Annotated in this window: 102 protein-coding genes and 1 riboswitch (2 of these 103 running past the window's edge); of the genes, 55 read left to right on the forward strand and 47 right to left on the reverse strand. The window is 71.0% G+C overall.

The window, feature by feature from the left end:
• Positions 1 to 834, forward strand: partial view of a WD40 repeat domain-containing protein gene (locus ACWD5F_RS26820; RefSeq protein ID WP_451258026.1) — the 3' portion only. 384 nt of this gene lie to the left of the window's left edge; only the last 834 of its 1,218 coding nucleotides appear in the window; its start codon lies off the left edge, out of view; it ends in the stop codon at positions 832 to 834.
• 75 nt (positions 835 to 909) lie between these two features.
• Here the strand turns inward: ACWD5F_RS26820 and dapA are convergent, their stop codons facing one another.
• Entirely contained in the window at positions 910 to 1,815 is a 906-nt protein-coding gene (dapA, locus tag ACWD5F_RS26825; protein ID WP_451258028.1) for a 4-hydroxy-tetrahydrodipicolinate synthase, read from the reverse strand.
• A 174-nt stretch (positions 1,816 to 1,989) separates the two neighbouring features.
• Here dapA and ACWD5F_RS26830 point away from each other — a divergent pair, with 174 nt between their 5' ends.
• The 5 genes from ACWD5F_RS26830 to ACWD5F_RS26850 are packed head-to-tail and all read left to right on the forward strand — an operon-like array spanning position 1,990 to position 4,950.
• Positions 1,990 to 2,127 carry a hypothetical protein gene (locus ACWD5F_RS26830; RefSeq protein WP_451258030.1) on the forward strand — a complete coding sequence of 46 codons (138 nt, stop codon included), beginning with the start codon at positions 1,990 to 1,992 and terminating at the stop codon, positions 2,125 to 2,127.
• Positions 2,124 to 2,819, forward strand: coding sequence for a hypothetical protein (locus tag ACWD5F_RS26835; protein ID WP_451258032.1), 696 nt, complete (start codon positions 2,124 to 2,126; stop codon positions 2,817 to 2,819). The genes ACWD5F_RS26830 and ACWD5F_RS26835 overlap by 4 nt, the downstream gene beginning before the upstream one ends.
• A 49-nt stretch (positions 2,820 to 2,868) precedes the next feature.
• A complete protein-coding gene (locus ACWD5F_RS26840; RefSeq protein ID WP_451258034.1) occupies positions 2,869 to 3,573 on the forward strand; it encodes an antibiotic biosynthesis monooxygenase in 705 nt (234 codons plus the stop codon).
• A 42-nt stretch (positions 3,574 to 3,615) separates the two neighbouring features.
• A complete protein-coding gene (locus ACWD5F_RS26845) occupies positions 3,616 to 4,212 on the forward strand; it encodes an ArsR/SmtB family transcription factor (protein WP_450358366.1) in 597 nt (198 codons plus the stop codon).
• Between the two features lie 3 nt (positions 4,213 to 4,215).
• A complete protein-coding gene (locus ACWD5F_RS26850) occupies positions 4,216 to 4,950 on the forward strand; it encodes an SRPBCC domain-containing protein (RefSeq protein WP_451258036.1) in 735 nt (244 codons plus the stop codon).
• A 25-nt stretch (positions 4,951 to 4,975) separates the two neighbouring features.
• Here ACWD5F_RS26850 and ACWD5F_RS26855 read toward each other — a convergent pair whose 3' ends face one another.
• The gene (locus tag ACWD5F_RS26855) at positions 4,976 to 6,802 is read right to left on the reverse strand and encodes an endonuclease/exonuclease/phosphatase family protein (protein WP_451258038.1); all 1,827 of its coding nucleotides are present in this window, start codon (positions 6,800 to 6,802) and stop codon (positions 4,976 to 4,978) included.
• A 278-nt stretch (positions 6,803 to 7,080) separates the two neighbouring features.
• Between ACWD5F_RS26855 and ACWD5F_RS26860 the strand changes: the two genes are divergently transcribed.
• The 8 genes from ACWD5F_RS26860 (at position 7,081) to ACWD5F_RS26895 (ending at position 17,337) form a co-directional block, all read left to right on the forward strand.
• Positions 7,081 to 8,508 (forward strand): hypothetical protein, encoded by a 1,428-nt coding sequence (locus ACWD5F_RS26860; RefSeq protein ID WP_451258040.1) that lies wholly within the window; start codon positions 7,081 to 7,083, stop codon positions 8,506 to 8,508.
• A 468-nt stretch (positions 8,509 to 8,976) separates the two neighbouring features.
• Entirely contained in the window at positions 8,977 to 9,696 is a 720-nt protein-coding gene (locus ACWD5F_RS26865; RefSeq protein WP_451258042.1) for a Crp/Fnr family transcriptional regulator, read from the forward strand.
• A gap of 196 nt (positions 9,697 to 9,892) precedes the next feature.
• Entirely contained in the window at positions 9,893 to 11,188 is a 1,296-nt protein-coding gene (locus ACWD5F_RS26870) for an RICIN domain-containing protein (RefSeq protein WP_451258044.1), read from the forward strand.
• Positions 11,189 to 11,378: 190 nt separating this feature from the next.
• Positions 11,379 to 11,867, forward strand: coding sequence for a hypothetical protein (locus ACWD5F_RS26875; protein WP_451258046.1), 489 nt, complete (start codon positions 11,379 to 11,381; stop codon positions 11,865 to 11,867).
• A 232-nt stretch (positions 11,868 to 12,099) separates the two neighbouring features.
• Positions 12,100 to 13,566 carry an alkaline phosphatase PhoX gene (locus tag ACWD5F_RS26880; protein WP_451258047.1) on the forward strand — a complete coding sequence of 489 codons (1,467 nt, stop codon included), beginning with the start codon at positions 12,100 to 12,102 and terminating at the stop codon, positions 13,564 to 13,566.
• 353 nt (positions 13,567 to 13,919) lie between these two features.
• The gene (locus ACWD5F_RS26885) at positions 13,920 to 15,500 is read left to right on the forward strand and encodes a TROVE domain-containing protein (RefSeq protein WP_451258049.1); all 1,581 of its coding nucleotides are present in this window, start codon (positions 13,920 to 13,922) and stop codon (positions 15,498 to 15,500) included.
• A 122-nt stretch (positions 15,501 to 15,622) separates the two neighbouring features.
• Complete coding sequence (locus ACWD5F_RS26890; RefSeq protein ID WP_451258051.1) at positions 15,623 to 16,288, forward strand: GntR family transcriptional regulator; 666 nt, start codon at positions 15,623 to 15,625, stop codon at positions 16,286 to 16,288.
• 32 nt (positions 16,289 to 16,320) lie between these two features.
• Positions 16,321 to 17,337, forward strand: coding sequence for a 1-aminocyclopropane-1-carboxylate deaminase (locus tag ACWD5F_RS26895; RefSeq protein WP_451258053.1), 1,017 nt, complete (start codon positions 16,321 to 16,323; stop codon positions 17,335 to 17,337).
• On the opposite strand, the gene ACWD5F_RS26900 is transcribed toward ACWD5F_RS26895, so the two are convergent.
• On the reverse strand, positions 17,334 to 18,788 hold the full coding sequence (locus tag ACWD5F_RS26900; protein ID WP_451258055.1) for an MFS transporter: 1,455 nt from the start codon (positions 18,786 to 18,788) through the stop codon (positions 17,334 to 17,336). The genes ACWD5F_RS26895 and ACWD5F_RS26900 overlap by 4 nt on opposite strands.
• A 137-nt stretch (positions 18,789 to 18,925) precedes the next feature.
• On the opposite strand from ACWD5F_RS26900, the gene ACWD5F_RS26905 reads away from it, so the two are divergent.
• On the forward strand, positions 18,926 to 19,504 hold the full coding sequence (locus tag ACWD5F_RS26905) for a TetR/AcrR family transcriptional regulator (protein ID WP_451258057.1): 579 nt from the start codon (positions 18,926 to 18,928) through the stop codon (positions 19,502 to 19,504).
• 51 nt (positions 19,505 to 19,555) lie between these two features.
• On the opposite strand, the gene ACWD5F_RS26910 is transcribed toward ACWD5F_RS26905, so the two are convergent.
• From ACWD5F_RS26910 to ACWD5F_RS26940, 7 genes are all read right to left on the reverse strand, one after another.
• Entirely contained in the window at positions 19,556 to 20,758 is a 1,203-nt protein-coding gene (locus ACWD5F_RS26910) for a TerD family protein (protein WP_451258288.1), read from the reverse strand.
• A 93-nt stretch (positions 20,759 to 20,851) separates the two neighbouring features.
• Positions 20,852 to 21,841, reverse strand: a complete 990-nt coding sequence (locus tag ACWD5F_RS26915) for a zinc-dependent alcohol dehydrogenase family protein (RefSeq protein WP_401728010.1) — start codon at positions 21,839 to 21,841, stop codon at positions 20,852 to 20,854.
• On the reverse strand, positions 21,838 to 22,686 hold the full coding sequence (locus tag ACWD5F_RS26920) for a carbohydrate ABC transporter permease (protein ID WP_451258059.1): 849 nt from the start codon (positions 22,684 to 22,686) through the stop codon (positions 21,838 to 21,840). The genes ACWD5F_RS26915 and ACWD5F_RS26920 overlap by 4 nt, the downstream gene beginning before the upstream one ends.
• A complete protein-coding gene (locus ACWD5F_RS26925; protein ID WP_451258061.1) occupies positions 22,683 to 23,621 on the reverse strand; it encodes a carbohydrate ABC transporter permease in 939 nt (312 codons plus the stop codon). Before ACWD5F_RS26925 ends, ACWD5F_RS26920 begins: the two co-directional genes overlap by 4 nt.
• The gene (locus tag ACWD5F_RS26930) at positions 23,618 to 24,991 is read right to left on the reverse strand and encodes an ABC transporter substrate-binding protein (protein WP_451258063.1); all 1,374 of its coding nucleotides are present in this window, start codon (positions 24,989 to 24,991) and stop codon (positions 23,618 to 23,620) included. The genes ACWD5F_RS26925 and ACWD5F_RS26930 overlap by 4 nt, the downstream gene beginning before the upstream one ends.
• 77 nt (positions 24,992 to 25,068) lie before the next feature.
• Positions 25,069 to 25,839, reverse strand: coding sequence for a DeoR/GlpR family DNA-binding transcription regulator (locus ACWD5F_RS26935; RefSeq protein WP_401728005.1), 771 nt, complete (start codon positions 25,837 to 25,839; stop codon positions 25,069 to 25,071).
• A 273-nt stretch (positions 25,840 to 26,112) separates the two neighbouring features.
• A complete protein-coding gene (locus ACWD5F_RS26940) occupies positions 26,113 to 26,805 on the reverse strand; it encodes an O-methyltransferase (RefSeq protein WP_451258066.1) in 693 nt (230 codons plus the stop codon).
• A 102-nt stretch (positions 26,806 to 26,907) separates the two neighbouring features.
• Here ACWD5F_RS26940 and ACWD5F_RS26945 point away from each other — a divergent pair, with 102 nt between their 5' ends.
• A complete protein-coding gene (locus tag ACWD5F_RS26945; protein WP_451258068.1) occupies positions 26,908 to 27,543 on the forward strand; it encodes a TetR/AcrR family transcriptional regulator in 636 nt (211 codons plus the stop codon).
• Between the two features lie 28 nt (positions 27,544 to 27,571).
• Here the strand turns inward: ACWD5F_RS26945 and ACWD5F_RS26950 are convergent, their stop codons facing one another.
• The gene (locus ACWD5F_RS26950) at positions 27,572 to 28,396 is read right to left on the reverse strand and encodes an NAD-dependent epimerase/dehydratase family protein (protein WP_451258070.1); all 825 of its coding nucleotides are present in this window, start codon (positions 28,394 to 28,396) and stop codon (positions 27,572 to 27,574) included.
• Between the two features lie 243 nt (positions 28,397 to 28,639).
• On the opposite strand from ACWD5F_RS26950, the gene ACWD5F_RS26955 reads away from it, so the two are divergent.
• Together ACWD5F_RS26955 and ACWD5F_RS26960 are read left to right on the forward strand one after the other, a co-directional pair.
• Complete coding sequence (locus ACWD5F_RS26955; protein WP_451258072.1) at positions 28,640 to 29,581, forward strand: 5-dehydro-4-deoxyglucarate dehydratase; 942 nt, start codon at positions 28,640 to 28,642, stop codon at positions 29,579 to 29,581.
• Entirely contained in the window at positions 29,578 to 30,744 is a 1,167-nt protein-coding gene (locus ACWD5F_RS26960) for a hypothetical protein (protein WP_451258074.1), read from the forward strand. The genes ACWD5F_RS26955 and ACWD5F_RS26960 overlap by 4 nt, the downstream gene beginning before the upstream one ends.
• Position 30,745: 1 nt before the next feature.
• Here ACWD5F_RS26960 and ACWD5F_RS26965 read toward each other — a convergent pair whose 3' ends face one another.
• Entirely contained in the window at positions 30,746 to 31,981 is a 1,236-nt protein-coding gene (locus ACWD5F_RS26965; protein WP_451258076.1) for an MFS transporter, read from the reverse strand.
• A 143-nt stretch (positions 31,982 to 32,124) separates the two neighbouring features.
• Between ACWD5F_RS26965 and ACWD5F_RS26970 the strand changes: the two genes are divergently transcribed.
• From ACWD5F_RS26970 to ACWD5F_RS27045, 16 genes are all read left to right on the forward strand, one after another.
• The gene (locus ACWD5F_RS26970; protein ID WP_451258078.1) at positions 32,125 to 32,712 is read left to right on the forward strand and encodes a TIGR03086 family metal-binding protein; all 588 of its coding nucleotides are present in this window, start codon (positions 32,125 to 32,127) and stop codon (positions 32,710 to 32,712) included.
• 124 nt (positions 32,713 to 32,836) lie between these two features.
• Positions 32,837 to 33,505, forward strand: a complete 669-nt coding sequence (locus ACWD5F_RS26975; protein WP_451258080.1) for a GntR family transcriptional regulator — start codon at positions 32,837 to 32,839, stop codon at positions 33,503 to 33,505.
• Positions 33,502 to 34,410, forward strand: coding sequence for a dihydrodipicolinate synthase family protein (locus ACWD5F_RS26980; protein WP_451258082.1), 909 nt, complete (start codon positions 33,502 to 33,504; stop codon positions 34,408 to 34,410). The genes ACWD5F_RS26975 and ACWD5F_RS26980 overlap by 4 nt, the downstream gene beginning before the upstream one ends.
• The gene (gene araD, locus ACWD5F_RS26985) at positions 34,398 to 36,128 is read left to right on the forward strand and encodes an L-arabinonate dehydratase (protein WP_451258084.1); all 1,731 of its coding nucleotides are present in this window, start codon (positions 34,398 to 34,400) and stop codon (positions 36,126 to 36,128) included. The genes ACWD5F_RS26980 and araD overlap by 13 nt, the downstream gene beginning before the upstream one ends.
• A 115-nt stretch (positions 36,129 to 36,243) precedes the next feature.
• Positions 36,244 to 37,179 carry a carbohydrate ABC transporter permease gene (locus ACWD5F_RS26990; RefSeq protein WP_401727990.1) on the forward strand — a complete coding sequence of 312 codons (936 nt, stop codon included), beginning with the start codon at positions 36,244 to 36,246 and terminating at the stop codon, positions 37,177 to 37,179.
• Positions 37,176 to 38,060: a carbohydrate ABC transporter permease gene (locus ACWD5F_RS26995; RefSeq protein WP_451258087.1), complete on the forward strand. Its 885-nt coding sequence runs from the start codon at positions 37,176 to 37,178 to the stop codon at positions 38,058 to 38,060. The genes ACWD5F_RS26990 and ACWD5F_RS26995 overlap by 4 nt, the downstream gene beginning before the upstream one ends.
• 49 nt (positions 38,061 to 38,109) lie before the next feature.
• A complete protein-coding gene (locus tag ACWD5F_RS27000) occupies positions 38,110 to 39,264 on the forward strand; it encodes a Gfo/Idh/MocA family protein (protein WP_451258089.1) in 1,155 nt (384 codons plus the stop codon).
• Positions 39,261 to 40,106 (forward strand): DUF6807 domain-containing protein, encoded by an 846-nt coding sequence (locus ACWD5F_RS27005; protein ID WP_451258091.1) that lies wholly within the window; start codon positions 39,261 to 39,263, stop codon positions 40,104 to 40,106. The genes ACWD5F_RS27000 and ACWD5F_RS27005 overlap by 4 nt, the downstream gene beginning before the upstream one ends.
• A gap of 41 nt (positions 40,107 to 40,147) precedes the next feature.
• Positions 40,148 to 41,656, forward strand: a complete 1,509-nt coding sequence (locus ACWD5F_RS27010; protein ID WP_451258093.1) for a family 43 glycosylhydrolase — start codon at positions 40,148 to 40,150, stop codon at positions 41,654 to 41,656.
• 109 nt (positions 41,657 to 41,765) lie between these two features.
• Entirely contained in the window at positions 41,766 to 43,103 is a 1,338-nt protein-coding gene (locus ACWD5F_RS27015; protein WP_451258095.1) for an ABC transporter substrate-binding protein, read from the forward strand.
• A 96-nt stretch (positions 43,104 to 43,199) separates the two neighbouring features.
• Positions 43,200 to 43,970: a rhamnogalacturonan acetylesterase gene (locus tag ACWD5F_RS27020; RefSeq protein WP_451258097.1), complete on the forward strand. Its 771-nt coding sequence runs from the start codon at positions 43,200 to 43,202 to the stop codon at positions 43,968 to 43,970.
• A 17-nt stretch (positions 43,971 to 43,987) separates the two neighbouring features.
• On the forward strand, positions 43,988 to 45,304 hold the full coding sequence (locus ACWD5F_RS27025) for a pectate lyase family protein (protein ID WP_451258098.1): 1,317 nt from the start codon (positions 43,988 to 43,990) through the stop codon (positions 45,302 to 45,304).
• Positions 45,305 to 45,442: 138 nt separating this feature from the next.
• Positions 45,443 to 46,567, forward strand: a complete 1,125-nt coding sequence (locus ACWD5F_RS27030; RefSeq protein WP_451258100.1) for a pectinesterase family protein — start codon at positions 45,443 to 45,445, stop codon at positions 46,565 to 46,567.
• Between the two features lies 1 nt (position 46,568).
• On the forward strand, positions 46,569 to 47,633 hold the full coding sequence (locus tag ACWD5F_RS27035; protein ID WP_451258102.1) for a pectinesterase family protein: 1,065 nt from the start codon (positions 46,569 to 46,571) through the stop codon (positions 47,631 to 47,633).
• Between the two features lie 44 nt (positions 47,634 to 47,677).
• Positions 47,678 to 48,790, forward strand: a complete 1,113-nt coding sequence (locus ACWD5F_RS27040) for a right-handed parallel beta-helix repeat-containing protein (RefSeq protein WP_451258103.1) — start codon at positions 47,678 to 47,680, stop codon at positions 48,788 to 48,790.
• A 79-nt stretch (positions 48,791 to 48,869) separates the two neighbouring features.
• On the forward strand, positions 48,870 to 49,667 hold the full coding sequence (locus tag ACWD5F_RS27045; protein ID WP_401727977.1) for an HAD family acid phosphatase: 798 nt from the start codon (positions 48,870 to 48,872) through the stop codon (positions 49,665 to 49,667).
• 3 nt (positions 49,668 to 49,670) lie between these two features.
• Here the strand turns inward: ACWD5F_RS27045 and ACWD5F_RS27050 are convergent, their stop codons facing one another.
• The 3 genes from ACWD5F_RS27050 to ACWD5F_RS27060 all read right to left on the reverse strand — a co-directional run bounded on the left by ACWD5F_RS27050 (position 49,671) and on the right by ACWD5F_RS27060 (position 53,790).
• The gene (locus ACWD5F_RS27050; RefSeq protein WP_451258105.1) at positions 49,671 to 51,875 is read right to left on the reverse strand and encodes a family 43 glycosylhydrolase; all 2,205 of its coding nucleotides are present in this window, start codon (positions 51,873 to 51,875) and stop codon (positions 49,671 to 49,673) included.
• Between the two features lie 503 nt (positions 51,876 to 52,378).
• Positions 52,379 to 53,227 carry a hypothetical protein gene (locus tag ACWD5F_RS27055; RefSeq protein ID WP_451258107.1) on the reverse strand — a complete coding sequence of 283 codons (849 nt, stop codon included), beginning with the start codon at positions 53,225 to 53,227 and terminating at the stop codon, positions 52,379 to 52,381.
• Positions 53,224 to 53,790 carry a SigE family RNA polymerase sigma factor gene (locus ACWD5F_RS27060; RefSeq protein WP_451258109.1) on the reverse strand — a complete coding sequence of 189 codons (567 nt, stop codon included), beginning with the start codon at positions 53,788 to 53,790 and terminating at the stop codon, positions 53,224 to 53,226. Before ACWD5F_RS27060 ends, ACWD5F_RS27055 begins: the two co-directional genes overlap by 4 nt.
• Positions 53,791 to 53,963: 173 nt before the next feature.
• Between ACWD5F_RS27060 and ACWD5F_RS27065 the strand changes: the two genes are divergently transcribed.
• Positions 53,964 to 55,415 (forward strand): NCS2 family permease, encoded by a 1,452-nt coding sequence (locus ACWD5F_RS27065; protein WP_451258110.1) that lies wholly within the window; start codon positions 53,964 to 53,966, stop codon positions 55,413 to 55,415.
• Between the two features lie 13 nt (positions 55,416 to 55,428).
• On the opposite strand, the gene ACWD5F_RS27070 is transcribed toward ACWD5F_RS27065, so the two are convergent.
• The 3 genes from ACWD5F_RS27070 to ACWD5F_RS27080 form a co-directional block, all read right to left on the reverse strand.
• Positions 55,429 to 56,886 carry a peptidoglycan D,D-transpeptidase FtsI family protein gene (locus ACWD5F_RS27070; RefSeq protein ID WP_401727971.1) on the reverse strand — a complete coding sequence of 486 codons (1,458 nt, stop codon included), beginning with the start codon at positions 56,884 to 56,886 and terminating at the stop codon, positions 55,429 to 55,431.
• 72 nt (positions 56,887 to 56,958) lie between these two features.
• Entirely contained in the window at positions 56,959 to 58,266 is a 1,308-nt protein-coding gene (locus ACWD5F_RS27075) for an amidohydrolase family protein (RefSeq protein WP_451258113.1), read from the reverse strand.
• 93 nt (positions 58,267 to 58,359) lie between these two features.
• Complete coding sequence (locus tag ACWD5F_RS27080; protein WP_451258115.1) at positions 58,360 to 59,532, reverse strand: trans-sulfuration enzyme family protein; 1,173 nt, start codon at positions 59,530 to 59,532, stop codon at positions 58,360 to 58,362.
• Between the two features lie 152 nt (positions 59,533 to 59,684).
• Between ACWD5F_RS27080 and ACWD5F_RS27085 the strand changes: the two genes are divergently transcribed.
• Positions 59,685 to 60,164 carry an Lrp/AsnC family transcriptional regulator gene (locus ACWD5F_RS27085; protein ID WP_451258117.1) on the forward strand — a complete coding sequence of 160 codons (480 nt, stop codon included), beginning with the start codon at positions 59,685 to 59,687 and terminating at the stop codon, positions 60,162 to 60,164.
• 9 nt (positions 60,165 to 60,173) lie between these two features.
• Here the strand turns inward: ACWD5F_RS27085 and ACWD5F_RS27090 are convergent, their stop codons facing one another.
• On the reverse strand, positions 60,174 to 61,022 hold the full coding sequence (locus tag ACWD5F_RS27090) for a PhzF family phenazine biosynthesis protein (protein WP_451258119.1): 849 nt from the start codon (positions 61,020 to 61,022) through the stop codon (positions 60,174 to 60,176).
• Between the two features lie 107 nt (positions 61,023 to 61,129).
• On the opposite strand from ACWD5F_RS27090, the gene ACWD5F_RS27095 reads away from it, so the two are divergent.
• The gene (locus ACWD5F_RS27095; RefSeq protein WP_451258121.1) at positions 61,130 to 62,137 is read left to right on the forward strand and encodes an Lrp/AsnC family transcriptional regulator; all 1,008 of its coding nucleotides are present in this window, start codon (positions 61,130 to 61,132) and stop codon (positions 62,135 to 62,137) included.
• A 68-nt stretch (positions 62,138 to 62,205) separates the two neighbouring features.
• Here the strand turns inward: ACWD5F_RS27095 and ACWD5F_RS27100 are convergent, their stop codons facing one another.
• From ACWD5F_RS27100 to ACWD5F_RS27115, 4 genes are all read right to left on the reverse strand, one after another.
• Positions 62,206 to 62,877 carry a response regulator gene (locus tag ACWD5F_RS27100; protein ID WP_451258123.1) on the reverse strand — a complete coding sequence of 224 codons (672 nt, stop codon included), beginning with the start codon at positions 62,875 to 62,877 and terminating at the stop codon, positions 62,206 to 62,208.
• Between the two features lie 31 nt (positions 62,878 to 62,908).
• Positions 62,909 to 64,174 (reverse strand): sensor histidine kinase, encoded by a 1,266-nt coding sequence (locus ACWD5F_RS27105; RefSeq protein ID WP_451258290.1) that lies wholly within the window; start codon positions 64,172 to 64,174, stop codon positions 62,909 to 62,911.
• A gap of 90 nt (positions 64,175 to 64,264) precedes the next feature.
• Complete coding sequence (locus tag ACWD5F_RS27110; protein ID WP_451258125.1) at positions 64,265 to 64,735, reverse strand: GNAT family N-acetyltransferase; 471 nt, start codon at positions 64,733 to 64,735, stop codon at positions 64,265 to 64,267.
• Positions 64,736 to 64,739: 4 nt separating this feature from the next.
• Complete coding sequence (locus ACWD5F_RS27115) at positions 64,740 to 65,513, reverse strand: IclR family transcriptional regulator (RefSeq protein WP_124002368.1); 774 nt, start codon at positions 65,511 to 65,513, stop codon at positions 64,740 to 64,742.
• Between the two features lie 137 nt (positions 65,514 to 65,650).
• Here ACWD5F_RS27115 and ACWD5F_RS27120 point away from each other — a divergent pair, with 137 nt between their 5' ends.
• Together ACWD5F_RS27120 and ACWD5F_RS27125 are read left to right on the forward strand one after the other, a co-directional pair.
• The gene (locus ACWD5F_RS27120) at positions 65,651 to 67,180 is read left to right on the forward strand and encodes an aldehyde dehydrogenase (NADP(+)) (protein WP_451258127.1); all 1,530 of its coding nucleotides are present in this window, start codon (positions 65,651 to 65,653) and stop codon (positions 67,178 to 67,180) included.
• A gap of 104 nt (positions 67,181 to 67,284) precedes the next feature.
• Positions 67,285 to 67,893, forward strand: a complete 609-nt coding sequence (locus ACWD5F_RS27125; protein ID WP_401727954.1) for a DUF1349 domain-containing protein — start codon at positions 67,285 to 67,287, stop codon at positions 67,891 to 67,893.
• On the opposite strand, the gene ACWD5F_RS27130 is transcribed toward ACWD5F_RS27125, so the two are convergent.
• A complete protein-coding gene (locus ACWD5F_RS27130; protein WP_451258129.1) occupies positions 67,868 to 69,241 on the reverse strand; it encodes an MFS transporter in 1,374 nt (457 codons plus the stop codon). The genes ACWD5F_RS27125 and ACWD5F_RS27130 overlap by 26 nt on opposite strands.
• Before the next feature lie 70 nt (positions 69,242 to 69,311).
• Here ACWD5F_RS27130 and ACWD5F_RS27135 point away from each other — a divergent pair, with 70 nt between their 5' ends.
• From ACWD5F_RS27135 to ACWD5F_RS27160, 6 genes are all read left to right on the forward strand, one after another.
• Positions 69,312 to 70,307: a GlxA family transcriptional regulator gene (locus ACWD5F_RS27135; RefSeq protein WP_451258131.1), complete on the forward strand. Its 996-nt coding sequence runs from the start codon at positions 69,312 to 69,314 to the stop codon at positions 70,305 to 70,307.
• Positions 70,304 to 70,822 carry an N-acetyltransferase family protein gene (locus ACWD5F_RS27140; protein ID WP_451258133.1) on the forward strand — a complete coding sequence of 173 codons (519 nt, stop codon included), beginning with the start codon at positions 70,304 to 70,306 and terminating at the stop codon, positions 70,820 to 70,822. The genes ACWD5F_RS27135 and ACWD5F_RS27140 overlap by 4 nt, the downstream gene beginning before the upstream one ends.
• A 75-nt stretch (positions 70,823 to 70,897) precedes the next feature.
• Positions 70,898 to 71,629, forward strand: coding sequence for a DsbA family oxidoreductase (locus ACWD5F_RS27145; protein WP_451258135.1), 732 nt, complete (start codon positions 70,898 to 70,900; stop codon positions 71,627 to 71,629).
• Positions 71,630 to 71,688: 59 nt separating this feature from the next.
• Complete coding sequence (locus ACWD5F_RS27150; RefSeq protein WP_451258137.1) at positions 71,689 to 72,810, forward strand: aminotransferase class V-fold PLP-dependent enzyme; 1,122 nt, start codon at positions 71,689 to 71,691, stop codon at positions 72,808 to 72,810.
• Positions 72,811 to 72,855: 45 nt separating this feature from the next.
• Entirely contained in the window at positions 72,856 to 73,473 is a 618-nt protein-coding gene (locus ACWD5F_RS27155) for an RNA polymerase sigma factor (protein ID WP_451258139.1), read from the forward strand.
• 49 nt (positions 73,474 to 73,522) lie between these two features.
• A complete protein-coding gene (locus tag ACWD5F_RS27160; RefSeq protein WP_451258141.1) occupies positions 73,523 to 74,590 on the forward strand; it encodes a maleylpyruvate isomerase family mycothiol-dependent enzyme in 1,068 nt (355 codons plus the stop codon).
• Between the two features lie 69 nt (positions 74,591 to 74,659).
• Here the strand turns inward: ACWD5F_RS27160 and thpD are convergent, their stop codons facing one another.
• From thpD to ACWD5F_RS27185, 5 genes are all read right to left on the reverse strand, one after another.
• A complete protein-coding gene (thpD, locus tag ACWD5F_RS27165; protein WP_451258143.1) occupies positions 74,660 to 75,547 on the reverse strand; it encodes an ectoine hydroxylase in 888 nt (295 codons plus the stop codon).
• A gap of 7 nt (positions 75,548 to 75,554) precedes the next feature.
• The gene (locus ACWD5F_RS27170) at positions 75,555 to 75,977 is read right to left on the reverse strand and encodes an ectoine synthase (RefSeq protein ID WP_401727942.1); all 423 of its coding nucleotides are present in this window, start codon (positions 75,975 to 75,977) and stop codon (positions 75,555 to 75,557) included.
• A gap of 65 nt (positions 75,978 to 76,042) precedes the next feature.
• Positions 76,043 to 77,314, reverse strand: coding sequence for a diaminobutyrate--2-oxoglutarate transaminase (gene ectB / locus ACWD5F_RS27175; RefSeq protein WP_451258145.1), 1,272 nt, complete (start codon positions 77,312 to 77,314; stop codon positions 76,043 to 76,045).
• 54 nt (positions 77,315 to 77,368) lie between these two features.
• Positions 77,369 to 77,899: a diaminobutyrate acetyltransferase gene (gene ectA, locus ACWD5F_RS27180; RefSeq protein ID WP_451258147.1), complete on the reverse strand. Its 531-nt coding sequence runs from the start codon at positions 77,897 to 77,899 to the stop codon at positions 77,369 to 77,371.
• A 293-nt stretch (positions 77,900 to 78,192) separates the two neighbouring features.
• The gene (locus ACWD5F_RS27185; protein ID WP_451258149.1) at positions 78,193 to 79,296 is read right to left on the reverse strand and encodes a pyridoxal-phosphate-dependent aminotransferase family protein; all 1,104 of its coding nucleotides are present in this window, start codon (positions 79,294 to 79,296) and stop codon (positions 78,193 to 78,195) included.
• 180 nt (positions 79,297 to 79,476) lie between these two features.
• Between ACWD5F_RS27185 and ACWD5F_RS27190 the strand changes: the two genes are divergently transcribed.
• From ACWD5F_RS27190 to ACWD5F_RS27210, 5 genes are all read left to right on the forward strand, one after another.
• A complete protein-coding gene (locus ACWD5F_RS27190; protein ID WP_401727937.1) occupies positions 79,477 to 80,328 on the forward strand; it encodes a transporter substrate-binding domain-containing protein in 852 nt (283 codons plus the stop codon).
• Positions 80,325 to 81,158: an amino acid ABC transporter permease gene (locus ACWD5F_RS27195; protein WP_451258151.1), complete on the forward strand. Its 834-nt coding sequence runs from the start codon at positions 80,325 to 80,327 to the stop codon at positions 81,156 to 81,158. The genes ACWD5F_RS27190 and ACWD5F_RS27195 overlap by 4 nt, the downstream gene beginning before the upstream one ends.
• Positions 81,155 to 81,961, forward strand: coding sequence for an amino acid ABC transporter ATP-binding protein (locus ACWD5F_RS27200; protein ID WP_451258153.1), 807 nt, complete (start codon positions 81,155 to 81,157; stop codon positions 81,959 to 81,961). Before ACWD5F_RS27195 ends, ACWD5F_RS27200 begins: the two co-directional genes overlap by 4 nt.
• Positions 81,962 to 82,009: 48 nt before the next feature.
• Positions 82,010 to 83,107 carry an amidohydrolase family protein gene (locus ACWD5F_RS27205; RefSeq protein WP_451258155.1) on the forward strand — a complete coding sequence of 366 codons (1,098 nt, stop codon included), beginning with the start codon at positions 82,010 to 82,012 and terminating at the stop codon, positions 83,105 to 83,107.
• A 231-nt stretch (positions 83,108 to 83,338) separates the two neighbouring features.
• On the forward strand, positions 83,339 to 84,235 hold the full coding sequence (locus ACWD5F_RS27210) for an SCO1860 family LAETG-anchored protein (RefSeq protein WP_451258157.1): 897 nt from the start codon (positions 83,339 to 83,341) through the stop codon (positions 84,233 to 84,235).
• Between the two features lie 149 nt (positions 84,236 to 84,384).
• Here the strand turns inward: ACWD5F_RS27210 and cobC are convergent, their stop codons facing one another.
• The 6 genes from cobC to cobM are packed head-to-tail and all read right to left on the reverse strand — an operon-like array spanning position 84,385 to position 90,741.
• Positions 84,385 to 85,446 (reverse strand): Rv2231c family pyridoxal phosphate-dependent protein CobC, encoded by a 1,062-nt coding sequence (gene cobC, locus ACWD5F_RS27215; RefSeq protein WP_451258159.1) that lies wholly within the window; start codon positions 85,444 to 85,446, stop codon positions 84,385 to 84,387.
• Entirely contained in the window at positions 85,436 to 86,359 is a 924-nt protein-coding gene (locus ACWD5F_RS27220; protein ID WP_401728098.1) for a sirohydrochlorin chelatase, read from the reverse strand. Before ACWD5F_RS27220 ends, cobC begins: the two co-directional genes overlap by 11 nt.
• Entirely contained in the window at positions 86,353 to 86,979 is a 627-nt protein-coding gene (locus tag ACWD5F_RS27225; protein ID WP_451258292.1) for a precorrin-8X methylmutase, read from the reverse strand. Before ACWD5F_RS27225 ends, ACWD5F_RS27220 begins: the two co-directional genes overlap by 7 nt.
• A 23-nt stretch (positions 86,980 to 87,002) precedes the next feature.
• Positions 87,003 to 88,697 carry a precorrin-3B C(17)-methyltransferase gene (gene cobJ / locus ACWD5F_RS27230; RefSeq protein ID WP_451258161.1) on the reverse strand — a complete coding sequence of 565 codons (1,695 nt, stop codon included), beginning with the start codon at positions 88,695 to 88,697 and terminating at the stop codon, positions 87,003 to 87,005.
• Positions 88,694 to 89,926 carry a precorrin-6y C5,15-methyltransferase (decarboxylating) subunit CbiE gene (gene cbiE, locus ACWD5F_RS27235; protein WP_451258163.1) on the reverse strand — a complete coding sequence of 411 codons (1,233 nt, stop codon included), beginning with the start codon at positions 89,924 to 89,926 and terminating at the stop codon, positions 88,694 to 88,696. The genes cobJ and cbiE overlap by 4 nt, the downstream gene beginning before the upstream one ends.
• Positions 89,923 to 90,741 (reverse strand): precorrin-4 C(11)-methyltransferase, encoded by an 819-nt coding sequence (cobM, locus tag ACWD5F_RS27240; RefSeq protein ID WP_451258165.1) that lies wholly within the window; start codon positions 90,739 to 90,741, stop codon positions 89,923 to 89,925. Before cobM ends, cbiE begins: the two co-directional genes overlap by 4 nt.
• A gap of 96 nt (positions 90,742 to 90,837) precedes the next feature.
• On the opposite strand from cobM, the gene ACWD5F_RS27245 reads away from it, so the two are divergent.
• Complete coding sequence (locus ACWD5F_RS27245; protein ID WP_280877060.1) at positions 90,838 to 91,566, forward strand: ZIP family metal transporter; 729 nt, start codon at positions 90,838 to 90,840, stop codon at positions 91,564 to 91,566.
• A gap of 38 nt (positions 91,567 to 91,604) precedes the next feature.
• Here ACWD5F_RS27245 and cobI read toward each other — a convergent pair whose 3' ends face one another.
• The 10 genes from cobI to ACWD5F_RS27295 form a co-directional block, all read right to left on the reverse strand.
• A complete protein-coding gene (gene cobI, locus ACWD5F_RS27250; RefSeq protein WP_401727926.1) occupies positions 91,605 to 92,336 on the reverse strand; it encodes a precorrin-2 C(20)-methyltransferase in 732 nt (243 codons plus the stop codon).
• The gene (locus ACWD5F_RS27255; RefSeq protein WP_451258168.1) at positions 92,333 to 93,865 is read right to left on the reverse strand and encodes a cobyrinate a,c-diamide synthase; all 1,533 of its coding nucleotides are present in this window, start codon (positions 93,863 to 93,865) and stop codon (positions 92,333 to 92,335) included. Before ACWD5F_RS27255 ends, cobI begins: the two co-directional genes overlap by 4 nt.
• Before the next feature lie 4 nt (positions 93,866 to 93,869).
• A complete protein-coding gene (gene cobO / locus ACWD5F_RS27260; RefSeq protein WP_401727923.1) occupies positions 93,870 to 94,469 on the reverse strand; it encodes a cob(I)yrinic acid a,c-diamide adenosyltransferase in 600 nt (199 codons plus the stop codon).
• Positions 94,469 to 96,496, reverse strand: coding sequence for a putative cobaltochelatase (locus ACWD5F_RS27265; protein ID WP_451258170.1), 2,028 nt, complete (start codon positions 96,494 to 96,496; stop codon positions 94,469 to 94,471). Before ACWD5F_RS27265 ends, cobO begins: the two co-directional genes overlap by 1 nt.
• A complete protein-coding gene (cobN, locus tag ACWD5F_RS27270) occupies positions 96,493 to 100,146 on the reverse strand; it encodes a cobaltochelatase subunit CobN (RefSeq protein WP_451258172.1) in 3,654 nt (1,217 codons plus the stop codon). The genes ACWD5F_RS27265 and cobN overlap by 4 nt, the downstream gene beginning before the upstream one ends.
• Positions 100,143 to 101,654 (reverse strand): cobyric acid synthase, encoded by a 1,512-nt coding sequence (locus tag ACWD5F_RS27275; protein ID WP_451258174.1) that lies wholly within the window; start codon positions 101,652 to 101,654, stop codon positions 100,143 to 100,145. Before ACWD5F_RS27275 ends, cobN begins: the two co-directional genes overlap by 4 nt.
• On the reverse strand, positions 101,651 to 102,595 hold the full coding sequence (locus tag ACWD5F_RS27280) for a cobalamin biosynthesis protein (protein ID WP_451258176.1): 945 nt from the start codon (positions 102,593 to 102,595) through the stop codon (positions 101,651 to 101,653). The genes ACWD5F_RS27275 and ACWD5F_RS27280 overlap by 4 nt, the downstream gene beginning before the upstream one ends.
• Positions 102,596 to 102,696: 101 nt before the next feature.
• A riboswitch (cobalamin riboswitch) is annotated at positions 102,697 to 102,836 on the reverse strand.
• 121 nt (positions 102,837 to 102,957) lie between these two features.
• On the reverse strand, positions 102,958 to 103,179 hold the full coding sequence (locus tag ACWD5F_RS27285) for a hypothetical protein (RefSeq protein ID WP_451258178.1): 222 nt from the start codon (positions 103,177 to 103,179) through the stop codon (positions 102,958 to 102,960).
• Between the two features lie 33 nt (positions 103,180 to 103,212).
• Positions 103,213 to 104,460, reverse strand: a complete 1,248-nt coding sequence (locus ACWD5F_RS27290; RefSeq protein WP_451258180.1) for an anion permease — start codon at positions 104,458 to 104,460, stop codon at positions 103,213 to 103,215.
• Between the two features lie 153 nt (positions 104,461 to 104,613).
• Positions 104,614 to 105,444: a lysozyme gene (locus ACWD5F_RS27295; protein WP_451258182.1), complete on the reverse strand. Its 831-nt coding sequence runs from the start codon at positions 105,442 to 105,444 to the stop codon at positions 104,614 to 104,616.
• Positions 105,445 to 105,639: 195 nt separating this feature from the next.
• Here ACWD5F_RS27295 and ACWD5F_RS27300 point away from each other — a divergent pair, with 195 nt between their 5' ends.
• The 3 genes from ACWD5F_RS27300 to ACWD5F_RS27310 all read left to right on the forward strand — a co-directional run bounded on the left by ACWD5F_RS27300 (position 105,640) and on the right by ACWD5F_RS27310 (position 109,547).
• A complete protein-coding gene (locus tag ACWD5F_RS27300; protein ID WP_451258184.1) occupies positions 105,640 to 106,371 on the forward strand; it encodes a class II aldolase/adducin family protein in 732 nt (243 codons plus the stop codon).
• A gap of 183 nt (positions 106,372 to 106,554) precedes the next feature.
• Complete coding sequence (locus ACWD5F_RS27305) at positions 106,555 to 107,682, forward strand: alpha/beta hydrolase family protein (protein WP_451258186.1); 1,128 nt, start codon at positions 106,555 to 106,557, stop codon at positions 107,680 to 107,682.
• A gap of 524 nt (positions 107,683 to 108,206) precedes the next feature.
• Positions 108,207 to 109,547 (forward strand): hypothetical protein, encoded by a 1,341-nt coding sequence (locus tag ACWD5F_RS27310; protein WP_451258188.1) that lies wholly within the window; start codon positions 108,207 to 108,209, stop codon positions 109,545 to 109,547.
• A 22-nt stretch (positions 109,548 to 109,569) separates the two neighbouring features.
• On the opposite strand, the gene ACWD5F_RS27315 is transcribed toward ACWD5F_RS27310, so the two are convergent.
• Entirely contained in the window at positions 109,570 to 109,983 is a 414-nt protein-coding gene (locus ACWD5F_RS27315) for a VOC family protein (RefSeq protein WP_451258190.1), read from the reverse strand.
• A 97-nt stretch (positions 109,984 to 110,080) separates the two neighbouring features.
• Positions 110,081 to 110,971, reverse strand: coding sequence for a KPN_02809 family neutral zinc metallopeptidase (ypfJ, locus tag ACWD5F_RS27320; RefSeq protein ID WP_451258192.1), 891 nt, complete (start codon positions 110,969 to 110,971; stop codon positions 110,081 to 110,083).
• A gap of 346 nt (positions 110,972 to 111,317) precedes the next feature.
• On the opposite strand from ypfJ, the gene ACWD5F_RS27325 reads away from it, so the two are divergent.
• A protein-coding gene (locus ACWD5F_RS27325; RefSeq protein ID WP_401727911.1) for an ABC-F family ATP-binding cassette domain-containing protein crosses the window boundary here: on the forward strand, positions 111,318 to 112,903 show its 5' portion. Its footprint extends 13 nt past the window's final position; only the first 1,586 of its 1,599 coding nucleotides appear in the window; its start codon is at positions 111,318 to 111,320; the stop codon falls past the right edge of the window.

The following is a 112,903-nucleotide window of genomic DNA, read 5'->3' on the forward strand; positions in this document are numbered from 1 at the left end:
GGGAAGTACGTGAAGACCACCAAGTGGTCCTGGGTCGCGGTCGCCCCCGGCATGAAGACCGCCGCCGTCCTGGAGCAGAACCTGCCCGCTTCCCGTATCGGCCTGCTCGACCTGGCCTCGGGTCAGGTCAAGCGGTGGATCCCGGTGGACCACGGGGTCGGTGGGCTGGCGTTCTCACGCGACGGGCAGAAGCTGGTCGCCAGCACCTACGGCGGGAACCCGGACCAACTGGAGAAGACCGAGGGCTCGGACGGCTGGGACCAGAAGCAGCCGTCGACCCGCAACGGCTTCTACGTCTTCGACGTGGCCTCCGGCAAGGGCCCTTGGAGCGAGGTCGAGCTGAAGAGCGACCCGAACGACCCGGACGTCGGCTTCCTCAACGGGCGCCAGGACTTCGCGCTCACCCCGGACGGCAAGTACGTCTGGGCCGGCAATCCCATGGGCGCCATCGGCAAGGATTTCTACGACCTCTCCGGCAAGAAGGTCGCCGTGCCTGCCGACCAGAAGTACCTGAACTGGTGGGTGGACGCGGGGACCTCACCGAACGGGAAGCTGGTCGGCGGGGACTTCGCCGGCAAGAAGTGGAAGACCTCGTCCTGGATCGTCGACGCCCGGACCGGGGACAAGACCGAGGTGCACGGGCAGCAGTTGCTCGCCTGGGTCGGCAACACCCGGCTCATCGCCTGGGACATCGCGAAGGACGGGAAGAACGAGTTCCACAACCGGCTCGTGCTCGTGACCGTCGGCAGCGACGACGTCGTCCCGCTCAGCGGCTTCCGACAGGGCAACGACGGAGCCGCCGGACGCTGGGAGCCGGTGTTCGCGCAGCGGTGAACACCAGCGCTCAGCAGCAGTGCTCAGCACCTGAAGTGAGCACCTGGGGTGAGCACCAGTACTGATCAACCGACCTCAGCCGCCCACGAGTTCCTCGTACACCGCCAGCAGCCCGTCGACCGCCTCGCGGTCGGCGGGCCGCAGCGGGGCACGCACGGGGCCTGCGGGCAGGCCGAGTTCGCGCAGGAGTGCCTTGGCCGTGACCGAGCCGGGCAGTCCCGCCGCCATCATCGCCTCGATGAGCGGCGTCGCGCGTTGCTGGAGGCGGGCGGCCACGGGGGTGTCGCCCGCCTCGAACGCGTCCACGACCGCGCGGAGTCGATCCGGGACCACGTTCGCGACCGTGCTGACGTACCCCGCGCCGCCGACCGCGTACAGCGCGAGATTGTGCTCGTCGCAGCCCGCGTAGTACGCCAACTCCGTTCGGGCCAGCACCTTTTGGGCGGCGAGGAAGTCATAGGAGCAGTCCTTGACCGCCACGATCCGGGGGTGTTCGGCGAGCCGGAGCATCGTGTCCGGCTCGATCCGGGTGCCGGTGCGGGCCGGGATGTCGTACACGAGCATCGGCAGCCCCGTCGCGTCCGCCACCGTCCGGAAGTGTTCCTCCACGGCGTCCTGCGGAGGCCTGCTGTAGTACGGGCTCACCACCAACAGCCCGTCCGCGCCCGCCTGTTCGGCCGCGCGGGCCAGCTCCACGGTGTGCCGGGTGTCGAAGGTGCCCACCCCCGCCACGACCGGCACCCCCTCGCCCACCGCCTCCCGCACCGCCGTCACCAGCGCCGACTTCTCGGCGTCCGTGGTCGTCGGCGACTCGCCCGTCGTCCCGGAGAGCACCAGCCCGTCGCAGCCGTGGGACACCAGCCGTTCGGCGAGCCGCTGCGCGCCGTCGAGGTCCAGCGCGCCCTCCTCGGTGAAGGGCGTGATCATCGCGCAGAGGGCCCGGCCGAAGGGCCGGACGGGGCGGGCGGCGGTCGTCGTCATGGGAGTAGTGTCGGCGGGGAGATCGTGAAGCTCTACTTAATTCTGCTACGGAGTATTGGTAAGCAGTGCTGTGGAGTGGGGTGGGTCGGGGCGCAGGCCAGGCCCTGTGTCCCTTTCGCCCTCCATGGGTCACCATGGTCTGGACGGTCATCGGCATCGGCCCATGGAGGCGTCATGAAACTCGGCAAGGCACTCGCCACCGGAATCGCGGAAGAGCGGCCGCAGGAGCACGACCGAGAACCCGAGGAGCTCCGACTCCCCGAGGAGATCAAGGAATTGAAGGCCCCCGAAGAGGTCCCGGCGGCCCGATGAGGCTGCGGCTTCCGGCGGAACGCCCGACGGAGCCGCCGACCGGATACAAGATCGCCCACCCGGTGCTGTCCCAGGACGGCACCCGGGCCGGGTTCACCGGTGTGTCGCTGGGCGGCGCGCTGCCGTACGGAGTGCTGGCCGACGCGTCCTGCGTCTACGGCTTGCGGCACCGGGCACCGCACCGACGCTGCGACTGCGGCTTCCACTGCGTGCACGACCGCGCGGTGGCCGAGGGCCTGCTGTGCACCGCCGAGCACCGCGGCGCGGTCCTGCTCGAGGTCACCGTGCTGGGCGCCTACATCCGCTTCGAGCGCGGCTTCCGCTACGCCCGTCAGCGCGTGCGCACGGCCACGGTCGGACCGTGCGCCTGCGGCACGGTCGCCGCCGCCCTCGCCGACGCGGGCCGCGGCCGCCCCGGCTGGCTCGTCCTGGCACCGTCCTGCGCGGGCTGCGTCCGAGGCCGTACGTCCGTCTCGCTCGCCGCCTTCGCCCGGCTGGCCGGCGAGGGGTTGCGGGTCGCCGTGGGCAGCGCGAGCGCCCGCCGGCTGGCCGAACTCACCGACGTCGAAGGGCTCGGCGTACCCGAACTCACCGCGGAGGCAGCCCTGTTGCAGGCGCGGCTCGACTGGTTCCAGACGCAGTTGGCGCGGCTGGGCGAGAACGGGTCGGGCGGGGGAGACCAAGACCGGTAGTCCTGTGCGTGCTTGACCTCAACTTTGGTCGAGATTGAAGAGTTGCGGCATGACACAGCGCACGGACACACACCCCGACCTCGCCGACCCCCGTATCGGCGCCCCCTTCTTCAGCACCTGGCGGGTAGGCACCCCTCTGCGTCAGCGGCAGACCGTCGAGGCGATCGCCGACGCCTGGGAGCGCCGTCCCTGGCCGGCCGCCGATCTGCTCGGCTACCACGTCTACACCGGCCACGACGCCGCCACCCTCCTGCACTACTCGCAGTGGACGGGCGATGCGGCCTACGAGGCCTTCGTCAAGACGCACCGGCAGGAGCGCGTCGACGAGATCGACACCGCCGTACCCGGCATCGACCGGGTGGGGCTGGGTCGCTACCGGCACTACCGCAGCCTCGGCCCGGCCGACCGGGGCGGGCGCGTCCCCGGGTGCGTGGTGATCGTGGACGTCGAGTTCGACGGGCCCGACCCCGAGCGGCAGCGCGCCTGGGTGGACGCCGTCGCGGAGGCGCTGGCGAGCGATCCCGCCCCGCACCCCGGGGGCATCTCCGCCCACTTTCACCTCTCCATCGACGGCACCCGCGTCCTCAACTACGCCGAGTGGGAGAGCGCCCAGGCCCACCTCGACGCCCTCGCCGCGCCGGGCGACGGGATCGGCTCGGGGAGCGAGCTCTGGACGCGTGTGCAGACCTGGCCGGGGCTGAGGAGCAGCACGGTCAGCCGGTACGACCATGCCCTGGGACTCACCGACAGTTAGAACCGTCTGGACAAAAAAAGTGTTCGGTGAGACGGTGGACCCATGCTGGACGTCACCGTGATCGAGGATCCCGAGGCCGCAGCCGTCTCCCTGGACCCCATAAGGGCCCGGCTGCTGGCCGAGCTGGCGGCAGGACCCGCGTCGGCCGCCATGCTGGCAGGCCGGGTCGGCCTGCCCCGGCAGAAGGTGAACTACCACCTCAAGGCACTGGAGCGGCACGGCCTGGTCGAGCTGTCCGGCGAGCGCCGCAAGGGCAACGTCACCGAGCGGCTGATGCGGGCGACCGCCGCGTCGTACGTCATCTCACCGCTCGCGCTCGCCGCCGTACAGCCCGACCCGGACCGGTTCCGGGACCAGCTGTCCGCGCGGTGGCTGCTCGCGCTCGGCGCCCGTCTGGTGCGGGACGTCGGTGCGCTGATCACCGGCGCGGCGAAGGCCCGCAAGGGGCTCGCCACCTATGCGCTGGACGGCGAGGTGCGCTTCGCCTCGGCCGCCGAACGGGCCGCGTTCATCGAGGAGTTGACGGCCGGAGTCACCGGCCTGATCCGCAAGTACGACGCTCCGGGCGTCGAGGGCGGCCGGGACCACCGGATCGTGGTGGCCGTCCATCCCACCCTCAAGCAGACCGAGTTGGAGTAGATCATGCCCAAAGAGTTCGAGATCGCCCGCGAGTTCGAGGTCGACGCCACCCCGCAGCAGGTGTGGGACGCCGTCACCACCGGCACCGACGGCTACTTGTGGCCGATGGAGCCGCCGGAGCCCAAGGTCGGCGGCACGGGACCCTTCGGGTCCACCGTCACCGCCTGGGACCCGCCCCACCGCTACACCAACCGGGTCGAGAACGTCGACGGCATCGCCGAGCAGACGATGAACCAGCTCGACTACACCATCGAGGCGCGCGACGAGGGGCGCCGGGCCTGGGTGCGGTACGTGCACAGCGGGATCTTCGTCGACGACTGGGACAACCAGTACGACGGTGCCGCCAAGCACACCGACTTCTATCTGCACACCCTGCGCGAGTACCTGACCCACTTCGCGCCCAAGCCGGCCGCCTTCGCGACCTTCGACGGGCCCGAGGCGTCGAAGGCTCCGGACGCGCTGGCCGCCGTAGGAAGGGCGCTGGGGCTCGCGGACGACGTGGCCGCCGGGGCGCGGGTGACGGTCACCGGGCCCGACCAGTTCGAGGCCGTCGTCGACTTCCGCAACGAGTGGTTCATCGGGCTGCGCACCGACCGGGGGCTCACCCGGATCTTCGGGCGCAACCACTGGGGTTACCCGGTCGGCATCTCCCTGCACGACTTCACGCCGGGCTCGCCCATCAAGGAGTGCGAGGCCGAGTGGCAGGGCTGGCTGAACGGGGTGTTCAACCAGCCCTGACCAAACGGGAGTCACACCTCAGGTGCTACGGGCGGAACCGCAGCACCTGCGGGTCGTGGTCGCTGATCTGGTCGTTGAACTCCGAGTTGATGTGCACGCTGTCGTACTCGAAGTCGCAGCCGCGCCGGATCGACGGGCTGATCAGGATCTGGTCCAGGACCTGCTGGTTGCCCTGGTAGTCGTAGGTGTAACGCTCGCTCTTCGGCAGCGACTTGATCGCCGACCAGAGCTCGCCGTCACCCTCCAGGATCTTCGTGGTGTCGGAGAACTCGAAGTCGTTGATGTCGCCGAGCGTGATGACGTCGGCGTTCTTCTGGACGTCGAGGATCGACTTCGCGAACGCGTTGACCAGGGTCGCCTGCTTGTGGCGCTGGACCTCCGAGCTGCGCGGCACCGGCTGGTACTGCGAGGTCAACCCGTAGTCGCCACCCTTGGAGTTGAGGTGGTTGGCGATCACGAAGACCGTCTTGCCGCGGAAGACGAACTCGCCGGCCAGCGGCTTGCGGCTGCTGGTCCAGGCCTCGTTCGTCGGCTCGACGCGGCCCGGGGAGGCCGTCAGGGCCGCCTTGCCGTGCACCTTCGTGACCCCGACCGCGGTGGTGGCGTCGCCGCCCGCGCGGTCGGTGAAGGAGACCCGCTCCGGGTTGAAGAGGAACACCTGGCGGATGTTGCCGCCGGGCTCGCCGCCGTCGGTGTCGTTGGTCGGGTCGATGGAGCGCCACTGGTACTTGGGGCCGCCCGCCGCGACGATCGCGTCGATCAGCTTGTTCACCGTCACGTCGGCGGCGACCGTGCCGTCGTCCTTCGCGCCGTTGTTGTCCTGGATCTCCTCCAGGGACACGATGTCGGGCGACTTCAGGTTGTTCACGATCGCGGCCGCGTGCGCGTCGAAGGTGGCGTCGGTCGGGTCGAGGTTCTCGACGTTGTACGTCGCGACCGCCAGCTCGTCCCGCGACTGCTTCTGCGTCGTCTCGCGCTTGAGGCCACCGCTCTTCAGCGTCCCCAGCTCGCTCGCGACCAGGGTGTAGCCGCCGAACTGGTTGAAGTCCAGCGGGCCGGTCGTCGTGCCGGTCAGCGTGTCGCCGACGTTCGCCACCGGGAAGTCGGCGACCGCGCCCAGCGACTGGATCTGGAGCCGGCCGGTGTTCTGCGAGTCGTAGGAGCCGTACAGCGTGCCGCCGCGGCGGGTCGGGTTCTCGTGCGGCTTCACCGTGACCCACAGCTCGGCGTACGGGTCGGTGGCGGTGACCACGCGCGTGTTCTTGACCTGGACGTTCATGCCCTCGAGGGACTCGTAGTAGTCCAGGGCGTACTTCTTCGGCTGCAGGGTCAGACCGGCCAGCGAGCCGTTCGCGGCGGTGTCGCCCGCCGGGGTGTACCGGTTCGGCACCGACTTCGAGCCGATCACCGTGGGGGCCGGGACCGCGTTGCCCGTGGAGACGGTGGTGATGGTGGGCTTGGTGATCTCGGTCAACGACTGGTTTCCGGTCGAAGTGCCGCCCGGCACGTACTCGGAGACCGTGCCGGTGACCGTGACGGAGTCACCGACGGCGACCTTCGGCGAGGAGCTGGTGAAGACGAACACGCCCTCACTGGTGGCCGGGTTGTCGTCCGGGGTCGGGTCCTGGAGCCAGAAGCCTCTGGAGGAGCCGTACGTGCGCGTGCCGGTGACTATGCCGGGCACGTCCGTGACCTTCTGGCCGGCGTACGGGGAGGTCCGGGTGGTGCCCTGGACGTCATGGATGCGCAGGCCGTCGGCGTGCGCGGGCGAGGTCAGGGCGACGGTGGACGCCGCGGAACATACGGCGGCGACGGTGAGCGCGGCGAGGCGCGCGGAAGACTTGCTCGGCAACGTGATCCCTCCGGGGACATGCGTGGGCGCCGGGACGAGGGTGTAACTGGAACGCCTGGGGCCGCGACCGGTGGGGCGGTGGCGACGCGCGTAGAAAATACAGTGAACAGGTGTCCAGCAGATTTCTACGCGCGTCAATCTCCTGCCTGCTCATATGGGTTGTCAAGGATTCAGCCATGTACAGCGGTCGTCGGGGAGATGAACCGGGTGGCATGGGTCGAAATCCGTCTAGGCTGAGCGATCGAGTGGTACGACACGCCCCCTAGGAGAAGCAGCCGATGTCAGACAGCTCCCCCCTGCCGCCGGTGCGGTTGTCTCCCGAAGCGGAGCTGGCGCGGGCCGCGTTGTCCACGCCGCTGCTCGGCCGGGCCGCCCGGCTCGCCCGCTGGGCCGGTGCGGACACCAGGGTCGACGCCGGGGGCGGACTCGTCGACGAGCAACTGCCCGCCGCCGCCGAGGCCCTCGGGCTGACCGGGGACGACGCGGCGGCCGACGCGAGCGAGGCCTGGCGGGTCGCCGTCGACACCGGGCTCGTCGAGATCGTCGACGAGGAGGAGGGCACCGTCGCCGCGGGCGAGGACCTGGCACTGCTCACCGGCGGCTCGCCGCAGGACGTGCTCGGGGTGTGGCTCGGCGCGCTGGACACCGTGCTGGCCGACGCGAGCGTGCCCGATCTGGAGGGCCTGGAGGACGCGCTTGACGAGAGCGGCGAGGTCGACTTCTCCCGCATCGAGTGGGACCCGGAGGCGGAGGCCGACTTCCTCGACGGCGTGCTCGGCAACCTCTATCTCCTGACGGTCAGCGAGGACGGTCCCGGCGACTCGCCGGTGCCGCTGCCGGCGCTCGCCGCGTCGATGATCGTGCCCAGTGACATGGGGGAGCCCACCAACGACGTGCTGGAGCAGGTGTCCGACGCGATGATGCGGCTGGACGACCAGTTCCGGGTCCTCGAACCGGTCGGCCTGGTCGAGTACCAGCCGGTCGACGAGGCGTTGATGGCCGACGCCGACGAGGAACCCGCGGCGCCCGTCGACGACATCGACGTCTCCCGGTACGGGATGGTGCGGCTGACGCCGCTCGGGCTGTACGGGCTGCGGGCGCGGCTTCTCGAGGCCGGTCTCGAGGCGCCCGCGGTCGGGGACCTCGCGGACAAGGGGGCCGACGCGTTGCTCGACGGGACGGCGACGTTTCCGCAGGGCGCTGCGCAGGCGGAGACCGAGTTGTGGCTGGCTCGGCGTGAACCGCTGGGGGCGGCGCGGGAGTTGTTGGCGGCGGCGCGGGGGCTGGACGCGGGGGCGCCGTTGCGGAGGTTGCGGTGTCAGCAGGCGTTGTCTCTGGTGGGGGCGGAGGCCGAGCCGGCGTTGCGGGAGGTGCTCGACGATCCTGAGCTCGGGGGGCTGGCCCGGGTCTGGCTGGCGGAGCACGGGGCGGGGGATGTGCCTGCGCCGTCGGAGTCGATGATCTTCTGGTTGACGATCGACACGGTTGCTGCGCAGCTGGCGGCGGAGGGTAATTCCGACGAACTGCAGGCTTTGGTGCAGGGGTTGGCCGCGCAGCATGGTGGGTTCTTCGCGGCTGCCTGGCGGGTGGAGCATCCCGCTACGGCGGATGTGCTGGAGGCGATGGGGCGGTTGCATCCGGACAAGCGGATTGCGAAGGAAGCGAAGCGGGCGGCGTTCAAGGCGCGGTCCCAGCGGGGGGATTGAGGGGTTTTTCTCGCCCCCGCCGCCCCTACCCGTCCCATCCCCAGGGGCGCTGCCCCTTCCCCCCCGCTGGGGGCTGCGCCCCCAGACCCCGCTTCGGCCCTGAACGGGCCTCGTCCTCAAACGCCGGACGGGCTGAAAGATACGGACCGGAGCTCAAGAGGCGGAGCCCCTTGGGGGTGGGTGGGGGTTCGGGATGGCAGAGCCTTGGCCTTGGACGTCGGGCGGGCTGAAAGGCAGACGCTCGGAACGGCATTCGGGAGGCGGAGTCCCCTGAGGTGGGTGGGGGATTGGGGTGGCACAGCCTCGGCCTCGGGCGGCGGACGAGTTCGAAGATGCCGATCGGTGTCCACGAGGCGGAGCCTCCTGGGGGTGGGGGGCTGAGAGATGTGGGTCGTACCTCGTTTAGTCGGCGTGAAACCTACCCTCCCGGCGGGCACGATTTTTGTGACTCTCGGGGGCGGAGTGCGCATGGACTGGGCCGAGGCCGAACGGCTGGTGCGGGAGGCGCGGGGGGAGTGGCGTGCCGACAGTTTTCTCGGTGGGCTGAGTCGTGCGGCCCAACTCGCCCTGGCCGAGCGGGCGGAGCTCGTGTCCTTCGCTCCCGGTACGGCGCTGATCAGGGAGGGGGATCTCAGCACCGATGTCTTCCTGCTCGTCTCCTCCTACGTCAAGGTCACCGCGGCGCTGAGCGGTGGTGGGTGGACCCTCGTCGCCGTGCGGCTCCGTGGGGATCTGGTCGGGGAACTCGCCGGGATGAGCGGGGCGCCGCGCAGTGCGACGGTCCGGGCCTGCGGGATCGACCCCGTCACGGTGTTGCGGCTCGGGTGGGCCGACTTCGACGCCGTGAAAGGGGCCCAGCCCGAGGTGCTGCGGCGATTACAGGACACCGTCAGCCGGAAGCTGGCGGCAGCCACCCGGCGTCGGGTCGACTTCCATCACCGGTCGCCCACCGTGCGGTTGGCCCGCGTCCTGGTCGAAATGGCCGACGACTTCGGGCAGTCGGTGCGTGGACGCGAGGTCATCCTTCCGATGGATTTGAAGCACATGGAGTGGGGCGAGTTGATCGGGGTCTCCGAGAGCACCGCGTACCGGGCGCTCAGGGAACTGCGCGATCTTGTCGACGCGCATCACCGGCGTGTCATCGTCACCGACCTGACAGCGCTTCGGGCGATCGCGGACGGGGAATGAGCACAGAGGGGCGGGAGTTGAACATGGGCCAATTGGCAACTCCGTGCACATGTGTGGTATCCCAAGGCTGTCCATAATCTCTTGGACATCGCGCTCCTGTTCAGGAGAGGTCACACGTACGTTGCACGACAACGCGTCCGAATCGGGTGACGGATTCGGATCAGATCCGGTGTCGAATCTCTTCGACGCTGTGTACTTGAGAGTGGATCTGGGCGACTACAGCCGTTTCCTCGGTCCACAGATGCACGCGGCGCAGGCGGCGCTCTACGGGGCGCATCAGGACGCGCTCGATCAGGTGCCCGACTCGTTGCGTCGCGACCACCTCGGCTTCCAGAAGGACGGCGACGGATACCTGGTCTGGTGGCGCAGCAGCCTGATGAGTCTGGTGGTCTCCCGGTACGCCCCGGCCTTCCAGGAGAGCCTCGCCAAGAGGAACGTCGGCCGTGCGCCCGAGGAACTGCTCCAGGTCCGGCTGGCCGTGGTCACCAGCCTGGCCGCGGACAGCGCCCTGGGTACCGCGGGCGGCGGAGCCGTCGAGGCCAAGCGCCTGGTCGACTGCGCGCAGGCGAAGCTGCTGCAGAAGGAGTTCCCCGATCAGCAGCTCGTGATGATCGTCAGCCAGTATGTGTATGACCAAACGATTCGCCTCGGCTGGGCGTCGGGCGTGGAGGCGGACAGCTTCGAGCCCGTCGACGTGATCGACAAGCACGGGAAGAAGCGCCCGGCCCACCTCACCGCGCCCGGCCGCACCAAGGACGAGGTGCACCGGACCGTGAACCCGTCGTTCCTCACCCGGTTGAGGCGACGCCTGGACCGGGGGGTCGTGCCCGGCCTGCGCAAGGTGATGAGCCTGGTCAGCCGGGCACCCCGGCTGATGCTGGCGACCGTGGCGATCCCGGCGGCGGTGGCCCTCGCCGCGGTGCTGCTCGTGCCCGTGGCGTTCTCCTCGACGCAGGGCAACGTGACGACCGAAGCCGCGACCCCCGCGGGCTCCCGTCCGCCCCAGCGGCCCGGACCCGCGACCTCCCGCTCGCAGAGCGAACGGCCGCCGCTGACGCCCCAGTCCGCCCCCTCCTCGACGGCCGCCGACGAGCGCGGCCCGCTCGGCAACGCGGGCCACGGAGGCGTCCTCGCCGCCGACGGGACGGGCGCCTGGCTGGCGGACGGCGAGGACCGTCGGGACGGTGCCGAGCGGGCCTGGCGGTTGACCCCGGCGGAGGGCGGTGGACTGCGGCTGACGGCCGGGCCTGACGCCGGCCGCGGCCTGGCTCTCGCCCTCGACACCGCATCGGGCCTGGTGCTGCTGCGCCCGTATGCCGACGACCCTGCCCAGCAGTGGTCGGTCGTCCCCGTGCACGGCCACGACGGCACCTTCCGGCTGCACAACGCGGCCCGGACGGACGGCTGTCTGAGCGCGCACGGCAGGGGCGGCGCGCTGACAGTGGAGCCGTGCAGGGCCGGGGACCGTACGCAGGAGTGGACGGCCCGCTGACGCCCTCGCCCCGGCGGTGAGGCCGGGGCCGGAGGTCTCCGCGGGGCTGTCCGCCCGTATCCGCGCCCCGTGTTCGCGCACGGGTCGTCCCGCTCGCTCCGGAGCCACCCCGTCACGTGACGGTCGATGCGCGCCGCGGACGCGGACCGTTCCATCCTGTCGACACGGGAGACGTGGCGGGAGGGCGGCCATGATGACGGACCACGGGGGCACCAGGACGGTCGAGATCGCCGTGGCGGCGGGGCTGGGGGCGCTGTCCGCCTTCCAGGGCTATGTCCAGGAGGCCGACGCCAAGGTCAACAGCATGCTGGTGGTGCACACCGGGGGAGTGGTCGCGGTGGTGACCGCCCTCGGTACGGGCGACGGGCGCCGGCACGGGGCGGTCGCCGACGTCGTCCTGGCGCTGTTCGCCGTTACGTTCCTGATCTCCGGCTTCCATCTCGCCCTGGCGATGCGGCCCCGGTTGGAGGTACCCCTCCCGCTGAGCCCTTTCGGCTTCATGGGCCTGGACATCCCGCCCGCCGCCGACCCGAGCCTGCTGTGCGCGCAACTGTGGGACATGGCACGGGTGTTGGGCGCCATCGCGCACGCGAAGAACCGCCATCTGCGGCACGCCATGCCCTGGACCGGCCTCATGCTCTGCTTCGGCGTGACCGTGTCGGTGCTCGGCGCGTCGTAGCCGCATCGGTCGGTCCTCTTTGTGATGATTCGCCCGATCGCTCGTCATCCGCCAGTGCCGTTACCCGGGCGAGAGATTCTTTTGACTCCCGTGGTCCGGTCCGTACGGATTCATGGAAGCGTGTCCCGCGCAGACGCCCGGTGTTCAACTCCCGTTCAGCCGTGGGCGCGACTGTGGCGCCGACCCGAGGTCCGCCACCCTCCACGGCATACCCACCGTCACAGGAGACACCATGTCGCTCAGTCGCAGGGACTTCGCCACCAGATCCGCGGTCACCGGTGCCGGTGTCGCGCTCGCCGGCACCGTCGGCGCGCTGGCCACGGCCCCCAACGCCCTCGCGTCCACGGACGCCGAGGGCACCGAGGGAGTGTCGGCGGACGGCCACGGCCACGGCCACGGGCACGGCGGAGTCGGCTACGGACCGCTGATCGCCGACCCCAAGGGCCTGCTCGCACTGCCCGCCGGCTTCAAGTACCGCGTCATCACCTACAGCGGCCGGACCAAGCTGGAGTCCGGCGAGTTCACCCCCTCCAACCACGACGGCACGTCCACCTTCGACGGCCCCCGCGGCACGACCCTCCTGGTCAACAACCACGAACTGGCCGGCCCCCGCGCCCAGTGGCCGCACCCGGTGCCGCTCATCGACGGACTCGTCTACGACCCGGCCGCGGCCGGCGGCTGCACGGTCGTCGAGGTCCGCCCCGGCGGCCATGTCGCCGAGTGGGTCGGCATCGCCGGCACCGCCACCAACTGCGCGGGCGGCAACACCCCTTGGGACACCTGGCTCACCTGCGAGGAGACCGAGGACAAGACCGGCGCCAACGGCTTCACCAAGGACCACGGTTACGTCTTCGAGGTCGACCCCGCCGACCGCCGCGCCAACAGAAACCCCAAGCCCATCAAGGCACTTGGCCGCTACGCCCACGAGGCCGTCGTCGTCGACCCCAAGCGCGGCCACCTCTACCTGACCGAGGACGCGTCCGGCCCCAACGGCCTGCTCTACCGCTGGACCCCGCCGGAGCACTTCCACCACGGCCGCGGCAAGCTGCGCACCCTCGCCGACGACGCGGGCGTGCTCCAGGCCTTCAAGTGCTTCGACTCCGGCGGCAAGTTCGTCGACGACCTCTCCCGCGCCACGAAGATCGGCACGGTCTACGGCGTCGACTGGGTCGACGTACCCGACCGCGACGCCAAAACCACCTCCGTGCGCAAGCAGTTCGCCGCCGGCGAGGTCACCCGCGCCCGCAAGCTGGAGGGCATGTGGTGGGGTGACGGCGGCACGTACATCGTCTCCTCGTACGCCCGCACCGAGAGCCCCGTCCAGCACGACGGCGCCGTCTGGTTCTACGACCCCAAGCGCCGCACCCTGACGCTGAAGGTGCTCATCGGCGTCAACCCGGACCCGTCCAAGGACGGCAACTTCGACGGCCCGGACAACATCACCGTCTCCCCGTACGGCGGTCTCGTCATCGCCGAGGACGGCGAGGGCATCCAGCACCTCTTCGGCGCGACCGACAGCGGCCGGACCTACCCGATCGCCCGCAACGAACTCAACATCGGCACCGCGGAGAAGCCCGAGTACAGCGAGTTCACCGGCGTCACCTTCTCGCCCGACGGAAAGACCCTGTTCGCCAACATCCAGACGCCCGGCATCATGTTGGCGATCACCGGCCCCTGGAAGCGGCAGCAGCGCGGCTAGTTAATTCGGTCGCCCACCATCGACTGTGCCTCCTACTCTGAGATCACGACAGCACGCACCTCCCGGTGCGAAGGCAGCGGTTACTTCTTCTCGAAAAAGAATCCAACACCGCCGTCGACTTGATCTCGGGAGGCGCAGCTCATGGTGGGTGCCCGGTGCGCAGGCAGCGGATACTTCAGGGATCCAGTCCGTAGTGATACGGGTGCGGGTTCAAATCCCGTCATCGGCCCAGGGCCGATGTGGCGGAACGGAAGACGCGCTGGTTTATAAGTCCCGTCGCCGACTCCGATCTCGGGCGCCCACCATTGCCGCGCACTCCCTCCGAAAACGCAGTGAATTCGGGGGAATTCAGCATGTCTCGATTCAACAGGAAGTCCGCCCGCGCGCAGCCCGTCTCCCGCGTCACCTCCACGGGCCGGGTGCTCCGTACCTACGAGGGCGGCCGTGGCCGTGAGCGGGACGCGCGCTCCGAGCTCTTCCTGCTCGCGATCGCCAACTTCGTGTCCCAGCAGACCTTCTACGAGACCGGCACCGACCGCGACGACCGCTACGCGCGGCTGGTGCACCGGCTCGCCGTCGAGGACCCGGCCTGGACCGCGGGCCTGCTCGACTGGCTGCGCGGCGAGGGCAACCTGCGCACCGCCTCGATCGTGGGCGCCGCCGAGTACGTCAAGGCACGCCTCGACGCCGGCGTCACCGACGGCCCGTCGAACCGCACGGTCGTGGCCTCCGTACTGCGCCGCCCCGACGAGCCCGGCGAACTGCTCGCGTACTGGACCTCCCAGTACGGCCGTGCCGTCCCCAAGCCCGTCAAGCGCGGTATCGCCGACGCCGTGCAGCGGCTCTACAGCGGCAAGTCGCTGCTGAAGTACGACACCGTGTCCAAGGGCTACCGCTTCGGCGACATCCTCAACCTCGTGCACGCGGCCCCGGACCCGGACAAGCCGTGGCAGGGCGAGCTGTTCCGGTACGCCCTCGACCGTCGGCACAACCCGGACACCGCGCTGCCGCCCACGTCGAGCCGGACGCTGGTCGCGCACCGCGAGCTGATGGCCCTGCCGGTCGAGGACCGGCGTGCCGTCGTCACATCCGAGGGCGGTGCCGAGCGGCTCGCCGAGGCCGGGGTGACGTGGGAGGCGCTGGCCGGCTGGCTCCAGGGTCCGATGGACAAGGCCGCCTGGGAGGCGGTCATCCCGTCCATGGGCGCCATGGCGCTCGTCCGCAACCTGCGCAACTTCGACCAGGCCGGTGTGTCCGACGAGGTCGCGGAGCGGGTCGCCGCGCGGATCAGCGACCCGGCGGAGGTCGCACGGTCGCGGCAGTTCCCGTTCCGGTACCTGGCGGCGTACCGCCACGCGCCCTCGCTGCGCTGGGCGTACCCGCTGGAGCGGGCGCTCGGGCACTCGCTGGCCAACGTGCCCGCGCTGCCCGGCCGGACGCTGGTCCTCGTGGACCGTTCGGGCTCGATGTGGGCGCGGCTGTCCGACCGCTCGGAGCTCAACCGGGCCGACGCGGCGGCGATCTTCGGCACGGCGCTCGCGCTGCGGGCGGCGGACGCGGATCTCGTCGAGTTCGGCACCACCAACCGGCGGCTGGACTTCCGCCGGGACGAGTCGGTGCTGAAGATCCTGGACCGCTTCGGCAGCCTGGGCGGCACCGACACCACCTCGGCGGTCCGCGCGCACTACCGGGGACAGGACCGGGTGCTGATCGTCACCGACGAGCAGTACGCGTACAACCGGCACGGTGACCCGACCGAGCAGGTGCCGGCGCACATCCCGGTCTACACCTGGAACCTCGCCGGGTACCGGGCGGGCCACGGCCCGTCGGGCAGGGCGAACCGGCACACCTTCGGAGGCCTCGGCGACGCGGCCTTCCGGATGGTGCCGCTGCTCGAGGCGGCCCAGGACGCCGACTGGCCCTGGGCGGCCTGAGCACCGAAGCGTGGCCCGCACTCACACGGGGGGTGCGGGCCACTTCCATTCCCGCCTTGCCTCCCATGCCCTCCCTTGCCCCCTCTTGTCCTCCGGGAGATTGACATCTAACATTTCAGTTCATGGAGGCCCTACGACCCGTCCCGCGCACCCTCCTCAGGGACCGCGCCTACGAAGTGATCCGCGACGCCATCGTGGCCGGGGAGATCGAACCCGGCACCGTGGTGCGCGACGCCGATCTCGCCGAGCGGCTCGGGCTGTCGCGGGCGCCGGTGCGGGAGGCGTTCTCGCGGCTGGTGGACGAGGGGCTGCTGGAGAGCAAGCCGCAGAGCTACACGCGGGTGACGCCGGTCGTGGCCGCCGAGGTGCGGGACGCGGCCGCCGTGGTCGGCGCCATGCACGAGTTGGTGACCCGGGTCGCCGTACCCCGCTTGGGGGCGGCGGACCTTGACGTGATGCGCGCGGCCAACGGCCGGTTCGCCCTCGCCGTGACCGGCGGTGACGTGGACGCGGCCCTGCGCGCCGACGACGAACTCCACGACGTACTGGTGCGGGTGAGCGGCAATCGCGCCGCCGCCGCCACCGTCGCCCGCTACACCCCGCTCATCCGCCGCCTGGAGCGACAGCGCTTCGGCGAAGGCGGCTCGTGCCGCTCGGCCGGGCTGCACGAGCGGCTGATCGAGGCCTGCGCGGACGGTGACACCGAGGGCGCGGTCCTGGTCACGGTCGCCATCTGGCACACCCTGGCCGACCTGGCCGACCTGGCCGACCCGGCAGATCCCGCCTGAACCCGCGGACCCCGCCCGACCCCGGAGGCAGCATGTCCCTTTCCTCGTACGACCGTTACCCGCTCCTCTTCGGCCCCTCCCCGGTGCACCCGCTGGAACGCCTCACCGCCCACCTCGGCGGCGCCGCCCTGTGGGCCAAGCGCGAGGACTGCAACTCCGGTGTGGCGTACGGCGGGAACAAGACCCGCAAGCTGGAGTACCTGGTCGCCGACGCGATCGCCAAGGGCTGCGACACCCTTGTCTCGATCGGCGGGGTGCAGTCCAACCACACCCGTCAGGTCGCGGCCTGCGCCGCCCGCGCCGGGCTCAAGTGCGTGCTGATACAGGAGAGTTGGGTGGAGTGGCCCGACTCCGTCTACGACAAGGTCGGCAACATCCTGATCAGCCGGCTCGCCGGCGCGGACGTACGGCTGGTGAAGGCCGGGTTCGGTATCGGCTTCAAGGAGAGCTGGGAGCAGGCGCTGCGCGAGGTCGAGGAGTCGGGCGGCACGCCGTACGCCATCCCGGCCGGCGCCTCCGACCACCCGCTCGGCGGCCTCGGCTTCGCCAACTGGGCCCACGAAGTCGCCGAGCAGGAGCAGGAGTTGGGGATCTTCTTCGACACCGTCGTGGTGTGTTCGGTGACCGGTTCCACGCAGGCCGGCATGGTCGCGGGGTTCCGGGCGATCGAGGAGGCGGGCGGGCGTGAGCGTCGCGTGCTCGGCATCGACGCCTCGGCGAAGCCCGCCGAGACCCGCGAGCAGGTGGCCCGCATCGCGCAGGGGACCGGCCGACTGATCGGGGTCGAGCGGGAGTTGACCATCGACGACGTCGAACTCGACGACCGCTACCACGCCGGGGTCTACGGCATCCCGGACGAGACCACCCTGGAGGCGATGCGCCTCGCCGCCCGCACCGAGGGCATGGTCACCGACCCCGTGTACGAGGGCAAGTCGATGGCCGGGATGATCGACCTGGTCGCCCGCGGTGAGATCGCCGCCGACTCCACCGTGCTCTACGCCCACCTCGGCGGACAGCCCGCGCTGAACGCGTACAGCGCCCTGTTCTAGGGAGCCTTGGCGGCCGCCTCGGCCTTCCTGCCGGTGATCACGAACGCCGACACCAGCAAGGCGGTCAGGGCGATCAGCGCGCCGACGCCGAACGCCCGGGCCGAGCCGTGGACCAGGATGTCGGACGGCGATCCGGTCGCGTGCCGGGTCGCCGTGCCGAAGACGGTGACCAGGATGGACAGTCCGAGGGTGCCGCCGAGCCACTGGAGGGTCTGCAGGAGGCCGGACGCGGAGCCCGCCTCGCGAGGCTGGACGCCCGCGAGGATCGTCGCGTTGAGCGGCATGAAGCTGAGGCCGACGCCCACGCCCATCAGGACGAGCGGACCGAGGAGACCGGTCACGTAGCCGTCGCCGGACTGGAGTTGTGAGAGCCAGCCCGTCGAGGTGGCGAGCAGGGCCATGCCGGTGAGCAGCACCGGCTTGGCGCCGAAGCGGGCCAGCAGGCGCGGTACGAAGCGGACCACCGTGAAGATCGCCAGGGTGATCGGCAGAAAGGCGAAGCCCGTGCGCAACGGGCTGTAGTCCAGGACCCGTTGGCTGATCAGGGTGAGGAAGTAGAACGCGCCGAACATGCCCGCCGGCAGGAGCAGGACGCCCACGTAGCCGCCCGCGCGGTTGCGGTCCGCGAACAGGCGCAGCGGCATGATGGGTTGGGCGGCGCGGGACTCGACCAGGGTGAAGCCCACCAGCAGGGCCGTCGCCACGCCGAAGCCCGACTGCGCCTGGAGATCGCCCCAGCCGTCCGAGGAGACCCGGATGAACGCGTACACCAGCGAGGTCATTCCGGCGGTGCCGGTGAGCGCGCCCGCGGCGTCGAACCGGCCCGCGTGGCGCGGGGTCTCGCCGACGAAGCGGGGGAGTGCCAGGGCCACCGCGGCGCCGATCGGCACGTTGATCAGCAGGGACCAGCGCCAGGACGCCCACGAGGTGAGCATGCCGCCGACGACGAGGCCTATCGAGGCGCCGATGCCGGCCATGGACGTGTAGATGCCGAGCGCGTGGTGACGGCGCGGTCCCTCCGGGAAGTTGGTGGTGATCAGGGCGAGGGTGTTGGGCGCGATCAGCGCGGCGCCCACGCCCTGGAGCGCGCGGGCCGCGAGCAGCCAGGCGCTGTCGGTGGCAAGTCCGCCGAGGAGGGAGGACGAGGCGAAGAGCAGGACGCCGATCGTGAGCGTGCGGCGGCGGCCGACGATGTCTCCGATCCGGCTGCCCAGAAGGAGCAGTCCGCCGAAGGCGAGGGTGTAGGCGTTGAGGACCCAGGACAGGCCGGTGGGGCTGAAGTCGAGGTTCTTCTGGATGTCGGGCAGGGCCACGTTGACGACGGTGGAGTCGACGCCGACCATCAGATACGCGGTCACGATGACGAAGAGGACGGTGCGGAGCCTGGCGGGCCCGGGTGGTGCGGAGAGAGGATCGGCGGTGGTGGTGGACGGTGCGGACGGGGTGGACATGGAGTTCTCCCGGTCTGGCGTCCCCGGCTGAGCGGTGTGCGGGCAGCACGGACTGCCCGCCGAGATAAGCGGGGACTGTCTCCGTTTAGTACTCGGTAAGATACGGAGAGAGTCCCCGGTTCGCAAGGAGTATCTGGATGACGCAGGTCAGACCCATGCGCGCGGACGCACGGCGCAACTACGACCGGCTGCTGAAGGTGGCGGCCGAGGCGTTCGCCGAGCACGGGGAGAACGCGTCGCTCGACGACATCGCGAAACGCGCGGGGGTCGGCTCGGGGACCTTGTACCGCCACTTCCCGACCCGGCAGGCGCTCCTTGAGGCTGCCTACGTCGAGCGGATCCAGGCGCTCGCGTCCCGCGCGGACGAGATCGCGAAGGAACTCCCGCCGGGTGAGGCGCTGGTCGAGTGGCTGTACTGGGTCGGCCTCGGCATGATCCAGGTGCGCGGTATGAAGGCCCTGTTGGGCTCCGCGGTCACCGACGGCGGCGAGGCCGCGCTGACGGCCTGCGCGGGCTCGATGAAGGGCGCGGCGCAGCGGCTGGTCGAGGCGGCACAGCGGGAGGGAACCCTGCGCCAGGACGTCGAGCCGATCGAGATCCTGCGGCTGGCCCACGGGGTGTCCACGGCTTCCGAACTGGCCGATGGCCAGGGGAAGTTCATCCGCCGGTATCTGTCGCTGCTGACGGACGGGCTGCGGCCCGCGGCCGGGGACTGAAAAACGCCGGGCGCCCCTCGGAAGGGGCGCCCGCAGCGGTCGTAGGGCTGCTTACAGCGACTGGGCCGCCGGCTTCACCATCCCCCGTACCGTGCGCGACTTCACGAAGTTGCCCATGGCGGTCATGTCCCACTCGCCGGAGAACTGCCGGACGAGCTTCGCCATCATCACGCCGGTCTGGGCCTCGGCGTTGGTGAGGTCGAAGCGGACGAGCTCCTCGCCGGTGGCGGCGTCGATCAGGCGGCAATAGGCCTTGGCGACCTCGGTGAACTTCTGGCCGGTGAAGGAGTTGACCGTGAAGACCAGGCCGCTGACCTCCTGGGGGATGCGGCCGAGGTCGACCACGATCACCTCGTCGTCGCCACCGCCCTCGCCCGTGAGGTTGTCGCCGGAGTGCTTGATCGCGCCGTTCAGGATCGACAGCTTGCCGAAGTAGCAGCTGTCGATGTGGTTGCGCTGCGGGCCGTAGGCGATGACCGACGCGTCGAGGTCGATGTCCTTGCCGCGGTAGGCGGGCTCCCAGCCGAGGCCCATCTTGACCTGGGAGAGCAGCGGACGGCCGCCCTTGACCAGGGAGACCGTCTGGTTCTTCTGGAGGCTGACGCGGCCCTTGTCGAGGTTGATCTTGCCGGTGCCCGGGGCGGGGGCCGCGGGGGCGGGCGGTGCGGCCGGGGGCGGCGGGGTGCGGGACAGCGACGGGGCCGGCGGGGCCACCGGCGTCTGGAGCGTGGGCGTGGGCTGCGGCGGGGCGGCCGGTGCCGGCTCCTCCACCGAGACGCCGAAGTCGGTGGCGATGCCCGCGAGCCCGTTGGAGTAGCCCTGGCCGACCGCGCGGGCCTTCCACGCGCCGTTGCGCAGGTAGATCTCCACGATCACCAGCGCCGTCTCGGTGCCGAGCTGCGGGGGCGTGAACGTGGCCAGCACGGCGTTGTCGTCCGCGCCGCGGATCGTGGCCGTCGGCTCGATGCCCTGGAAGGTCTGGCCCTGGGCGTCGGGGCTGGCGGTGACCACGATCTTCTCGATGCCGGGCGGGACCGCCGCCGTGTCGACGACGATCGCGTCCGGTGCCGTACCGCCGCCCGACCGGTACGTCACACCCGGTCCGTTCGGCTGGTTGTAGAAGATGAAGTCGTCGTCCGAGCGCACCTTGCCGTCGGCGGTGAGCAGCAGGCCCGAAACGTCGAGCCGCACCGGGGCGGCGACGTCCACCGCGACGCGGGCGGTGGAGAGAGGGATGTTCGAGCCGGGGGTCATAGCTGTCATGCCGGGAGAACGAGCGAGGCCGCTTTACTGTTCCCTTACCAAGCGGCCAATCCGCCCGTTCCCCGAAAGAGCAGGTCAGTACCCCTACGGGACGACGATGATCTTCCGCCCCACCCCCGCCGCGAACTGCTCCAGCGCCTCCGGATACCGCTCCAGCGGAATTCGGTCGCTGATGAAGATCTCCGGGTCGAGGACCCCGTTCGCGAAGAGTTCCGCCGCGCGTTCGAAGCTGTGGAGCACGGCCATCGAACCCGTGATGGTGATCTCCTGGTTGTAGATGCGGTACGGGTCGATGGTCACGCGCGTCGCGTAGTCGGCCACGCCGAACTGGAGGAACGTGCCCGCCTTGGACACCCGGTCCAGGCCGTCCTGGATCGCTGCCGCGTTGCCCGTCGCGTCGATCACGACGTCCCAGCCCTGCGGTCGGTCCAGCTCGTCCGGGTTCGCCGCCGACCCCGACACCCCGAGGCGTACGGCCGTCTCCAGGCGGGCCGCGTTCAGGTCCACGACGTCCACGCTGGCCGCGCCGGTCCGCTTGGCGAGTTCCAGCATCATCAGGCCCATCGTTCCCGAGCCGTAGATCAGGACGTGCGCGCCGAGGCGTGACTTGAGGACGTCGTAGCCGCGCACCGCGCACGACAGGGGCTCCACCAGGGCCGCGTCCTGGGTGCGGACGTGCTCGGGGAGTTTCACGCAGTTCGCCACGGGTGCCACCGCGAACTGGGCGGCGCCGCCTGCCGTGGTGACGCCGATCGCGGCCCACCGTTCGCACAGGTTGTTGTGTCCGTCGCGGCAGTAACGGCACTCGTGGCAGTAGAGCGAGGGGTCGACCGCGACCCGGTCGCCGATCGCCAACTCCGTGACCTGGGTGCCGACCCCGACCACCTGGCCCGCGAACTCGTGCCCCGGCACGATCGGCAGTTTGGGCGCGAACTCGCCCTGGAGGATGTGCAGATCGGTCCCGCAGAGGCCGCACGCGGCGACCTCCACGACGACCTCGCGCGGGCCGGGTGTCGGGTCGGGGACCTCGGTGACGACGGCGCGGCCCACGGACTCGATGACGGCGGCCTTCATTTGACGGCTCCCAGCGACAGGCCCTGGACCAGCTTGTCCTGGGCGGCGAACCCCGCGGCGAGCACCGGCAGGGAGATCACGAGCGACGCGGCGCACACCTTCGCCAGGAACAGGCCCTGGCTGGTGATGAAGCCGGTCAGGAAGACGGGCGCGGTCTCCGCCACCACCCCGGTCAGGACTCGGGCGAAGAGGAGTTCGTTCCAGCTGAAGATGAAGCAGATCAGGGAGGTCGCCGCGATGCCCGGGAGGGCGATCGGGGCCACCACGCGCGTGAGGATCGTCGGCAGGCGTGCTCCGTCCACCCGCGCCGCCTCGATGATCGCCACCGGGACCTCGGCCAGGAACGACTGCATCATCCACACCGCGATCGGCAGGTTCATGGAGGTGTAGAGGATGACCAGCAGCCAGATGTTGTCCAGCATGTCGGTGTTCTTGGCGAACAGGTAGATCGGCAGCAGGCCCGCCACCACCGGCAGCATCTTCGTGGACAGGAAGAAGAACAGGACGTCCGTCCACTTCTTCACCGGCCGCAGCGACAGCGCGTACGCCGCCGGGAGCGCGAGCACCAGGACGAAGAGCGTCGAAGCCACCGACGCCACGACCGAGTTGGCCAGCGCCGGCCAGGGGCTCGCGCCGCCGCCGGTGCCGAAGAAGTCGCGGTAGCCGTCCAGGGTGAGGGAGGCGCCGAAGGCGGGCGGGTTCTTCGCCGCGTCCGTCTCCGAGTGGAAGGAGGTCAGCGCCATCCAGGCGATGGGCAGGAAGAAGACGATGCCGATGACCCAGGCGATCAGGCCGAGACCGACTCCCTTGCGGCGTGCGGAGGTTCGTACGGCGACGGAACTCATGCGCGGGACACCTCCTCGCGGAACAGGGACGACACCACGCGCAGGGCGAAGGTCGCGATGATGATCGAGCCGATGACCACCAGGACACCTGCGGCCGAGGCGAGGCCGTTCTCGTGGGCCTGGTAGAAGGTCTGGTAGACGGTGTAGGGCAGGTTGGCGGTACCCAGGCCGCCGGACGTGATGGTGAAGACCGCGTCGAAGTTCTGCACGATGTAGATCGAGCCCAGCAGGGCGCCGAGTTCGAGGTAGCGGCGCAGGTGCGGCAGCGTCAGATAGCGGAAGACCTGCCAGTCGCTCGCGCCGTCGACCCGGGCCGCCTCCATCTGCTCGTTGTCCCGGCTCTGCAGCCCTGCCAGCAGGATCAGCATCATGAACGGCGTCCACTGCCAGACCAGCGAGGCCTCCACGGCGAGCAGTGGGGTGTTGGAGATCCAGTCCGGCTGCGGCCCGCCGACGTAGTGCAACAACCCGTTCAGCAAGCCGTATTCGGGGTTGTAGAGCACGTGCTTCCACAGCAGCGCGGCGGCCACCGGGACGACCAGGAAGGGCGCGATCAGCAGCGTGCGGACGAAGCCCCGGCCGCGGAACTTGCGGTCCAGGAGCAGCGCGAGGACCAGCCCGAGGATCAGGCTGACCAGCACGACCGCGACCGTCAGCAGGACTGTCGTCCACACCGAGTGGCGCAGGTCAGGGTCGCTCAGGACCTCCTGGTAGTTGTCGACGCCGGCGAAGTGCCGGGCGTCCGGGTACAGCGCGTTCCAGTCGAAGAACGAGATGACCAGGGTCGCCACGAACGGCAGCTGGGTCACCACGATCATGAAGACCAGGGCGGGCAGCAGCGGGGCCCGGGTGGCCCAGGCGCGCAGCCGGGCGGGGGGCTGGTGGGTGGTGCGTACGGGAGTTGCGGCCAGGGGGGCCGTTGTCGTTGCGCTCATCGCCCCTCGTACTCCTTCGAGATCTTCTCGGCGAGTTTCTGGGCCTTCTTCAGGGCCGAGTCGACGGACTGGCGTCCGGCGATGGCCGCGCTGATCTCCTGGGAGACCTTGGTGCCGAGGTCGGTGAACTCCGGGATGCCGACGAACTGGATGCCGGGTGCGGGGCGCGGCTGCACCCCCGGGTCATCGGGCTTGGCGCCCTCGATGGCCTCCTTCGTCATCTCCTGGAAGGAGGCGGCGGACTTGCGGTAGTCGGCGTTCGCGTACGTCGAAGCGCGTTTGCCGGCGGGCACGTTGGGCCAGCCGCTGGTCTCGCCGACCAGTTCCTCGTACTGCTTGCTGGACGCCCAGGAGACGAACTTCCAGGCCTTGTCGGGGTTGCGGGACGCCTTCTGGATGCCCCAGGCCCAGGTGTAGAGCCAGCCCGAGGAGTCGGTCTTCTCGACCGGCGCCGGGGCGTAGCCGAGCTTGCCCTTGACGGGGGAGTCCGAGGCCTCCAGGGAGCCGGCCGCGCTGGTGGCGTCGTACCACATGGCGACCTTGCCCTGGGTCATGTTGTTCAGGCACTCGGCGAAGCCGGACTGGGCGGCGCCGGACTCGCCGTGCTTGCGGACCAGGTCGACATAGAACTTCGTCGCCTTCTCGAACTCGGGGGAGTTCAGCCGTGCCTTCCAGTCCTTGGTGAACCAGGTGCCGCCGAAGGTGTTCACGACCGTCGTGAGCGGGGCCATCACCTCGCCCCAACCGGGCAGTCCGCGCAGGCAGATGCCCTTCATGTCGGGCTCGGCGCCGTCCACCTTCGCGGCCAGGTCGGCGATCTGGGTCCAGGTGGGGTGGGCCGGCATGGTCAGGCCCTCCTTGGCGAACACGTCCTTGCGGTACATCAGGAAGGACGACTCGCCGTAGAAGGGCTGGCCGTAGAGCTTGCCGTCCTCGGCCGTGAGCGACAGCCGCATCGGCTTGAGGACGTCCTGCTCGTCGTAGCCGGGGTCCTTGGCCACGTACGAGTTCATCTCGTGCAGCCAGCCGTTCTTGGCGTAGATCGGGATCTCGTAGTTGCTGAGCGTCGCCACGTCGTACTGGCCGGCCTGGTTGGCGAAGTCCTGGCTGATCTTGTCGCGGACGTCGTTCTCCGGCAGCACGGTGAAGTTCACCTTGATGCCGGTCTCCTTGGTGAAGTGCGAGGCGGTGAGTTTCTGCAGCTCCACCATCTGCGGGTTGTTGACCATCAGGACGTTGACGGAGTTGCCGCCGGAACCGGACCCGCCTGCCCCGACCCAACAGCCGGAGAGCAGCGGGGCGAGCAGCGTCCCTGCGGCGGCCATGGCGAGCGTGGCTCGCGCGGGCCGTCGTCGGCTCTGGGTTCGCATGGATCGCTCCTGGACGTATGGGGAGAAAGAGGGTTCATCAGGGCATGGATGTGCCCTCAGGTGTGTCGGTTGGACTTTCAGACGCGGATGACCTGTGGCCCGAGCAGTGAGTAGCGGTGGGCCTCGGCCGACGGGAGCAGCGTGCTCGTGACGATCGTCTCCAGTGCGCCGATCTCCGCGAACCGGCAGAAGCTGACCGCCCCGAACTTGGTGTGCACGCCCGCGAAGACCGTGCGGCGGGACGCACGGATGGCCTGCGCCTTGACCTCGCTGACCGCGGGGTCGGGCGTGGTCAGGCCGTGTTCGCGGGAGATGCCGTTGGCGCCGATGTAGGCCAGGTCGATGACGAACCCGGCCAGCATCTTCGTGGTCCAGTGGTCGACGGTGGCGAGGGTGCCGTGCCGGACCCGGCCGCCGAGCAGCAGGACCGAGGTGTTCTCGGACTCGGCGAGCACGCCCGCGACCGGCAGGGACGCGGTGACCACGGTCAGCGGCCGCTCCCTGGGCAGTGCCTCGGCGATGAGCTGGGGGGTGAAGCCCTCGTCGACGAAGACGGTCTCGGCATCCCCGAGCAGCTCGGCCGCGGCGGCCGCGATCCGGCGCTTCTCGGGTACGTGACTGGTGGCGCGGAAGGCGAGCGTCGTCTCGAACCCGGCGCTCTCCACGGGATACGCCCCGCCGTGCGTACGGCGGACCAGGCCGTGGTCCTCCAGGGCGCGCAGATCCCGTCGTACGGTCTCCTTGGCCACGCCCAGTTCGGCGGCGAGCGCGGTGACGTCGACGGATCCGCCGGCACGCGCGGCCCGCACGATCTCCCGCTGGCGTTCTTCCGCCGTTCTCGCTTCCATGGCCGACACCTGCTCTCCACGCGCGCCTTTGCCCGTTCGGGCCCGGTGCGGCCCTTGGAGGAAGTTGTACAGCGGCATTCCACCACTGACCAGGTCTGTTGCGGGTCCGATGCTGCCCGTGTGTGCCCGTTTACCGGGCGGAGTGCCCGCCTCGGACCTGCGCGGCAGCCGCCGAGGGTGTGGGAACGGGCACGCCGACTGCCCGAACACCCGGGCGGGCGGGCCCGTTCGGTGCCCGCCCGCCGTCCAGGAGCGTCTCTTTCACGCCGTCGGTCAGAGCCGGCAGCTGATCTCCATGCCGTCCTCGACCGGAAACGTGACGCTCTCGTAGCCGTTCGCCGGATCACGTACGTGGTCGAGATACGGGCGCAGGTTCGGCAGGTCGACATCGTCGGCCACGACGAGCGTGCCGGGGCGCAGGCGCGGCTCCAGCAGGCGCAGGACGGGCAGGCACAGGTCCTTCCAGCCGTCCAGGAGCAGGAGGTCCGGGGCGGGCTCCAGGGCGCCGAGGGTGTCGCGGGCGTCGCCCGGCAGCACGGTGATCAGGTCGTCCAGGCCTGCCTCGGTGAAGGTCGCGCGGGCCGCGGCGATCTTGTCCGCGCTGAGCTCCGTGGTCACGACCCGTCCGGTGCCGTTGTCCCGTACGGCCGCGGCCAGGTACAGCGTGGAGATCCCGAAGGACATGCCGAACTCGACCACCGTGGCCGGGCGCACGGCCCGCACCAGGTTGTAGAGCAGCGTTCCGCCCACGGCGGAGATCGGCATGTAGATCCCGGCCGCCGCGTCGGCCTGCTCCTGGGGTGACAGGGACCCGAAATCGTCGGGAAGGGCCTCGCTCATGCGGGCGCCGGCGGCGTCGTCCTGCTCGGCGCCCTCGAAGAGGCGGCTGAGGACGGCCTTGACGCGGGGGTCGGCGAGGGAGTGGGCGGGGGTGGATGTGGGCGTCGTGGAGTTCGTCGGTGTCATGGGCGCTAGAGTAGACGCAACGTTGCGTCAATTCTAGAAGGAATATCCTCAGCGGGGCGATCGGCCGGTGAGGTGAGGAATCGCCAGGGTGAGGGAGGCGGGATGACATCTGTTGCGCGCGCCGAGGAGTCGGGCGGCACCGGCGGCACCGGGCGGCGGCACCACGGCAACCGGCACGGGCGCAGCGAGGAGGCCCGGCAGGCGGTGCTGGAGGCGGCCGACGACCTGCTGGTCGAGAAGGGCTTCGCGGGCGTCACGATGGAGGGCATCGCGGCGCGGGCGGGCGTGGCCAAGCAGACCCTCTACCGGTGGTGGAGCGCCAAGACGGACATCCTCATGGACGCGCTTCTCCAGGATGCCGTCGAGGATCTGACCCCGCCCCACACCGGCGACCTCGCCCGCGACCTGCGCGACTACCTGCGCCAACTGGCCTGGTTCCTGGGCGAGTCGGACCCCGGCGCCGTCTTCCGGGCGCTGATCGCGCAGGCCCAGCTGGATCCGGCGTTCGCCCGCGACTTCCGTTCCAGGTGCCTGGGCCCGCAGCGCCTCCGCGACCAAGAGGTGCTGCAACGCGCCCTGGACGCGGGCCTGTTGCCCGCCGGCCTCGACATCGAGGCGGAGACGAGCCGGCTCGTGGGTCCGCTCTACTACCGCGTCCTGGTGAGTGACGAGCCGATCGGCGAGGCGTTCACCGACGGCCTGGCCGACGCGTTCCTGCGCCGGCACGGGCCCGGCTGACGCAGGTGTTCAAGACGGCTGCGGGTGCTCAGTACGGCCAGATCGGCGGGTCGTTGACGAAGTGGCCGCCCAGGTAGGCGTGCGCCACGTTCGCCGGGTCCAGCTCGCCCTGGTCGGCGATCAGCTTCTCCGCGTACGGCTCCGAGTCGTCCTGCGGGTCGTAGCCGAGCGCCCGGGCGGTCGAAAGGTCCCACCACAGGCGGGTGTTGGCGGAGGAACCGTAGACGACGGTGTGTCCGACGTTCTCCGCGGTGAGGGCCGCGTGGAAGAGGCGGGCGCCGTCGTCCGGGCTCATCCACACCGACAGCATGCGCACGCTGGACGGCTCCGGGAAGCAGGAGCCGATGCGCACCGACACCGTCTCCAGACCGTGCCGGTCGAAGTAGAGCTGCGCGAGATCCTCGCCGAAGGACTTGGACAGACCGTAGAAGGTGTCCGGGCGGCGCGGGGTGTCGATCGGGATCAGCGCGCCCGGCTCGTGCGGCGCCTCGCCCTCGGGGCGCGGGGTGAAGCCCACCGCGTGGTTGGAGGAGGCGAAGACGATCCGCTCCACGCCCTCCTCCCGCGCGGCCTCGTACAGGTTGTAGGTCCCCTCGATGTTCGCCTTGAGGATCTTCTCGAAGGGGGCTTCCAGGGAGATCCCCGCGAGGTGGATGATCGCGTCGACGCCCCGCACCGCCTCGCGCAGGGCCGCCGTGTCGGCGAGGTCCGCGGTGATCGCGTCCGGCGCGCCCTCGACGGGGCGGACGTCGAGCAGGCGCAGTTCGTAGCCGTAGGCCGGGAGCAGCTCCCGCATCAGGGTGCCTAGTCCGCCGGCGGCGCCGGTCAGCAGAACGGTGCGGGGAGCGGGCATCCTCGGATCTCCTCGGGCGCATGTATGGACGGCATTCACATTCATGGACACGCTAAGGATCGTTCACGTGCTTCGTCAAGTGTTGCGCGGAGTCGGCGAATCCACTCTCTTTCTGCCTCTTTCCCGTTCTCGTGTTGCCCGGTTGCGCGCTTGACCGGTCCGGAGCAGGCTCCATAGTGTGACGATGTTCAGGGATGTAGACATCGATCAGAAGAACGTACGCGCCTGTCCCAGGGAGAGCCCGTGACGCCAGCCCCTCTCGCCGCTCGACTCAGCATCCCCAGCGGGCCGCTGTTCTTCCCCGTCACCGCCTACGGACCGGACGGCTCGGTCGACCTCGACGTGTACCGCGCGCATGTGCGGCGCGGGGTGGAGGCGGGGGCCGCGGCCGTGTTCGCCTGCTGCGGCACCGGCGAGTTCCACGCGCTGACACCCGAGGAGTTCGAGGCCTGTGTACGGGCCGCCGTCGAGGCCACGGACGGGCGCGTGCCGGTCGTCGCGGGCGCCGGCTACGGCACCGCGCTCGCCGTCCGCTACGCGCGTCTCGCGGCCGCGGCCGGCGCCGACGGGCTGCTCGCCATGCCGCCCTACCTCGTGGTCGCCGGCCAGGAGGGGCTGCTGCGGCACTACCGCGAGGTGGCCGCCGCGACTGACCTGCCGGTGATCGTCTACCAGCGCGACAACGCCGTGTTCACCCCGGAATCGGTGGTCGAACTGGCCCGCACGGACGGGATCATCGGCTTCAAGGACGGGCTCGGCGACCTCGACCTCATGCAGCGGATCGTGAGCACCGTACGCACCGAGGTCCCCGGCGACTTCCTCTACTTCAACGGACTGCCGACCGCCGAGCAGACCCAGCTCGCCTACCGCGGCATCGGCATCACGCTCTACTCCTCCGCCGTCTTCTGCTTCGTCCCGGAGATCGCCCTCGCCTTCCACCAGGCCCTCGCCTCGGGCGACGACGCCACCGCGAACCGCCTCCTCGACGGCTTCTACCGGCCCTTCGTCGAACTGCGCGCGCAGGGCCGCGGCTACGCCGTCTCGCTGGTCAAGGCCGGAGTGCGGATGCGCGGGCTGGATGTGGGGGAGGTCCGGCCGCCGCTGCACGAACCGGCGGAGGAACATGTGAAGCAGCTCGCCCAGCTGATCGAGCGCGGGTACGCACTCGTCGAGGAGGACATGTGAAGGCGTCGGCGTTCGTCTACCCCTGGGACGTCAACGGGGACCCGGGGGCGGCCGAGTTCATCGCCGGGCTCGGGGTACGGCAGGCGACGCTGGCCTCCGCGTACCACTCCACGCGCGCGTTGACCCCGCGCCATCCGCAGCACCGCATCGTCACCGCCGACCACGCGGCCGTGCTCTACTCGGCCGACGACCGCTGGAACGGCCGCACCCTGCGCCCGTACGCGGCAGGCGACTGGGCGCCAGGGGACGCGTACGGCGAGGCCGCCGCCGCCCTCGCGGACGCCGGCCTGGAGGTGCACACCTGGGTCGTCCTCGCGCACAACTCCCGCCTGGGCGCGGACCGTCCGGACACCTCGGTCGTCAACGCCTACGGCGACCGCTACCCCTGGGCCCCCTGCATCGCCCAGCCCGACACGCGCGCGTACCTCGTCGACCTGGCCGCCGAGGCGGCCGTCCGCCCCGGCGCGCACGGCACCGAACTCGAATCCCTCGGCTGGTACGGGCTCCAGCACCTGCACGCCCACGACAAGACCGCCGGGGTCGGCCTCGGCGACGCCGGCCAGTACCTGATGTCGCTCTGCTTCTGCCCCACCTGCCGGGAGGGCTACCAGGCCCAAGGCGGCCTGGACGCCGACGAACTGGCCGCCGCCGTACGGGAGTCGCTGGAGCCGCTGTGGCGGGGCGCGCCGGACGACGGAGGCTGGACGGGCGTCGAGAAGCTGCTCGGCGAGGAGAAGGCGGCGGCCACGCGCGCGTGGCGCGACGAACGGGCCCGCACGCTCCAGGAGGAGGCGATCACGGCGGTACGCGCCGCCGCGCCCGACGGCTTCCAAGTGCTGCTGCACGCCGACCCGGTGACGTACCACGTCGGCGCCAACGTCGGCGTCGACCCCGCGCACATCCTCTCGGTCGCCGACGGCGTGGTCGTCCCCTGCACCGGCGGTGCGGGCCTGCTGACCTCGTTCGCCGAGCAGGGCCGCGAGGGCGCGGTGATCGCCGCGAACTTCACCGTCGTGTCGGGCATGGGCGGCAGCCCGGGGACGCTCGCCGCGGACGCGGCACGGGCGGAGGAGCTGGGGGCCACGGAACTGCGGCTCTATCACGCGGGGTTGGGATCGGACGCGGACCTGGAGGCCGTGCGGTCGGTGCTCGGCGGGTCCTGAGTCAGGTGGTCGCCGACGTCCGGAGGTGACCTGAGACATCCTCCTTCGGCGTTCGTCGGGTGCGGGCCAGACAGCCGGCCGTCGTCAGCAGCGTCACGCCCAGGATCACCAACACCAGCCGGTGGTCGGTCACTTCGACCACCGCCGCGCCCAGCGCCAGCCCGAGCACGTTCGGCGTGAACATCAGGGTGTTGGCGGTCGCGGTCGTGCGGCCCAGCAGGGCGTCCGGTGTCTCGCGCTGTACGAGGGTCAGCGCGGCGATCAGGACGCAGGGCAGACCCACCCCGCTCATCGCGCCGGACGCGAGGGCCACCGGATCGGCCGGGACGGCCCGGACCGCCACCGCGAGCCCCGTGAGGGCGATGCCGGCCGCCGCGAACCGGCGCTCGCCGAGCCGGCGCATGAGCGGCCCGCCGACCAGCCCCACGGCGACCGATCCCGCGCCCTGGACGGCGTACAGGACACCGGCGTAGGAAGGCGGCCGGCCGAGGCTGTCGATGACGGCGTAGAGGAGTGACCCGCTCAGGCCCGCGCAGAACATCGTGGTGCCGGCCGCCAGGACCAGGGGGCGCAGCCGGGGGTGCGCCCAGAGGTGGCGGGCGCCCTCGGCGGTGCGGGCGCGCCAGTCGGTGGTGGGGCGGCGAGGTTTCTCCTCGCGGACCGGCACGAGCGCGTACACGCCCGTGGCCAGGACGAACGTGAGCGCGTCGAGGAGGGCGACGGCCGGGCCGCCGCACACCGCGAACAGGCCCGCGCCGGCCAGCGGGGCGACCAGCTTCATGCCCTCGTTCGCCGTCATGCGCAGGCCGTTGAAGTCGCCGAGCAGGGACGGGGCGACCGCGGCGGTCACGAGTGCCGACTCCGCCGCGTCATGGACGACGCCCGTGGCGCCGTACACGAACAGGACCGTGTAGAGCAGCCACAGACGGCCGGGGGAGTCGACGGCGAAAAGGGTGGGCAGGAGGGCTGCCAGGAGGAGGTTCGCGCCGATCAGCAGGGGTTTGCGGCGGGTGCGGTCGGCGAGCGTGCCGAGCAGGGGCCCGGCGAGGGTGGGCAGCCACATGGCGACCAGGCAGAGCGCGGCCAGTCCGTCCGAGCCGGTCAGTTCCTTGACCCACACGCCCGACACCAGCCACAGCGCGGAGGTGCCGAACCCGGAGACCACGACCCCGGCCAGGTACAGCCCCGCGGCCCGGTCGCGCAGGACCCGTGTCACCGTCCATCTCGATGTCGTCATGCCTGGTCATCGTGGGCCTAAGGGGCCGGGGGCGGGATCGGGCACGTGCCCTATCCGCAGGGGTGGTGGCGTGGGGCGCGATGAGTTTCGGGGCCGGGGCCGGTCCACCCTCACGAAGAACCGTGAACCGTGAGGAGCAGCCCATGACCGACCACCCCCTCGACCTCGGACCGCAGGCTCGCGTGATCGCCCGGCTCGCCGAGGGTGTCACCGACGGACAGCTGGCGGACCGGACGCCCTGTCCGGAGAGCGCTGTGCGCAACATCCTGGGCCACCTCACCGGGCTGTCCGTCGCCTTCCGCGACGCCGGCCGCAAGGAGCTGGGCGCCACGACCGACACCAACCCGAACGACGCCGTGCCGGACATCGGGCCCGGCTGGCGCCAGGAGTTGCCCAAGGTGCTCGACGAACTCGCCGACGCCTGGCGCGACCCGGCCGCGTGGACCGGTATGACCCGCGCGGGCGGCCTCGACCTGCCGGGCGAGATCGCCGGTGCCGTCGCCGTCGACGAACTGGTCATCCACGGCTGGGACCTGGCCCGCGCCACCGGTCAGCCGTACGAACCCGACCCGGCCGCGCTCCGGGTCGCGCACGACTTCCTGCTCGCCGCGGCCGAGGACCCGAGCCGGGGCGGCGGCATCTTCGGCCCGGTGGTCCCGGTACCGGCGGACGCGCCCCTGCTGGACCGCGCGGTGGGTCTCAGCGGACGGAACCCGGGCTGGGAGCGCTGAACCTGGGCAATCCCAACTTCCTTTGTCCGAAGCATTGACGAACCATGCGCCCGCTCCTACTTTCAACGCGTCGTACTTCGTACGTCATATATGAGACGCGATATGTGAGATCCGAGAGGCGCGCATGACCTCTGTGCCCATGCCGATTCCGTCCCGCACGCAGTTCGTGCTGGACGCGATCAAACACCGCATCCTCACCGGGCAGTTGACGCCCGGTCAGGCCCTGGTCGAGACCGAGCTGGCCGCGTCGTTCGGGGTGTCCAAGACCCCGGTGCGCGAGGCGCTCAAGACCCTGGCCGGTACCGGGCTGGTCGTGATGAACCAGTACAAGGGCGTCACGGTGCGCATGGTGGACGCGGACATGGCGCGCGAGGTCTACGACGTACGGCTGCTGCTCGAACCCGAGGCGCTGAAGCGGTCGGTGCTCCGCGGGGCCTCACTGGCCGCCGCGCGCGATGCCCTCACCAAGGCCGACGACGCCTCCGACACCGCCGAACGCTCCCTCGCCAACCGGGAGTTCCACCGCGCGCTCTACCTGCCGTGCGGCAACCCGCTGCTCGGCCGGATGCTCGACGAGGTCCGCGACCAGGCCGCCCTCGTCTCCGCCGTCGCCTGGGCCGCCTCGCCCTCCTGGGAGCGGGAGGCCGGCGAGCACCGCGAGATCCTGCGGCTCGCCCTCGACGGCGACGCGGACGGCGCGGCGACCGCGCTGCACGCCCACATCGAGTCGTTCGTGCAACGGGCCTTCCCCGACGCGGAGTCGGGGTCCCAGGGAGAGGACGGGCGGGCATGACGGCGGCCTTCGAGACCCGACGGGCGGCCCTGGCCGACGTGGTGGCGATCCCGGTGACCCCCTTCGCCGCGGACGGCACGGTCGACCAGGACGCCCACCGGGCCCTGCTGCGCCGCCTGCTCGACGGCGGGGTCCGCACCCTCACGCCCAACGGGAACACCGGCGAGTTCTACGCCCTGACCCCCCAAGAGCGGCAGCTCGTCACCGAGTTGACCATCGACGAGGCGGGCGATCGGGCCGCGGTCCTCGTCGGCGTCGGCCACGACGTGCCCACCGCCGTCGCCGCCGCGCGGCACGCCCAGGAGCGCGGCGCCCGGATGGTGATGGTCCATCAGCCCGTCCACCCGTACGTCTCCCAGGGCGGCTGGGTCGACTACCACCGCGCCATCGCCGAGGCCGTGCCCGACCTGGGCGTCGTCCCGTACATCCGCAACGCCCAACTGCCCGGCGCCCGCCTCGCCGAACTCGCCGACGACTGCCCGAACGTCATCGGCGTCAAGTACGCCGTCCCCGACGCTGCCCGCTTCGCCGCCTTCGCCCGGGACGCGGGGCTCGAACGCTTCGTGTGGGTGGCCGGGTTGGCCGAACCGTACGCGCCCTCCTACTTCTCGGCGGGCGCCACCGGCTTCACCTCGGGGCTCGTGAACGTCGCCCCGGCCGTTTCGCTGAACATGATCGAAGCGCTTCGATCAGGGGACTACCCCGGGGCGATGAAGGTGTGGGAGCAGATCCGCCGGTTCGAGGAACTGCGTGCGGAGAACGGCTCCGCCAACAACGTCACGATCGTCAAGGAAGCGCTTGCGTCCCTCGGTCTGTGCCGCCGTGACGTACGGCCGCCCAGCAGGCCCCTGCCGGAGAGCGAGCGCGCCGAGGTCGCCGAGATAGCCGCCGGATGGTCCGTATGAAGGCACCGGAAGAGCTCAGAAGCCACCAGTGGTACGGCACCGACGGGCTGCGCTCCTTCAGCCACCGGGCCCGCACCCGCCAGCTCGGCTACCTCCCCGAGGAGCACCTCGGCAAGCCCGTCATCGCGATCCTCAACACCTGGTCGGACATCAATCCCTGCCATGTGCACCTCCGTGATCGCGCACAGGCCGTGAAGCGCGGGGTGTGGCAGGCCGGCGGATTCCCCCTGGAGTTCCCGGTCTCGACCCTCAGCGAGACCTTCCAGAAGCCGACCCCGATGCTCTACCGCAACCTCCTCGCGATGGAGACCGAGGAGCTGCTGCGGTCGTATCCCGTCGACGGTGCCGTGCTCATGGGCGGCTGCGACAAGTCGACCCCCGCGCTGCTCATGGGCGCCGCGAGCGTCGACCTGCCGGCCGTCTTCGTGCCGGCCGGGCCGATGCTGCCGGGGCACTGGCGGGGCGAGGTGCTCGGTTCCGGCACCGACATGTGGAAGTACTGGGACGACAAGCGCGCAGGACTCATCGGCGACTGCGAGATGACCGAACTGGAGAGCGGCCTGGCCCGCTCGCCCGGCCACTGCATGACGATGGGTACGGCGTCCACGCTCACCGCCGCCGCCGAGGCGCTCGGCGTCACGGTCCCGGGCGCGTCCAGCATCCCGGCCGTCGACTCCGGGCACGACCGGATGGCCGCCGCCGCGGGCCTCCGTATCGTCGAATTGGTCCACCGGGACCGGAAGTTGAGCGACATCCTCACCGCGGACGCCTACGCGGACGCCGTCACCACCGTGCTCGGCCTCGGCGGCTCCACCAACGCCGTGATCCACCTGATCGCCATGGCGGGCCGGTCCGGCGTCCGGCTCACCCTCGACGACTTCGACCGGGTCGCCCGCACGGTGCCGGTCCTTGCCAACGTGCGGCCCGGTGGACGGACGTACCTCATGGAGGACTTCCACTTCGCCGGCGGGCTGCCCGGGTTCCTCTCCCGGATCACGGACCTGCTCCACCTGGACCGGCCGACGGTCTCGCACGACACCCTGCGGGAGCAGCTCGACGGCGCGCAGGTGCACGACGACGACGTCATCCGGCCGCGCGACAACCCGGTCGCGAGCGAGGGCGGGGTGGCCGTGCTGCGCGGCAACCTCTGCCCGGACGGCGCCGTCATCAAGCACATCGCCGCCGAGCCGCACCTGCTCAAGCACACCGGCCCCGCGGTCGTCTTCGACGACTACCGCACCCTGCAACGCACTATCAACGAGCCGGAGTTGGGCATCACCGCCGACAGCGTGCTGGTGCTGCGCGGCTCCGGTCCCAAGGGCGGCCCCGGCATGCCCGAGTACGGCATGCTGCCGATCCCCGACCACCTGCTCAAGCAGGGGGTGCGGGACATGGTCCGGATCTCCGACGCCCGGATGAGCGGCACGAGTTACGGCACCTGCGTGCTGCACGTGGCGCCCGAGTCGCACGTCGGCGGACCGCTCGCCCTGGTCCGCACCGGGGACAGCATCACGCTGGACGTCGAGGGCCGCAGCCTCCAACTCAACGTGGACGAGGAGGAGTTGGCGCGGCGCCGGGCGGAGTGGACACCGCCGCCCGCACGGTACGAGCGCGGCTACGGCGCGCTCTACAACGAACAGATCACCCAGGCCGACACCGGCTGCGACTTCGAGTTCCTGGCCCGGCCGGGCGACGTGCCGGACCCGTACGCCGGTTGAGCACCGCACCTCCCGCACGCCCGCTCCGCACGCCCGTCGAGCAAGCGCTTCCTGCACCCGAACCACACCCGCACCCGCACCTGCTGCACCCGCCCCACTGGAACGGAGAACAGTCATGGCCCAAGCCGCAGCCGTGGCGAAACCGCCCGCGCCACCCCGGCGACGCCGTGCCTCCGCCACGCCCCGCAGGCTGCCCTACCTGCTGATCGCCCCGGCGGCGCTGCTGATGCTGGGCTTCATCGCCTACCCGGTGATCAGCGTCTTCTACTACAGCCTGCAGAACTACAACCCCACCAAGCCGTGGCGCAACGGCTACGCGGGCTTCGACAACTTCGTGCACGCCTTCACCGACGACCCGCAGTTCTGGGACACCCTGACCTTCAGCGCCAAATGGGTGATCGTCGAGGTGGGACTGCAACTGCTCTTCGGTCTGGCGCTCGCGCTGATCGTCAACCAGACCTTCGTCGGACGGGCCGTCGGCCGCGCGCTGGTGTTCTCCCCGTGGGCCGTCTCCGGCGTGCTGACCTCCGCGATCTGGGTGCTGCTCTACAACTCCCAGACGGGCGTGACCCGTTACCTCGCGGACCTGGGCATCGGCTCGTACGGCACCAGTTGGCTGTCGGACACCTCAACGGTCTTCCCGGCAGCCATAGTCGCCGATCTGTGGCGCGGGGTCCCCTTCTTCGCGATCCTCATCCTCGCCGACCTCCAGTCCGTCTCGAAGGACCTGTACGAGGCCGCCGAGGTCGACGGGGCGCGCCGCCTCCAGCAGTTCTGGCACATCACACTGCCCCACCTCAAGGACGCCATCGTGCTGTCGACACTGCTGCGCGCGGTGTGGGAGTTCAACAACGTCGACCTGCTCTACACCCTCACCGGCGGCGGACCGGCCGGCGAGACCACGACCCTCCCCCTCTACATCGCCAACACCAGCGTGGACGCCCACAACTTCGGCTACGCCTCGGCCCTGACCACGGTCGCGTTCGTGATCCTGCTCTTCTGCTCGATCGTCTATCTGCGGCTGAGCAAGTTCGGAGGTGGTGAGAAGTGATCACCGAGATCGCACCCGCTCCCGAGCGAGTCGAGCCCCCGCCCACCGACACACGCGGCAGGCGCCGCGCCTGGGACGAGGCACCCCGCTGGCAGATCTACGTCCCCCTGTCGATCTACCTCGTCTTCACCTTGATCCCCTTCTACTGGATCCTCCTCTTCGCCCTGCGCCCGGCCGGCTCGACCTCGCTGGTGCCCTGGCCGATGACCTTCGAGCACTTCGAAAAGGTCTGGAACGAGCGGGCGTTCGGCACCTACTTCCAGAACAGCGTGCTGGTCGGCGTCTCCACGCTGGTGATGACGACCCTGGTCGCCCTCGCCGGCGGATACGCCCTCGCCCGGTTCGACTTCCGGATCAAGCGGACCTTCATGCTCGCGCTGCTGTGCACCCAGTTCGTGCCGGGCGCGCTGCTGCTGGTCCCGCTCTTCGAGATCTTCGCCAACCTGCGGATGATCAACTCGCTGTCCAGCGTGGTCATCGCCGAGACCGTCTTCCAGCTGCCGCTGTCGATGATCCTCATCAGCGGGTTCATCCGGAACGTGCCCTACTCCCTGGAGGAGGCCGCCTGGGTCGACGGCTGCAACCGCTTCACCGCCTTCCGGATCGTCGTACTCCCGCTGCTGCGGCCCGGGTTGATCGCCGTCGGCTCCTTCGCCTTCGTGCACGCCTGGAACCACTTCCTGTTCGCCCTGATGTTCCTCTCCGACCAGGGCAAGCAGACGATCCCGGTCGGGCTCAACACCCTGATGAGCGCGGACAGCGTCGACCTCGGCGCGCTCGCCGCGGGCGGCATCATCGCGGCCGTACCCGTCGTGCTGGTGTTCGCCTTCATCCAGAAGTGGCTGATCACCGGCTTCAGCGCGGGGGCGGTGAAGGGATGAGCCGACGACCTACCCTGCACACAAAGATCGACAGCGCAGGGAGAATCCCATGAGCAGCATCCCCGTTCCCGTCGTTCTCGCGGGTGCGCGCGGCCACGGCCGCTGGCACGTCGAGAACATCCGCAGGCTCCAGGACAAGGGGCTCGTACGGCTCGTGGGGATCTGCGAGCTGACACCGCTGACCGAGGAGGAGCTCGGGGGTGGGTTCGGGGGTGAACCGCCCGAGCAGTCCGCCGACTTCGCCGCTCTGCTCGACTCCACCGGTGCCCGCGTCGCCGTGATCTGCACGCCGATCCCCACCCACACCGACCTGGCCCTGATCGCGGCCGAGCGGGGCGTGCACCTGCTCCTGGAGAAGCCGCCCGCGCCGTCGTACGCCGAGTTCCGGCGGATGGCGGACGGGGTCGCCGCGGCCGGCACGGTCTGCCAGATCGGCTTCCAGTCGCTGGGCTCGCACGCCGTGCCCGCGATCCGCAAGCTGCTCGCCGAAGGCGCGATCGGAGAGGTCGTGGGCGTCGGCGGAGCCGGGGCCTGGGCGCGTGCGGAGTCGTATTACCGCCGGGCGCCCTGGGCCGGGAAGCGGCGCCTTAACGGCGTCGACGTGGTGGACGGGGTGCTCACCAACCCTCTCGCGCACGCCGTCGCCACCGGGCTCGCCCTGCTCGGCACCACCCGCGCCGAGGACGTCACCGGCATCGAGACCGAGCTGCTGCGCGCCAACGACATCGAGTCCGACGACACGTCGTGCGTCCGCGTGAACACCGCGCGCGGCCCGGTCACCGTCGCCGCGACCCTGTGCGCCGAGGAGTCTGGAGAGCCGTACGTCGTGGTGCACGGCAGCGGTGGTCGGATCACCTACTGGTACAAGCTCGACCGGGTGCTGGTGCAGCGGGCCGACCACGGTCCGCAGGAGAGCGAGTACGGCAGCACCGACCTGCTGGAGAACCTGGTCGACCACCTCACCACCGGCGCCGCCCTGCTGGTCGAGCCGGATGAGACGGGCGCCTTCATGAAGGTCGTCGAGGCGATCCGGCTGGCCGCCGATCCGGCCCAACTGCCCTCCGACGCCTGGTACTTCCTGCCCGACGAGGAGCGCCGGGCGGTGCGCGGCATCGACGGCCTGGTCGCCGCCTCGGCCGAGTCCCTCGCCCTCTACTCCGAGCTGGGCGCCTCCTGGGCGCCACCGAAAGAGGTGAGCACATGACGACCGACGACACCCTGGTCCTGCGCGTCGCGGGCCGCCCGGTCGGCCGCTACGTCACCCGCCCCGAACTGCCGATCGGCCTTGCCCCGCGCCCCTATCTGCACCCCGTCACCACCCTGGCCGGCGCGGCGGTCACCGAACTGAGTCCGGCCGACCATCTTCACCACCTCGGCGTCGGTGTCGCCGTTCCCGACGTCGAGGGGCACAACTTCTGGGGCGGACGCACCTACGTCCGCGACCGGGGCCCGACCGAGCTCGCCGACCACGGCACCCAGCGCCACGCCTCCTTCCAGCTCCGCGACCCCGACGGCTTCATCGAGGAACTGCGCTGGATCGCCGAGGGTGTCGAGTTACTGCGCGAGCGCCGCACCGTCGCCGCCGTCGAACTCACCGACTCCGCCTGGGCGTTGGACTTCACCTTCTCCCTCACCAACGTCACCCCGGGCCCGCTGTCGATCGGCAGCCCCGCCACCAACGGCCGCCCCGGCGCGGCCTACGGCGGCTTCTTCTGGCGGGCCCGCAAGGAACCCACCGCCCCCGACGTCTTCACCGCCGACCACGAGGGCGAGCCGGAGGTCCACGGCACCCGCGCCGACTGGCTCGCCCTCGCGGGGGCCGGCTGGACGCTGATCTTCGCCGGCGCCACCGAGCCGACCCGCCGCGACCCGTGGTTCGTCCGCACCGCCGAATACCCGGGCGTCGGCTCGTCGTTGGCGCACACCGAACGGCTCCCGGTCCCGCCCGGCGAGACCGTCGTACGCCGGATCGTCACCGTCGTCGCGGACGGCCGCCCGGACCGGGCCGACGCCGCCGCGCTGGTCCGCAAGGCGGTGAGCCAATGACCCCGGAGCCGATTACCCCGGAGCCAGCGACCTCGGAGCCGATGACTTCTGAGACGTACACCAACCCCGTCCTGAACGCCGACTGGTCCGACCCCGACGTGATCCACGTCGGCGACGACTTCTACCTCACCGCCTCCAGCTTCGGCCGCGTCCCCGGACTGCCCCTCCTGCACTCCAGCGACCTCGTCAACTGGACACTGATCGGCCACGCCCTCGAACGCCTCGAACCCACCCGGGAGTTCAGGACACCCCGGCCGGACGGCGGAGTCTGGGCGCCCTCCCTCCGGCACCACGAGGACCGCTTCTGGATCTTCTGGGGCGACCCCGACCACGGCATCTTCCAGATCAACGCCCACGAGATCAGGGGCCCTTGGACCCGCCCCCACCTCCTGAAGGCGGGCCGCGGACTCATCGACCCCTGCCCGCTGTGGGACGAGGAGACCGGCGAGGCGTACCTGGTGCACGCCTGGGCCAAGTCCCGCTCGGGCATCAAGAACCGGCTCACCGGCCACCGCATGCGCCCCGACGGCACCGAACTCCTCGACGAGGGAAAGGTGATCGTCGACGGCGACCGGATCCCCGGCTGGTTCACCCTCGAAGGCCCCAAGCTCCACCGGCACGACGGCTGGTTCTGGATCCTGGCGCCCGCCGGAGGAGTGGAGACCGGCTGGCAGGGCGCCCTGCGCGCACGGGACTTCTTCGGACCGTACGAGGCGAAGGTCGTCCTGGAGCAGGGGGACACCGACGTCAACGGCCCGCACCAGGGCGGCTGGGTGCGGACGCCGTCCGGCGAGGACTGGTTCCTGCACTTCCAACAGCGCGGCGCCTACGGGCGGGTCGTCCACCTCCAGCCGATGCGGTGGGGCGAGGACGGCTGGCCGGTGCTGGGCAACGACGGCGCGCCCGTCGCCGTACACCGGCGCCCCGACCTCCCACCTCAACCACCCACCGCACCCGCCACCGACGACGACTTCCCCGGCGGTCGCTTCGGCCGGCAGTGGCAGTGGACCGCCAACCCGCAACCGGGGTGGGCCACCCAGCACTCCGGTGACGGCCTGCGGCTGGCCTGCGTGCGCACGGCCGACGCGCACGACCTGCGCAAGGTGCCGAACCTGCTCACCCAGCGGCTGCCCGGCACGCCGTCCGCCGTCGAGGTCGAACTGCGGCTGCACAGCGAGGAGTCGGGCGCGCGCGCCGGACTCGCGGTGCTCGGCGACGCGTTCGGCTGGATCGGGCTCCAGCGGGGCGAGGACGGGGCGGTCCACGTCGTGCACCGGTTCGCCGAGGAGGTCGCCGAGCGGGAGCGCGATGCCGCTCACGCACAGCTCGCGCCGGAGGGACGCGTCCGGCTGCGGATCGAGATCGGCGCGCAGGCGCGCTGCCGGTTCTTCTACGACATCGGTGACGGCCCGCGACCTTCAGGGCCCGTCTTCGCCGCCACCCCCTGGCGCTGGATCGGCGCCCTGTTGGGGCTCTTCGCCCTCGCGCCCACCGGCGGCGGCCACGCCGGTGCGGCAACCTTCGCGCACTTCAGGATCGACTCCTTGTAATCCCTTACAACCCACCGCCCTCGTAGTCCTGTTGGGAGCCGCAATGACGCAGCACCTGCATGGCAAGCGCTTGCCCAGTCCGCCACCTCCTCAAGAAGAGAGCCGACCGATGAAGTTCAGCATCCGCAGAAGCAGGCGCCTCGCCCTCGCCGTCACCCTGGGTTCCGTGCTCGCGCTGACCGCCACCGCCTGCGGTGACGACGGCAGCGGGAGCGCGGGGGACAAGGGCGACGAGGGCTCCGGCAAGGGCGAGATCACCTTCTGGGACAACAACGGCGGTGTCCGCACCGACATATGGAAGGAGATCATCGCCGACTTCGAGAAGAAGAACCCGGACATCAAGGTCAAGTACGTCGGCATCCCCGCCGCCAGTGCCCAGTCCAAGTACGACACCGCCATCCAGGGCGGCGGCCTGCCCGACGTCGGCGGGGTGGGCACCGCGATGCTCGCCGAGGTCGCGGTGCAGGGCGCGTTGGAGCCGCTGGACAGCCGGCTGGCGAAGAGTCCGTTGAAGGGCAAGCTGAGCCAGAACCTCGTGGACGGCAGCCGGGCCGCGGGCGGCGGCGACAAGCTGTACCAGATCCCGACCTCGTCCAACAACGGGACGCTGTGGTACCGGACGGACCTGTTCAAGAACGCCGGACTGGAGGCGCCGACGACCTGGTCGAACTTCTACGCCGCCGCCGACAAGCTCACGGACAAGGGCAAGAACGAGTTCGGGTTCACCATTCGCGGCGGCGAGGGCTCCATCGCGCCGGCCCTGGACGCGGCGTACGGCCAGAGCGGGATCACTTCGTTCTGGAACGGTGACAAGACGACGGTCAACGACCCCAAGAACGTTGCCGCCTTGGAGAAGTACGTCGCGCTGTACAAGAAGGACACGCCGTCCGCCGACGTCAACAACGACTTCACCAAGATGGTCGCGCAGTGGGACAGCGGCACGATCGGGATGCTGAGCCACAACCTCGGGTCGTACCAGGACCACTTGAAGGCGCTGGGCGCGGACAAGTTCCGCGGGCTGCCCAATCCGACGCAGGACGACGGCAGTCGGGTGCAGATCTCGAACCCCGTCGACGGGTTGAGCGTGTTCAAGTCCAGCAAGAACAAGGCGGCTTCCTGGAAGTTCGTCGAGTTCGCCCTCTCGCACGAGGAGAACTCCAAGTTCAACGAGTCGGCGGGGCAGATACCGGCCAACACGGAGGCTGCGCAGGACGCGTGGATCCAGTCGGCGGAGCCCACGAAGCTGGCGGCGGAGGCGTTGAACGGCAACGGGACGAAGATTGTGCAGCTGCCGTATTACCTGCCGGACTGGAACACGATCTCCAAGGCCGACAACGAGCCGAACTATCAGAAGGTGTTGCTCGGGAAGATGACGGCGAAGGAGTTTCTGGACACGTTGGCCGAGCAGTTGAACGCGGCGCAGGTGGATTGGAAGAAGAACCACTGAGGGTGTGGGTGGTTTCGGTTTGTGGGGGACTGCGGGTCCGTTGTGGCTGGTCGCGCAGTTCCCCGCGCCCCTAAGAGGTTGGGAAGGTGGACGGTCTTGGTAGTTGGCCGTAGGCAGCTTGGCGTTGCCGCTCTTGGTGCCGTTCCTCTCATCGGGCGGCGGCCGGAGCGGGAACGGACTCTCTATATCGCCGGTGATTCCACCGCTGCTCAGAAATTCGCTGACGCCGCGCCTGAGACCGGGTGGGGGATGGCCCTGCCGTTCTTTCTCCGGAAGAACGTGGCCGTTGCCAATCACGCCGTGAACGGGCGTAGTTCGAAGAGTTTTGTCGATGAGGGTCGGCTTGATGCGATTCTTTCGGTGATTCGGCGGGGGGATCTCCTGCTCGTCCAGTTCGCGCACAACGACGAGAAGAGTGACGATCCCACCCGCTACACCGAGCCGTGGTCCACGTATCAGGACTATCTGCGGCTCTACATCGAGGGGGCTCGGGCGAAAGGTGCCCGGCCCGTCCTCGCCACTCCCGTCGAGCGTCGGCGGTTCGATGCCGGCGGGAATGCTCTGCCGACCCACGGCGAGTATCCGGCGGCCATGCGCGCGCTCGCTGTCGCGGAACGGGTTCCGTTGCTCGACATCGAGGCGCTGTCGCTCGCGCTCTGGCAGGCGCTCGGGGTCGAGGCGACGAAGAGCTACTTCAACTGGACCGACACCGAGCAGGACAACACGCACTTCAATCCGCCGGGGGCCATCGCCGTGGCGCGGCTCGTGGCGCGGGAGTCGGTGCGTAAGCGAGTGCTGGCCCGGCGCGATGTCGTCCGGCTGGACGAGGACATTCCCGCTTTCTGGATCACTTGGCCACCCGCATAGCTGAGGAGACCCGCACCATGCACGTACTGAAATGTCATGCGCGCGTCATGATCGCAACCGTGGGCTGCACGGCCCTCGTGCTCGCCGTCACCGGGACCGGGACGGCCCAGGCCGCTCACCGGCCCGCCCTCGACCGGCAGGTGCTGCCCGCGAACGACGGCTGGGCCGCCGCGGGCACCGGCACCACGGGCGGCGCCGCCGCCGATGCCGCGCACGTCTACACCGTCAGCGACTGGGGCGGCTTCAAGGCCGCGCTCGCCGCCGCCGGCAGCGCGCCGAAGATCATCAAGGTGAAGGGCGTCATCGACGCCGACGGGCCGAGCTGTGCCTCGTTCGAGGCGGCCGGGTACGACTTCGCCGGCTACCTGGCGACGTACGATCCCGCCGTCTGGGGGCGTGACAAGAACCTGGACGGCGAGGCCGACGGCAGTCCCGAGGGGCTGCGCCGGGCCTCCGCCGCGAACCAGGACGCCTACATCAAGGCGTCCGTGCCGGCCAACACCACCATCGTCGGCCTCGGCAGGAACGCCGGTTTCAGCGGTGCCAGCCTCCAGATCAAGGGCGTCGACAACGTCATCGTCCGCAACCTGAGCTTCGAGAGCCCCCTCGACTGCTTCCCGCAGTGGGACCCGACCGACACCGCCGTCGGCAACTGGAACTCCGAGTACGACAGCGCGGTGATCTACGGCTCGACCCATGTGTGGATGGACCACAACACGTTCACCGACGGCGACCACCCGGACAGCACCCTGCCGTCCTACTACGGCCGCATCTACGAACAGCACGACGGTGAACTCGACGTCGTCAGGGGCGCCGACTACGTCACCGCATCCTGGAACGTCTTCGAGGACCACGACAAGACGATCCTCGTCGGCAACAGCGACAGCGAGTCGACGGCCGTCGGTGACCGGGGGCATTTGAAGGTGACGTTCCATCACAACTTGTTCTCGAACCTTGTGGAGCGCGCGCCCCGCGTCCGGTTCGGCCAAGTGGACTCGTACAACAACCACTTCGTCGCGAACGACGGCTATTCCTACAGCTTCGGCATCGGCAAGGAGTCCCAACTCGTCGCCGAGCACAACGCGTTCACGCTCGCCGAAGGGGTCAGTGCGGGCAAGGTGCTCAAGCGGTGGAACGTCTCGCCGCTGACCGCCGACGACAACTACGTCAACGGCGTGAAGACGGACCTGATCGCCGTCCACAACGCCGAGATCCCCGCCGAGGTCCTGGAGTCCGGGGCGGGTTGGACACCGACGCTGCGGACCAAGGTCGACTCGGCCAGGGCCGTCCCGCGCATCGTCGACTGCGGCGCCGGTTCGGGGCGCCTGGGCTGATCGGTCCTTCGTACGGGTCCTCGTACGGGTCTTTCGTACGGCCGCCGACCGGGGTGGCGCGCCCTGCTCCGCCCCGGTCGCTCCCAGGCACGGCTCGGCACCCCTCAACGTCTCTCAGTACCGCGAAGGAGCACCCGCATGCCCTCGCATCACCAACGCCCCCTGTCCAGAAGGCGGTTCGCCGCCGGTGTCGTCGGCATCGGAGCCGGCCTCGTCGCCATACCGGCGCACGCGGTCACCGGCCGACCCCGCCCCTTCGGCCGCTACGGTTCCCCCGACCGCCGCCTCACCCCGGGGACCCTGTACGTCGACCCGCACGGTCGCGGCGACCACCTCACCGTGCAGGCCGCCGTGACCGCCGCGACCGGCAGCGGCCGGACCCTCGTCATCGCCCCCGGCACCTACCGGGAGACGGTCGTCGTCGACGTCACCCGCACCGAGGCCACCTGGATCGGCGCCTCCGAGGACCCCCGGGACGTCGTGATCGTCCACGACAACGCGGCCGGCACCGCCAAGCCGGGCGGCGGCACCTACGGGACCACCGGCTCGGCCACCACGACCGTCCAGGCCGACGGGTTCACCGCCCGCTGGATCACCTTCGCCAACGACTGGCTGCGCGCCGACCACCCCGACATCACCGCGACCCAGGCGGTCGCCATCAAGGTGCAGGGCGACCGGAGTTCGTTCACCCACTGCCGTTTCCTCGGCCACCAGGACACCCTGTACGCCGACACGCTCGCGCTCGGCACCTTCGCCCGCCAGTACTACGCCCACTGCTATGCCGAGGGTGACGTCGACTTCGTCTTCGGCCGGGCCACCGCGGTCTACGAGGACTGCCACTTCCGGACCCTGAACCGCACCGACCTGGCCTCCGCCCCGTACGGCTTCGTCTTCGCGCCCTCCACCGCGGCCGCCAACCCGCGCGGCTATCTGGTGATCCGTGGGCGGGTCAGCAGTGAAGCCCCGGTCGCCGCCTACAAGTTGGCCCGCCCCTGGGTGCCCAGCTCCGACACCACGGCCCGTCCGATGCTCACCGTCCGGGAGACCCACCTCGGACCCGGCATCGACGCGGTCGCGCCCTACACCAACATGTCGGACACCTACCCGTGGCAGAGCCAGCGCTTCGCCGAGTACCGCAACACCGGTCCCGGCGCCCGGATCACCGTCCCCGCGAACCGGCCCCAACTCGCCCCCGCCGAGGCCGCGTCGGCGACCCGGGAGGACTGGCTGGGCGACTGGACGCCGTGGTCGGAGGGCTGCTGAGATGCGCCGACGCACTCTGCTGACGGGTATCGCCGGTGGGGTGGTGGGGGTCGGTGCGGGGGTGGGTGTCGGCACCGGCCACGCGCTCGCCGCCACCGTCCGCGCCCCCGCCTTTTCGCACTCCGCCCGCCGGGTCCTGCACGTCCGCCCCGGCGACTCCGTCCAGGCGGCCGTCGACGCGGTGGACGGTCCCGGCCGGACGATCGTCGTGCATCCGGGGACGTATCGCGAGGTCGTGAACATCCCGGCGGACAAAGGAGAGTTGACCCTGCACGGGGCCACCCGCGATCCCCGTGACGCCGTCATCGTCTTCGATCACGCGAACGGCACGCAGAAACCCGACGGCACCACCTACGGCACGGCCGGCTCCGCCACCTTCACCTCGGCCGCGCCCGGGCTGACCGTCCGGGACCTGGCGATCGCCAACGACTGGCTGCGGGCCGACCATCCCGAGATCACCGGGACCCAGGCGGTGGCCGCCTACACCTACGGCGATCGCACGCGCTTCGAGAACGTGCGGCTGCTGGCCCACCAGGACACCCTCTTCGTCGACACCAGCGCGCTGGACGTCTTCGACCGGCAGTACTTCCACCGGTGTTACATCGAGGGCGACGTCGACTTCGTCTTCGGGCGGGCCACCGCCGTGTTCGAGGAGTGTCACTTCCACACCCTCCAACGGGACGTGACCTTCACCCCCAAGGGCATGGTCTTCGCCCCCTCCACCGCCCGGGCCAACCCGCACGGCATCCTCGCCGTCCGCTCCCGGATCACCTCCGGTGCCGAGGACGCCGCGTACAAGCTGGCCCGGCCCTGGGTGCCGTCGTACGAGACGACCGCCTGGCCGTCCCTGGTCGTCCGCGACACCCGGATCGGGCCCGGCATCGACGCCGTGGCCCCGTACACCAACATGCGCGACGCCTACCCCTGGCAGTCCATGCGCTTCCACGAGTACCGCAACACCGGGCCGGGCTCGGCGATCACCGTTCCCGGGAACCGGCCCCAACTCACCCGCACCGAGGCCAGGTCGCACACCCCCGCGGCCTACCTCGGTGACTGGCGTCCCTGAAGTACCCCTCATCCGCGACAGAACGACGAAAGGACCGCACTCCTATGTCTCGTCGTACCGCTCTCACCCTCGGCACGGCCCTCGCCATCGGCGCGGGGCTCGCCGTCCTCCCCACCCAGGCCCACGCGGCCACGGTCGTCGTCGACACGAACGCCGAGCTGACCAGCGCCATCTCAAGTGCCACCGCAGGCACGGTCATTCAGGTGCGCGGCGGCACGTACTACCCGACGGCCACCCTCCAGTCCACGACGAACGGCACCTCGTCCGCGCCGGTCACGCTCACCGCGTACGGCTCGGAGACCGTGAAGATCGACGGTTCGTCGCTGCCGTCCGGGTCCTGGATCTTCAAGCTGACCGCCGACTACTGGAACGTCTCCAACCTCACCTTCCAGAACTCCCCGGACAGCGCGGTCGTCTGCCAGTCCTGCACCGGCACCAACTGGAACAACGTCAAGACCATCAACGGCGGCGACTCCGGCTTCACCCTCACCGGCGACGGGACCGTGAACAACACGGTCAAGAACCTCGACTCGTACGGCAATTACGACGCCGCCACGCACGGCGAGAACGCGGACGGGGTCGCCATCAAGTTCGGGTCGGGGAGCGGGAACCTGGTCACCGGGGCGCGCCTCTACAACAACTCGGACGACGGGATCGACTTCTGGTCCTTCTCCACCCCGGTCACCGTCGAGCACACCTGGTCCTTCGGCAACGGCTACAACCGCTGGTCCGACTCGGCCTTCGCGGGGGACGGCAACGGCTACAAGCTGGGCGGCGACGGCGAGGTCGTCGCGCACGTCGTCAACAACTCGGCGGCCTGGGGCAACGCCGGCAACGGGTTCACGGAGAACTCCAACACCGGCGCGCTCGTCATCAACCGGACGACCGCGTACGCCAACAGCAAGTGGGGCTACTACTTCGCGACCAGTGCCGCCAAGCTCGGCAAGAACCTCGCCGTGAGCAACGGCGGGGGCGCGGTGAGCAAGGGTTCCTCGGTCACCTCGGCCGGCAACAACTGGGACAGCGGGATCGGCACGCCGTCGTTCGTCTCCACGGACGCGTCGAGCACGTACAACGCCCGCGGTTCGAGCGGCACCCTGCCCGCGACGACCTTCCTTACCACGGGCAGCACGACCATCGGGGCGACCATGAATTGAGCCGCCTGGGGGTGCTTGACCCGTTTTTTACCCGACGGGTCTCGCGCCCGCCCGGGTGACGCGCGTAGAACTACCTGTCATGCATAAGCCACTGCGTTTCGCGGCCCTCGCCGCCGCCTGTGCCCTCGCCGGCGCCGGCCTCTACGGAGCCGGTGCCGCCACGGCCGGACAGTCCACGGCCAACTCCACCCACGAGCCCTACAACATCGGGCTCCTGGTGAAGGACATCGACGCCTACTACGGCACGACGGCCGACGCCAACGGTGTCTACCAGGCGTCCGCGACCAGCCCGTACGCCAAGGACCTGGCGCGGATCGACTCGGCCGCGAAGAAGTACATCGACCAGGCAGCCCGCAAGGCGCACCACAAGGGCGACAAGCCCGCGGTCGTCTTCGACATCGACGACACGCTGCTGCTCAGCCTCGACTACGAGAAGCGGTACAACTACACGTACAACTCCGCCACTTGGGCGGCCTACGTGAACAAGGCCGACCGCCCGGGCGTCTTCGGCAGCGCGGAACTGGTGACGTACGCGAAGTCCAAGGGTGTCGAGGTCTTCTACAACTCGGGTCTGAGCGAGGCGCAGCGCACCGCGGCCGTCGACAACCTGAAGAAGATCGGCGCCGACGTGAACCTCGACGCCGGTCACATGTTCCTCAAGGACGCGGCCAACCCGCCGTCGTACCTGAGCGGTTGCGCCACGCCGGGCGCCTGGACCTGCACCACCGTGCAGTACAAGTCCGGCACCCGCAAGCACATCGAGAAGGACCTCGGGTACGAGATCGTCGCCAACTTCGGCGACCAGTACTCGGACCTCGACGGCGGCTACGCCGACAAGACGTACAAGATCCCGAACCCGACGTACTTCGTCAGCTGACGGTCACTTGACGGATCGCACCGGCCGGACCGACTCCAGGGTCGGCACCACCGGCTCGATCGTCCCGTCCGGGGCGAACTCCAGACGGTCGATCGTGGTCTCCCGGTGCATCCCGTCACCGCCCGCCTTCCCCGGTCCGTTCAGGCCGAACCGGTGGTAGACGACGTACCAGTCGTCGGTGCCGGGGGTGTTCACCACCGAGTGGTGACCGGTGCCGAGGATGCCGTACTCGGGACGCTTCGACAGGATCGTCCCCCGCTTGGTCCACGGGCCGAGCGGGGACGGTCCCGTCGCGTAGGCCACGTGGTAGTTCTCGCTGCGGGTGTCGTCCTCGGACCACATGAAGTAGTACGTGCCCTTGCGCTTGACCACGAAGGAACCCTCACGGAAGTTGTCCGTGGTGATGTCCTTCACCTTCGCCGGGTCGTACGACGTCATGTCGGCGTTCAGCGGGACCACGTACCCGTGGCCGTTGCCCCAGTAGAGATACGACGTGCCGTCGTCGTCCGTGAAGACGGCCGGGTCGATCATCTGGCCGCTCAGCGAACCGCCCTTGGCGACAAGGGGTTTGCCGAGTGCGTCCTTGAACGGTCCGGCCGGTGAGTCGGCGACCGCGACCCCGATCTGCTGCTCGGCGCAGAAGTAGAAGTAGTACTTGCCGTCGCGCTCGGCGATCGCCGGCGCCCACGCGTACTTGTCGGCCCACGTCACGTCCGGGCCCAGGTCGAGGATGACCCCGTGGTCCTTCCAGTGGACCAGGTCCCGTGACGAGTACGCCTTGAAACGCGTGCTGCTCCAGCCCTGCTTGCCGTCCGTCGTCGGGTAGATCCAGTACCGGCCGTCCAGATAGTGCACGTCCGGGTCGGCGTTGAAGCCCGGGAGTGACGGACTTCGGGTCGGCACCGCCTCCACCGTCCAGACGCGGCTCGTACCGTCGGCGGCCGTCACCGTGTACCGCTGCGGCTTGCGGAAGTCGTGCCGGGTGCCGGACCGGGGGCTGATCCGCGCGCCCTCGCCCACGGCGAACTCCGGCGCGAGGCGGGCGAGTTCGGTGCCCGGCTCCATCGGCAGCACGACCTTCGAGGCGCTCTCGGTGACGACGGCGTACCCCTTCTGCCCCTTGGCCGTCGCGTCCACGATCGACGTCGGCGTGCTCGGGTAGGCGGCGAGCAGCCGGTCGTACTCCTTCTGCGTCACCGGAAGTACCGTGCCGTGCCGGGGACTCGCGGGCAGCTGGTAGTCCGCGGACGGCGTCCAGGTGCCGGAGTCGAGGTCGGTGGTCTCGAAGGGGACGTACCCGCGACCGCCGTACTCGTCGATGAACAGGTACCACTTTTTCTGGGTGTTGGACTTGAACACCGTCGGGCCCTCACCGCGGTCGATCGCACCGCTGCCGATGCAGTCGGCGACGAAGTCGTACGAGGTCGAGGTCAGGCTCGTCGACTTCTCGCCGGTGATGAACTTCGAGCAGGGCGAGCTGGAGGACGGGTCGCGCTCGTCCTTGGTGTAGCGGTAGTAGGTGTCCTTGTACTTCACGACCGTCGAGTCGATCACCGAGTACCCGGGGTCGTCCCAGACCTTCGGCTCGCTGAAGCTGCGGAAGTCCTTCGTGGTCGCGTAGAGCATCTTGTTGTACGTCGATCCCGTGTGCCCGGGGTCGTCGTCGGCGTACAGCTTCGACGCCCAGAAGACGACGTACTCGCCGAGCGAGTCGTCCCAATAGGCCTCCGGCGCCCAGGTGTTGCCCGCGCTGTCCGGGGCCACCTTCACCAGGCGCTGGTCGGTCCAGTGGACCAGGTCGGTGGACTCCCAGATCATGATCGACTTGCTGCCGTGCCGCTGGACGTCGTCCCAACTGCCGCTGCTGCTCTGGTACATGCGCAGGTCGGTGGCGATCAGGAAGAACTTGTCGCCCTTGGGGGAGCGGATCACGAACGGGTCGCGCAGGCCCTTCTCGCCGATCGTGGAGGTCAGGACCGGCTTGCCCTGGTTCAACTCGCGCCAGTGCAGGGGGTCGTTGCCCCGGCTGAGGGCGTAGCGGATCTGTTCGCCGTCGGCCGTGCCCTCGCCGGTGAAGTAGGCGAAGAGGTAGCCGGCGTACTTGGGGTGGTTCACGGGTGGGGCTCCTGAGTGGGCGCTGCCGGGCGGCGCGGTGAACAGGGCGAGCAGGAGGGTGAGGCAGGCGACGACCACGGCTCTGGGGCGCATCGGCAATCCTGTCTGAGTGTGGGGGTTTCTGTTGGGTGTTGCGCGCCTTGGGAGTGTCACCAGTGGGAAACAGCACGTCAATCGGTAGGCGGGCGATGCGGGGTGGCGAAAGTTTCGGTTGCTTTCGGTGAGGCGGGGCAACCTCCCCCGGCCCGGCGGCGACCTGATCACGTTCCCCGTCGTCCAGGAAAGGACCGGCCAGTGCGGCAGAGCACCGGACATCACCGCAGGACCGGCACCCTCTCGATCGCGGCCACGACGACGGTCACCGTCTCCACCACCGCCCAGCTGGAGTCGGCCGACTAGCCGGACCGGCCGAAAGGTCGAGCGCCCCGCCGGTCGTCACCGGCGGGGCGCTCTGCTGCTGACCGAGGGGGGCTCAGGTCAGCAGGTCCACTGTCCCTCTTTTGGGTGAGGGATGTAGCAGATTCGCTCAGCTGTGCGTGTCTACGTGCTATCAGATGCCCAGAACCTGTCAAAGGTTGCGCTGTTCCCGGAAGTTGTCACGAGTCGCCTTCGTCACTCGAGTGACTCGCGAAGTCACCGCCCACGGACCGCAGTTGGCCCGCCGCCGTGCCTTCGACCGTGTAGCCGTCGTCCTCGGCGTCCCGGCCGCCGCGCTCGTGGTTGTACTGCCCGGCGAACACCCACTCGCCCTTGGGGACCGTACGGCCCTCCTTGAGCACCCAGGTGTAGACGAGGAACTCGCCCCGCTCGGCGACCGTCAGGGTGAAGTCCTGCTCCGGCAGCGACCGCCAGGAACCCGCCGTCGACACCCCGCCGGTCTGCGCGACCTTCAATTGGACGGTGAGCGAGGTCAGTTGCGCGGACGTCCTGAGCGTGATGTTGCTCTGCCCCCAGAAGTCGTTGCTGTGCGGGTCCACCGAGCCGTCCGACCACACCGGGCCGTCGCTCTCGCCGGCCGCGTCCGGCAGCACGGGGGAGGAGGAAGTGGGCGTAGGGGAAGGGGTGCCGCTCGCCCGGTGCGACTGCGCCGACCCGCTCGGCGTCTGCCGTACCGGCGGCACGGGCGCCCGGCTCGTGGCGTCCGGCGACGGCGTGGGCGTCGGGGAGACCGCGACCGTCTGCCGCTGCTGCGGGGCGGCGTCGTCCTTCACCGCGGACGCCACCGCGTACCCGCCGACCGCCAGCAGACCGGCCACCGCGGCCGTCGCACCCACCACCCGCGCCCAACTCCACACCGGCGGACGCGTCGACCGGTGGTCCGGACGGTCCCGCTCGCTCATGCCCCGCTCGATCCGGGCCAGCATGCCCGCCCGGTCCGGCTCGTGCGCCTCGGCCGCCTCGTGCAGCCGGGCGCGCAGCTCGTCGTGCACGTCCTGCCGCCTCATCGCTCCCGACCTCCGCTCGCGCCGCCGCGCACCATCGCCGCATGCACCTTCTGCGGCACGCCCTGGGTGCCCAGCAGTCGTTGCAGCTCGGCCATCCCCTTGGACGTCTGGCTCTTCACCGTACCCACGGACACGCCGAGCGCGAGCGCGGTGTCCTTCTCCGAGAGGTCGAACGCGTGCCGCAGCACCACGCACGCCCGCTTGCGGAACGGCAGCCTGCGCAGCGCCTCCTGGACATCGACGACTCCGGCCACGTCGGGGTTCTCGGTCTGTTCCTCGCGCTGCGACCAGAACAGGGAGATCCGCCGACGCTCCCGCACGGCGCTGCGGATCCGGGACCGGGCGAGATTGGCGACCACCCCGCGGGCGTACGCCACCGGGTGGTCGGCGGTGCGGACCCGGTCCCAGCGGTGCCACAGGGCGAGCAGCGCGTCCGCCGCCAGATCGTCGGCCGCGTCCTTCTCGCCGGTCAGCAGATGGGCCAGGCGGGCGAGTTCGGCGTAGTGCCGTTCGAAGAAGGCGTGGAACTCCGCGGAGGCGGCGTCGTCGACGACTGTCCCCACGGTGACCCCTTCTGTGTGCATGTCATGTCGATGGCATGCGATGGTAACCGCTTCCATGACGTCACTTGCGCAACTTTGATTCCGTAACACGGAGAAAACCTGTAACACCTGGGACGCGGGAACAATCCAGCCAGCATCCGCGCACAGATCATCAGGCAACGAGGAGTTCCGCCATGTCCGAAGCGCAGCAGGTGGCCGACCGGCCGAGCGCCGCACCACCACCCGGGAACAGCGTCGACAGGTACTTCCGGATCTCCGAACGGGGATCCAGCTTCGGCCGCGAGATTCGCGGCGGCTTCGCCACCTTCTTCACGATGGCCTACATCCTCGTCCTCAACCCGATCATCCTCGGCAGCGCGGAGGACAAGTTCGGCCACCAGCTCGACACCGGTCAACTGGTCACCGCCACCGCCCTGGTGGCCTGTGTGATGACGATCATCATGGGCGTCGGCGGCAACCTCCCGCTCGCCATCGCCGCCGGACTCGGCCTCAACGCCGTCGTCGCCTTCCAGTTGGCCCCGCTGATGAGCTGGGACGACGCGATGGGCCTCGTCGTCCTGGAAGGCATCCTGATCTGCGTCCTGGTCCTCACCGGGCTGCGCGAGGCGATCATGAACGCCATCCCGCACCAGCTCAAACAGGCCATCGGCGTCGGCATCGGTCTGTTCATCGCCTTCATCGGCTTCGTCGACGCCGGGTTCGTCAGCCGGATCCCGGACGCCGCGAACACCACCGTGCCCGTGCAGTTGGGCGCGGTCGGCCGGCTCACCGGCTGGCCGGTGCTGGTGTTCTGCGTGGGCGTGCTGCTCACCATCGCGCTGATCGCCCGCAAGGTGAAGGGCGCGATCCTGATCAGCATCGTCACCATGACGATCGTCGCGATCATCATCAACGAGATCGCCGACATCAAGAGTTGGGGCCTGACCACACCCAAGGTCCCCGACAAGATCGTCGACACCCCGGACTTCGGACTCGTCGGTCACTTCAGCCTGTTCGGCGGCTTCGCGCAGGCCGGCGTCATCACCGCCGTCCTGCTCGTCTTCACCCTCGTCCTGTCCGACTTCTTCGACGCCATGGGCACGATCGTCGGCATCAGCGCGGAGGCCGGACTGCTCGACGACGACGGCAAGGTGCCCGGCATCGGGCGGGTGCTGTTCATCGACGGCGCGGCGGCGGTGGCCGGCGGTCTCGGCTCCGCGTCCTCCAACACCGCGTACATCGAGTCCGCGGCGGGCGTCGGCGAGGGCGCCCGCACCGGCTTCGCCAACCTGATCACGGGCGGCCTCTTCGGTCTCGCGCTCTTCCTCACGCCGCTGCTGACCATCGTCCCGCTCCAGGCCGCGGCGCCCGCGCTGATCGCCGTGGGCTTCCTGATGATGACCCACGTCAAGCACATCGACTGGGACAAGTACGAGATCGCCATCCCGGCGTTCCTGACCATCGCCGCGATGCCGTTCACGTACTCCATCACCGACGGCATCGGCGCGGGCTTCCTCGCCTACGTCCTCATCAAGGCGGTCCTCGGGAAGGCCAAGGAGGTGCACTGGCTGCTGTGGGGCGTCTCCGCCCTGTTCCTGGTGTACTTCGCGATCGACCCGGTGGAGCAGATCCTGGGCGTGAAGTAGGCCTGCGGGCAGGTCAGTTCTTGAGCGCCGCCTCCATCACGGCCTTGGCCACGGGGGCGGCCAGCCCGTTTCCGCTGACCTCCGAGCGGGCCGCGTCGGACTGCTCGACCACGACCGCCACGGCGACCTCCTTGCCGTCGGAGTCGGACTTGCCGTACGAGGTGAACCAGGCGTACGGCGTCTGGTCGTTGTTCTCGCCGTGCTGGGCCGTGCCCGTCTTGCCGCCCACGGTGACGCCGTCGATCTGCGCGTTCGTCCCGGTGCCGTCCTCGACGACCGTCTGCATCGCGGACTGCAACTGCTCGGCGGTGGAGGAGCTGACGATCTGCTTCGTGTCGGTCTGGTCGTCGTAGTTCTCCAGCACGTCACCGCCGCTGTTCGTGATCTGCGAGACCATGTGCGGCGAGACGAGCTTGCCGCCGTTGGCGATCGCGGCCGACACCATGGCCATCTGGAGCGGTGTCGCCGTCACGTCGAACTGGCCGATGCCCGTCAGGGCCGTGGACGACTTGTCCATGTCGGAGGGGTAGACGCTGGTGTACGCCCTTACAGGCACGTCCAGTTGACTGTCGTTGAAGCCGAACTTCTCGGCCATCGCCTTCAGTTTGTCCTGGCCGAGATTGAACGCCATCTTCGCGAAGACGTTGTTGCAGGAGTAGCGCAGCGCGGTGCGGATCGTGGCGTTCTCGCAGGGCGCGGAGGTGTTCTCGTTCGCCAGGACCGTGGTCGTGCCCGGCAGCGTGTACGGATCGGGGCTGTCGGTCTTCGTGTCCACGTTCGCGTACAGCCCGTCCTCCAGCGCGGCCGCCGCCACGACCAGCTTGAACGTCGAGCCGGGCGGCAGCGGTTGGCGCAGCGCGCGGTTGGTCAGCGGCTTGTCCGGGTCCGCGTTCAGCTTCTTCCACGCCGTACCGGCCGTGTTGGCGTCGGTCAGCGAGGTCGGGTCGTACGACGGTGTCGACACGACCGCCAGGATCTTGCCGGTCTTCGGATCGATCGCGACGGCGGCGCCCTTCTTGTCGCCGAGCGCGTCGTACGCGGCCTTCTGCACGTCCGGGTCGATCGTCGTGACCACGTTGCCCGGAGCGGCCCGCTGGTCGGTGACCGTGTCCATCACGGTCTTCAGCCGGCTGTCCGTGCCGTTGAGGAGATCCTGGTAGATGCCCTCCAGCTGTGTCGGCGCGTAGCTCTGCGAGGCATAGCCCGTCACCGCCGCGTACAGCGAACCGTCCTTGTACGTCCGTTTGTACGCGAGGTCTCCGCCCTTGGTCCGCGTGGAGCCGGTGATCGAGTCCCCGCCCACGATGATGTTCCCGAGCGGGTCCGCGTACGTCTCGATCGCGTTGCGCCGGTTGTCCTTGTCGTCCGCGAGCGCCTGGCCGTCGTAGAACTGCACCCAGGTCGCCCTGATCAGCAGGGCGAACACCAGGAGCAGCACGAAGACGGACGTTCGCCTGATCGTCCTGTTCATGCTGCTGAGGAGGACGAGCGGGAACGAGCGAATCGTTCCCGTCCGACCGTATTTCTCATCTTTCTCAGGTTGTTACGGGCGCCACGTACCGTCCAGCGGGATGCCGGCGGCGGCCGCGATCCGGTTGCGGGAGTCGAGCAGGCGGGTCCGGAGTGCCGGCAGGTCCACGCCCACCAGTGCGCCGTCGCGCTTGACCACCCGGCCGGCGACGAGGACGGTGTCGACCAGCCCGGGGTGGCCGGCGCTGACGATCGTGCCGGCCGGGTCGGTGACCGGGAAGACGGTCAGGTCGTCGGTGCGCAACAGGACGACGTCGGCGTCCTTGCCGGGCGTGAGGCTGCCCGTGCGGGTGTCGAGGCCGCAGGACCGGGCCGCGTCGACGGTGGTGAACTCCAGCAGGTCCCGGCAGCGCAGGCCGCCGTCCAGACCGCGCTGCACGGCGAGGGCCGTCCGCAGGGTGGAGAACATGTCGCCGCCGACCGAGGGGACGTCGTCGACGGACAGCGTCGGGCGCAGGCCGGCGGCCAGCACCCGGCCGGTCATCGGCCAGCCGAAGCCCATCTTCAGTTCGACGTCCGGGCTGATCGACACCGCGCTGCCCGCGTCGGCGAGCATCCGCAGCTCTTCGTCGCCGAGCCCGTTGGCGTGCACGAAGGTGGTGGTGTCCCGCAGCAGGCCGTGCTCGTGCAGATCGGCGACCGGGCGTCGCGTGCCGTCGCCGCCGCTCGCCCCGTCACCGTCGACGTGCAGGCTGGTGCGCAGGCCGAGTTCGGCCGCCAGCTTCAGCTCCCGGACGACGGTGTCCATGCCGGTGTCGTCGGCGCCGCGCAGCCCCAGCGCCATGGTGACCAGGCCGTCCCCGGCCAGCTCGGCGCGGACGCGGCGGATGTCGGAGTCGACGGCGTCGGCGGTGCCCCAGCCGGCACCGAGGCAGAAGATCGACCGCCCCGGCGCGTCCCGCAGCGCGGCGACGGCGGCGTCCTCGTGTGCGTGGCTCTGCGCGACGTGGTACCAGTCCAGCATCGTGGTCACCCCGGAGTGCAGGGCCTCCAGGCGGCCGAGCAGGGTGCCCGCGTAGACGTCCTCGGGCTCGTAGTGGGGCTTGACCGTGCCGTGCATGGCCCGCGCCCACTCGGGGAACGTCCAGTCCGCGCCGACACCGCGGAACGCGGTCTGCCAGGAGTGGCGGTGGTTGTCGACGAAGCCGGGCATGACGATCCGGTCGGTCGCGTCGATCACCTCGGCGTCCGGCGCGTCGATGTGCGCGGCGACCGCGACGATCACGCCGTCCTCGATCAGCACGTCACCGCGTTCGAGATCGCCGACGGCCGGGTCCATGCTGACCACGGTGCCGCCGGTGAGCAGGGTCTTGGTCGTCATCGGGGGATCTCCTTTGCGAAACAGGTGAGTTGAGGGAGGAGGCGAGGTGTCGCCCCTGCGGCCGGTACCGCCGTCATCGCGCCGCCACCGCCGTCATCGCGCCGCCACCGCGTCCGCCGCTTCGAGCGCGTCCGCGACCAGATCGGCCGTGTCCTCCGTGCCGGCGGCCAGGCGGACCAGGCCCAACGGCACCGATTCCGCCAGCTGTTGCTCGCTGAGCATTCCGCGCCACATGGACGCCGGATGCACGGCCAGCGACTCCACGCCGCCGAGGCTTGCCGACCTGCGGGGGTAGCGCAGCCGGCCGAGGAAGGCGTCCGCCATCTCGAAACCACCGGCGAACTCGATGCCGAGCACCCCGCCGAAACCGCTCATCTGGTCGACGGCCAGCTTGTGTTGGGCGTGGGTCGCCAGCCCCGGGTAGTGCACCTTCGTCACCGCCGGATGCGCGCTCAGCGCCTCCGCGAGCGCCAGGCCGTTGGCGTTGTGCCGCGGCACCCGCAGCGGCAGGGTGCGCATGCCGCGCAGCAGCAGCCACGCGTCGATCGGGCCGAGCGTGGCACCGGTGAGCAGACCGACGTCCCATACGCGGTCCAGGATTTCGGCAGGACCGGCGAGCACTCCGGCGGACACGTCCGAATGGCCGTTGAGGTACTTGGTCGCGCTGTGCCAGACCAGGTCGATGCCGAACTCCGTCGGCCGCTGGTTCAGCGGGGTGGCGAAGGTGTTGTCCGCCATGGTCAACACGTCGTGCGCGCGGGCCAGTTCGGCCACGGCGCGCAGGTCGGTGATCTGGAGCAGCGGGTTGCTCGGGGACTCCACCAGGATCAGGCGGGTCCGCGGGGTCAGCGCCCTCGCGAACGCCTCCGGGTCGGTCTGGTCCACCAGCGTGGTCTCCACCCCGAGCCGGGGCAGCAGGTTCAGCAGCACCGACGCCGTGCCGCCGTACGTGGACCTCTGCCCGATGACATGGTCGCCGGCGGACACCAGGGCCAGCACGGACGTGGTGAGCGCGGCCATCCCGGACGCGGTGACCAGGGCCGCCTCGGTGTTCTCCAGTTCCGCGACGACGGCGGCGACCTGGGCGTGGTTCGGGTTGCCGAAGCGGGTGTAGAAGTCCTTGCCGCGCGGCTCGACGGCACCCCGCGCGAACGTCTCCGAGTCGTCGGCCGCGAACGCCGCCGTCTGGTAGATGGGCGACGCCACGGCACGGCTGGGATGGACCTCGCGGTCGGCGTGAACGGTGATGGTGCTCCTGCCCGGCATGGCGGCCCTTTCCGTGGAGTCCGTACGACTCCTGGAAGCGTGACCGACCGGCACTCGGATCCGACCTGATCTCGGCAATGTTGGCAGCAAATTGCGCCCGCAGCGGGCGCATGATTGTGGTAGGCGGGCTGTCAGCGCAATAATCTGCCACCATGGACGAAGTGGACCGGTCGATTCTGGCCGTGCTCGAACAGCACGGCCGCATCAGCAACAACGAGCTGGCCGCCCGGGTCGGGCTGTCCCCCTCACCCTGTCTGCGGCGGGTGCGGCAGCTGGAGGAGTCCGGGGTCATCCGCGGCTACCGCGCCCTGATCGACCCCGCCGCGATCGGCCGCGGTCTGCGGGTCTTCGCGGGGGTGCGCCTGGTCCGGCACACCCGCGCGGACGTGGTCGCCTTCGAGCGAGGAGTCACCCGGCTGCCCGAAGTGGTCGCCTGCCACCACATCACCGGCAACTTCGACTACCTCCTCCAGGTCGAGGTCGCCGACCTGCCCGCCTACGAGGACTTCCACGCCAACCAGCTGGCCACCCTGCACGGCGTGGCGACGGTGAGCAGCTACGTCACGATGAAGACGCTCACCGCCGAAACCGGCACGGACGTCGGCACAGGCACAGGCACCGGCACCGCATGACCGGGACGGTCAGAGCGTGATCGCGCCCTGGACGCACACGACGGTCGCGCCGCTGACCCAGACCGTGCCGTCCGGGTCGGCGGTGACCTCGATGCTCGCGGCCCGTCCAAGCCGGGTGCCCTGGGAGACCCGGTAGGAGGCGGGCGCGGCGCCGGTGGAGGTGAGCCACTGGCCGACGGCGGCGTTCATGCTGCCGCATGCGGGATCCTCGGGGACGCCGACGCCGGGGGCGAAGGTACGCAGCTCGAAGCGGTGCCGGGAGCCGTCCGGATAGGCCCCGATCGCGCCGACCATCGCGGTCGGGATGAGGGAGAGGTCGGGTTCGAGGGCGAGGACCTCCTCGGCCGTGGACAGGTGGAGCACGGCCCAGCCGGGCCCGTTGTCGACCCACTGGTGGGCCACGACCCGGTCCCGCGTGATGCCGAACGCGGCCACGAACCGGTCCAGGTCGTCGTCGTCGAGCGCGCCCTCACGCACGCGTGGCGGGGCGGCGAAGGCCAGCGCGTCCTCGCCACGGCGCACGGTGACCAGTCCCGCGGCGCACTCCTGCACGATGTGGTCGGCGTGCCGCGGCGCACCGCCGTCCGCCAGCCAGGCGCGCGCGGAGCCGAGGGTGGGGTGCCCGGCGAACGGCAGCTCACCGTCGGGCGTGAAGATCCGCAGCCGGTAGTCCGCCTCCGGGACGGTGGGCGGCAGCACGAACGTGGTCTCGGACAGGTTCGTCCAGCGCGCCAGACGCTGCATCTCCTCGTCGCTCACGTCGGTCCCGTCCAGGACGACCGCGACCGGGTTGCCGGAATAGGGAGTCGTGGAGAACACGTCGACCTGCACGAACGGGCGGGTACGCGGCATGGTCATCAAGGCCTTTCGAGCGGCTGCGGCGGAAGCGGGTCCATCCCAACGGACGCCCGCATGGCGAGGACAGTGCCAGTCACAACAAAGTGGACCGAGGAGGATCCGGAGACATGCCGAAAGCAAGCCGTCCGCTGAGCGACACGGACCGTCGGATCGCCGCCGCGCTGCTCGCGTCCCCGCGGGCCTCGTGGCGCACGGTCGGACGCGTCCTGGGCGTCTCCGAGCGCACCGTGGTGCGTCGCGCGGCGCCGCTGTTCCACGACAGGACGCTGCGCGCCACCGCCGTACGCAACCCGGTGTGGTTCCCCGACCTGATTCCGCTGGCCCTGCGCATCCGATGCCGGCCCCACCGGATCGGCGCGGTCGCCGCCACGCTGGCCCGCCGCCCCGACACGGTCTGGGTCGACGTCCTCGGCGGCGCCGACGAGATCTGCACGATCCTGTTCCTGGACGGGCCGGACGCGCGCAACTCGCTGCTGCTGCGCGACCTTCCGGCCACTCCCGCGGTCCGGTCGTGGACCTCGCACGTCCTGCTACGGGTCTTTCCTGCGGCCTTCGACTGGAGCGGCGGCCTGCTGACGGAAGCCGAACTGACCGGCCTGCGACCGGAGAGCCCATGGCCGGACAGCCTGCGCCCGGACAACTCCGCCCCGGCCGCCCGCCCGGCCCTCCAGCCCGTCGACCACGCGCTGATCACGTCCCTGATCGAGGACGGACGGGCCTCCTACGCCGATCTCGCGCGCCGCGCCGACACCAGCGCCCTCACCGCCAGGCGCCGCCTTGAGGCGCTGGTCGGCGGCCAGGCCGTCCGGCTCGCGACCGAGGTCGATCTCGCCCGGCTGGGCATCCGCACCGAGGCGCTGCTGTGGCTCACCGTCGCCCCCGGCGGCTTGGAGGAGACGGGCCGGGTCCTCAGCCGTCACCCACAGGTCCGCTTCGCCTCCGCCGTCACCGGCCCGGCCAACCTCCTCGTGGCCGTCGCCGCCGCCGACCTCACCGCGCTCTACCACTTCCTCAGCGACACGGTCGGAGCCCTCGCCCACGTCTCCACGGTCGAGGTCACCCCCATCCTGAGCGGGGTCAAAAGGACCGGTCTGATCCGCCCGGGGAGCCTCTGAACGCCACGCCCGGCGTGTGTAAGAGGAACGCGGGAGAGCCGGGTCAGTAGGGGCGCGGAAAAGGGGGGTCAGGAGGGGCGCAGGAAACCCGCCTCGTACGCCGCGATCACCGCCTGGGTGCGGTCCCTGGTGCCGGTCTTCGCCAGGACGGCCGCCACGTGCGACTTCACGGTGGCCGGGCCGACCTCCAGCCGGCGGGCGATCTCCGCGTTCGTCAGCCCCTCCGCCAGGTGCCGCAGCACCTCGCTCTCCCGGCCGGTGAGCCGCGCCACCCACGCCGGCGGCGTCACGTACGCGCGCGCGTGCTCGGCGGCCAGCGTCCGCACCGCCGACGGGAACAGCAGGTTGTCGCTGCGCGCGACGAGCCGTACGGCCTGGACGAGCGCGTCGGCGTCGGCCCGCTTCAGCAGGAACCCGGCGGCTCCGGCGCGCAGCGCGTCGTACACGTAGGAGTCGTTCTCGAAGGTGGTCACGACGACGATCCGGGGCGGCTCGTCGAGCGCGGCGAGGATCTCCTCGGTGGCCCGGATGCCGTCGATCCCGGGCATGCGTACGTCCATGAGCACGACGTCGGGCCGCACCTCCCGCACGACGGCCACCGCCTCGTCCCCGCGCGCCGCCTCACCGACCACCTCCAGATCGGGCTCGGCGGAGAGGATGGCGCGCAGCGCGGTACGGACCATGCGCTCGTCGTCGGCGAGCACGATCCGGATCGGCGGGCGGGGCTCGGGTTGGGGCATGCGGGGGTCCTCCAGGACGGGCGGGGGCGGTTCAGGCCGGGAACTTCACCGGCAGGCGTACGTGCAGACACCACATCCCCGTGCCGTCCGGCCCCGCCCGTGCCGTCCCGCCCAGCAGCCGGGACCGGTCCGCGATGCCGCGCAGGCCGTGACCGCCGCCGGGGCGCGGGGAGTTGGACGGGGTGAGGGTGTCGACGAGGGGGTTCTCCACGGTGATCTCCAGGTGGTCGTCGGTGAGTTCGACGCGCAGCGTCACCTCGACGTCGTCGCCGGCGTGCCGGACCGCGTTGCTCAGGCCCTCCTGGACGATGCGGTAGGCCTCGCGGGACAGGACCGGCGGGAGGGCGTCGGGGTCGGCGGGCACGGTCGCCGTCAGCCGGAGGCCGCCCGCGCGGACCCGGCGCAGCAGACCGTCGAGGTCGGCGGCGAGGGTGGGGGCCGGGCCGGTGCCCGGGGTGTCGCCGTCCCTCAACACGCCCAGCACGGCGTCCAGTTCGCCCACGGTCCGCCGGGTGGTGTCCTCGATCGCGGCGAGCGCCTCGCGGACGAACTCCGGGTCGGAGTCCAGGACGCGCCGGGCCGCACTCGCCTGGAGGGTGACCGCGCTGAGCGCGTGGCCGACGGAATCGTGCAGTTCGCGGGCGAGCCGGTTGCGTACCGCGAGGTCGGCGGCGCGGGCCTCGGCCGCCGCGAGCCGGTCCTCCGGGGCGGGCCCGAGCAGCGCCGGTGCCCAGCGCGCCAGCAGCGCCCCGGCACCGGCCGCGCACCCCGCGAGCGCGAGCAGGCACGCGATGCCCGCGACCGGCGAGAGCGCCAACGCCCATGTGTGGTCGAGGACTTCGGGCAGCCCGAGCCGGCTGTCGCGCAGCCACGCGAACAGCGGCAGCACGATCAGGACGACGGCGAACGGCGGTACCGCCAGCGACATCCCGGCGACGATCCCGCCGAACCCGAGATGCAGCGTGAACCAGGCCGCCGTCCGCCCCTTGGCGGCCCGGGTGCGGGCGGGGCCGTAGACCAGCCGGTCCGCGTCGACCCCGCACAGCCAACGGACGGCGCTCGCCTCCAGCGGGCGGGTCAGCGGGAACAGCGAGGTGGCGGCGGCCAGCGGCAACCCGGCGGCGAAGGAGAGGAGTTGGAGGCGGAAGTCCCCGAAGACGTTCTGCGAGCCGGTGACCGGACCGACGAAGGCCTCGCCGAGCAGGACGTACGGCATGGCGAGCGCGCCGCCGAGGATCAGATGGACCCAGCGCAGCCGGGCCCGTCGCCCGAACAGCAGGCGGGCGAACTCCCGTATCCCGACCGCCGATCCGGCCGTCGACCCGACCGCCGTTCCGGCCACCGCCCCGCCCGCCGGGCCGTCCCCCTCGAACCGCCGCAACGGTCCTCAACCCTCCAGCGTCAGCACGACCTCGTCGATCTCCTCGCCGCGCGCGTTCGCGTACCCGCTCGTTTTCGCGGTGACCCGGAAGCCGCACTTCTCCAGCACCCGCCGGGACCCCGCGTTGTCCGCGGCCGCCCGTGCGTACAGCGGGCGTTCGGGTCTCTCGGCGAGCAGCGCCCGCAGCGCGGCCGTGGCGATGCCCTGACCCCAGTAGGCGCGGTCCACCCAGTAGGTGACCTCGAGCTCGCCCGGCTCCCCGTACAGCCCCGCGCTGCCGACCACGTCACCGTCGGCGAGGATCGCCCACTGGATGGCGGAGGAGGCCCGGATCTTCTTCCAGTGCGCGTCGAAGGCGTCCCGGTCGGCCGGGTCCGCAGGAGTGAAGGCGGCCATGCGCAGCGACTCGGGGTCGTTCAACTGCCGGTAGAAGACGGGCAGATCGCTGTCGTGGACCGGGCGCAGTACGACGTCCATGCGTTCAGAGCCTCCGGGTCGCCAGCGTCAGTCGGTCGCGCGCGTCGAACAGCGCGTCCTTCACCATCTGTTCGTGCGCGGGCGTCAGCCGCGCCACCGGCACCGAGCAGCTGATCGCGTCCCGCGCCGGGGTGCGGTACGGGATCGCCACACCGAAGCAGCGCAGCCCCAGCGTGTTCTCCTCGCGGTCCACCGCGAAGCCCTGCTCCCGGATCTGGTTGAGCTCCTCGATCAGCTTCTCGCGGTCGGTGATCGTGTGCTCGGTGAGCGCCGGCAGCGTCTCGGGCAGCATCTTGCGGACCTGCTCGTCGCTGTAGGTGCTCAGCAGCGCCTTGCCCAGCGAGGTCGAGTGCGCGGGCAGCCGGCGCCCGACCCGGGTGAACGGGCGCAGATAGTGCTGCGACTGGCGGGTGGCCAGATACACCACGTTCGTGCCGTCCAGGCGGGCCAGGTGGATCGTCTCGGTCGTGTCGTCCGAGAGCCGGTCCAGCGTCGGCCGCGCCGCCGCGACCACCTCGTCGCCGTCGATGTAGGACGTGCCGACCAGCAGCGCCCGTACGCCGATCCCGTACCGCGTGCCCGTCGCGTCCGTCTCCACCCAGCCCAGCTCGACCAGAGTGCGCAGCAACATGTACAGGCTGGACTTGGGATATCCGACGGCCTCCTGCACCGACGCGAGCGAGTGCATACCGGGGCGACCGGCGAAGTACTCCAGCAATTCAACGGTCCGCACCGCGGACTTGACCTGCGCCCCGCCGCCTGTCTCGCCTGCCGACATCGCCCTTGACCCCTTCGTTGGACGGGAAATAGTCTCCAACAGCATATTCATCATCAGAGACAGCGTTCAGCATATCGAACGACCCTGGTGAAATGACCCAGATAGTACGTCGCCAGATTTACCTGGAGGGACCCGCGGTGGCAGCAGCACCAGTCTGGAGTGTCGACCCCCGTACCGGGAAGCAGCGCGAGCAGGTTGCGGTGGAGGCCACAGCCCAGGAGGTCGACGCCACCGTACGCGCCGCGCACGAGGCGCGCGCCTCGCTCGCCGACCGCGCGGTCCGCTCGGCCTTCCTGCGCACCGCCGCCGATCAGCTGGAAGCCGCCAAGGACGGTCTCGTCGAGACCGCCGACGCGGAGACCGCGCTCGGCCCGGTCCGGCTCACCGGCGAACTCGCCCGCACCTGCTACCAGTTGCGCGCGTTCGCCGGCATCGTCGACGAGGGCGCCTTCCTCGACGTGATCATCAACCACCCCGACGCCACCGCGACCCCGCCGATCCCGGACCTGCGCCGGTACAAGGTGCCGCTGGGCGTCGTCGCCGTCTACTCGGCCTCCAACTTCCCCTTCGCCTTCTCCGTCGCGGGCGGCGACACGGCGTCGGCGCTGGCCGCCGGCTGCCCGGTCGTCGTCAAGGCCCACCCCGACCACCCGGCGCTGTCCGAGCTGGTCGCCAAGGTGCTGCGCCGGGCGGCCGCCGCGCACGGCATTCCGGCCGGTGTCGTCGGTCTGGTGCACGGGTTCGAGGCGGGCGTCGAACTGGTCAAGCACCCGCTGGTCGCCGCGGCCGGTTTCACCGGGTCGGTGCGCGGAGGGCGTGCGCTGTTCGACGCGGCCGCCGCGCGTCCGACGCCGATTCCGTTCCACGGTGAGCTGGGCTCCCTGAACCCGGTCGTGATCACCGAGGCGGCGGCGGCCGAGCGGGCCGAGGCGATCGGGACGGGGCTCGCGGGCTCGATGACGCTGGGTGTCGGGCAGTTCTGCGTGAAGCCCGGGATCGTGTTCGCGCCTGCCGGGGCGGCGGGCGACCGGCTGGTGAAGTCGCTGACGGACGCGGTCAGCGACACGGACGCCGGGGTGCTTCTCGACCACCGGATGCGGGACAACTTCATCGCCGGGGTCGCCGAGCGGGCCGAGCTGGCCGAGGTCGAGTCGCCGGTCACTCCGGGGGCGGGGAGCCAGCACACCGTCAGTGCGGGGTTCCTCACGGTGGCTGCGGAGAAGTTGGTTGCGGAGGGGGCGTACGACCTGCTGCTCGAGGAGTGCTTCGGGCCGGTGACGGTTGTCGCTCGCTATGAGGACGAGGACGAGCTGCGGGGAGTGCTTTCCCGGCTGCCGGGGAATCTGACGGCGACGGTTCATCTGTCTTCCGAGGAAGCGGACGGTGAGGGGCGGGGCGCGGAGATTCTGGCCGAGTTGACGCCGCTTGCCGGGCGGGTGCTGGTGAACGGGTGGCCTACGGGTGTTGCTGTGGCTCCGGCTCAGCATCATGGGGGGCCTTATCCGGCTACCACGTCCACGTCGACCTCCGTCGGTGGGACGGCTATTGAGCGGTGGATGCGGCCGGTTGCCTATCAGGGGGTGCCGGAGGCTTTGTTGCCGGCCGAGTTGAAAGACGACAACCCGTTGGGGCTGCCCCGTCGGTTTGATGGGCGGTTGGAGCGGTAGCGCCGTAGGGGTGCGGATGCGCTTCGGGGTGCGGGTGCGCTGCGGCTTGTCGCGCAGTTCCCCGCGCCCCTGGGTAGGCATGCTGAACCTGGTTGAATCAGTGGATGGACTTGGAACTTTCCGAACTGCCCTTCGCCCTCCGTACCTATGGTCCCTCCGGCAACTGGTCCTATGAAGACGGCATTCTCACCGGGTGGGCCGGGCCGCGGCAGGATCGATTCGTGCCGCCTACCGATGAAGGACTGGATCCCGCTGCCGACGCGCCCCGGTTGCTCGGGGCGCCGGACGGGGACTTTCAGCTGATCGCCCGGGTCACCGTCGGGTTCGCCGGGGCCTTCGACGCCGGGGTGCTCTACGTCCATGTCGGTGACCGGGCCTGGGCGAAGCTCTGCCTGGAGTACTCCCCGGATGTGCCGACCGTCTGCACGGTGGTCACCCGGGGGCACTCCGATGACGCCAACTCCTTCAGCGTGGAGGGGAGTTCGGTGTGGCTGCGGGTCAGCCGGACCGGACGGGCCTTCGCCTTCCACGCCTCTCGTGACGGAGAGCGGTGGACCTTCGTCCGGCTCTTCACGCTGGGCGCCGAGAAGGAGACGGACGCGGCGCTCGTCGGGTTCATGACGCAGTCGCCGATGGGGGAGGGGTGTGTCGTGACGTACGACCACATCGAGTTCCGGGACAGCTGGCCTAGCGACCTGCGCGACGGAAGCTGAGCAGGAACGTCAGGAGAAGCAGGGCCGCGCCCATGGCCAGGCTCACCCGCAGGCCCGCGGTGAAACCGTCGGCCACCAGCGCTCCGAACACCGCGATGCCGAGGCCGCCCGCCACCTGACGGGCCGAGTTGAACACGCCCGCCGCGAGGCCGGCCCGCTCGGCCGGGACCGCGTCCATCATGGCCGCGGTCAGCGGCGGGATCATCAGCGCGCAGCCGACGGCCATCGGTACGAGGAGCACCGCCACCAGCACCGCGGACGTGCCCTCGTCGACGTACAGCAGAAGCAGGAGCCCGGCCGCCGCCAGGGACTGGCCCAGCAGCATCGGGAGGCGGGGGCCGTGGCGGCCCGCCAGTTTCCCGGCGATCACGTTGGTGACCGGCATCAGGCCGGCCATCGGCAGGAACATCAGTCCGGTGTAGAGCGCGGAGCGGCCCTGGACCTGCTGGAAGAAGAGGGAGAAGACGAAGACGATGCCGTAGAAGGCCACGTTGCAGGCCGCGCCGGCGGCGACGGTCGTCGAGACGGTCCGGTCGCGGAACAGGCCGAGCGGGACCACCGGGTGGGGATGGCGCGACTCGACGAGGAGGAAGGCCGCGCCCGCCACGACGGCCACCACCAGCGCCACGATGCCCGTCGTGCCGCCCTCGATCACCGCGAACGTGCCGGCGGTGAGGGCGACCACCGCGGTCAGCTGGCCCGGCAGGTCCAGCGGGGCCGGACGGCGCGGGGAGCGGGGCGCCCGGACCAGCAGGAGCAGGGCCAGGGCGCCGAGCGGCAGGTTGATGAAGAAGACGGCCCGCCAGTCCCAGGCCGTCGTCAGCGTGCCGCCCGCGACCGGGCCCAGGGCCAGCGCCACCGCGCCGCCCGCCGACCATGTCGCCACCGCCCGGGACCGGCGGGCCGGATCGGCGTACGCCTGCCGGACCAGGGCGAGCGAGGCCGGCAGCACCACGGCCGCCGCCGCCCCCTGCGCCACCCGCGCGCCGATCAGGGTCGGCAGGTTCGGCGCGAGACCGCAGGCCGCCGAGGCCAGCGTGAACACCGCGATGCCCAGGGCGTAGGCGCGGCTCGCCCCGGCCCGGTCCGCGAAGGCCCCGGTGGAGAGCATCAGGGCGGCGAACGCGAGCGTGTACGCGTCCACCACCCATTGCAGGCCCGACATCCCGCCGCCGAGCGCGGAGCCGATCGAGGGCAGGGCCACGTTCACCACGGACGAGTCGAGGGTGATCAGCGAGAAACCGAGGAGAGCGGCGGTGAGGGTGAGGCCGGGGGAGGGGCGCGACTCCTTCGACTCGCGCCGGGTGTCGACTGGTTGCTTGTGCAGGAAGGTCCGGTCGGTGGGCATGCCCTCATGCTGCTGATCTCGGCGTGGGTACGGTAGTGGCCTGAACGCCATGCATCCGGAGGTTCTGGCCATGCACCAGCTCAGGCGCCCCCGTCGGGTCGCCGTCGTCGCGGCGACCCCCGTCTCGATGTTCAACCTGGCCATCCCGGAGCTGCTGTTCGACCGGGTCGAGATCGACGGGGAGCCGGGCTACGAGACGGTCATCTGCGCCCCGGAACCGGGTCCCGTCCCCACCACCGGGGGCCTCGAACTGCACGTACGGCAAGGCCTCGACGTCGTACGGGACGCGGACATGGTCCTCGTCGTCGGTACGGGTCACCGGTACACACCCGACCCGCGCACGGTGGCCGCCCTGCGCGAGGCCGCCGCCGCGGGAAAGCGCATCGCCTCCATCTGCAGCGGCGCGTTCGCCCTGGCCGAGGCCGGCCTGCTGGACGGCCGCCGGGCCACGACCTACTGGAACCAGGCCGAGGAACTGCGCAGGCGCTATCCGGAGGTCGACCTCACCGGCGACGTCCTCTACGTCCAGGACGGCCAGTTCCTGACCGCCTCCGGCTACGCCGCCGGCATCGACCTGTGCCTGCACATGATCCGCACCGACTACGGCGCCGCCGTCGCCAACGAGGTCGCCCGCCTCGCCCTGGTCGCGCCCGTACGGCCCGGCGGTCAGACCCAGTTCACCCACACCCCGCTGCCGCCCGAGCGCGGCGAGGCCTGCGCCGACACCCGCGGCTGGGCCATGCGCCATCTCGACCGGCCGCTCACCCTCACCGACCTGGCCCGGCACGCGGGCGTCAGCGTGCGCACCCTCACCCGCCGCTTCCACGCCGAGAGCGGGGTCAGCCCGTTGCAGTGGCTGCTGCACCAACGCGTCGAGCGGGCGCGGGAGTTGCTGGAGACCACCGCCCTGCCCATGGACCAGGTGGCCCGCGCCTGCGGCCTCGGCACGGCCGACTCGCTGCGCGCCCATGTGGTGCGCAGGACCGGTCTGACGCCGAGCGCCTACCGGGCGCAGTTCAGCCGGCTCGGAACCGGAGCGGCCCTGGACTCGTCATCGGTTGCATGATCAGAGAGCAAGCCGCGGTCGGCCGGGTGATCCGTACGGTCCTGCCCGCCGAGGTCGCGACCGTCACCGCCCTGCACGCGCGCGCCCGGGCCACGTACTACCCCGAAGGGGTCCCGGACGACGGCACCGACTGGCTCGCCGCCTGGCAGGGCGCCATCGAGCGGCCCGAGGGGCATGTGCTGTGCCTCGTCGAGCGGGGCCGCATCGTCGGGCTCGCCTCCTTCCGCACCCCGCAGGGCGCCCCCGCCGACACGGTCAAGCTGTTCCAGTTCCATGTCGACCCCGACCACTGGCGCTCCGGCGTCGGTACGTCCCTGCACACGGCCTGCGTGGAGCAGTGGCGGGCCGACGGCCGACGGACGGCCGTCCTGGACGTGCACGTCGACAACCGGCGCGCCCAGGCCTTCTACGCCCGCCTGGGCTGGACGCCGGACCCGGAGAACCTGCCGGTCGACGGGGACCACCACCGCTACCTGCGCTTCACCGTGCCGGGAGCGGGCGGGCCCGGGGAATGAAATCGGCTGCCTGAACGTTCTTGCGGCCGGCGGAGGGACCCTCCGTATCCCTTCGAGCCGGAAAGAGCCGAGAGCATGCGCGTCGAGATCTGGTCGGACATCGCCTGTCCCTGGTGCTACGTGGGCAAGGCCCGCTTCGAGAAGGCGCTGGCCGCGTTCCCGCACCGCGAGCAGGTCGAGGTGGTGCACCGCTCCTTCGAGCTGGACCCCGGGCGGGCCAAGACCGACGTCCAGCCGGTGATCGGCATGCTCACGAAGAAGTACGGCATGAGCCAGGCGCAGGCCCAGGCCGGCGAGGAGAACCTGGGCGCGCAGGCCGCCGCCGAGGGCCTGGCGTACCGCACCGAGGACCGCGACCACGGCAACACCTTCGACATGCACCGCCTGCTGCACCTCGCCAAGGAGCAGGGCCGCCAGGACGAGCTGATCCAGGCCTTCTACCAGGCGAACTTCGCCGAGGAGCGCTCCGTCTTCGCCGAGGGCGACGAGCGGCTCGTCGAACTCGCCGTGGCCGCGGGACTCGAGGCCGAGGACGCCCGCAAGGTGCTCGCCGACCCGACCGCCTACGCCGACGACGTCCGCGCCGACGAGCGCGAGGCCGCCGAACTCGGCGCGAACGGCGTGCCGTTCTTCGTCCTCGACCGCAAGTACGGCGTCTCCGGCGCCCAGCCCGCCGAGGTCTTCGCACAGGCGCTGAGCCAGGCGTGGGGCGCGCGGTCGCCGCTGACGCTGATCGACCAGGGGGACGCGGGCGGCGACGCCGAGGCGTGCGGTCCGGACGGGTGCGCGGTGCCGCCTCGGCCGTAAAGGCACAGGTCAGGGCGGACGTATAAGCGTTCCTTAGCGGTACCCCGTAAGAATCGGCAATGGACTACGAGTTCCGGCGGGCCCACAGTGGATCCATGGAGACCACGGAGAGCACGGAGACCGCCGGGACCGACGCCGACTTCGCGCGCCTCGTCCGGGCCGAGTTCGCCCCGAGGAACACCTATCTCAACAGCGCGAGCAGCGGGCTGATACCGGCCCGCACGGTGACCGCCATGCGGATCGCCGTGGAGGCGGCGGCCGCCGGGGCGCCGACCGACATGTTCGGCGACGTCGAGGCGAGCCGGGCCTCCTTCGCGCGACTGGTCGGGGTGCCCGGACGCCGGGTGGCGGCCGGGGCCTCGGTCGCCGTCTACAGCGGACTGGTCGCCGCGTCGCTGCCCGCGGGTGCCGAAGTCCTCACCGCCGAGGGCGACTTCAGCTCCACCGTCAACCCCTTCCACGTCCGCTCCGAACTCAAGGTGCGCAGCGTGCCGTTGGAGCGGCTCGCCGAGTCGGTGCGGCCCGGCACCGCCCTCGTCGCGGTCAGCGCCGCGCAGTCCGCCGACGGCCGGGTCGCCGACCTGCCCGCGATCCGGGCGGCGGCCCGCGAGCACGGGGCGCGTACGTACATCGACGCGTCGCAGGCGGCCGGTTGGCTGGACTTCGACGCGGACGCCTACGACTACTCCGCCTGCGTCGCCTTCAAGTGGCTCGTCTGCCCGCGGGGCGTGACCTTCCTGGTCGTCCCGGAGGACCTCGGCGCACTGCCCCCGCTGTTCGCCGGCTGGGTGGCGGGGGAGCACCCCTGGGACTCCTGCTACGGCCCCGTCGAGGAACTCGCCCACTCCGCACGGCGGTTCGACGAGAGCCCCGCCCTCTTCTCCTACGCCGGCGCCCGCCACTCGCTCCAACTTCTGGAGGAACTGGGGGTGGACGCCGTACGCGCCCACGACCTCGCTCTCGCCGACCGCTTCCGCGCAGGCCTGGCCGCGATCGGCCACGAGCCCGTCCCGTCACCCGGCTCGCCGATCGTCTCCGTACCCGGACTAGGCGTCCGCCAGGGCGAGTTGAGCGCCGCCGGGGTCGAGGTCTCCAACCGCGCGGGCAACCTGCGTGCCGCCTTCCACATGTACAACACGTCCACCGACGTCGACCGGCTGCTGGACGTCCTGTCCTCCTGAACCACTGGCGCGGCGCGCGCACGGACGCTAGGAAGGGCACCAGGGGTGGTGGTGCCGGTGGAGATCACGGGCGATACGTCCATGCAACTCGCCGTCGACGCGGAGCTGCACAGGCGGCTGGTCTACGGGGACGAGTCCGCGCTGGCCGAGGCGTACACGGCGTACGGCTCGCTGGTGCGGCGCGTCGCGGTGCGGGTCACCCGCAGCCCGGGCGCCGCCGAGGACGTGGCGCAGGAGGTCTTCGCCCAGCTGTGGAGCAGGCCGTACGCCTTCGACGCGCGCCGCGGCAGCCTGCGCTCCTGGCTGTCCATGCTGGCCCACCGGCGGGCCGTGGACTGGGTGCGCAGCGAGGCACGGCACCGCAAGGACGTCCGCGCCGACGACTCGGCCCTGCACGCCATCCCGGACGCCGCACCCGGCCCCGACGAGGCGGTCGTCGACCGCGAGCGCTCCCTCCTGCTGCACTCCGCCCTCGCCGAACTCCCGCAGCCGCAACGGGAGGTGGTGCATCTGGCCTACTTCGCGGGCCGCACCTACCGGCAGGCGGCCGTCGAGCTAGGCATCCCCGAGGGCACCGCCAAGACCCGGCTGCGCACGGCTTTACGCACCTTGGCCGAGTCTTTGGCCGACCCACCGGACCCCGCGCTCGAAAGGGGCGCATGATGGCGACAGGGCGCAGGACGGAGCGTTCGACGGAGAAAGGCGGGGCACGGTGACCGACGACCACGACGGCGTGCGCGAGCTGCTGGCCGCCTGGGCCTTCGACGCCCTGTCACCGGCCGAGGAACGCCTGGTCGCGCCCCATCTCGCCGAGTGCCCGAGCTGCGCGGCCCAGGCACGCCGGCTGCGGGAGACGGTACGGCTGCTGGACGGGCAGGTGACGAACGGGCCGGTACCGGACGGACCGGCGGTGAATGGGCTGCCGAGCGCGCCCGCCGCGTCCGGGGCGGCCACCGGCGCCTCCGACATCCTCGCCTACGCCCGCCGCCTGCGCCCCGCCGCACCCCCGGTCGCCGCCCACGCGGCGCCCTACGCGGCCGCCGTCGCCGGGCTCAAGGCGCTGCTGGCCGAGGCGGACGGGCGGTGGGGGACGCCGGTCGTGCACGACTGGGACGTCCACGCGACCGTCGCGCATCTGCTGGCCGCCGACGAGCCCCTCGCCGGGCGGCTCGGCATCGCGGCCCGGGTGCCGTCGTCGCGGACCGAAGTGGAGGAAGAAGGCGCGACCTGGGAGGACGCCTGGAACCGGCGCAGCGCCGACGTCATCGTGCGCGAACACGGCCGTACGCCCCAGGAGACGGTCGCCGACTGGGCTGCCCAGGCCGCCGCGCTGCTCGCCGCGCCCGAGGCCCACGATCCCGAACCGGCGGGCCGGGCCACGGTGTTGATGGGGGTGCGGCTGCCCGTCGCCGACCACTTCGTGGTGCGCGCCTTCGAGACGTGGATCCACACCGACGACATCGGCCGCGCCCTCGGCCTGCCCGTTCCGCCGCCGCCCGCCGTCCACCTGGACCGGCTGGTCCGGCTGGCGGTCCGCGTCCTGGGCCTCGCGCTCGGCCCGACGGCACCCCCGGTGCTGTTCGCGATCGCCGGCGGCGAGCGGTGGGTGCTGGGCTCCGAGGACGAGCCGGTACGCGCCGAACTCACCCTGGACCCGGTCGACTTCTGTCTCCTGGTCGGCGGCCGGTACGCCCCCGACGAGGTGCCGCACACCACCTCGGGCGACCCGCGCGCGGTCGGCGACGTACTGGAGCGGGCGGCGGCACTGGCCTGGCTGTGACGCCTGGCCGTGACACCGCCCGCTGCTCTCCTGCCGACTGCATCACCGGTCGGCTACTTCACCGGTCGACTACTTCACCGGGGTGAAGTCCCGTGCCCCGATGAACTCCGGGCGCCGTACCGGCGCGGCGAACGGCTCCACGGCCTCGTTCTCCACGCTGTTGAACACGATGAACACGTTGCTGCGCGGGAACGGCGTGATGTTGTCGCCGGAGCCGTGCATGCAGTTGCAGTCGAACCAGGTCGCCGAACCCGCCTTGCCCGTGAACAACTTGATGCCGTACTCGCCGGCCAGCTCGGTCAGCGCCTCGTCGGACGGTGTGCCCGCGTCCTGCATCTGGAGCGACTTCTTGTAGTTGTCCGAGGGCGTGGCGCCCGCGCACCCGAGGTACGTGCGGTGCGAGCCCGGCATGATCATGAGCCCGCCGTTGGTGTCGTGGTTCTCGGTCAGCGCGATCGAGACGGACACCGTCCGCATGTTCGGCAGCCCGTCCTCGGCGTGCCAGGTCTCGAAGTCCGAGTGCCAGTAGAAGCCGCCGGCCCCGAAGCCCGGCTTGACGTTGATCCGCGACTGGTGGACGTACACGTCCGAGCCGAGGATCTGCCGGGCCCGGCCGACGACCCGCTCGTCGCGCACCAGGTTCGCGAAGACCTCGCTGATCCGGTGCACCTCGAAGACGGAGCGGATCTCCTTGGACTTCGGCTCGATGATGGAGCGTTCGTCGGCCCGGATCGCCGGATCGGCCAGCAGCCGCTCCAACTCCTTGTGGTAGACGGCCACTTCGTCCGCGCCGATGAGCTGGTCGACGGCGAGGAAGCCGTCGTTCTCGAACGAGCGCAGGCCGTCGGCCGAGATCGGTCCCGGGGTGTCGAGGGGGCCCCACACGACGGGGTCCTTGCGCGGGATCGACACCTCGGTGGTGCCGCGGCTGGGGTAGAGATCGGTGACGGTGGTCATGGTGATGTCACACCTCCTCGTGTGCGGACTCCGGCCCGGGTTCGGTGAGCAGCGGGTAGACGCCGTTCTCGTCGTGGTCCTCCCGGCCGGTCACCGGCGGGTTGAACACGCAGATGCAGCGGAAGTCCTCCTTGACCCGCAGCGTGTGCCGCTCGTGCCCGTTCAGGAGATAGGTCGTGCCGGGCGTGATGTGGTACGTCGTCCCGGTCTCGCGGTCGGTCAGTTCGGCGTCGCCCTCGACGCAGACGACGGCCTCGATGTGGTTCGCGTACCACATGTCCGTCTGCGTACCCGCGTACAGGATCGTCTCGTGCACGGAGAAGCCGACCCGCTCCTTGGCGAGGACGACGCGTTTGCTCTCCCAGGTGCCGGACGCGGCCCGTACGTGGCGGTCGGTGCCTTCGATGTCCTTGAACGAACGGACGATCACGGTGGTGCGATCCCTCCTAGGTGGTACGGAAAGGTGTGCTGTGCGGTGTGCTGTGCGGTGTGCTGTCAGGCGGTCTCGCGGACGGCCCGGGCGAGGACGGTCAGGCCCTCGTCGAGTTCCTCGGGGGTGATGGTCAGCGCCGGGAGCAGTTTCACGACCTCGCTCTGCGGGCCCGACGTCTCGATGAGCAGCCCGAGTTCGAAGGCGCGCCGCGCGATCCGCTCGGCCCGCGCCGGCTCCTGGAACTCCATGCCCCACACGAGCCCGCGACCGCGGTACTCCTTGATGTCGGCGCGGTTCTCCTCGGTGATGGCGGCGAAGGCCTGCTCGATCTGCTCGCCGCGCGCCCGGGTCTGCTTCTCCATCGCGGACCCGTCCGCCCAGTACGCCTCGAGCGTGGCGGTGGCCGTGACGAACGCGGGGTTGTTGCCGCGGAAGGTGCCGTTGTGCTCGCCCGGCTCCCAGATGTCCAGCTCGGGCTTGAACAGGCACAGCGACATGGGCAGTCCGTAGCCGCTGATCGACTTGGACACCGTGACGATGTCGGGCGTGATGCCGGCCTCCTCGAACGAGAAGAACGCGCCGGTGCGTCCGCAGCCCATCTGGATGTCGTCGACGATGAGCAGCATGTCCTGCCGCTCGCACAACTCGGCGAGCGCGCGCAGCCATTCGGGCCGCGCCACATTGATGCCGCCCTCGCCCTGCACGGTCTCGACGATCACGGCCGCGGGCTTGTTGAGCCCTGAGCCCTGGTCCTCCAGGAGCCGCTCGAACCACAGGAAGTCCGGGACCGTGCCCTCGAAGTAGTTGTCGAAGGGCATCGGCGTGCCGTGCACCAGCGGTATCCCGGCACCGGCCCGCTTGAAGGCGTTGCCGGTCACGGCGAGCGAGCCCAGCGACATCCCGTGGAAGGCGTTGGTGAACGACACGATCGCCTCGCGGCCCTTGACCTTCCGCGCCAGCTTCAGCGCGGACTCGACGGCGTTGGTGCCGGTGGGGCCCGGGAACATGACCTTGTACGGCAGATCACGCGGCCGCAGCACCAGGTCCTGGAAGGTCTGGAGGAAGGCGCGTTTGGCGGTGGTCGACATGTCGAGCCCGTGCGTGACGCCGTCCCGCTCCAGGTAGTCGATCAACGCCCGTTTCAGGACAGGGTTGTTGTGCCCGTAGTTCAGCGAGCCGGCGCCGGCGAAGAAGTCCAGGTACTCGTGGCCGTCCTCGTCGTACATACGGCTGCCCTGCGCGCGGTCGAAGACGGTGGGCCAGCCGCGGCAGTAGCTGCGTACCTCGGACTCGACGGTCTCGAAGACGCTGAGGTCGGGCTGGGTGATGGTCACGACGAATCGCTCCTCGGTGCGTGGGGGTCAGGCGGAGGGGTCGGACGGAGAGGGTCAGGCAGCAGGGGTCGGGGAGAGGGGACCGATGCGGTGGAGAACCTCGGGGTCGTGCGGCCCGTCGGGGAACAGGCCGGTGTCGAACAGCACCTCGCGCTCCAGACGGGCGCCGTGCCGCTCGGCGAACGCGGTGAACAACCGCTCGGAGGCGGTGTTGCCCGGCGTGATGGTGGTCTCGACGGTACGGAGGTCCTGGTCGGCGGCGATCCGCGCGACCAGGCCGTCCAGCAGGGAGGCGGCGAGCCCGCGTCCGCGGTAGGCCTCGTCCACCGCCACCTGCCAGACCAGCAGGGTGCCGGGCCGGTCGGGCCGGACGTACCCGGTGACGAACCCGACCGGGTCCCCGCTCTCGTCGCGCGCCACCGCGGAGGTCGCGGCGAAGTCCCGGCACCACAGCAGATAGCTGTACGACGAGTTCAGGTCGAGCGCCTTCGACTCCTTCGCGATCCGCCACAGCGCGGCGCCGTCCGTCACCGACGGACGGTCGATTCGCAGTTCGGCTTGCAGTTCCGCTTGTCCCGCAGTCATGGGAATTGAATTTACCGAGGGAAATTCGAAATTGCATCGCCGCAAGGGGTTACGGGCAGAGAGCTCCTGTGTTATCGCGCGGGCGTGGGCGGCCACACGGAAACTGGTCGGAAGATGACGATTTGCCCAGCACAAAAACCACAAAACGACCACGATGTGTAACGCGTCACAACCGTACAACCCCCGCGTAACTCCCGCGAAATCTTTGCGTTTGGCCCGAAAAAAAGCGGGCAGGAGAAAGTGGGAAGCTGCACTCGGGAATTCGGGAAGTGAATTCTGGAATTCCCCTGGAATTAGGGTCCGGTAACCCCGTCGAGGTTCACGTCGAGTCCCCGTTCCCGCATCGCCGCCCCGAGCGCCGTCAGGCTCGCCCGCACCACCTCCGGCGTCGCGTCCGCCCCGTAGTGGTTGACCCGGATCATCTCCTTGGCCAGCGCTCCGCCGCCCGCGGCCAGCGGCACCGAGGGGTCGACGGCCAGCGCCCGCGCGACCAGCTCCGAGGCGTCGACGCCGGCCGGCGTCCGCAGGGTCGTGGCGACCGGTGCCGCGTCCCGGGCCTCGTGGACGTACGGCTCAAGGCCCCCGCCCAGCGCGAGCGCCCCCGCCCGCGTCGCCGCCGCGGCGGACGCGTGACGGGCCATGACCGTCGGGAGCCCCGCCGCCTCGATCCGCTCGACGCACGCCTCCAGGGCCAGCATCTCCAGCTGTGCCGGAGCGTGCGGCAGCGCCTTGCGGCCGGCGTCGGTCCAGCGCTCCTTCCAGTCCAGGAGCGAGAGGTAGGAGCGGCGCGGCGCCCGCGGGTTGGCCGCCATCCGTGCCCACGCCCGCGCGCTCACCGACACCGCCGACACGCCCGCCGGGCCGCCCATCGCCTTCTGCGCCCCGATCACGCACAGGTCCACGCCCCACGCGTCCGGCAGCACCGGCTCGGCGCCGACGGAGGCGACCGCGTCCAGGTAGAACAGCGCGCCCCGCTCCCGTACGACCTCGCCGATCTCCGCGACCGGGTTGGTGTTGCCGGTCGCCGCCTCCGCGTGGACCAGGGAGACGAAGTCGATCGAGGGGTGCGCGGCGAAGGCCTCGCGGATCTGCTCGGCCGTGACGGCCGTGTGGAAGGGCACCGCCAGATCGATCACCGTCGCCCCGCAGTCCCGCAGCCAGTCCCCGAAGGTCTGCCCGTAGGGGCCGGTGATGACGTTGAGCGCGGTCGTCCCGGGGCCGGCGGTGGAGCGGATCGCGCCCTCCAGGGGCAGCAGAGCCTCGCCCTGGGTGATCACGACGTCCTGCCGGGTGTCGAGCAGCCGGGCCACCCGGTCCTCGATCGAGGCGAAGCGCGCGGCGGTCAGCGGAGGGAGGTCGAGGAAGGGGTGGGTCACGGCGGTGCTCTCTTCACTCACGGGCGGTACGCGCAGGCGGTACTCACGGGTCGGCGGCTCGATCGAGGGTAGCTTCCTCCCGTGTCACTCCCGTCACTTGAGAGTTCCTAGGCCAGACGGCTCTCAAGCCATGGGAATGGTTTGAGAGACCCAAGCATCTCCTTATAATCAGAACCCCCACTTCCCCCACTGGAGGTCTCCGTGAACACCGTCCTCGGTCGCCGGGCCCGCGTCCTGGCCGCCACCACCGCGACGGCCGGGCTGGTCCTCGTGGCCGGCTGTACCTCGACCGACAGCGGCAGCAGTTCGAAGACGTCCGGTGGGGTCGCGCTCGTCAAGTCCGGGCAGCTCACCACCTGCACCCATCTGCCCTACCCGCCCTTCCAGTCGGAGATCGACGGCAAGGTGCAGGGCTTCGACGTCTCGCTGATCGATCTGGTGGCGAAGGACCTCGGGGTGAAGCAGGAGATCCTCGACACGCCCTTCGAGAACTTCAAGACCGGCGCGTTTCTCAACTCTGGCGAGTGCGACCTGGCCGCGGCCGGCATGACCATCACGGCCGAGCGCAAGAAGAACGTGGACTTCTCGGACCCGTATTTTGACGCAACGCAGGCCGTCCTCGTCGACAAGAACAGCGGCATCGAGTCCTTCGCCGACCTCAAGGGCCAGAAGGTCGGCGCCCAGGCGCAGACCACCGGCGAGGACTACGTCAAGGGCAAGGGCCTGGACCCGGTCTCCTTCGAGTCCTCCGACGCCGTCCTCAACGGCCTGCGCACCGGCCAGGTCAAGGCCGTCGTCATCGACTACCCGGTCGTCCAGGGCTGGTTGAAGGACAAGGCCAACGCGGCCGCCTTCAAGGTCGCCGACAACATCAACACCGGTGAGGAGTACGGCTTCACGGTGAAGAAGGGCAACACCAAGCTGCTCGCCGCGGTCAACAAGGCGCTCAGCGAAGCGAAGTCGGACGGCACGTACAAGAAGCTGTACGAGCAGTGGATCGGCCCCTACGACGCCTCGGCCGCCTCGCCCGCCGCGTCCGCCTCCGCTTCATGACCGGCATCGACGCTCAACTCCAGCCCCGCAAAAAGGGACTGACACGGAGTCAGAAGCGCAGCCTGTCGCGCGGTGCGCAGTACGTCCTCTTCGTCGCCGCCGTGATCGCCTTCGCGGTCTCGGCGGACTGGGGGCGGCTGAAGAACCAGTTCGCGCAGTGGGACATCGCCCAGCAGATGTTCCCGGACGTCATCACGCTGGCGCTGAAGAACACCGTCCTGTACACGCTGTCCGGCTTCGTCGTCGGACTGGCGCTGGGCATGGTGATCGCGCTGATGCGGCTGTCGTCCGTGGGCCCCTACCGCTGGGTCGCCGGCATCTACATCGAGATCTTCCGCGGCCTGCCCGCCCTGCTGATCTTCATCTTCATCGGGGTCGCCGTCCCGCTGGCCTTCCCCGGCACGGAGATCGTCGGCGGCACCTACGGCAAGGTGGCCCTCGCGCTCGGTCTGGTCGCCGCGGCCTACATGGCGGAGACCATCAGGGCGGGCATCCAGGCGGTGCCCAAGGGGCAGCTGGAGGCGGCCCGTTCGCTCGGTTTCTCACCGGCGCGCGCGATGATCTCGATCGTCATCCCGCAGGCCTTCCGCATCATCCTGCCGCCGCTGACCAACGAGTTGGTGCTCCTGTTCAAGGACTCCTCCCTCGTCCTGTTCCTCGGCGTCACCCTGGAGGAGCGCGAACTGTCCAAGTACGGCCGGGACCTGGCCAGCCAGACCGCCAACTCCACGCCGATCCTGGTCGCCGGCCTGTGCTACCTGCTGGTCACCATCCCGCTCGGCTTCGTCGTGCGCCGCATGGAGGCGAAGGCCCAGGAGGCCGTGAAATGACCGAGACCACCGCTCATGGGACCGGTCCGCGGACGTCGGGCCCGGAGATCGAAGTACGCGGCCTGTACAAGTCGTTCGGCGACAACGAGGTCCTCAAGGGCATCGACCTGGAGATCCGGCGCGGCGAGGTCGTCTGTGTCATCGGCCCGTCCGGCTCCGGCAAGTCCACGCTCCTGCGCTGCGTGAACCTGCTCGAAGAGCCCACCAAGGGGCAGGTGTTCGTCGGCGGCACCGAACTCACCGACCCGGACGTGGACATCGACGCCGTACGTCGTCGTATCGGCATGGTCTTCCAGCAGTTCAACCTCTTCCCGCACCTCACCGTGACCGAGAACCTCACGCTGCCGCAGCGGCGGGTGCTGCGGCGGAGCAAGGCCGAGGCGGCGAAGGTGGCCGCCGAGAACCTGGAGCGGGTGGGCCTCACGGAGAAGGCGGACGCCTACCCCGCCTCTCTCTCCGGCGGCCAGCAGCAGCGCGTCGCGATCGCCCGCGCGCTGTCGATGGGCCCCGAGGTGATGCTCTTCGACGAGCCGACGTCCGCGCTCGACCCGGAACTCGTCGGAGACGTCCTCGCCGTCATGCGCATGCTCGCGCGCGAGGGCATGACCATGATGGTCGTCACCCACGAGATGACCTTCGCGCAGGAGGTCGCCGACCGGGCGGTCTTCATGGACGGCGGCGTCATCGTCGAGGACGGGGCACCCGCCCAGGTGATCGGCGACCCGAGCCACGAGCGGACCCGACACTTCCTGTCCCGGCTCCTGAACCCCGCGATGGCGGAGGTCGAGGAGGACATCGACTAGCGCGGACCGGCGCGTGTCTCGAAAGGGGCGTCGTCCTATCGTGCAGTCATGAGCGAACGCGCGATGCTGCACGTGAAGGGCCGGATCCTCGTCGGACCGGACGAGGTCCGGGACGAACTGTGGGTCGTCGACGGGCGGATCTCCTACGACCGTCCCGTCGGCGCCGGCTCCGACGACGTCCGTACGGTCGAGGGCTGGACCCTGCCCGGCCTGGTCGACGCCCACTGCCATGTCGGCCTCGGCGCGCACGGGCCCGTCCCGGAGGACGTCGCCGAGAAGCAGGCGCTGACCGACCGCGAGGCGGGCACGCTGCTGCTCCGGGACGCGGGCTCGCCCTCCGACACCCGGTGGGTCGACGACCGCGAGGACCTCCCGAAGATCATCCGGGCCGGCCGGCACATCGCCCGCACCCGCCGCTACATCCGCGGCTACGCGCACGAGATCGAGCCGGCGGACCTGGTCGAGTACGTCGGCCGGGAAGCCGTCCGGGGCGACGGCTGGGTGAAGCTGGTCGGCGACTGGATCGACCGTGATCTCGGTGATCTGGCGCCCAGTTGGCCCCGGGACGCCGTCGAGGCGGCCATCGCCGAGGCCCATCGGCTCGGCGCCCGCGTCACCGCGCACTGCTTCGCCGAGAGCTCGCTGCGGGACCTGGTCGAGGCCGGTATCGATTGCATCGAGCACGCGACCGGCCTCACCGACGACCTGATCCCGCTCTTCGCCGAGCGGGGCGTCGCGATCGTCCCGACCCTGGTCAACATCGCCACGTTCCCGCGGCTCGCGGACGGCGGCGAGGACAAGTTCCCCCGCTGGTCCGCCCATATGCGCCGGCTCCACGAACGCCGCTACGACACCGTCCGCAACGCCTACGACGCCGGCATCCCCGTGTACGTCGGCACGGACGCGGGCGGCACGCTCCCGCACGGCCTCGCGGCGGCGGAGGTGGCCGAACTGGTCACCGCCGGGATCCCGCCCCTTGAGGCCCTGTCGGCGACGGCCTGGGCGGCCCGGTCGTGGCTCGGGCGACCCGGCCTCGACGAGGGTGCGCCGGCCGACCTCGTGGTGTACGAGGCCGATCCGCGGGCCGACGTACGGGTGTTGGCGGCGCCGCGCCGGGTGGTGGTGAACGGGCGGGTCGTCGGCTGACGTCGGCAGTGGGTTGACGAGATGCGCGCCCTCTCGCGCGCCGGTACGTCAACCCCGTATTCGGACAGAAGGCGGTACGGCGGGGGAGGAGTGGAACGCCTGTGCCGTGGGATTCGAAAACCTTCACGGGGAACCCACGTTGGGGTGAACTGGCGCCGGATTGACCCAAGTTCACTCGTCGTGCGTAATTCTTTCCGGGTCCCAAGCAAGTCTCCTCTGGGGGTCCCCACCTTGAACGGCAACAGCTTCCGCCTGCCCGCACGCCGCCTCGCCACCGTCGCGACGGTCACGGCCCTGGCCGCGGGTCCAGCGGTCCTGGGCGCGGCGGGCTCCGCACACGCGACCTCCGACCAGGGTCGCGCGAGCGCCGTCGTCCTGCGCACCGGGCTCGACGTGGCCCTGCTCAACAAGACCGTGAACGTCCCGCTCGCGGTCTCCCTGAACCAGGTCGAGGCGCCCGCGAGCGCCGAAAAGACCGCCCTGAGCGCCAAGTTGGACGGCGTCGACGGCGGAAAGCCCTTCAGCGTCCTGGCCGCGGACGTGGCGTCGGCGAAGTCCACCGTCACCGCCACGAAGGCCGAGGGCCGCGCCGAACTCGTCCACGCCAGACTGCACGTCCCCGGTCTGCCCCTGCTGTCCCTGATCGAGATCGGACAGGTCAGCTCCAGGGCGACCTGCGAGGCCGGCAAGACCCCGACCGCCGAGGCGAACCTGCTCGGCTCGGTCACGGTCCTGGGCAAGAAGATCACGGTGACCGCCGGCGGCCCGACCGACGTCAAGGTCCCCGGCATCGGCGAGGTCCGCCTGGACCTGTCCAAGACGGAGACGACCTCGCGCACGGCAGCGGCCACCGCGCTCCAACTCAAGGTCTCCATCAACCCGTTGAAGCTCAACGTCGCCGAGGTCGAGGGCACCCTGACCCTCGCCGAGTCCACCTGCGAGGCCCCACCCGCCGCCACGAAACCGACCCCGACGCCGGCCGACGTCGAGCCGCAGAGCGGACCCGTCGAGGAGGCCGGCCTCGCCGAGACCGGCGGCAGCTCGATGACGCCGTACATCGCGGGCGGCGCGCTCGTGCTGCTCGTGGCGGGCGGCGGAGCGGTGGTGCTGGCGCGACGCCGGGGCTGACCGGCTCAGCTCTCCGGGGCGCCGAACACGTACGCCATGTAGGTGTTCGCGGCCTTGGAGAGAGCGGACGCCGTTATCCATGGGTGGCCTGTGCACTTGCTCTGCTGCTGAGAAGTGACGATCACGCCGGTGGCATCGCTCCGGTGGCCTCACTTCGCCAGTGTCACCGCCTGGTCGAGGGCCTGGAGGAAACTGTTCACGGTCGTGCGGTCCCGTACTGCCAGTCGCAGCCACTCCTCGCCGAGGCCCGGGAACGTGTCCCCGCGCCGGACCGCGAACCCGAGGTTGCGCAGGTGCCGGCGGACCACGTCGGCCCTGGGCAGCCGGATCAGGACGAAAGGGCCCTCGGCCGGCTCGACGACCCGCAGTCCGTCGGAGTCGAACTCGCTGAGCCCGGCGACGAGATGGGCGCGGTCCGCCGCGATGCGGTGGGCCGCGTGGGCCGCCTCCGCCAGGGCCCGCGGGCCGACACAGGCCTCGGCGGCGGCCAGCGCCGGTGTGGACACCGGCCACAGGGGCTGGGCGCGCTCCAGTTCCGTGATCGTCTCCGGGGCGGCGAGGACGTAGCCGATGCGCAGCCCGGCCAGACCCCAGGTCTTGGTCAGGCTGCGCAGGACGACGAGGCCGGGCACGTCCGTGCGCCCGGCCAGCGCCTCGCGCTCACCCGGCACCGCGTCCATGAACGCCTCGTCGACGACCAACGTCCGCCCGGGGCGGGCCAGTTGAGCCAGCACCGCGGCCGGGTGCAGGACCGACGTCGGGTTCGTCGGGTTGCCGACCAGGACCAGGTCCGCGTCCTCGGGGACCATCGCCGGGTCCAGCCGGAAGTCGTCCTCCGCGCGCAGCAGCACCCGGTCGACGGTGTGGCCCGCGTCCCGCAGCGCCGCCTCCGGCTCCGTGAACTGCGGGTGCACGACCACCGGGTGACGGACCTTCAGGGCGCGCGCCAGCAGCACGAACGCCTCGGCCGCACCCGCCGTCAGCAGCACCCGTTCCACCGGCAGCCCGTGCCGCGCGGCCACCGTGGCCCGCGCGGCCCGCCCGTCCGGATACGCGGCGAGCGAGCCCAGCGACTCGGCGATCCGCTCCCGCAGCCACGCCGGCGGCGTGTCCGCGCGGACGTTCACCGCCAGGTCGACGAGCGCCGCCCCGCTGTCACGGACCTCGGCGTCACCGTGATGGCGCAGATCGTGTGCACCGTCAATGCGCATGGGCGTGTCCGTCGTGGTGGTGCCCGTGGTGGTGATGACCGTCGTCGTCCGGGTGGAAGTGCGGCTGCTGCGGCAGCCCCACCTTGTCCTCGAACCCCGGCAGCGCGATCCGGTACACACACGAGTCGCAGTTCATCCGCAGATCTCCTTCGACGGCCTCCCGGTACCGCTCCATCACCAGGTCGAGCAGCTCCGGCTCGGGCCCGATGACCTCCGCGGACGACACCTCGACCTCGGGGTGCGCGGCCGCCCAGCCCTCGGTCTGCTGCTTCACCCGCTCCGGCAGGATCCCGGTGAAGAGGAAGTACGGCAGGACGACGATCCGCCGCGCACCCAGCCGGACGCACCGGTCCAGGCCGCTCGGCACATCCGGCGCCGCGAGCGACACGAACGCCGTCTCCACGCCCGCGTACCCACGCCCCTCCCACAACAGCCGCGCCGCCTTCAGCACTTCGGCGTTGGCGTCCGGGTCGGTGGAACCGCGGCCGACCAGCAGCACGGTCACGTCGGCCCGGTCGCGCGGTGTGCGGGCGGACTCGCCGAGCACCTCGTCGAGCCGTCGCTCCAGGACCGCCAGCAGCGACGGATGCGGGCCCAGCGGACGCCCGTAGGTGTACGAGATCCCCGGGTGCCGCTCCTTCTCGCGGGACAGCGCCGCCGGGATGTCCCCCTTGGCGTGGCCGGCGGACACCAGCATCAGCGGAACGGCCGCGAACCGACGTACGCCCCGCTCCACCAGCTCGGTGACCGCCTCGCCCAGCGGCGGCGCGGACAGTTCGATGAAGCCGCCCGCGACGGGCAGTTCGGGATGACGGCGGCCCAGCTCCCGGACGAAGTCGCGGAACGCCTCGGCTCCGGCCTGGTCCCGGGTGCCGTGGCCGGCGATGAGCAGGGCGGGCGGGGTGGTCACGATTTCTCCTCGGAGGACGGAACGGAAGACGAGACAGAAGCTGAAATGGGTCGCGAAGTGGGGTGGTACAGCAGGGCGTTGAGCGCGGCGGCTGCCACCGCCGAACCGCCCTTCTCGGACACGTTGCTCACGGCGGGCAGCCCGCTCGCGCGCAACGCGGCCTTGGACTCGGCCGCGCCGACGAAGCCGACGGGCAGGCCGATGACGAGCGCGGGGGAGACGTCCAGGGTCAGCAACTCCTCCAGGGCGGTGGGCGCGTTGCCGATCACCCACAGCGCGCCGGGCCCGACCTCCTCGTACGCGAGCCGGATCGCGTGGGCCGAACGCGTCAGCCCCGGACCGGACTCGGCGTCCCGGAGCCGGCAGACGGTCTCCCGCCGGGTGATCCCGGCCGCGACCATCTCCACGTCCACGACGACGGGCGCCCCGGCGTGCAGCGCGGCATGCGCGGTCGCCAACTCGCCCTCGTCCAGGACGAGATCGGTCGCGTAGTCGAGGTCGGCGGCGGAGTGGATCACGCGCTCCACCACCGCGCGGCTCAGCGGCGGGAAGTGCGAGGTGTCGAGGCGGGCGCGCAGCCGCCGGTAGGACTCCACCTCGATCGGATGAACCACCCGGTCCACACCGTTCACATGGTCCATACGGTTCACTGGGCGCCCTCCTGCCAGCGGTAGCCGCGCGGGGTCACCATGCGCCCGGCGATCTCACGGGTCGCCGTGTTGCCCACGGTCACGACCGTCATCATGTCGACCGTCGCCGGATCCAGCGAGAGCAGAGTCGTGACCCGGCTGGATTCGTCCGGCCGTGACGCGTTGCGTACGACCCCGACCGGCGTCGTCGGCTCCCGGTGCTCGGCGAGGATCGCAAGCGCCTTGGGCAGCTGCCAGTCCCGGCCGCGGCTGCGCGGGTTGTAGAACGTCACGACGATGTCCGCCTCGGCCGCCGCCCGCACCCGCCGCTCGATGATCTCCCACGGCGTGTGCAGATCGGAGAGGCTGATGGAGACGTGGTCGTGGCCGAGCGGCGCCCCGAGGATCGCCGAGGCGGCCAACGCGGCGGTCACGCCCGGGACTCCGACCACCTCGATGTCGTCGGACGCCTCTGCGAGCGCCGGCGAGGCCATGGCGTACACGCCCGCGTCCCCGCTGCCGATCAGCGCGACGGCATGCCCCGCGCGGGCCTCGGCCACGGCCGTGCGGGCCCGCTCCTCCTCGGCGCCAAGACCCGACTCCAGGACCCGGGTGCCGGGGCGCAGCAGATCGCGGATCTGGTCGACGTACTGGTCGAGCCCCACGAGCACGGAGGCGCGCCGCAGTTCGGCCTTGGCGCGCGGGGTGAGCAGGTCGCGGGCGCCGGGTCCGAGCCCGACCACCGCGAGCCGGCCGCGCGCGGGCCGCCGTACGACGGCACAGGTCGCCATCGCCGCTTGCCCGTCGGCACGCTCCGACTTCCGCTTGGGGACCAGGAGTTCGCCCCCGCCCACGAGCGCGGCGGCCTCCGCGACGGACGGCGTGCCCACGGCCGCGAGGGGCGCGTCGGACGGATTGGGCACCTCCACGGCTGCCAGCTCCTCGGCGGAGTGGGTCACCAGCGGCACGCTCAGCCGCTGGGCCGCCTGGATGATGCCGGGCTCGTCCGCCTTGGCGTCGACGGTGGCGAGTTCGGCGATGTTGGCGACCGAGAGTCCCGCCGCACGCAGGGCGTCCGAGATCAACCCGAGCACCTCGTTCACCGGTGCGCCCCTGGACGCGCCGACGCCGACGACGAGGGACGGCGGTCGCAGCACGACCTCCCGCTCGGCCGGCTCGACGACGCGATCGGTGACGCGGATGACGTACGCACCACCCCGGTCCGACACCGGAAGCGGCGGCAACGGCCATCCCAACTCGGCTTCCAGGGTGACGGGTTCGCCGTCCAGGAGCGCTCGGGAGACTCCGGCGACATCGCCCTCCACAGGGAACCCGAGCGTGTCGAGCCCCGGCACGCCGACCGCGTCCGTCGCCGTCGTCACCACGGGCTCGGCGTCCAGCAACTCGCTCACCTCGCGGGCGAGTTCGTTGGCCCCGCCGCCGTGTCCGCCGACCAGCGACACGGCGAACCGGCCGGCCTCGTCGACGCACACGACCCCGGGGTCGGTCCGCTTGTCGTTCAACAGCGGTGCCAGCAGCCGCACCACGGCCCCCGTGGCCAGGAAGCACACGAGCTGCTCGCACTGAGCGAACGCGGTCCGTACGGCGTCCCCGACAGGACCCTCGTACACGCGCGTCCGCTCCGGCCACGCCGCGGCCAGCCGGTCGCGCGCCGCCGCCCCCGCCGCGGTGGCGGAAATGAGGCCGATCACTGAGCAACTCCTTCATGAGGGGCGGGGGTTCGAGTCCCCCAGAGCAGAAAGACAGGGTTGGTCGCCGCCAGCCGGGTCACGTCACCCGGCAGCGGCGCGAGCCGCGAGGACTGCAACAGCACCCCGTCGCAGTCGAACCCGGCGCCGACGAGCGCCTGGCGCGTGGCCGGGACCCGGTCGAGGGCGGCCATCGCGACGACGACCGACCGCCGGGCCCGTCGGGCGCACGCGGTGACGATGGAAGGCAACTCGCGCCCGCCGCCGCCGATGAACACGGCGTCCGGATCGTCGAGTTGGGACAGCGCGACCGGCGCCTCGCCGTGCACCACCCGCACCTCGACTCCGTGGGCGGCGGCATTGGCGCGGATCCGCTCGGCACCGTCCGCGGTCTTCTCGACGGCGACGACGGCGGCCCCGAGCCGCGCGCACTCGACGGCCACGGACCCGGACCCCGCGCCGACGTCCCAGACCAGTTCACCGAGCCGGGGCCCGAGCCGGGCCAGCGCCAGCGCCCGTACCTCGAACTTGGTGATCATCGAGTCGCGGTGGGTGAACTCCCGCTCGTCCAGAGCCCATTGCCCGGGCCCGACGGCCGCCCCCGCCACGGTCCGTACGGCGCCCGCCGCCCGGGTCTCGTCCAGGCACAGGACGACACTCACCGCCGTACCCCAGTCACGCCCGGCGGCCTCGGCGGCCGTCACCCGCTCCACCCGCTCCTGCTCCGGATCACCCAGCGCACTCGCCACGACCAGCACCCGCCCACCGGGCAGCGCGGCCCCCAACTCGGCGGGCCCGGCGCCCGGTCCGGTCAGCACGGCCACCTTGGGATGCGCCCGGCACACGTTCACCGCGGTCCGCAGCTCCCGCCCGTGCGCGCTCACGACCACCGCGTCGTCCCAGGTCAGCCCGAGCCGCGCGAACGCGGTCGCGACGGACGAGACGCCGGGCCGCACGTCCAGCACCCCGGACCCGAACCGCTCGGCCAGCGCCCGCACGATCCCGAAGAACCCGGGGTCGCCCGAGGCCAGCACGACGACGGGCCGGTCCTTGCCGACGTACTCCTCGATCGCGTCGAGCGCCGGCGCCAGCGGCCCGAGCACGATCCGCTCGGCCGTCTCCGGCAGCCGTACGGCGTCCAGATGCCGCCGCCCGCCGACGACCAGCTCGGCGCCGGCCAGCGCCTCCGGGGCGAGGGGCGCCCCCGTCCCCGTACCGATGACGGTGATCACGTACTCGCCCCTCGCTCGCGCAACGCCCGACGGGCCTCAGGATCCGCCTTGCGGAAGCCGTGGAAGTGACCGGGGTGGTACAGGTGCGAGCGCGTGCCCTCGGCGGCCAGCGCGGGCCCGACCAGGAACAGCGTGTGCTTCCACAGCTTGTGCTCCTTGACCGTCTCCTCCAGCGTGCCGATCGTGCACCGCACGAGCAGCTCCTCCGGCCAGGTCGCCTGGTAGGCGACCACGACCGGGGTCGACGTCGGATAGCCGCCCTCCAGCAGCTCCCGCACCAGCTGTCCGCTGCGGGCCGCCGACAGGAAGATCGCCATGGTGGTGCCGTGCCGGGCGAACTCGCGGACCTCCTCGCCGGGCGGCATCGGCGTCTTGCCGCCGCCGAGCCGGGTCAGGACGACGGACTGCGCGACCTCGGGAATGGTCAGCTCGCGCTGCGCGAGGGCGGCGACGGCCGAGAAGGCGGAGACCCCGGGCACGATCTCGGTCGCGATCCCGATCCGGGCGCACCGGTCGAGCTGCTCCTGGGTGCCGCCCCACAGGGCCGGGTCGCCGGAGTGGATACGCGCGACCCGCAGCCCCTCCTCGTACGCCCGCTCGTACACGTCGACGACGTCCTCCAGCGACATGGTCGCCGAATCGAGGATCTGCGCACCCTCGCGCGCATGTTCGAGTACATCCTCCTGGACCAGACTCGCGGCCCAGATCACGACGTCGGCCTCGGCGATGGCGCGCGCGGCACGGAACGTCAGCAGGTCGGCGGCGCCGGGGCCGGCACCGACGAAGGTCACCTTGCCGGTGGGGGCATCGGCCATCAGAAAACGGTCCTCTCTGGACAAAAAGTCTTACGGGTGGTGCCGCCGCGCCCGCTGGATGTGCGCGAACGGGGGTTGATCGGATAGCAAGGGCACATGGCGGTCTTCGTCGCGCTCGGCGCGTTCCTGATGACGCTGGCCGGCGGCTGGACGGCACAGCGGGTCACCGACCGCCGCCATCTGGTCCTCGGCCTGGCGGGTGGCCTGATGCTGGGCGTGGTCGGCCTGGACCTGCTGCCGGAGGCGTTGCAGGCCGCGGGCGACGACATCTTCGGCGTACCGGCGGCCCTGCTCCTGTTCGTGGCGGGCTTCCTGCTGGCCCATCTGGTCGAACGCCTGCTCGCCGCCCGCCAGGCCTCCCACGGCGGGGACGAGCACAACGGCCGCGCGCCCGAGGTGGGCCTCACGGCGGCCTCGGCGATGGTCGGCCACAGCGCCATGGACGGCGTGGCGATCGGCGCGGCCTTCCAGGTCGGCGGCGGCATGGGCACGGCGGTCGCGCTGGCCGTGGTCGCCCACGACTTCGCGGACGGCTTCAACACGTACACGATCACGAGCCTGTACGGAAACGCCCGCCGCAAGGCGCTGACCATGCTGTTCGCGGACGCGCTCGCCCCGGTCGTCGGCGCGGCCTCGACCGCCTTCGTGAGCATCCCCGAGGGCCTGCTCGGCGGCTATCTCGGCCTCTTCGCCGGCGTGCTCCTCTACCTGGCCGCCGCCGAGATCCTCCCCGAGGCCCACCACGAACACCCCGCCCGCTCGACCCTGCTGTGCACGGTCGCGGGCGTGGGCTTCATCTGGCTGGTGGTGGGCCTGGCCGGCTGAGCGGGCGGCCGGCCCATGGGCCGATGGCCGGTGTGGTCTCACAATTTCCCACCCCGCCCGCCGTCGCGCCGCGCGGGGGCGATGAGCGTGGAGAGGTACGGCAACGGAGTCCCGTCGAGCTCGGCGGCGGGCCGGATGGACTCGGACTCAAGACCCAGGGCCGACCCCCACACCGCGTCCTCGAGCCGCCCGGTCTCCCGCAGGGCCTCGGCGACCTCGCCGGCCTGCCGCCCGAACTTGTACGCGACGACCGTGCCGGGCCCGGCGAGCGCGTCCTTGAGCACGGCGGCCCCGGCGGTGACGGGCACGAGGGTGAGCGGCTCGGTGCCTTCGGTCAGCACGGCCCCCGACCTCGCGGCGAGGTCCTGCATGGCGGTGATCCCGGGCACGGTCTCGATGAGGACGCCCGGCACCGACTCGCCGATGGTCTGCGCGAGATAGGTGAAGGTCGAATACACATTGGGGTCGCCGATGGTGGCGAAGGCGACGTTCCCGCGCTCGCGCAGCAGCTGCGCCACGTGCTCCCCGGCGGCATCCCAGGCGGCCTCGCGCCGCGCCCGATCGCTGCGCTCGTTGAGGGCGAACACGACCCGCAGGACCTTCTCCTGGGGCACGTAATGCAACACGGTCGCCTCAGCCCGCCCCCGCTCACCCGTGTCCATGACCGGCACGACGACGACATCGGCGGCCCGCAGCGCGTTGACGCCCTTGACGGTCACCAGCTCGGGATCGCCGGGACCCACCCCGACTCCGATCAGCTTGCTGCTCATGACGTCCGGCACCTCTCGACGAACCTAAGGGCGACACCGGGCTCGGAGGCCCAGTGCGTATGCAGATAACTCGCGTGCACGCTGTCCTGCACGAAACCTTCGAGACGCCGCGTCGGAGTCCGCATGCCCCAAGCGGCAACGGCTCCGGCCCCCGGCTCGACGACCGTCCGATGAAACTCGTGCCCGCGCATCCGCGTCCCGGCCACCGCGAGGACGCTGTCACTCACGGCCACGGCATTCCGATACCCGAGCGTGAGCCGCTCGCTCATCCGCGCACTCGCGTCGAGCACCCCGCACATCGGCAGCCCGTCCAACTCCCGACACAGATAAAGCAACCCGGCACACTCGGCGGCAACGGGAGCGCCGGTCTCTGCGAGGGCGGTAACGGCTTTACGGAGGGAATCGTTGGCGGACAGCTCGGAGGCATACACCTCGGGAAACCCGCCCCCGATGACCAACCCGCGTGTCCCATCGGGAAGTTGCTCATCACGCAGCGGATCAAAGGTGACGACGTCGGCCCCGGCGGCGCTGAGCAACTCGGTGTGCTCGGCGTAGGAGAAGGTAAAGGCGGGCCCACCGGCAACGGCAACTCGCGGGCGGGGGCGCTGGCTTGGGTCTTCGCTTTTCAGCCCCTCGGGCGATTGAGGCTGAGGATGTGCCATCCCGATCCCCCACCCTCCCGCGGAGGCGCCGGTGTCTTTCAGCCCCTCCGGCGTTTGAGGAGCGGGGTCTGGGGCGGAGCCCCAGGATGGGACGGGTAGGGGCGGCGGGGGCGAAGAAACCAAAGCCTCAGCCGCATCCCAACCCGCACAACCCAACACCCCCGCACCGCGCGCCAGCGCAAGCAACCCCTCCAGATCACACCCCCGCTCAACCTGCGCGGCCATCGCCGCAACGGCCTCCACCGCCGCACCCCGCCGCTCGGCGACCGGCACCAACCCCAGATGCCTCGCCGGCACATCCACCTGAGCCACCCGCCGCAACACCCCGAGCACCGGCACCCCGGCCGACTCCAACGCCTCCCGCAGCAACTCCTCATGCCGATCGGAGGCGACCTTGTTCAGAATCACGCCCCCGACCCGAACCTCCGGATCCCACGAGGCAAACCCATGCACCAACGCCGCAACCGACCGAGACTGCGAAGACGCGTCGACGACAAGCACCACAGGCGCCCGCAGCAACTTCGCCACATGCGCGGTGGACGCCAGCTCACCCTCCCCGGCAGCCCCGTCGTACATCCCCATCACGCCCTCGACCACGGCGAGATCACACCCGCGCGCCCCATGCGCGAACAGCGGCCCGACCAACTCCGGCCCGCACAGATACGCGTCGAGGTTCCGCCCCACCCGCCCGGTGGCGAGCGCGTGATACCCGGGATCGATGTAGTCGGGCCCGACCTTGTGCGGAGACACGCTGAGCCCCCGCGCGGTCAGCGCGGCCATCAACCCCGTGGCAACGGTGGTCTTGCCGCTGCCGGAGGACGGCGCGGCGATGACCAGTCGGGGCACGGAGGACGAGGAAGAAGTCACGGGGTCACCACTCGATACCCCTCTGGCCCTTCTGGCCGGCGTCCATGGGGTGCTTGACCTTCGACATGTCGGTCACGAGATCCGCGAACTCGACCAGCTTCTCAGGCGCGTTCCGCCCGGTGATCACCACGTGCTGATTCCCGGGCCGCCCCCGCAGCACGTCGATCACCTCGTCCGTGTCCACCCACCCCCAGTGCATCGGATAGGCGAACTCGTCGAGCACATAGAGCCGGTACGTCTCGGCAGCAAGGTCCCGCTTGACCTGCTCCCAGCCCTCCCGGGCCTTCTCCTCGTTGTCCATCTGGGCATCCCGCTGCACCCAGGACCACCCCTCGCCCATCTTGTGCCAGTCGACGGACCCGCCCTCCCCGCTGGCCCCCAGCACCCGAAGCGCGTTCTCCTCGCCGACCTTCCACTTCGCCGACTTGACGAACTGGAACACCCCGATGGGCCACCCCTGATTCCAGGCGCGCAGAGCGAGCCCGAAAGCGGCGGTGGACTTGCCCTTGCCGACTCCCGTGTGCACGACGACAAGCGGCCGGTTACGCCGCTGACGAGTCGTCAGTCCGTCGTCCGGCACCACACTCGGCTGACCCTGCGGCATTACGCGGCCCTCCTCGAACGACCCTGGTTGCCCTGAACGTCCTTGACCAGCCCGGCAATGGAGTCCGCCCGCAGCTCGTCCAAGGTCACGGCCGTCCCCTCCAACTCACCCGCGAGCTGCCGGGCGAGCCCCAACCGCACCGGCCCCGACTCACAGTCGACGACCACCGACGCGATCCCCTCGGCTGCGAACAGCCGAGCCGCCCGCCCGGCCAACGCCACCGGCTCGGGCCCACCGGTCGCCCGCCCGTCGGTCACGACGACGACCAACGCCCGCCGAGCCGGATCCCGCAACCGCTCCACCCGCAACACGTCGTGCGCCTTGAGCAGCCCGGCCGCCAGCGGCGTACGCCCACCCGTCGGCAACGACTCCAGACGTACGGCAGCCGCGTCCACGGAAGACGTCGGCGGGAGAGCCACATCGGCGGCAGCCCCCCGAAACGTCACCAACCCCACCTTGTCCCGCCGCTGATACGCGTCCAACAACAGCGACAGCACAGCCCCCTTGACCGCACTCATCCGCTGCCGAGCCGCCATCGACCCCGAGGCGTCGACCACGAACAGCACGAGGTTCCCCTCACGCCCTTCCCGCGTCGCCTGCCGCAGATCGTCCCGGCGCACCACCAGCCCCCGCCCGGACCGCCCGCGCGCCCGCTGATGCGGCGCGGCGGCCTGCACGGTCGCCGCCAGATGCAGCTTGGTCAGGGCACCCCGGGGCCGTCGCGCACCCGTCGTCCGCCCGTGCTCGGTCCGCGCCCGCGACCGCCGCCCGGCGGCCCCTGCGCCGATCCCGGGCACGCTCAACACCTTGGTGCGGAACGGCTCGGCGGCCCGTACCGCGGACTGCTCGCCCGCCCCGGCGCCGGAGGGCTGCGGCTCGCCGGACTCCCCGGCCTCGGGCTGCGCACCCGCGTCCCCGTCCTGCGGGCCGGCGTCGTCCGGCGCAGGCTCCCCGCCGCCCCCGTCCGGTCCGCCGTCGCCGGGCCCGTCACCGTCCGGATCGGGATCGTCCTCGGGCTCCGCGAACTCCTCCAGCGTCTCGTCGAGCTTGTTCTCGTCAAGTCCCGGCGCGTCGAAGGGATTACGGCGCCTGCGGTGCGGCAGCGCGAGCAGCGCGGCCTGCCGTACGTCCTCGGCGAGCACGTCGGTCCGGCCGGCCCAGGCGGCCAGCGCGGTCGCCGTACGCGCCATCACGATGTCGGCCCGCATGCCGTCCACCTCGAAGGCGGCACAGGTCGCCGCGATCTGCCGCAGCGCCCCGTCGCCCAGCCGCACCGACGGCAACAACTCCCGCGCGGCGATGATCCGTTGGCGTACCGACGTCTCCTCGTCAGCCCAACGCGCCGAGAAACCGGTCGGATCGTCGTCGTAGGCGAGCCTGCGCCGCACGACCTCGACGCGCTGGTCGGGCTCCCGCGAGGCGGCCACCTCGACGGTCAGCCCGAACCGGTCGAGCAACTGCGGCCGCAGCTCGCCCTCTTCGGGGTTCATCGTGCCGACGAGGAGGAAGCGGGCGGCATGCCGGACCGAGACGCCCTCGCGCTCGACGTAGGACGCGCCCATCGCCGCCGCGTCCAGCAGCAGGTCGACCAGGTGGTCGTGGAGGAGGTTGACCTCGTCGACGTAGAGGATCCCGCGGTGCGCGTCGGCGAGCAGGCCCGGTTCGAAGGCCTTCACGCCCTCGGCCAGCGCCCGTTCGATGTCGAGGGCGCCCACGAGCCGGTCCTCCGAGGCGCCGACCGGGAGTTCGACCATCCGCGCCGGACGCGTCTCGAACGCCCCCGGTTCGTGCGGTCCGTCCGGGCAGGCGGGGTCGGGGGAGTCGGGGTCGCAGGAGAAACGGCACCCGGCGACGACGTTCAGCGCCGGCATGAGCGCCGAAAGGGCGCGTACCGCCGTCGACTTGGCGGTGCCCTTCTCGCCGCGCACCAGCACACCGCCGACCGCCGGTGAGACGGCGTTCAGCAGCAGCGCGAGCCGCAGGTCGTCCTGGCCGACAACGGCCGTGAACGGAAAGGGGGTACTCACTTCTCGTCGCCCTCCAGGTCGCCCTCGAGCTCCAGGTAGATCGCCCGCAGCCGCTCCAGCGTCTGCGCGTCCGGCTCGGCCCACAGTCCGCGCTCGGCCGCTTCCAGGAGCCGTTCGGTGATGCCGCGCAGCGCCCACGGGTTGGACTTCTTCATGAAGTCCTGGTTCTCCGGGGCGAAGACGTACTCGGCGCTGAGCTTCTCGTACATCCAGTCGTCCACGACCCCGGCCGTGGCGTCGTACCCGAAGAGGTAGTCGACGGTCGCCGCCATCTCGAAGGCGCCCTTGTAGCCGTGCCGCCGCATCGCCGCCATCCAGCGGGGGTTGACCACCCGGGCCCGGAAGACGCGGTGGGTCTCCTCGCCCAGGGTGCGGGTCTTGACCTGGTCCGGGGTGGCGGAGTCGCCGACGTACGCCTCGGGGGAGGCGCCGGTCAGGTGGCGGACCATGGCGACCATGCCGCCGTGGTACTGGAAGTAGTCGTCGGCGTCGACGAGATCGTGCTCGCGGGTGTCGACGTTCTTCGCGGCCACGGCGATGCGCCTGAACGCCGTCTCCATGTCCCCGCGCGCCGCCCGCCCGTCGAGACCGCGCCCGTAGGCGTACCCGCCCCAGACCGCGTACACCTCGGCGAGGTCGGCGTCGCTGCGCCAGTTGCGCGCGTCGATCAGCGGGAGCAGCCCGGCGCCGTACGCGCCCGGCTTGGAGCCGAAGATACGGGCCGTGGCCCGGCGCCGGTCGCCGTGCTCGGCGGTGTCCTCGTCGGCGTGCTTGCGGACGTAGTTGGACTCGGGGGGCTCGTTCAGATCGGCCACCGCCCGTACCGCGTCGTCGATCAGCCCGACGACGTGCGGGAACGCGTCCCGGAAGAAGCCGGAGATCCGGACCGTGACATCGATGCGCGGTCGGCCCAGCTCCGTGACGGGCACGATCTCGAAGCCGGTCACCCGGCGCGAGGCGTCGTCCCAGACCGGACGGCAGCCCAGCAGCGCGAGGATCTCGGCGATGTCGTCACCCTGGGTGCGCATCGCCGACGTGCCCCAGACCGTGAGGCCGACGGACTGGGGGAACTCGCCGTTGTCCTGGAGGTACCGCTGCACCAGCGAGTCCGCGAGAGACTGGCCGACCTCCCAACTCAGCCTGGACGGAATGGCCTTGGGGTCGACCGAGTAGAAGTTCCGGCCGGTCGGCAGGACGTTGACCAGGCCGCGGGTCGGGGAGCCCGAGGGACCCGCCGGGACGTAACCGCCGTCCAGCGCCTTGAGGATGTGGTCGATCTCGTCGGTGGTGCGGGCGAGCCGGGGGACGACCTCCTCGCAGGCGAACTCCAACACCGCCACGGCGTCCGGGAGTTCGGCGCCGATGACGGCACGGACCAGCGCCGGGACGGTCGTGACGTCCCACTCCTGGGCCTCCATGCCCTCCGCGAACCGGCGGCACAGCTGCTCCAGCAGATCGATCGCGTCGGCGGCCGACCGGGCCGGTCCCTCGACCAGTTCCGTCAGCTCCACCGGCACCTTGACGGGAGCGCCGGGCTCGGTCAGCAACTCCTTCTCGCCGAGCCCGAAGTGCTCGGCCAGCGAGGCCCGCAGCCCCGGCAGCGCGTTCGCCTGGCCGCCCCACACCTGCGAGGCGCGCAGCACGGCGAGCACGAGGTTCACGCGCGCCTCACCGACCGGGCCGCCGCCGAGGATGTGCAGCCCGTCGCGGATCTGCACGTCCTTGATCTCGCACAGATAGCCGTCGATGTGCATCACGAACTCGTCGAAGGCCGCGTCGTCCGGCTGGTCGTCCACATGCAGGTCGTGATGCAGCTCGGCCGCCTTCACCAGCGTCCAGATCTGGGCGCGCACGGCCGGAGCCTTCGTCGGGTCCAGGTCGGACACCATCGCGTACTCGTCGAGGAGTTGCTCCAGCTTCGCCAGGTCGCCGTAGGTGTCGGCACGCGCCATCGGCGGCACGAGGTGGTCGACGACCGTGGCGTGCCCGCGCCGCTTGGCCTGGGTGCCCTCACCGGGGTCGTTGACGATGAACGGGTAGATGAGCGGGAGTTCGCCGAGCACGGCGTCGGGCGCGCAGCCGCCGCTGAGCCCAAGTCCCTTGCCAGGCAGCCACTCCATCGTGCCGTGCTTGCCCATGTGGACGATCGCGTCCGCGCCGAAGCTGTTGTCCAGCCAGCGGTAGGCGGCCATGTAGTGGTGCGACGGCGGCATGTCGGGGTCGTGGTAGATCGCGATCGGGTTCTCGCCGAAGCCGCGCGGCGGCTGGATCATGACCACGACGTTCCCGAACTGGAGGGACGCCAGCACGATGTCGTCGCCGTCGACGTAGAGGTTGCCCGGCGGCTCACCCCACGCGTCCGACATGCCCTGCCTGAGCGCCGGTTCGAGCTTGTCGAACCACGCCTGGTAGTCGGCGAGCGGCACCCGCGCGGGCGCGGCGGCCAACTGGTCCTCGGTGAGCCATTCGACGTCGTGGCCACCGGCGTTGATGAGTGTGTGGATCAGCTCGTCGCCGTTGTCCGGGTGCCCTTCGACGACGTACCCGGCGTCCCGGAGCGCGTCCAGCACCTGGATGGCCGAGGCGGGCGTGTCCAGCCCCACGGCGTTTCCGACCCGCGAGTGCTTGGTCGGGTACGCGGTGAAGACGAGCGCGAGCTTCTTGTCGGCGTTCGGCTTGTGCTTCAACTTCGCGTGCCGCACGGCGATTCCGGCGACCCGCGCGGCCCGCTCGGGGTCGGCGACGTACACCGGGACGTCGTCCGGACCCTGCTCCTTGAAGGAGAAGGGGACCGTGATCAGCCGTCCGTCGAACTCGGGGATCGCGACCTGCATCGCCGCGTCCATGGGGGAGAGGGCGGCATCGGAGTCGTCCCAGGCCGCGCGGGACGACGTAAGGCAAAGTCCTTGCAGCACCGGCACGTTGAGGTCGGCGAGGGCCCCGATGTCCCACGCCTCCTCGTCACCGCCGGCCGAGGCCTGCGAAGCGTGCGTGCCGCCCGCGGCGAGGACGGTGGCGATCAGCGCGTCGGACCTGCCGAGGATGTCGTACAGCCCGGAGTCCGCGCCGCGCAGCGAACCGCAGTACACGGCAAGGGCGTTGGCGCCCTTCGCCTCGATCGCGTCGCACAGGGTGTCCACGAAGGCGGTGTTGCCGGAGAGGTGATGCGCTCGGTAGAAGAGCACGCCGACGGTCGGCCGGCCCTCGACGAAGGCGCGCTCGCCGTGGACGCCGAACTCGGCCATCTTCCGCGGCTCTTCGAAGCCCTCGCCGGTGAGCAGGACGGTGTCGGAGAGGAACCGGGCCAGCTGCGAGAGGTTCTCCGGGCCGCCCTCGACGAGGTACCGCAGCGCCTCGGCCACCACACCGGCCGGCACCGACGACTCGGCCATCAACTCGGCGTCGGGGACGGTCTCCCCGCCGAGCAGCACCGTCGGGATCCCGGACGCCTTCAGCGCGGCGAGCCCGTCCTCCCAGGCGCGCTTGCCGCCGAGCAGCCGTACGACGGCGATGTCCGCACCCTCGACGAGCGCGGGCAACTCGCCCTCGACATCCACCCGGTTCGGGTTGCCGATCCGGTACCCGGCGCCGGCGGCACGCGCCGCCAGCAGATCCGTGTCGGCGGTCGACAACAACAACACTGTGCTCATGCGGGCGCTCCCGGTGGAATGAAAGGCAGTCCTTGCGGCGCGCCGGACTCGATGAGCCGCCACAGCGCGTCCGTGTCCGCGTGCTGTTCGATCAGGTCGCCGAGCCGGTCGAGCTGCTCCTCGCGCAGCGCGGCGAAGGAGGTGTCGGCGGCCGGCACGAACCGGCGCCCCGCGGCGGCCGCCACTTCGCGCAGGAACGCCCGCCGGAACCCGTCCGACTCCAGCGAGCCGTGCCAGTGGGTCCCCCAGGTCTGACCGACCCGGCAGCCGTCCAAGAAGGTTTCTCCTCCCAGGACTTCGGCGACCCCGTGATGGATCTCGTACCCCTCGACCGGCTCGCCGAGGGCTTCGCCCACCGGCCTGGTGAGGGTCTTCTCGCGCGCGAACCGCACCCGCAGGGGCAGCACCCCGAGTCCGTCCACGTGTCCGCGCCGGCTCTCGACCTCGTCCTCGATGTGCTCGCCGAGGACCTGGAAACCACCGCAGACACCGAGGATCGGCCGCTGCTCGGCGGCCCTGCGGACCAGGGCGTCGGCAAGTCCCCGCTCCCGCAGCCACTCCAGCGCCTTGACCGTCCCCCGGGTCCCCGGGATCACGACGAGATCGGCGTCGGCCAGCTCCTCGGGCCGGTCCACGAACCGCACCACGACGCCCGGTTCGGCGGCCAGCGCGTCCACGTCCGTGAAGTTGGACATGAGCGGGATCGCGCAGACGGCGACGCGCAGCACGTCCTCGCCGACCGGCGGCGCGGTGTTGGACTCGCGGACGGTCCCGCGCAGCGAGATGCGCAGCCCGTCCTCCTCGTCGATCCCGAGCCCGTGCTGGAACGGCAGCACGCCGTACGTCCGCCGCCCGGTGAGGCCGTGCAGCATCTCCAACCCCGGTTCCAGCAGCGACACATCGCCCCGGAACTTGTTGACGACGAACCCGGCGATCAGGGCCTGATCCTCCGGGCTGAGCAGCGCGACCGTCCCGAAGAAGGAGGCGAAGACGCCCCCGCGGTCGATGTCGCCCACCACGAGCACGGGCAGCCGCGCGTTGCGCGCGATCCCCATGTTCACGATGTCGGTCCGCCGCAGATTGATCTCGGCAGGACTGCCGGCCCCCTCACAGATCACCGCGTCATACGTGCCCCGCAACTCCGCGAGACAGTCGAGCACGGTCCCGAGCAACCGTTCCTGCCGCCCGCCGTGGTAGCCACGCGCACTCATCTCGCCCACGGGCTTGCCCATGAGCACGACCTGGCTGCTCCGCTCGCCACCGGGCTTGAGCAGCACGGGATTCATCAGCGCGGTCGGCTCGATCCGACAGGCCTGCGCCTGCATGGCCTGCGCCCGCCCGATCTCCGCGCCCTCGCGCGTCACGAACGAATTGAGGGACATGTTCTGCGCCTTGAACGGCGTGACCTTCACGCCCTGCCGCACCAGCCACCGGCAGATCCCGGCGGTGACGACACTCTTGCCGGCGTCCGAGGTGGTCCCGGCGACCAACAGCCCGCCGCCGCTCATGACTTGCGCCCCTTCGCGAGCAGCCGCCCGGCGACGCTCACGCCGAGCGCGAGCAGAGCGACGCGCCGGGACAGCCGTACGGCCCGCTCGATGTCCTGTGTGACGACGGCGCGCCCCGAGGCGCCATTGAGGACGGGCCGGTGCTCGACTCGCCCTCCATAGGCCAGCGTTCCGCCCAGCCGCACCCCGAGCGCCCCCGCGAACGAGGCCTCCACGGGCCCGGCGTTGGGGCTCGGGTGCTTGCCCGCGTCGGCGCGCCAGGCGCGTACCGCCCCGCGCGGATCGTCGCCCGCCACGGTCGCGAGGACGGCGGTGAGCCGCGCCCCCGGCCAGCCGGCCACGTCGTCGAGGCGGGCCGAAGCCCAGCCGTAGCGGCGGTACTTGGGCGATTTGTGCCCGACCATGGCGTCGAGGGTGTTCACGGCCCGGAAGCCGACCAGGCCCGGCACGCCCGCCACCGCGCCCCACACCAGCGCGCCCACCACCGCGTCGGAGGTGTTCTCGGCGACGGACTCGACGACGGCCCGGGCGATCCCGTCGGCGTCGAGGGCCTGGGGGTCGCGCCCGCAGAGATGGGGCAGCCGGGCCCGCGCGCGCTCGATGTCCCCGGCCGCCAAAGCCTGCCCGATGGCCCCGGCCTCGCGGGCGAGGGAGGTGCCGCCGACGACGGCCCAGGTGGCGGCGGCGGTCAGCGCGACGGAGGCGGTACGGGAGGGGCGTACGGCGGACGTTGCCGCGGCGGCGAGGGCGACGGCGCCGCCCGCGCACACGGCGGTGTGCAGGGCGCCCCAGCCGCGGTGGTCGCGCCACAGCACCTGCTCCACGGCACCGGCGGCCCGGCCGAACGCGGCGACCGGATGGCCGCGGCGCGGATCGCCGAGCAGATGGTCACCGAGGAGGCCGGCGGTGGCGCCGTACGCGAAGACGCGATCGGCACGCATCGGCTCAGCCGGCCGTCGGGTCGGGCAGAGCTCGGGTGATGGACCTCAACAGGCGGCCGCGCATGGCGAATTGTCCTCACTCAGGGTGTCCGCGCCCTGGTTCGAAGAGAGCGACGGCGAGAGTTCCTGGCTCCCGGGACTACCTACCCCGGTGACAGTGGCGGGACCGCGCCGGAATCACACCGGCTTCCTCTCTTGCCGCCGTACTTGGCCCCGGCAGTCCACCACGGGCCTGGAAGAACCGTCAACTTGCCGCTGACCTGCGACGGGAGAGTGTGCTGAGGCCCACACAGGGCCCGTCGGAGGTCGGCGGACGATCGGTCGAGGAACAGGCGGGGATCAGGCGGGGACGAGTCGGGGGATCAGGCGACGATCAGCGAGATCCCGTACGCCACAGCCGCCGCGCACGCCGCGAAGCAGACGTAGGCGCCGGTCACCGCGAGGGTGGCCGAGCCGCCCTGGGCCGTCGCCCTCTCCTGGCGGGACAGGCCCGCGACGCCGAGGGTGAACAGGGCCACGAGGCCCACAGTGACCACGAGGCTGACGCCGAAGACGGAGCCGAGGGCCGCCCAGTCGATGTGCATGCTGGTGATTCCTTCGTTACCGGTGGGCGGGGATCAGAGAGCGGGGGCGGCCGACGGGGCGGCCGGATCGGCCGCGGGGGCCGCGGGCGCCGGGATGGTGGCCGTCAGGTCGTCGGTGACCGGGCCCGCGGGAGGCGGGGTCACGGCGGCGATCGCCGTGGTCACCACGCCGGGCGGCTCCTCGGTCTCGTTGACGTTGCTGTGGTCGACGACCTCGCGGCGGGAGAGCTTCCAGATGGCCGCGCTGGAGGCGATCAGGAAGACGGCGACGACCGCCGTGCCCCAGTCGCCGAGGTCGGTGACGGACTCGGCGAGCGCGCCCACCAGGGCGGCGGCCGGCAGGGTCAGGCCCCAGGCGACGAACATGCGGGTCGCCGTCGACCAGCGGACCACCCCGCCCTTGCGGCCGAGGCCCGCGCCCATCACCGAGCCGGAGACGACGTGCGTGGTGGAGAGGGAGAAGCCGAGGTGCGAGGAGGCCAGGATGGCGGTCGCCGCGCTGGTCTGGGCGGCGAAGCCCTGCTGCGGCTGAAGCTCGGTCAGGCCCTTGCCCATGGTGCGGATGATCCGCCAGCCGCCGAGGTAGGTGCCCAGCGCGATGGCGAGACCGGCGGAGAGGATGACCCAGGTGGGCGGGTCGGAGTCGGGGGCCACGGCGCCGCCGGCGACCAGGGCGAGGGTGATGATGCCCATCGTCTTCTGCGCGTCGTTGGTGCCGTGGGCCAGCGAGACCAGTCCGGCGGAGGCGATCTGGCCGGCGCGGTAGCCCTTCGCGGCGGCCTTGCCGTCGGCCTTCCTGCCGAGCCGGTAGGACAGGCGGGTCGCGAGCAGCGCGGCGACACCGGCCACGATCGGGGCGGCGACCGCCGGCAGCAGCACCTTGGTGACGAGCGCGTCGCCGTGCACCGCACCGGTGCCGGCCGAGGCGATGGTGGCGCCGATCAGACCGCCCATCAGGGCGTGCGAGGAACTGGACGGCAGTCCGACGAGCCAGGTCACCAGGTTCCACAGGATCGCGCCGACCAGGGCGGCGAAGATGACCTCGGGACGGATGCCGGTCTCGTCGACGAGACCCTTGGAGATCGTGTTGGCGACCTCCACGGAGAGGAAGGCGCCCACCAGGTTGAGCGCGGCGGACATCGCCACCGCCACCTTGGGCTTGAGCGCACCGGTCGAGATGGTGGTGGCCATCGCGTTGGCGGTGTCGTGAAAACCGTTCGTAAAATCGAACGCGAGAGCGGTTACGACCACAATCGCGAGGATCAGCGAGAAGTTTTCCATTTACCCAGGCAATCGTTCGAGGTCATCGGTCCTTTGAACGTAGGCAACCTGAATGAACGGAAAGTGAACTGAGGGGGGCTTGGTGGTGTATGAAACGGGGGGTCGCCGCACCGATCCGTCCCGGCGACCTCGACGACCCCCGCGCCCCATGGCTCAGTAGCCCCGGGCGAACCTCTTCAGCTGGGTCCGGGTCCCGTTGAAGAGATTCTGATCACCCGGCAGGCTGCCGCTGTTGTCGTACTGCCAGAAGGTCCAGTACGACCATCCGGCCGGCAGCGCTCCCGTGTCCGCGGAGTCGTGGCGGGCGATCCACAGCGGGTTCGCGGCAAGCGCGTCGCTGCCGCCGGTGCACAGGTTCCACCAGTGCGCGGTCGTGTAGATCACCGGCAGGCGCCCGGTCAGCCGCCGCACCTCGGCGCTGAACGACTTGATCCAGCCGACCATGGCCGCCTTGCTCAGTCCGTAGCACCTCTTCTTGGAGTCGTACGGGTTGTACTCGATGTCGAGCGCGGGCGGCAGCGTCCTGCCGTCCGCCGTCCAGGCGCCGCCGTGCCGCACGAAGTACGCCGCCTGCGCCTTGCCCGACGACTTGTTCGGCAGCGCGAAGTGGTACGCCCCGCGGATGATGCCGGCGTCGCGCGCACCGTCGTACTGCCGGCCGAAGTAGGGGTTCTGATAGGTCGTCGACTCGGTCGCCTTGATGTAGACGAACTTGGCGCCCTTGGCCTTCGCGCCGGCCCAGTCGACGTTCCTCTGGTGCGAGGAGACGTCGTGCCCCTTCGGCAGGCTCGCGGCGGAGGCGGGAACCTCGGCGAGCAGGCTGCCCCCGACGGCCAGCGCGGCCACGCAGGCCGCGATCAGGCGGCTGCGGCGGTGGTGGGGCGCGCGGAGCGGTGCGTGGAGAGGTGCGTGGAGAGGTGCGTGAGAGGGCGCGCGGAAGGGCGTGCGGACGGGCGCGCGGAACGGTGTGTGGTCACGGGCCATATGTCCCCCCGGAATGGCGACGTGCAGACAAAACACCCGGAGATTACTGGAAGATCCCCGTGCGCTCGGCGCTCCCCGGCCAAGCGCGACCCGTAAGAGGTATGTCCGCATAGGCGATCTTCCGGAGGTGCGAGTTCCGCCCTAAAGTGCCCCGACCCGGCGGCGGCCGAGGGGCGCGGCTGGCAGGATCGCGCCATGGCTGAGCAGAGGCGGGACGGGCGCGGCGGGCGGGACGAACGGGGCGGTGCGCAGGGCGTGCCGGAGGCGTGGGGGAGAGCCGTGCACGCGGATGAGGCCGAAGCCTGGGAGGCGCTGGTCGCGACGGCCCGCCGCACGGTGTCCGAGGGTCTGGTCGTCGGCACCTCCGGCAACGTCTCGGTGCGCGTCGGCGACACCGTGCTGGTCACACCGTCGGGCGTGCCCTACGACCGGCTGACGCCGGACGACGTGACCGGCGTCGACCTCGACGGCCGGCAGGTTCTCGGCACCCTGATCCCGACCAGCGAACTGCCGATGCACCTCGCCGTGTACCGCACGACCGACGCGCACGCCGTCGTCCACACGCACGCCGTGCACGCGACGGCCGTCTCGACGCTCGTCCCCGAACTCCCGGTGATCCACTACATGGCCGCGGCCCTCGGCGGACCGGTCCGAGTCGCGACTTATGCGGCATACGGCACCGACGAGTTGGCCGAGAACATGCTCCGCGCCCTCACCGACCGCTCCGGCTGCCTCCTCCAGAACCACGGCACGGTCACCCACGGCACGACCCTCGACCAGGCCTACGACCGCACGGCCCAACTGGAGTGGATGTGCCGCCTGTGGCTGACGGCGTCCTCGGTACCGGGCCTGTCACCGACGCTCCTCACGGGGGAGCAGCTGGCGGAGGTGGGGGAGAGGCTGCGGGGGTATGGGCAGCGGGGGTGAAACGGCGACTGTGGGGCTGGGGCTGGGGCTGGGGCTGGGGCTGAGGCTGGGGCCGGGGGTGGTCATGAGCCTGCGGCTGAAGCCGAGACCGAGCCTCCTCGTGAGAGCGACCGGCTCGCAGGAGATGTCACCCGTCCCTCCTTCCGGCTGGCCGGTGACCGGCTCCGCCAGGACACTGGACGGGTGCGCACAGTCAAAGCAACGGCCGCTGCCGTCACCGTAGCCCTGGCCGCCGGCGCAGCGTCCGTCGCGGCCGGCCGGTTCGCGAGCGACGCCGCGCTCAAGGCGCCGCCGGGCAGACCGCTGCCCACCGAACCCCGGCTCACCGTGCATGCCACGGCGGCCGGCCAGATCGCCCTGACCCGGGCCCTGGCCTCCCTGCGCCCCGGTACCTACGGCCTGGCCGGCGACGACAGCCACGCGGTCGTCGGCCCCGTCCTCGACAGCGCCACCCACACCGCCGACACCGTCGTACGCCGCCTGGAACGCGTCACGCACGGCACCCTCGAACCCGGCGACAAGGTCTGGCTCACCCCGAACGTGCACGTCGGCGACCCCGGCACCGCGCTCGGCCTCGACCACGCCGACGTCGAGGTCACCGGCGAACTCGGCGCGCTGCCCGCCTGGTTCGTGCCCGGCGTGCGGGACACCTGGGTGATCACGGTGCACGGCCTCGGGGCGACCCGCGAACACCCCATGAACGTCATGGAGTTCCTGCACCGCCAGCAGTTCCCGGTCCTGGACCTCGCCTACCGCGGCGATCCCGGCGCGCCCCGCTCCCCGGACGGGCTGAACCACCTCGGCGAGACCGAGTGGCGCGACCTGGACGCGGCGATCCGGCACGCCGTGCGCCAGGGCGCGTCGAAGGTCGTCCTGTACGGCTGGTCCACCGGCGCCACCATGGCTCTTCGCGCGGTCGCCCGCTCTGGACTGCGCGACCGTGTCTCCGGGCTCGTGCTGGACTCCCCGGTGCTCAGCTGGCCGGCCACGCTGCGCGCCCTCGCCTCGGCCCGGCACACGCCGGGCGCGCTGCTGCCGCTCGCGGTCCGCGCCGCCCAGGGCCGCACCGGCCTGCGGGGCGATCCCACCGCGGAGACCGCCGACGCCGCGCAGCTCACCGTCCCGACCCTGATCCTGCACGGCCCGGACGACACCCTGGCCCCCTGGACCCACTCCCGCCGCCTCGCCGACGCCCGCCCCGACCTGGTGACCCTCCACCCGGTCCACCACGCCCCGCACGCCGCGATGTGGAACGCCGACCCGAGGTCCTACGAGGAGACACTGCGCCGATTCCTCACACCGCTGATGTGACGGCCGGCCCGGACGGGTTGAGCCTCCGCTGGCGTGAGGCGAGTACTGCGTCCGTGCTCAGCCGGAGAGACGCTGGCGGCGTTGCCCAACCCCGCCGCCCCCACTGATGCGCCGCCACACCACCTCCCGCCCCCCCCCGCCGACGCAAGCCGCCGCGCCCGGCCGGCGCCCGCTCTACTCGGCCGCTCTCCTCGGCTGTGTCACCCGGTTCACGGCGACGGCTTCACCCCGGTCCCCATCATTCCGTTTAAGGCCGTACCACTGGCCGGTTCTCGGCCCTGAGCGGCTCGCCGGACCCCGTGCCTTGGCCCTCCCCGTCGCCCGCGGTGACATTCCGTTTGGGTTTTCCGACCGTCAACCGGAAGACTGCACCCGTGACGTCCCGTATCCCGCGCGACTCCAGGCTTCGACTCGTCCGCCCCCGACCCCTGGCCGCCGCCCCCCGAGCTGTGAACCAGCGGCCCACCCGCCGCCCCGCGCCCCGCCCCCCGGAGGGCACACCGGCCCCCGCCGAGCTGGCCAGAATGGCTCGCTCCGGTCTGGCCGCCGCGGCCCGCCTGGCCCGCTGGGCCGACACCGCCCTCGGACCGGGCAGCGACAGTGCCACCGCCGACGGCAAGGCCACGCTCTCCGAGTCCACCGCCGAACGCGCGGCCGAGGAACTGGGCCTGACCGTGCACCAGGTCCGCGCCGACTGGGACACCGCCCGTCTGGCCGGCCTCGTCGAGGTGCACGGCGACAGCGCGCGCCCCGGCTGGCGGCTACGCGCTTGGGACCGCGACGACAGCGCCGTACTGCGCGGCTGGGTCGCCCTCTTCGACGCCTGGTCGCTCGCCCACCCGGAAGCCCCGGAACACGAGCCCGCCGCCGTGGCCGAGGTCGTCTCGGCGATGCCCCAGGTGCTCTCCTTCCTCCAGCTCTCCGCCGGCCCCGTCCCGATGGACCAGCTCCTCGACCTCCTGGAACAGCGCGTCACCGAACTGCGCACCGAACGCTGCGAGGTCCCGTACGGGCCGCAGCGGGAGCCGGTCGAGCAGTCGACGTCGACGGGCCTTGAGGATTCCGCGGACTCCGCGGCCCTGGCCGATCCGTCAGCGCCCACCGACAGACCGGACGGCGCCTCCACCGAGAGCCCGACCGACACCCCCCTCGCCCCCCTCCTCGACTGGGCCCTGCACGCGCTCGCCTCCGTCGGTGCGCTCACCTACGGGACCGGGCAGGCCACGCTCACCCCGCTCGGCAGCTGGGCGGTCTGGGTCAAGCTGGAGCAGATCTGCGTCGCCGCGCAGAGCCCCGCGGGCAACATCGAGGTCGCCGCCGAGGAGATGCTCCGCGGCTGTGCCCAGCTGCGCCCCAACGCGGCCCGCGCCGAGTACCGCGCGTGGCTCGCCGCCCGCCCCGTCGGCGGCGCCGTCACCGAGCTGCTCGGTGCCGCCCGTGGCGACGACGCCCTGCTGCGCGGCCTCGCCTTCGAAGCAATCCGGGTGGTCGGCGCCCCCGCCGAGCCCGACGTCCGCTCCGTGGCCGACGAGCCGACCCTGCGCCCCTACGCCCTGCTGTGGCTCGCCGAGCACGACGGCATCGACCCCGAGGACGCCCACGAGGTGCTCACCCGCGAAGAGGCCACCTGGCTGTGGGTCGACACGGCCGCCGCCGTCGCCGACCACGGCGAGGCGCCGATGCTGGTGCGGCACCTGGAGTCCGCGGTGCAGCCGACCGTCCCCATGCTCCTCGACGAGGTACGCGCCGTCGGCCACCCCCGCACCGTGCAGGTCCTGGTCGCGCTGGCCGCCGCCCACCCCGACCCCGCACTGGCCAAGGCGGTGCGCCGGGCCGCCTTCCAGGTCCACACCGGGGGGAACTAGGCAACCCGGCGGAGAGCCGCCCTCAGGCCGGTATCTCCGGGGCGTACGTGCCGAAGCTCCAGACGTTGCCCTCGGCGTCACGGGCCATGTAGTCCCGGGAGCCGTAGTCCTGGTCCGTCGGGGGCATCAGGATCTCCACGCCGTGGTCCACGGCCCGCTGGTGGTGTACGTCGACGTCGTCCACGACGACGTACACCCCGCACGGGCCCGCGTCCTTCATCGCCGCGTCGAAGACACCACCGCGGCCCTTGGAACCGACCATCACGACGCCGTTGCCCTGCACCAGTTCGGCGTGCAGCACCGTGCCGTCCTCGCCCTCGTACACCGACAGCTCGGTGAAGCCGAGAGCCTGCGTGAGCTGCTTGATCGCCGCCTTCGCGTCGACGTACAACAGCGTCGGGTACATGCTCGGACGTCCGCCGCTCGTCCCTGCCATGCCGATCACCCCTTCGTGGCCGGCACCGGAAGCACCTGCCACGACCGAGTCTCGCAGCGACCACTGACAACGACGCCCGACTTGGGAGAACGCCGGCTCAGCGGAACGTGTTGCACCGCGCCATGTCCCCGCTCCGGTACCCCTGGTCGAACCACTGCTGCCGCTGCTGCGCCGACCCGTGCGTCCACGTCTCCGGCGTCACCCGGCCCTGGAACCGCTCCTGGATCCGGTCGTCGCCGACGGCCGCCGCCGCGTCCAGCCCGTCCCGGATGTCGGCGTCGGTGAGGCTGGTGATCAGCGGCCGCCCGGTCGACTCGTCGTTGGTCGTGGTCGCGTGGTGCGCCCACACCCCGGCGTAGCAGTCGGCCTGCAGCTCCACCCGCACCGCGTTGCTGTCGGCGCCCGTCCGCCCGTCCTGCGACCGGCTCAGCGTGCCCATCAGGTCCTGGACGTGGTGCCCGTACTCGTGCGCCACGACATACGCCTGCGCGAACGCACCGCCGCTCGCGCCGAACTTCGACCGCAGTTCGTCGAAGAACCCCAGGTCCAGATAGACCTTCCGGTCGCCGGGGCAGTAGAACGGCCCGACCGCGCTGGTCGCCGTCCCGCACGCGGTCCCGACCTGCCGGCTGAAGAAGACCGTGGGGGAGCGCGTGTACCGGGCGCTGCGCCGCGTGAACTCCTGGTCCCAGAAGTCCTGCACGCTGTTGACCACCGCCACCATCCGGCAGTCGTCCTTGGTGTTCGCGTCCTGCCCGCTACGGCAGGTCTGCTGGACCTGCGCGAGCGAGGACGCGGTCGCCGCGGGCTGGTCGGAGCCGGAGGAGAGCCCGAGGTTGTCGGGACCGACCCCGAGGAAGAGCCCGAGGATCAGCGCGATCAGACCGGCGAGCCCGCCGCCCACGGTCGCCCGGCCGCCCGGGATCCGGCTGCCGCGCACGTCCTGCACCTCGGAGGTGTCCAGCTGGGCGTCGTCGTCGAACTGCACGGGGGCACCACCCTCTGCCTGCGTCGTCCCCCTGCCGCCATCCTCGCCCGCCCCCTCGCCCCCGGCGCCGGGCCCGCGGCCGAACGGGGGACGCGTCCAACCGGCCGGGAGGCGTCCCGACGGCACGCCTGATGCGTGCCGTACGTCACGCGTGCGTGCCGGTCGTCGCCGACACCCTGCGCGGATGCCGACGAGCCACCGCGGAAGCGGCCCGAACACCCGCACGCAGAAAAAGCGCTTGCACGGCCCCGTTAGACTTGTCTCATGGCCATTCTCCTCGCGCATTAGACGGCGGGAACGTCCTCAGCCGTCCACCGTCAACCTCTTCCCGCCCTGGAGTCTGTCCGTGATCTCCGCCTCCGGTATCGAGCTGCGAGCCGGTGCCCGCGTCCTCATCGAGTCCGCCACCTTCCGTATCGCCAAGGGCGACCGCATCGGTCTGGTCGGGCGCAACGGCGCCGGCAAGACCACGCTGACCAAGGTCCTGGCAGGCGAGGGCACCCCGGCCGGGGGCACCGTCACCCGCTCCGGCGAGGTCGGCTACCTCCCCCAGGACCCCCGTACCGGCGACCTCGACGTGCTCGCCCGCGACCGCATCCTCTCCGCCCGCGGCCTGGACACCCTGATCCGCAAGATGCGGGAGAACGAACAGCGCATCGCCAACGGCAGCGGCGCCACCCGCGAGAAGGCGCTGCGCCAGTACGAGCGCCAGGAGACGGAGTTCCTCACCAAGGGCGGCTACTCCGCCGAGGCCGAGGCCGCCACCATCGCCGCCGCGCTGAACCTGCCCGACCGGGTCCTCGGCCAGCCGCTCCATACGCTCTCCGGCGGTCAGCGCCGCCGTATCGAGCTGGCCCGCATCCTGTTCTCCGACGCGGACACGCTGCTCCTGGACGAGCCGACGAACCACCTCGACGCCGACTCGATCGTCTGGCTGCGCGACTACCTGAAGACGTACCGCGGCGGCTTCATCGTGATCTCCCACGACACCGACCTCGTCGAGACCGTCGTGAACAAGGTGTTCTATCTGGACGCCAACCGCTCCCAGATCGACTACTACAACATGGGCTGGAAGCTCTACCAGCAGCAGCGCGAGGCCGACGAGAAGCGCCGCAAGCGCGAGCGGCAGAACGCCGAGAAGAAGGCCGCCGCCCTGCACTCGCAGGCCGACAAGATGCGCGCCAAGGCCACCAAGACGGTCGCCGCGCAGAACATGGCCAAGCGCGCCGACCGGCTGCTCGCCGGCCTTGATGCGGTCCGCGTCTCCGACAAGGTCGCCAAGCTGCGCTTCCCGGAGCCCTCGCCCTGCGGCAAGACCCCGCTCATGGCGGAGGGCCTGTCGAAGTCGTACGGCTCCCTGGAGATCTTCACCGACGTCGACCTGGCCATCGACAAGGGCTCGCGCGTCGTCATCCTCGGTCTGAACGGCGCCGGCAAGACGACCCTCCTGAAGCTCCTCGGCGGCGCCGAGAAGCCGGACACCGGCGAGGTCATCGAGGGCCACGGCCTCAAGCTCGGCTACTACGCGCAGGAGCACGAGACCCTCGACCCCGAGCGCACGGTCCTGGAGAACATGCGCTCCGCCGCCCCCGACCTGGACCTGGTCGAGGTCCGCAAGACCCTCGGCTCGTTCCTGTTCTCCGGCGACGACGTCGACAAGCCCGCCGGTGTCCTGTCCGGCGGCGAGAAGACCCGGCTCGCGCTCGCCACCCTGGTGGTGTCGTCCGCGAACGTCCTGCTCCTCGACGAGCCGACGAACAACCTCGACCCCGCCTCCCGCGAGGAGATCCTGGGCGCGCTGCGCACCTACAAGGGCGCCGTCGTCCTCGTCACCCACGACGAGGGCGCGGTCGAGGCGCTGCAGCCGGAGCGGATCATCCTGCTGCCGGACGGTGTCGAGGACCTCTGGGGTGCCGATTACGCGGACCTGGT

This window comes from Streptomyces sp. NPDC002499 (assembly GCF_053595415.1).

What these genes read in the sequence shown, in the direction of transcription:
- ACWD5F_RS26920 (WP_451258059.1), bottom strand. Translation starts at nt 22,686, where the DNA reads ATGAGTTCCGTCGCCGTACGAACCTCCGCACGCCGCAAGGGAGTCGGT.
- ACWD5F_RS27275 (WP_451258174.1), bottom strand. Translation starts at nt 101,654, where the DNA reads ATGAGCGGCGGCGGGCTGTTGGTCGCCGGGACCACCTCGGACGCCGGC.
- ACWD5F_RS26910 (WP_451258288.1), bottom strand. Translation starts at nt 20,758, where the DNA reads ATGACCCCCGGCTCGAACATCCCTCTCTCCACCGCCCGCGTCGCGGTG.
- ACWD5F_RS26885 (WP_451258049.1), top strand. Translation starts at nt 13,920, where the DNA reads ATGTCTCGATTCAACAGGAAGTCCGCCCGCGCGCAGCCCGTCTCCCGC.
- ACWD5F_RS27150 (WP_451258137.1), top strand. Translation starts at nt 71,689, where the DNA reads ATGGACTACGAGTTCCGGCGGGCCCACAGTGGATCCATGGAGACCACG.
- ACWD5F_RS27085 (WP_451258117.1), top strand. Translation starts at nt 59,685, where the DNA reads ATGGACGAAGTGGACCGGTCGATTCTGGCCGTGCTCGAACAGCACGGC.
- thpD (WP_451258143.1), bottom strand. Translation starts at nt 75,547, where the DNA reads ATGACCACCGTCACCGATCTCTACCCCAGCCGCGGCACCACCGAGGTG.
- ACWD5F_RS27055 (WP_451258107.1), bottom strand. Translation starts at nt 53,227, where the DNA reads ATGAGGCGGCAGGACGTGCACGACGAGCTGCGCGCCCGGCTGCACGAG.
- cobN (WP_451258172.1), bottom strand. Translation starts at nt 100,146, where the DNA reads ATGAGCACAGTGTTGTTGTTGTCGACCGCCGACACGGATCTGCTGGCG.
- ACWD5F_RS27290 (WP_451258180.1), bottom strand. Translation starts at nt 104,460, where the DNA reads ATGGAAAACTTCTCGCTGATCCTCGCGATTGTGGTCGTAACCGCTCTC.
- ACWD5F_RS26900 (WP_451258055.1), bottom strand. Translation starts at nt 18,788, where the DNA reads ATGTCCACCCCGTCCGCACCGTCCACCACCACCGCCGATCCTCTCTCC.
- ACWD5F_RS27140 (WP_451258133.1), top strand. Translation starts at nt 70,304, where the DNA reads ATGATCAGAGAGCAAGCCGCGGTCGGCCGGGTGATCCGTACGGTCCTG.
- ACWD5F_RS26890 (WP_451258051.1), top strand. Translation starts at nt 15,623, where the DNA reads ATGGAGGCCCTACGACCCGTCCCGCGCACCCTCCTCAGGGACCGCGCC.
- ACWD5F_RS26860 (WP_451258040.1), top strand. Translation starts at nt 7,081, where the DNA reads ATGTCAGACAGCTCCCCCCTGCCGCCGGTGCGGTTGTCTCCCGAAGCG.
- ACWD5F_RS27065 (WP_451258110.1), top strand. Translation starts at nt 53,964, where the DNA reads ATGTCCGAAGCGCAGCAGGTGGCCGACCGGCCGAGCGCCGCACCACCA.
- cobI (WP_401727926.1), bottom strand. Translation starts at nt 92,336, where the DNA reads ATGAGCAGCAAGCTGATCGGAGTCGGGGTGGGTCCCGGCGATCCCGAG.
- ACWD5F_RS26940 (WP_451258066.1), bottom strand. Translation starts at nt 26,805, where the DNA reads ATGACACCGACGAACTCCACGACGCCCACATCCACCCCCGCCCACTCC.
- ACWD5F_RS26875 (WP_451258046.1), top strand. Translation starts at nt 11,379, where the DNA reads ATGATGACGGACCACGGGGGCACCAGGACGGTCGAGATCGCCGTGGCG.
- ACWD5F_RS26880 (WP_451258047.1), top strand. Translation starts at nt 12,100, where the DNA reads ATGTCGCTCAGTCGCAGGGACTTCGCCACCAGATCCGCGGTCACCGGT.
- cobC (WP_451258159.1), bottom strand. Translation starts at nt 85,446, where the DNA reads ATGCGCATTGACGGTGCACACGATCTGCGCCATCACGGTGACGCCGAG.
- ACWD5F_RS26850 (WP_451258036.1), top strand. Translation starts at nt 4,216, where the DNA reads ATGCCCAAAGAGTTCGAGATCGCCCGCGAGTTCGAGGTCGACGCCACC.
- ACWD5F_RS27075 (WP_451258113.1), bottom strand. Translation starts at nt 58,266, where the DNA reads ATGACGACCAAGACCCTGCTCACCGGCGGCACCGTGGTCAGCATGGAC.
- ACWD5F_RS26930 (WP_451258063.1), bottom strand. Translation starts at nt 24,991, where the DNA reads ATGCGAACCCAGAGCCGACGACGGCCCGCGCGAGCCACGCTCGCCATG.
- ACWD5F_RS27195 (WP_451258151.1), top strand. Translation starts at nt 80,325, where the DNA reads ATGACCGGCATCGACGCTCAACTCCAGCCCCGCAAAAAGGGACTGACA.
- ACWD5F_RS27025 (WP_451258098.1), top strand. Translation starts at nt 43,988, where the DNA reads ATGCACGTACTGAAATGTCATGCGCGCGTCATGATCGCAACCGTGGGC.
- ACWD5F_RS27080 (WP_451258115.1), bottom strand. Translation starts at nt 59,532, where the DNA reads ATGCCGGGCAGGAGCACCATCACCGTTCACGCCGACCGCGAGGTCCAT.
- ACWD5F_RS26975 (WP_451258080.1), top strand. Translation starts at nt 32,837, where the DNA reads ATGACCTCTGTGCCCATGCCGATTCCGTCCCGCACGCAGTTCGTGCTG.
- ACWD5F_RS27310 (WP_451258188.1), top strand. Translation starts at nt 108,207, where the DNA reads ATGGCTCGCTCCGGTCTGGCCGCCGCGGCCCGCCTGGCCCGCTGGGCC.
- ACWD5F_RS27035 (WP_451258102.1), top strand. Translation starts at nt 46,569, where the DNA reads ATGCGCCGACGCACTCTGCTGACGGGTATCGCCGGTGGGGTGGTGGGG.
- ACWD5F_RS27015 (WP_451258095.1), top strand. Translation starts at nt 41,766, where the DNA reads ATGAAGTTCAGCATCCGCAGAAGCAGGCGCCTCGCCCTCGCCGTCACC.
- araD (WP_451258084.1), top strand. Translation starts at nt 34,398, where the DNA reads ATGGTCCGTATGAAGGCACCGGAAGAGCTCAGAAGCCACCAGTGGTAC.
- ACWD5F_RS26970 (WP_451258078.1), top strand. Translation starts at nt 32,125, where the DNA reads ATGACCGACCACCCCCTCGACCTCGGACCGCAGGCTCGCGTGATCGCC.
- ACWD5F_RS27090 (WP_451258119.1), bottom strand. Translation starts at nt 61,022, where the DNA reads ATGACCATGCCGCGTACCCGCCCGTTCGTGCAGGTCGACGTGTTCTCC.
- ACWD5F_RS26830 (WP_451258030.1), top strand. Translation starts at nt 1,990, where the DNA reads ATGAAACTCGGCAAGGCACTCGCCACCGGAATCGCGGAAGAGCGGCCG.
- ACWD5F_RS26925 (WP_451258061.1), bottom strand. Translation starts at nt 23,621, where the DNA reads ATGAGCGCAACGACAACGGCCCCCCTGGCCGCAACTCCCGTACGCACC.
- ACWD5F_RS26965 (WP_451258076.1), bottom strand. Translation starts at nt 31,981, where the DNA reads ATGACGACATCGAGATGGACGGTGACACGGGTCCTGCGCGACCGGGCC.
- ACWD5F_RS26950 (WP_451258070.1), bottom strand. Translation starts at nt 28,396, where the DNA reads ATGCCCGCTCCCCGCACCGTTCTGCTGACCGGCGCCGCCGGCGGACTA.
- ACWD5F_RS27300 (WP_451258184.1), top strand. Translation starts at nt 105,640, where the DNA reads ATGGCTGAGCAGAGGCGGGACGGGCGCGGCGGGCGGGACGAACGGGGC.
- cobM (WP_451258165.1), bottom strand. Translation starts at nt 90,741, where the DNA reads ATGGCCGATGCCCCCACCGGCAAGGTGACCTTCGTCGGTGCCGGCCCC.
- ACWD5F_RS26980 (WP_451258082.1), top strand. Translation starts at nt 33,502, where the DNA reads ATGACGGCGGCCTTCGAGACCCGACGGGCGGCCCTGGCCGACGTGGTG.
- ACWD5F_RS27315 (WP_451258190.1), bottom strand. Translation starts at nt 109,983, where the DNA reads ATGGCAGGGACGAGCGGCGGACGTCCGAGCATGTACCCGACGCTGTTG.
- ACWD5F_RS27145 (WP_451258135.1), top strand. Translation starts at nt 70,898, where the DNA reads ATGCGCGTCGAGATCTGGTCGGACATCGCCTGTCCCTGGTGCTACGTG.
- ACWD5F_RS27040 (WP_451258103.1), top strand. Translation starts at nt 47,678, where the DNA reads ATGTCTCGTCGTACCGCTCTCACCCTCGGCACGGCCCTCGCCATCGGC.
- ACWD5F_RS27110 (WP_451258125.1), bottom strand. Translation starts at nt 64,735, where the DNA reads ATGGACGTCGTACTGCGCCCGGTCCACGACAGCGATCTGCCCGTCTTC.
- ACWD5F_RS26915 (WP_401728010.1), bottom strand. Translation starts at nt 21,841, where the DNA reads ATGAAGGCCGCCGTCATCGAGTCCGTGGGCCGCGCCGTCGTCACCGAG.
- ACWD5F_RS26845 (WP_450358366.1), top strand. Translation starts at nt 3,616, where the DNA reads ATGCTGGACGTCACCGTGATCGAGGATCCCGAGGCCGCAGCCGTCTCC.
- ACWD5F_RS27135 (WP_451258131.1), top strand. Translation starts at nt 69,312, where the DNA reads ATGCACCAGCTCAGGCGCCCCCGTCGGGTCGCCGTCGTCGCGGCGACC.
- ACWD5F_RS26905 (WP_451258057.1), top strand. Translation starts at nt 18,926, where the DNA reads ATGACGCAGGTCAGACCCATGCGCGCGGACGCACGGCGCAACTACGAC.
- ACWD5F_RS27115 (WP_124002368.1), bottom strand. Translation starts at nt 65,513, where the DNA reads ATGTCGGCAGGCGAGACAGGCGGCGGGGCGCAGGTCAAGTCCGCGGTG.
- ACWD5F_RS27285 (WP_451258178.1), bottom strand. Translation starts at nt 103,179, where the DNA reads ATGCACATCGACTGGGCGGCCCTCGGCTCCGTCTTCGGCGTCAGCCTC.
- ACWD5F_RS27245 (WP_280877060.1), top strand. Translation starts at nt 90,838, where the DNA reads ATGGCGGTCTTCGTCGCGCTCGGCGCGTTCCTGATGACGCTGGCCGGC.
- ACWD5F_RS27000 (WP_451258089.1), top strand. Translation starts at nt 38,110, where the DNA reads ATGAGCAGCATCCCCGTTCCCGTCGTTCTCGCGGGTGCGCGCGGCCAC.
- ACWD5F_RS26945 (WP_451258068.1), top strand. Translation starts at nt 26,908, where the DNA reads ATGACATCTGTTGCGCGCGCCGAGGAGTCGGGCGGCACCGGCGGCACC.
- ectA (WP_451258147.1), bottom strand. Translation starts at nt 77,899, where the DNA reads ATGACTGCGGGACAAGCGGAACTGCAAGCCGAACTGCGAATCGACCGT.
- dapA (WP_451258028.1), bottom strand. Translation starts at nt 1,815, where the DNA reads ATGACGACGACCGCCGCCCGCCCCGTCCGGCCCTTCGGCCGGGCCCTC.
- ACWD5F_RS26895 (WP_451258053.1), top strand. Translation starts at nt 16,321, where the DNA reads ATGTCCCTTTCCTCGTACGACCGTTACCCGCTCCTCTTCGGCCCCTCC.
- ACWD5F_RS26935 (WP_401728005.1), bottom strand. Translation starts at nt 25,839, where the DNA reads ATGGAAGCGAGAACGGCGGAAGAACGCCAGCGGGAGATCGTGCGGGCC.
- ACWD5F_RS27095 (WP_451258121.1), top strand. Translation starts at nt 61,130, where the DNA reads ATGCCGAAAGCAAGCCGTCCGCTGAGCGACACGGACCGTCGGATCGCC.
- ACWD5F_RS26840 (WP_451258034.1), top strand. Translation starts at nt 2,869, where the DNA reads ATGACACAGCGCACGGACACACACCCCGACCTCGCCGACCCCCGTATC.
- ACWD5F_RS27125 (WP_401727954.1), top strand. Translation starts at nt 67,285, where the DNA reads ATGGACTTGGAACTTTCCGAACTGCCCTTCGCCCTCCGTACCTATGGT.
- ACWD5F_RS26990 (WP_401727990.1), top strand. Translation starts at nt 36,244, where the DNA reads ATGGCCCAAGCCGCAGCCGTGGCGAAACCGCCCGCGCCACCCCGGCGA.
- ACWD5F_RS27100 (WP_451258123.1), bottom strand. Translation starts at nt 62,877, where the DNA reads ATGCCCCAACCCGAGCCCCGCCCGCCGATCCGGATCGTGCTCGCCGAC.
- ACWD5F_RS26865 (WP_451258042.1), top strand. Translation starts at nt 8,977, where the DNA reads ATGGACTGGGCCGAGGCCGAACGGCTGGTGCGGGAGGCGCGGGGGGAG.
- ACWD5F_RS27005 (WP_451258091.1), top strand. Translation starts at nt 39,261, where the DNA reads ATGACGACCGACGACACCCTGGTCCTGCGCGTCGCGGGCCGCCCGGTC.
- ACWD5F_RS27205 (WP_451258155.1), top strand. Translation starts at nt 82,010, where the DNA reads ATGAGCGAACGCGCGATGCTGCACGTGAAGGGCCGGATCCTCGTCGGA.
- ACWD5F_RS27070 (WP_401727971.1), bottom strand. Translation starts at nt 56,886, where the DNA reads ATGAACAGGACGATCAGGCGAACGTCCGTCTTCGTGCTGCTCCTGGTG.
- ACWD5F_RS27200 (WP_451258153.1), top strand. Translation starts at nt 81,155, where the DNA reads ATGACCGAGACCACCGCTCATGGGACCGGTCCGCGGACGTCGGGCCCG.
- ACWD5F_RS27045 (WP_401727977.1), top strand. Translation starts at nt 48,870, where the DNA reads ATGCATAAGCCACTGCGTTTCGCGGCCCTCGCCGCCGCCTGTGCCCTC.
- ACWD5F_RS27050 (WP_451258105.1), bottom strand. Translation starts at nt 51,875, where the DNA reads ATGCGCCCCAGAGCCGTGGTCGTCGCCTGCCTCACCCTCCTGCTCGCC.
- ACWD5F_RS27130 (WP_451258129.1), bottom strand. Translation starts at nt 69,241, where the DNA reads ATGCCCACCGACCGGACCTTCCTGCACAAGCAACCAGTCGACACCCGG.
- ACWD5F_RS26835 (WP_451258032.1), top strand. Translation starts at nt 2,124, where the DNA reads ATGAGGCTGCGGCTTCCGGCGGAACGCCCGACGGAGCCGCCGACCGGA.
- ACWD5F_RS27280 (WP_451258176.1), bottom strand. Translation starts at nt 102,595, where the DNA reads ATGCGTGCCGATCGCGTCTTCGCGTACGGCGCCACCGCCGGCCTCCTC.
- cobO (WP_401727923.1), bottom strand. Translation starts at nt 94,469, where the DNA reads ATGCCGCAGGGTCAGCCGAGTGTGGTGCCGGACGACGGACTGACGACT.
- ACWD5F_RS27030 (WP_451258100.1), top strand. Translation starts at nt 45,443, where the DNA reads ATGCCCTCGCATCACCAACGCCCCCTGTCCAGAAGGCGGTTCGCCGCC.
- ACWD5F_RS27295 (WP_451258182.1), bottom strand. Translation starts at nt 105,444, where the DNA reads ATGGCCCGTGACCACACACCGTTCCGCGCGCCCGTCCGCACGCCCTTC.
- ACWD5F_RS27010 (WP_451258093.1), top strand. Translation starts at nt 40,148, where the DNA reads ATGACTTCTGAGACGTACACCAACCCCGTCCTGAACGCCGACTGGTCC.